Origin of the sequence: Aeromicrobium ginsengisoli (assembly GCF_004134905.2) — a bacterium.
Lineage (GTDB): Bacteria > Actinomycetota > Actinomycetes > Propionibacteriales > Nocardioidaceae > Aeromicrobium > Aeromicrobium ginsengisoli.
On record NZ_SDPQ02000001.1, the window covers coordinates 505,105 to 620,447 of the forward strand.

A 115,343-nucleotide genomic window follows, 5' to 3' on the forward strand; every position below is an offset into this window, starting at 1 on the left:
GGCTGCAGCCCAAAGGACATCGGCTACGTGTCCCGCAGCGAGAGCGGCACCGCCTGCGACCCGCTTTGACTCGGAATTTGTGGACGTGTGATCTTCGCCGGATTCGCTCTCCATGCTCAATGGTTGCACTTGACAATTGCTATACGTTTACGCAGGTCAGGGCGTATTCACCCCTCGACAGGCCCTCCGTCCAGCCGTACGCTCGGCACCATGAACGAGGGCGAGGACGGTGTGGAGGGCAGCCACGACCAGGACCGTCCGATCAACGCCGCAAGGGCCACCAAACCCCCGCTTTCTCACCTACACAGAGGCCCTCGAACTCCTCACGAGCCGCCACGCCGACCCAGACTCCGCGAGGACCTCCCTCGCCTCGCCGACGACATTACTGACGACCTCGGCCCAAACCGATGAGCGCCTGCATCAACGGTGTCGAGAACGGCGACTGATATGACCGGTCAACCTGGAGGGCTCAGCCCTCGAGAGGAGGCGATCATCGATCGATTTTCCGGCACCGAGCCTCTTCCCGCCGGCGAGGTGGAGCAAATTGTTGAGGCCGGGCGATTGGCGGCCCGGGGCGCCCGGATGCCGGACGGCATCCCCCATCTTGACGAGATCATCGCCGCGTTCCCGAAACATCACAGGACACCGATCATGGTCGGGGCCTTCATCGAAAACGCAACCATCGACCATCCAACCCTCGCGTGCGAAGTGGGAGTCAGAGAGTGGCTACTCGACGGCGGGGCGGTCGAGCCTGTCATCGAGGTCGCCCGCGAAGCCGACCGCTGGGGAATGTGACGGCAGCGGCAAACGACGCAGATCACTTACAGTCTCAAGTCCGCTTGCCGCCCTCACACGTACGACTGCGGGTAATTGCCGTTGTCACGAAGTGCAGCAAGGAAAGACCCGCGCTCGGCTTCGGTGACAAGCCCGCTCCGCTGGGCGGCAAAAAGCAGGTCGCCAGTCCCGTAGCACCGGATCTTGCTGGCCGTCGCAACTATGAACGCAGCCCTGTCGTCTGTCACAAACCGCGCCTCTGGGAACCGCCGCTGCAGAATTGCGATCGTCTCAGCCTCACCGAGATGCTTGCGGGGATGGTCGTCAGCCGGGTTGGCCATCGCATCGCGTATGACCCGGGTGTCAATGTGCTCTGCTGAGTCGGGCCGGATGGCTTCTCCGAAAATTCCCGAAGCGGAGGTATGGATCGTCGGGTAGTCCCGAACCCAATCGCGACACTCGTTTTCGACCGACGCCACCCACGCTCCGCCGTCCTTCACCAAGGTGCTCAACACGTCCCACCGGTCGATGACTTCAAAGTTCACGAGGACGGTGGTGTCGGAAAAGAATGCAGCAGTCACAGGTGGGGCTCAGCCTGCGAACGCTTCGAGGAGGTCCTCGATGCTCCCTGCAGGTTGAGGTTCCCCAACCAACTCCTCGACCGGGCTCTCCAACATCCAGGCGAGCGTCTCCGGTGTTAGCCCTTCGTTCTCGACACGCCGACGGTGAGCGGTGATCAATGTAAGAGGGAATCGGCGCTGCGAGGCGTCTTGCATCCGCTTATCGATCGGATCGAAAAGCGCAGCGAAGAATCCTGTTCCCTCTGGGCGCGGCAGGTCCAGTTCGTGCTGCCACGGTCGCAGTGCCCCGGGCATCGGGCGTGAAAGCATCTCGCTCACCTCGGAACTGGTTCTGAGTCCAAGACTGTCGAGGCGGTGACGCAATGCTGTGGTTCCTACTCCCTGGTCCCACAAGAATTGGCCGACCTCCGGGCACGTGATGGTGTCCCAAGCCAATGACCTGATCAGTGTCTCGGGCATCAACAACTCGCTGGCGAATTGATTGGCGGCAAGTTCACGCTCATCCACTTCGCTGCTTGTTTCGACCTCGTGGTGTCCGAGTGCAAGGTGAGCGACTTCGTGGGCAAGGTCAAAGTTGCTTCGCCACCAGTTCACATTCGCGGGTAGCAGGATGACCATGCGGCCACCAAGGGTGAAGGAATAGGCCGTTGATAGGTGTTGGACCCTTACGACATCGACATCGAGGCGCTCTTCCAGTCGGCTGGCGAACACGGGAACAAAATCCTCACCCAAGGCCCCGCGCAAACCCGCCGCCGTAGTTGGGATAGGTGCGGTCGGATGGTCTGTGCGGGGATAAGCCTGCCGATACGCCAATGCGACGGACTGCAGTTCGCGCTCGTCCGTCTCCCGGCCTGGATTTGAACGTCCGCCTGTCCCGGGGTCGTAGTCATGACGAGCCGCAATTGAGACTCGCAGTGGATCCCGATCGCCCGTAATTAGCCAGTGGACGTCCGCGTCAAGAAGGTCCGCGATTGCCGCGATCTCGACACTGGAGAATCCCCGGTGCCCGTTCAATGAACGCGACATCGTGTCAGCAGTCAGCCCGATTTGTTCCGCGAGCCACGCCTGAGTGTGGCCGCCCAAGGCGCCCTTCACACGGGCGCCAATCTCGGCATTTGTAGACATATGGAGCACCCTACAGGCCAATGTTGACAAAATCCCAACTTCCGCGAGCGATTCGAAGCGATCGAGAGGAGCCATCGTTAGGCCAAAGGACGGCGGGCAACCTGGCCCATCAAAGCCCGAGTGAGCCGCTGCTCGTGTCGCGCAGCACTTCGCCGGGTCTGACGTACATGGCCAACGTCCTGAGGTCCGCGTGCCTTGTGGTCCGAGCGAGGCGGCTAGCGGGGACCCCCGCTTCGGCGGCCACGGTGGCGTGCCCGGCACGCAGCGAGTGGGCGGAGATTGGGAGGTCAGACAGTCCAGCGCAGCAGGCCATCCGCTTCACGATCGCATTAACCGTGTCGGGATGCAGAGAGACACGATCAACGTGTCCCCCTCTGCGTACCCGCACGAAAAGAGGACCGGCTGTTGCGAGCCCCGCAGCGCCAAGCCAGTCACGAAGAGCGCTAACCGGGTCAGTGTCCTGGTGCGCGCCCCGGACAACGCCGACGAACGCTCCGGCTCCTTCCTGGTCACTTTTCGACTTTCGCAGGCGCACCACCACACCATCAGCCTTGAAGGAGAGGTCACTGACGCGAAGGTTTGAGATCTCGGATCGACGAAGCGCGCCCGCGAAACCGATCAGCAAGATCGCCGCGTCTCGCTTGCCTGCAAGCGTCGCTCGGTCGAGGGTTCCGAGCATTCGCCGCACCTCGGCGACCGTCAACGGGTGGGCTTGTTTGACTGCGCGCTCCCCCGCGTCGATTCTTCGCAGGCCACGGACGACAAGTTGCACACCGCGGACCGCCGTGGGATCTTCGAGCCCCTCGTCAATGTGCCGTGCACGTATTGCTGCCACGGTCACGTCTAGCCGCGACGTTGAGACACCGGCCGAGTGTCTTTCAGCCAGGTGCGCAGCGACGAGCATCGGATCGGCTGGGAATGCGTTCACGCCTCGTCCAACACACCAGGTCTCCCATGACCGCCATGCTGATGCGTAGGTGCGGCGGGTGCCTGGTGCTCTGGCTGCACGGATGGCTTCGTCGATGCTGGCGCGGTCGACGAGCGAGAGCCCTTCGGCCGCCAACTCGAGATGATCAGTCATCGTCGGACCCGGAGTGAGGCGACGATCGCGAAGAAGGACCGACTGATGGCGTCGCTGTACTCAGGGGAAACGAGGTCCACCTCGATGGGCTCGACTATCAGATGCTGGCCGGGAAACTCGGCCAGCGGCAGATCCTCAGCGCACAGAGCATGCACAACTACGTGCACGTGAGTGTTTGGATCTATGACGGTCAACCGGACCACGTGGACGACACTCACAGCCCCTCCTAGGGGTCAGTCCTGCCCAGCGTGTCCACCGTCATTTTAGCCCGCGAGAAGGGACATTTTCGCGTTCTATCGTCCTGGCTCACACTTAACGCTGTGCGACAACGGCGTCGTGAAAGGCCTGAACCCTCAGCACGATCTCATCGTGCGTGAACGGCGCGGCATGCCCTCGCAGAAACGCCTTGGCGTTCGCAGCATGCATCCATCGAAAGTCGCTCTCATCGACGGCGAAGACAGCATCAACCTCAACGTCGTGGTGCTCGCCGAGACCGAAGGTCGCGATGAAGTCCTCCAAGGAAGAGAACCAATGGGTAGTGTCACCGTGCCTCGCTTCCAACACGGGGCGTCGCGCGGGAATTGCTTCTGTCATGTCCTGCTGATCGGGCGTGCAGTCTTCGGTCATCGCGCTCTCCTGCGACTAAGGGACGCCGTCGTTGACGTCCGTATTTGTTATCGGCTCAAATCAGCCGCGGCTCGGCCTCAGTCCGCAAATGGCTACTCCCAGCCGTTCGCGAACCGGCATTGCGTCGGGTCTCCGATACCGCTTGACACCTGCTATACCAGGGGAAAACCGGTCCTCAGCGTCTCCGCCGCCTGCCCTAGTGTCGGGACATGACCGACGCCGAGGACGACATCGCTGACCGCCTCCACCGGGCAAGGATCGCCTCGTTCCTTGCACCCGACGAAGAGCCCTCCACGCCGCTTGAAGAACCTGGGCTTGATGCGCTTTTGAAGCGGACTGCCGCGATCTACTCTCAGGCGATTACGGACGAAACCAGGGCCGACTACGCGAGACGTTGGAGGAAGGTTGAAGCCTGGTGTACGGCGCGCGGGTTTGAGTCGATCCCGATGCGGCCGGAGGTACTGCTGTTGTATTTGACTGCTCAGATCGATTCGGAGGCCGGTATCTCACTCGCGACGGCTCGGGGCTACGCGTCCGCTGTGTCGCGTGTCCACAGGGAAGCAGGGGTACCGACCCCCACCTCGTCCCCGCTCGCGTATCAGTTTATGCGCGGACTCGCCCGCCATTCCGAAGCCCGTCCCATGAAGCCCACAAACACATCAGCCATGAGGATCGGTGAACTCCGCAGGGTTTGTCGTCATTTGGACTCTCTCACGATTGATCCCCGAGCGGCGCGGGACGCGGCCATCCTGACTCTTCACGGCCTTGGCCTCGGCGACGGCCAACTCTCACGCCTAACCTGGCCGGACCTCACGGTCGACGACGAAAGCATGGACATCAGGCTCGTGTCCCCACGTGGGGGCCCGGACACCACGCTCACATTCGACACGTCCACCGAATCCGGCACTGTTGCGTTGAATACTCTGCTCACCTGGCGCGCCATAGCGACAGAGGCCCTGCCGCCGGTTTTCAGTCCCATTGAACCAAGCGGGTGGCGATCGCCCGAACCACTCACAAAGCGCGCCGTCTTCCTGGCACGGCACAGCAGGTTGTCCTCGCTCGGGGCGAACGGGCAACTCGCCACCATCCCAGACGCAATTGCTTTGTTGTCCGGCACGCCGAGTGAGGTTCTTCGAGATCGCGCGTTGCTGTTAATTGGGTTCGCAATGGCAGCCCGACGCGGCGAAGTCACGAGACTTGTGTGGAGCGACATCGTCGAACGCACTGGAGGCTTGGAAGTTCACATTCGCTCATCGAAGACCGATATGTCGGGCCGTGGTGTCACTCTCGGCATCCCCCACGGGAAGTCATCGCTCACCGACCCCGTTGCCGCACTGGCCGCCTGGCGGGCCAGGGTCGCCCAACAATTGGGAGAGTCAGCAGTACAGGCAGAGCGAAAGGTTTTCGTTCATGTCGGACGTTCCGGGAAACTTACGGAGACCCCGCTCTCACCGGAGGGCCTAACCAGATTGGTCGCTCGCAGGGCCCAAGAAGCAAATTGTGTCGGCTCGTTTGGCGGTAGATCCCTTCGATCGGGCTTCATTTCGACCGCGGCTGATTCTGGAATTCCAGTAGAGGCGATTGCCCGTCAGTCACGGCATCGTCGCTTAGAAAGCCTCGTGCTCTACATCCGACAGATCGATCCCATCCAAGGAAGCGCTGCGGGCGAAATCGGGCTATGAGTACAGATCTATCCGCCCGGAGGATGCGAGAAGTCGCAATCGGTACCAAGCGTTTCGAGGAGTTCTGCTCGAACTTCGGGGTCGCGGTTTCGATCACCTCCGCGCCGATCTACCTGACCTGGCGTTCTGAGCAGGGCGCTGACGCGCGGACGATCCAAAGAGTCATTGGATGGCACAACGCCGGAGCGCGGATTCGCAGCGAGCAACCGTGGAGCGAGTCAGAAGCCGTTAGTCGTTGGTTACGCGGGTTTCACCGTGCGGCCCCCATTGGAGCCAGCGCTCAGCGATCTGATCCTCTGTATAAAGAGGACGCGGGAGCGCTGGCGGCCGCTTGCTTGCGACCAACCCGATCACAACGACTCACAACGGCCGCCCTGATCTTGGCGAACAGCACTGCACTGCCACCAATCTCGCTAGCACGTTTGAAGTGGTCCGATGTTCGCATCCGGGCCAGCAAAGGATGGGTGGAGGTGGACCCGCCACCCTATGGACGTTGGGTGCCACGGCCCGACAAACCAATCGTTGTCGCCAAGGGGCCGCCCGGCGCTTGCCTCATCGCCGCGTTGCGCGAACTGAAACCGGATCGGCAGCCGAGCCCTTTCGTACTCGACGGGATCGGCGGCCGAGGCGACATGCAGCGTATAGCCCGATCTCTAGCCAACATTCCTGGGCGCGCGACTGGGCTATGGCCCCGTCCACAGATGACTCCCGAAGAACTCACCGCAGTGATTCGAGAGGCGAATAGACCGACACCAGCCACCGCCAGAGACCTCGCCCTAGTGGTCCTCTCACATCAAGCCGCCCTGACTGGGATGGAGGCGATCCGTCTATATCAAGGCAACCTCCACCGCGACGGCCGCACACTCACTGTCAAGGTGCAAGGGCGCCGTGAACCGGTCCACCTATGGGCGAACCCGGGATCCCCATCCTGCCCAATAGACGCGTGGGAGGTCTGGACCGGCCTTCTCCACGAGCAGGGCCAAACCCGCAAAGACTCCCCTATCTTCAGGGCCGTGTCCGGAAGTCGCATCCGGGACAAACCCATGACGTACGTGGCTCTCAACCGCACCGTCCAAGCGCGCGCTGAGCAAGCCCGGCTCACCGGCGACTACACGTTCACAGGCCTCCGAAGTGGCTTCATTCGCGGGCTTTTACGCGATGGCGTGTCAGAACTTCACGTCGCCAGCCGGGCCGGACTGACCAGCCTCGGCGCAGTGGAATATCACGAACGGCGCGAATCTCTAATGACCAAATCAGTCGCCGGGATGATCGGCCTCTAATCAATGGGGAGCGCCTGCTGGAGGGCGACTAGATACCTCTCGCCTTGCGCCCATCGGTTCGTGTGGGGGCGACTGGCACCCAGCGTGGGCCGCTGAAGTAGACCTTCCATATTCGTCGGAGGGGAGGTCTTTCTAATGGCGTGCGGCAACGCCGGCCACACCAGCCTTCCAATGTTCAGTCGCTCGTGCGCATCCGAACGAACGGTGTTGGGCAACAGGTGACGATGACGCCGGGTGCGGCAAAGGCATTCGTTACCGGTGTGACTCTAGGCTTCGCGTACGACAAGGCCATTGCCGCTCCTTCCAACGAACCAGACACGGAGGTGGAGGCGTTCGCGGGCAAGTGCGGGGAGCCGGTCCACAAGTCCGATGTACTGCCTGTGATCTGGGAGGGCGAGACCGTACTCGGCTTCGGCGTCCCCCATCCGTTGCAGCAACTCCCCGAGCGCGCCAAGAAAGTAATTGACTTGCTGGGCGCCAGCGGGTGCTTCGCCTTTGGCTTCGATGATGAGGTGCGAGCCGGGCCGCGTGGCGTCGATGTCGATGCCCTGGGTGCGACCCCAAGCGACTTCAACGTGGTAGCCGTCCGCTTCGAGATATGCCTTGAGCGCCGTCTTGACCTCATCTTCGCTGACCCGGTCCCCCGTCACGGCGGCGACAGCGGTGCGGCGTTCAGGGATGGCTGCGTCCACGTCGAGGTCATTCACGATCTTGCCGTCCACGCCCACGTAACGCTTCAGGACACCCTGAGATTCAAGACGCCGCGCGACGATGTTGATGGACTGCCTTTGGCTCACACCAAGACGTTTCGCGAGGACATCGTCATCGAGAGGCTTTCCGAAACGGAGTTCGGCGATGATGCGGTCCGCGATGGATGCCATGGGGTCTGTCTACTACAGAAAGTGCACGGAATCCCCGCGATGCCAACCTGATCAACGCTCGGGCGAGACACGACCTTGTTGCCCCCATGGGAAAAGATGAGCCCCGACCCTCACCCCCGCTTCACTGCGATGAGAGCCGGGACTCCGCGTGGCCCCAGCCCTGTCAGGGCGGAGCCACCCGTGGCATCGGCCGACCGGGGGCCTAGAAAGGACACGAAAGTGTGACCCTGGTCGGCCGATGAATCAGGGGGTAACTAGCGCGCAAGCGCCGCCGGTCGGGAAGTTGGTGCCGTCCAGCAGCCCGCCGCCTGCCGAGTCGTAGAAGACCGCATGCGCAGTGTCCGGATGGTTGGAGTTGGGATTGATGGCGCGCAGGCAGTAACCCACGCCGGGTGCCGTAGCGATCTCGACGTAGTTGCCGGGCGAGAACCGGAGGTCGGCCAGCCTGCCAAGCGGCAGTTGCGCATCGGCCTGCATGAACGCGGTGGAGTTCGGCCCGACGAGGGTGGGATTATCGGTGATGAAAGACTCGACGTTGGTGGCCGTGTTCTTCACGTCGGCCTTGAGTGACGCGTCAACGCCCTTCTTGCGCTGGTTGAGGAAGACGGGGATGGCGATGGCGGCAAGGATGCCGATGATGATGACGACGACGAGGAGTTCGATCAGGGTGAAACCCTGCTCCTTCTGAGCCATCGACTTGCGGATGCGGTGAATCATGAGGTCCTCCGGGGAGGTGACCGGAGGCCGTGGGTGTTCGGCTCCGTGCCAGAACGCTTTGCCCTGACATCATCTCTATCGACACATTTGGGCCTCGCTCTTCACCGATTGAGCAAGAAACTTTTCAGCAATACCGGGAACCCCACGGCGTGTCTGTTCTGACGGTCTGCGAAGGCCTGCAATAGGTTTCCTGCGTGTACGGGCAAACCCAACAATGTCAGCGCACCCTTCTAACGCTCCTGAACCAACATGGCGGGGAACGCCTCTAGCGCCGAGGCGTCACAGTTGGGACTGGGTACTTGGCAAACCGCTAACTTCGCAGTCGCTGGCCTTCCTCAGAGGGGTCAACCTGCTCGTCGAAATCACGCTCCAGAATGGCGAAGCCGACGCCTTCAGTGGGCGGCGCAAGCGGCTCAAAGAGATCAAGAACCCTGCCCGCCTCACACTCCAAATTCTTTCCTAGTGCAGCCGGCCCGCTGACCTGGGTCGATCAGACTGGTCGGTCCACCACCGGCAGGACTGCGTCGGCTGCGTCGTTGACCTGATCTTGCAGGCCCAGTTCCTTGAGCGCGGCTTCGACAACGACGCGCGCCAGTGCCTGCCTATCCGGGAGTTGGATCTCCGCAACTGCCGTCTCCGCCTCACGGGCAATGGATGCCAAAGTTCTGTGGGCATCGTTCTTCTCGTCGTAGCGATCGAAAGGTACGAGAAAGACGTACTTGTCGATGTCCCTAGGACCTTGCAGTCCGACGGCCTGCAACGGTCTGACCCGCTCGCGCATCGTTGTTGAGTTGAGGACTCCGAGCAGGTAGTAGGCCTCGTCGAGAGTATCGACGGCGGACCAGTACAACTTCTGGTCTACAAGCGCCGTTGGGTCACTGATCCTGGCCGCGTACAGATTCGCGCCCGCCTTCGGATAAACCACTCGGTGAGCCGACTGTTGAGATGCCTGCGCTGTGGTGTGCGACATGTAGTCAACCCGTGACAACAGGTCACCGGTCTCATTGACGGAGCGATTTTCCTGCCACAACTTCTCGGCCGTTGCCCACCATTTCGCCATGTCAGGAAATTCGCTGATCTCGTCGAGAGTCAACAAATGGTCGGTGACCGGCAACACCATCGTCCTCGGAGCAAGGGTTCGGAATGGGACCACCGTTTCTGCGAAATGCACGTTCTTCAGGAAGACACGCTCGACCACCCGCGGATCGGGTGTCAGATGCTTCCAGGGCTTCTTGTCATTGGCGGACCGGCGCACGCCCACCCGCACACGGCCAGCGCCGACACCGAGGGGTCCGGCATCGATTTCGTCAGCGGCGAAGAGAACTCGTGGAATGAAGACGCTTCCCTGCCTGAACATCTTCGCGTAAGGGGAAACCGGCGTGTCGTCATCCGAGTTGATCAGAATCACCTCGTGATCGGTGATCTCAAACTCATCGGCGACCTCATCCCATGAATGGTTCGGATTGGAGAATCGACCCGTCCAGAGTTCGACCTTTGATCCCATCGGGATTGCGTTCGCCCGCTCGTTCGGAAGGTGCTCACCGTGAATCACGCACGAAACCATCGGGAATCCTGTGGGGGCCTTCGACAGGTCCCATGACTCCCCGAACGCGACAATCAGGCGTCCTGTCGTGGACTTTTCTGGAGACCACTGACCCGATCGAAATCCGGTGTGAGGCTTGCGTGTCATCGTCCCGTGCGGCATCACGAACGAGAACCTCCCACCAGCCTTGAGATACATCTCAATCGCGCGCACGACAAAAAGCGTTGAAAGGTCTCGCGCAGATGCACCGAGCGGGCCGGTCAGGAGGCCACGGGGTCTTGCCAGAGCCAGGTAGCGATCCTGCATCGCCCCCGTCATCTTCGAGTAGCGGAGCCACGGCGGGTTACCGACGAGCACATCAACACGATTGTCTGGTTCCGCCAGCCAAATCGGTCTGATGAGGTTGCGCACGTAGAAGCCCCAAATGTGGTTTCGCTGCGCCCGATGAAGCGCCCTCATCGTTGCAAGTGTGGGACCGAGTACCGCTGACTCGTCCTCCGTCAATTTGAACGGAGCAACAACGCTATCGCGCAGCAGGGTCCTGGTTTCTTTCTTGCTTGTGTCGAGCGCTGCGTCCGCCATGGCCGTGACAATTCGATCGAATCGACCTGCGTCGCGCAGGATACTTCGCGGGAAGACCAGATCTGTAGCAGACAATGCAACGTCTACCTCTACAAGATCAGGACCACCCGTCGCGATCGATACCACGTCCTCCGACGCAAACAGGTCGACCCTTTGCTCCCATTGAAGCGAATCGCCTAAGTAGACAGGGATCGACATCTCAGGTCGGTCGCCGCGAAGACGCTCCATGCCAATCGCCAAGAGATATGTCACCCGAGCAAGGGTCACCGATACCGGATGCACATCCACGCCGATCACATGAGACGTGAGCGACGTGAGCGCGTCATTCGAAGACAGAGCCTGATCGTCAGCCGCCTTCAGATAGGCGCGAATCGCATGGAAGAGGAAGGTGCCGCTTCCGCATGCTGGGTCTAGAACACGCTCATGAAGAGGGTCCGTAACGGCATGCGCTACAACACGATCAGCCAACCAGTCCGGCGTGTAGTACTCCCCCAAGTCAGCGCGCTCATCCTGCGGGATGACCGACTCGTAGAGGTGCTTCAGCACGTCATGCTGCACGCTCGACCAGTCGAATTTGGCGATCCGGTCAGCGAGAGTCTGAACAAACGCCTCACCGCCGGGCACCTCGATAACCCAGTCGAAGAAGTCTGCCTCCACGACCCCGTGAATACCCGCATCGTCAAACGCCTGGCCAGTAACTAAGGTACGGGCGGTCAGCGGACCAGTTCGGCCCACGTCGTACCCGAGAACCGCGTGCGCGATGGTTTCGGCCGTTACTACGAGCAGCGTGTGATTGACGAACCGCCCCACCTCGTCCTTGAACGCAGACCCGAACGCGGTCCGGAGAAGTTTCGCCCACAACTCTCGTTTGAGACCGATTTCTGGATTACTAGCATTTGCTTCGTAGAGTGCCGTCAACTCGCGAACGTCCATCAGGTACGCCGGCGAGTCGGCGCCAAGTCGTGCTCGGATTTCGTCCGGGCTGGGAGTTACGTGTTCCTCGGTCGCAAGAATGGCCTCCAGCCAGCCGATCAGGCGATCGGGAGCCGTCGTCTCCGTTTTTGCGCGACTTACTTCGACCATTTCGCCGTCGATGAGATCGAAAAGCAGCCATTCGACGCCATCGGTCAGGATCCCGACGTAGCGACGCCCGTACTGACCTATTCGAGTGCTGACGTAGCCCGCCAATTGCTCGATCGCCTCTTCTAGGACGACGGGATTCGTGAGTGACTTCTTGACCTCAATGACGCAGTGCCCAACTGCGACATCTATTCGGCGGCGGGTGCCGTCACCCGTCTGCTCCTCCAGGTGGACGGGAAGAAGTCCAATGTCCGCCTCTAGAAGGAGCGAGTGGATCAGGGCTTGAATATCTGCCTCGGTTCGGTCGAGACCCTTCGCAAGCAGGCCGTCGATCACCTTCTGAACAGACACTTGACTCCTCCCATTGACCCGTCCGAACGACAGTCAACGGTCGCAGCCTAGCGCCGCCGTCGAACCTGCTTGCGAATATGAGCCTGGCCGCCTCGGGTCGACGTAGCGATTCCCTCATCCGATCGAGAATCCCTCGCGCCGTGCGCGGCGGGCGTTGGCGACGGTTTCGAGTTGGGCCTGCCTATACCAGCGTCGACCAGACGGGCTGACCTGAACGGGGATACGGCCTGCGTTGGCAAGTTGCGTGACTCGGACGTGTGAGACACCAAGGACTTCCGCCGCTTGGAGGCCGGTCAACCAGGGATCTTCGATGAAGTTCTCAATGTCGGCTAAGGAGTATGACGGGTACCCGTCCAGGGTTCCCAGGAGTCCTTCGCGCCTCAGACGGGTCACCTGCGCGGTACTCAGACCCAGCAGCCCGGCGGCCTCCGTGCGCGTAATCGCGTTTGCGGCACGTCGCCTTGGACGGGTCACGCCGTGTCCTTCGACGGCACCACCAGTATCCCCTCCTGCCGGCTCGCCTCAAGAGCGCCCACTAGGTCGTCTGTGATGTCTACCGGATCAGAGACCGCCAATGTGATCTTTCCACTGAGGACGCCCTTGAGGTTCCTGGCTCGTGCCTCCCAGGTCCCGTGCAGGGTTCGCACATATGAGTCGCGAACGATCAGAATCTCGTCACCATGGATTGGCACCTTTTCGCGCGATCGTAGGCTCGCAAGTTCGAGCGTCAGCGTGACGGATCCGGTGGTACGGGCCGTTGCGGAGTTCGGACCCGGGACGTGTGGGGCTGCAGGAGTGAAAGGCTGGACGCCCCGGTAGTTGCTGAAGGAGGTTACGTCGAACTTCGGACGCGGACGCGGTCCCCAAGTCCGAGGAGCCAATGGCATGTCCTCTTCGCGCCGGGCGCGTCCAGCCGACAGGTGCGTGAGCGTCTCGATCGGACCTTCTATATGAAGGACGACCGTCAGATCTTCCAGCGGCTCGTCTGAGGTATTGCTGACCAGGACCTCGAACTTCGTCGCGACTTGTCTCACCACAAGGTCAGGGCAGTCCGCGAGCGCTTCCCGAAGAGTTTCGATGTAGTCGCTCACCTGCGATCTGAATTGATCCTCGCTCCGGTCCTCTTCAATGTGGCTGAACGCTTGAGCCTTGGCTGCGATGGCGCTCATGGACCTCACGGTCGGTATTTCTGGAAACGCGATCGGTCTCAAAGCCGCCAATTGTGCGCGAGTATCCGCGAGACCAAATAGCCCGAAGGTGTCTTGCCCTTTGAACAGTTCGAGACCCGCCAGCGATCCGCCGGAGTTTCGAAGATTCTTCACCTGGACCCTATGGCGTTCCGCCGCCTCCTTTCGAGCCACCACTTCACTTGGCAGGTCATAAAGCAGTGCGCTCTCGAATCCGGAGACTGCGGAGTCAACCGCGCCCTCATCGTGCGTATACGTTGACAGCGGAGATGTGAGTTCGACTGAGATTGAAGGCAACTCGGTGGGAGAGGACACCGGAAGCCCGCGACGGTAGAGCATGTCGTGATCTGCGGCCGTGGCTTTGCGAGTCTGGCTTTTCGCGCGCACGTAGATATCACCTGTTGCCACTCCCACTCCGTCCGCGCGGCACGGGTAGGGCCGGTCGCCCTGCTTTGGAGGGTTGACGATCAGTATGAGAAGTTCCTTGCCGTCCTGACCCGGTAGCCGCACCGTGTCCCAGCCCGGTCCTTCGTGACCGAGGAACTTGTGCATTCTCTGTTCGAGAATGTGATCCTCCACCGATGGGACGCCAGCCCGATGTCCCTGCTGGATACCGAGGACGAGAAGCGCGTGGCCGCTCAGATGCCTGCCCGCGACTTCTGGATCCCGGTTGGCGGCGCCGAGGATGAATTTGACGATCTTCCCCAGTCCGGTGGGCGCGTGAGGATCGATCTCAGACTTCAGTTCGAGCCAGTCCGACTCCGCGCTATCGGTCTGAGCGCATAGCCAGTCCACGAAAGATGTCCAACCTCGACTGCCGTTTGGCAGCGTCGTGTCATCGAATTCTCGGAGCGCTTCTGCCGTCACGCAATTCACGCTACTGCTTGACACTGACGCTACTAAGAACCTTGTCCACAAGTTCGTGTCCCGATTTCCCGAGTTCGGCGCCATTGTCTGCCGATAAGACACATATGGATATCAACTACGAGGCCGAATACATGCGCTCACGAGCGGACCAGGGGCTTCCGATCGAAGTAACTGACCCTGAGATCATTGCCGAACTACGGGTGCACTGTGGGCTGGCCGCCGCCACACAATCCTCACGCGGTTTGGGTCAAACTGGTTCGATCCCCGCGGCGTAGTCGGCTTGTGGATCTCCACCCGCACGACCAACGAGCGGATGACAGCCTTACGCCGCTCAAGACTCTGCGCAGCCCACCATGACTCCAAGGCCGGCCGAGTACTTGGAAGGCCGTCAAGCGCCGTCAGATGGGCTTCTGGGGCATCCAGGCGGGCGCGAAGGTCCAAGATCTGCGCTTCAATCTTGGGCTTGATCTCTGCGAGAAAGCGATCCCGCGGAAGCACACCGAGGACGTAGCAGTCCTCCTGCGCCTGCTCGAGCCTTTGCCGCGCCGACTTCAGTGAGAGAATCACTGACTCGTCGGGGACAGTCACGTCCGGTCCGCCAACTTCTGCCCGCAGTAACGCACTCACAACCACACCAGACACATAGCCGTCGACGTGCGACATAGTCACTGCGATCTTTCCGCATCCTCCGATCGAACCGTACTTGTGACACACCAGTAGGGGTTTGCCGGCACGCGTCCCGCGCCTGAGGTGGTGCCCACACAGCCCGCACACTCCGATGCCCGCAGTTAGCAGCCATGCCCCCGGTCTCGTGGATCGTCGCGCCGGATCGCTGAAGAGCACCTGCATCGCGGTCCATTGCGCATGACTAATGATCGGTTCCCAAGAGCCCTCCGTGATGTTCTCACGACTAGGGAAACGACTCCCCCGTTTGCCCGGAGTGTGCTCGCGGAGCCCTGCATTGCGCGCCGCACACACAATCTGACGAAGCGAGACCGGCCGCCAGATGCCACCCTTCGCCGCAGGTATGCCCCGCCGGTTGAAATCGCTAACAATCGCGTTGATCAGGTCCCCCGCCATAAGGCGGGTCACCGCTTCGCGGATCACATCGGCCTCCGTCGCAACGACACGCACTTCGGAAATCTCGCGTTTGCCGTTGCCGTTCAGCGCGAAGACCGCTTCGTAGCCGTAGCAGCGCGGACCAGACATCCAAACACCCTCACGAGCCAACTCTTCGTGCTTTCGGCGTATACGGGCTGACTTCTGGTCCGACTCCAACGCCGCCATCGTCGCCGACATCCGGGCCATAGCGCGGCCGTGCGGTGATGAAAGGTCCATCCGGTCACGCTCGACGGTGAGGGTCGGCACGTCCCGACTTTCGCTGCACACGTCGATGAAGCGTTCTAACTCCTTGGGCCGCCTGTAGAGCCGGGGCGGCTCTGACACCAAAACCACATCAACCTGCCCCGTGTCGATCGCTGCAACTAAGCGCTCGAACGCCGGCCGGGCCTTGTTGGTGAACCGGGACGCTGAGATGTCGTTGTCCACGTAGACCTCGATGTTCACGAGGCCGTGATCGGCCGCAAGGCGGCGGCAATTGAACTCTTGGCGCTTCACACCCAGTTCGTCGTCATTTCGGTCGTCACTTATCCGGCAGTAGATCGCTGCTCGCGTCGTCTCATTGAACTCCATACGTTCCCTTATCGGCCGAGATTGACCTGTTGCGGGTTCCCACATGCGGCGAACGCCGTCAGGCTGAGGACCGCCGGCTCGAAGGGCGGGACGACGCTGCGCGACACGAGGGCGAGGAACGCGAGCATGGCGTCGGCGGTCTCCGCCGTGATCTGGTTCCAGACCTCGTCGCGGACCGCGATGCTGGACATCCAGATCGAGAACCTGGCGATGTCCTTGTCGTCGACCCGCTCCCCTGCCAGGCCGCGGTCGAGGATCGGCTGCACCTGCTGCATCCCGGCCGCGGCCAGGTCACTGTCAGGCGTATGGGCGATCAGCGGGACGACATCACGCAGGACCTCGTCGGCCGCGCGTTCCATCCACGCCCGCCGTGGGTCCTGCACGGCGGCGAACCGGTCGACCAGCGCCTGGCGGTCAGGCAGGATCTGCTGTCCGGCGGCGATCGCCTGCACGACCGCGAGGTGGTGGTCGGAAGTCTCGTACGCGACGCCGTCGGCCGGGAATCCCGGCTCGTCCGACCAATAGCGCTCGCCGTCGGCGCGCGCGGCGACGATCACGGCGATCGGCGGCAGTTGTCGCTCGATCGCGGCGAGCAGGTCACGGGCGGTCTCCTGCTGCTGCGTCACGGCGATGAGGATCGCCCCTTCGGCGCCCTGCTTGGAGAGGTGGCCGACGACGATGGTGGCGAGGTCCTCGACGTGATCGGGCGCCGGGATGTCGACCCGCATGCGAAAGCCGAACCGGCGGCGTGGCCCACGGGTCGCCACGGCGATGAGCGACTCCTGCGGCCAGAAGCCGAAGAGCGTCGGCAAGGTGTTGAGCAGGTCAGGGATGTCGTGGGCCGTGTAGACCGAGGGCGTCTGCGTCATGACTCCACGCTGCTGGTGGAGAGACCTCAGGTCAGCCCCGGCAACGAGGGGCTGTGGATCACCGAGAGGCCGACCTCGGCATGTGCATGAAGGATGTGTCCGGACCGCGCGAGAGACTGGGCGCATGCGGTCCACGGCGTCGATCATGCACCTGGACCTCGACGCGTTCTTCGCGTCCGTCGAGCAGCGCGACAAGCCCTCGTTGCGTGGCCGGCCGGTCATCGTCGGCGGCATCGGTCCGCGCGGCGTCGTCGCAACGGCGTCCTACGAAGCCCGGGTGCACGGCGTCCGATCGGCCATGCGTACGGCCGAGGCCAGGGCGCGCTGCCCGCACGCGGCATTCCTCGGCGGCCGGTTCGACGCCTATCGAGAGGCCAGCCGGATCGTGATGGAACGGCTGCGTGAGGAGACCGAGGTCATCGAGCCGTTGTCGCTCGACGAGGCCTTCGTCGACCTGGGGGCGGGTCCGACGTTCGATCCTGACCGCGTCGAGGACATCGTCGCCGCCATCCGCGCCGACATCGCCAACCTGACGGGAGGTCTCACCGCGTCGGTCGGCGTGGCGTCGTCCAAGCTCATGGCCAAGATCGCCAGCGAGATCAACAAGCCCGACGGCGTGTTCGTCGTCGAGCCCGGCACCGAGGCCGACGTGCTCGGCCCCATGCAGGCCACCGTGATCCCTGGAGTCGGCCCGGCAACCGCCGAGCGCCTCCGCCGCGTCGGCATCCTCACGGTCGAGGACCTGCGCTCCCCCAGCGAGGACGAGCTCGTACGCCTGCTCGGTCAGTCGTCCGGGCGATCGCTGCACCGCATGGCGAGGGCAGACGACGACCGACCCGTCATGGCGTCGCGCGAGACCAAGTCGGTCAGCGTCGAGGACACGTTCGAGCAGGACATCTCCGACCGGGTCCAGCTCGAGGCGATCATCGAGCGCATGGCCCGCTCGGTCTCCGGCCGGCTCCGCAAGAACGGACTGTCGGGTCGCACCGTGACGCTCAAGATGCGTCACCACGACTTCGAGACGCACACCCGCTCGACGACGCTGTCCAATCCCACCGACAATGCGCGCATCCTCGCCACAACCGCTCGAGGACTGCTGGCCGGCGAGGACATCAGCAACGGGCTGCGGCTGTTGGGGGTCGGCGTCAGCGGGCTCGCCGACTGGGTGCAGGACGACCTGTTCGCCACCGACGAGGACGACGACGTCGAGGACGAGGTCGTCGAGGAGACCGTGACCCGCCCCACCCGGTGGTATCCGGGCATGGACGTGCACCACGACGACCACGGCGACGGCTGGGTGTGGGGCTCAGGACTCGGGCGCGTCACGGTGCGCTTCGAGACCCGCTGGACCCCACCCGGGCCGGTCCACACGTTCCTGGCGGACGACCCGGCACTCGGCGCAGGGCACACCGGTACGTTCGACGCATGAACGAGCCACCAGTTGCCGAGCGCCGTCCGATCACTCGCAGTCACCACGGCGACGACTTCGTCGACGACTACGAGTGGATGCGCGACAAGGAGGACCCGGCGACGCTGGCCTACCTCGAGGCCGAGAACGCGCACACCGACGCTGCCACGGCTCACCTCGAGCCGCTGCGCCAGCAGATCTTCGACGAGATCAAGGCACGGACGCTCGAGACCGACCTGTCCGTCCCCGTCCGCCGCGGGGCATGGTGGTACTACGCCCGCACGGTCGAGGGCCAGCAGTACGCGATCCGCTGCCGGTGCCCCATCGACGACGCCGACGACTGGAACCCGCCCGTGCTCGAGGCCGGCGCCGAGGTCCCCGGCGAGGAGATCCTGCTGGACTCCAACGTCGAGGCCGAGGGCCACGAGTTCTTCTCGCTCGGCGCGTTCAGCGTCAGCGACGACGAGAGCCTCCTGGCCTGGTCCGTCGACACCCAGGGCGACGAGCGCTACACGATCCGCGTCAAGGACCTGCGCACCGGCGAGGTGCTGCCCGACGAGATCCCCGCGACCAGCGGTGGAGCGACCTGGGCCGTCGGCGGGACCCACCTCTTCTACACAACGGTCGACGAGGCGTGGCGCCCGCACCGCGTGTGGCGACACGAGCTCGGCTCGACAGTCGACGACGTCCTGGTGCTCGAGGAGCCCGACGAGCGCTACTTCATCGGTGTCGGTCGCACCCAGTCGGAGCGGTTCCTGGTCATCGGACTGTCGTCCAAGGTGACGAGCGAGGTCAGGGTGCTCGAGGCCGACGACCCCGAAGGCGAGTTCCGCGTCGTGCTCCCCCGCCGTGACGGCGTCGAGTACTCCCTCGAGCACGCCGTCATCGGCGGCGAGGACCACTTCCTCGTGCTGCACAACGACGGCGCGCTCAACTTCGAGCTCGCAGCCGTACGCGTCGCCGATCCGAGCGAGCGTACGGTCATCATCCCGGGCAGCGAATCGACCCGGCTCGAGGACGTCGACGTGTTCGCGCAGCAGATCGTGGTGTCCTACCGCCGCGACGCGTTGTCCCGCATCGGCATCATGCCGCTGGGCGCTGACGGCGTCGGCGAGCTCACCGAGATCGACTTCGGCGAAGAGCTGTTCACCAGCGGCGTCGGAGCCAACGCCGAGTGGGACCAGCCGCTGATCCGTGTCGGTGTCGGGTCCTTCATCACGCCCGCATCGATCTACGACTACGTCGTCGAGACCGGCGAGCTGATCCTGCGCAAGCAGGCTCCGGTGCTCGGCGGCTACGACCCCGAGGAGTACGAGCAGCACCGCACCTGGGCCATCGCCGATGACGGCGTGCGCGTCCCGGTCTCGGTCGTCTGCCGCAAGGACACGCCGCGCGACGGCACCGCCCCTGCACTGATCTACGGCTACGGCGCCTACGAGGCCAGCATGGATCCGGGCTTCTCGGTCATGCGCCTGTCGCTGCTCGACCGCGGCTTCGTCTTCGCGATCGCCCACGTGCGCGGCGGCGGCGAGCTCGGCCGGCACTGGTACGACGACGGCAAGATGCTGCACAAGCGCAACACGTTCACCGACTTCGTCGCCAGCGCCCGGCACCTCGTCGCCGAGGGCTGGACCTCGACGGACCGCCTGATCGCCGAAGGCGGGAGCGCCGGCGGCCTCCTGATGGGCGCCGTCGCCAATCTCGCGCCCGACGCGTTCGCCGGCATCGTGGCGAGCGTGCCGTTCGTCGACGCGCTCACGACGATCCTCGATCCGAGCCTGCCGCTCACGGTCATCGAGTGGGACGAGTGGGGCAACCCGCTCGAGGATGCCGACGTCTACGCCTACATGAAGTCCTACTCGCCCTACGAGAACGTCGGCGCACATCCCTATCCCGCGATCCTCGCCGTCACGAGCCTTCACGACACCCGGGTCATGTACGTCGAGCCGGCCAAGTGGGTCGCCCGGCTGCGAGCGACGGCGACCGGTGATGCGCCGATCCTGCTCAAGACCGAGATGCACGCGGGCCACGGCGGCGTCAGCGGTCGATACGCGTCATGGAAGGAACGCGCGTGGGAGCTCGCCTGGATCATCGACCGGGTGAAATTCGCTGGTTGAGTGAGCTTTTCGGCTCACGAGGTTTCGTCATCTGGCGCCTTCGGCGCGATCGCGCCCCCTACTCGCAGAGCTCGTGCGGGGACCCCCAAACCTGCCTCGACGCTCCTCGCTGCGCTCGTCGGTCCCACCGCATTAGCACGGCACTCCTAAGAAGCCACTGAGAGCGGAATCCTTGGGGTACCGAAAGCGTTCTGATCAGTACAGACACTGATGGGAGGCGCACGGTGAGCGCACGAAATGGGAACACCAACATCGAGGGCAAGGACAGCGTCGGCATGTACCTTGCCGAGATTGCCCGCACTCCCCTGCTCGACGCCGAGCGCGAGGTCGAGCTGAGCAAGACCGTGGAGGCGGGCCTGCTCGCCCGACACCTCCTCGAGGAGGGCCGCGTGGGCCGTCGCAAGGGCGGCGCGCCGAAGTACGCGACCGAGGAAGAGCTGCAGTGGCTCGCCGATGAGGGCGACCGGGCTGTCCAGGAGTTCATCCAGGCCAACCTGCGGCTCGTCGTCTCGATCGCCCGCAAGTACGGGCGCTCGGCGATGCCGATGCTCGACCTGGTCCAGGAGGGCAACACCGGCCTGATCCGCGCCGTCGAGAAGTTCGACTACGCCAAGGGGTTCAAGTTCTCGACGTACGCCACGTGGTGGGTACGCCAGGCGATCACCCGCGGCATCGCGCAGCAGGCCCGCGTCGTACGCCTTCCGGTGCACGTGGTCGAGGAGCTCAACCAGGTGACGGCCGCGCGCCGCAACCTGGAGCGTCAGCTCGGCTACGACCCGGAGCCGCAGGAGATCGCGCTGGAGCTCGGCATGGACGTGGACCGCGTCATCGACCTGATGTCGTGGGGACGTGACCACGTCAGCCTCGACTCCCCGGTCGACGAGGACGGCGACACGTCGCTGGGCGACCTGATCGCCCGCGAGACGCAGCCCGGACCCGACTTCGCGGTGCTCGACGACGAGTCGCGGCACCTGATCTCGACGCTGGTCGATCACCTCGGCGAGCGTGAGGCGGACATCGTCCGAGCGCGCTACGGCCTGCTCGACGGACGCCAGCAGAAGCTGGCCGACATCGGCAAGCGGCACGGCATCTCCGCCGAGCGCGTCCGCCAGCTCGAACGCGAGGCGCTGGCGACACTGCGGCGCATCGCCGACCCGGACCTCGCCGCCTAGGCGGAGTCCACCCTGGACACGAGCTCGTCCCACGTGCCCCCGACGATACGGGCGAGCTCGTCCAACGGACCGGTGTTGTCGATCACCAGATCGGCGGCACCGGTCCTTTGTTGTCTCGACGCCTGCGCAGCGATCCGGGCGCGCGCCTCGTCCTCCGACATGCCGCGTGACTCGACCAGCCGGGCGACCTGGACGTCCTCGGGCACATCGACGACAACGACGACGTCGCAGTGCTTGGCGGCACCCATCTCGACGAGCAATGGGTTGTCGTGCACGACGATGTCGTCCGCCCCCGCGGCAGCCTCACGCGCGGCGGCGAGCTGCCAGATCGCCGGGTGCGTGATGCCGTTGAGGTCGGCCAGTGCCGCCGGGTCGGCGAACACGATCTCCGCGAGGGCCGGGCGGTCGAGACTGCCATCGGCCGCGATGACGCCGGGGCCGAACCGCTGCGCTATCGCCTCGAGGCCCGGGCTGCCAGGCTCGACGGCCTCACGCGCGAGCAGGTCGTAGTCGATGACGACCGCGCCATGGGCAGCCAAGAGGGCGCTGACGCTGCTCTTGCCGGAGCCGATTCCGCCGGTGAGTCCGACCCTCAGCACGTGCGCCTAGCCTGCGGCGTTGCCGAAGGTCGTGACGTGCACGTGGTCCATGTGATTGGCCGTGGGACTGCCACGGTCGGACATGCTGCGCCAGGCGCCTGACGTGGCAGGGCGCCAGATGTGCTGGTGCCAGATGATGTACTCGATGCCGAGCTCGGCGCGGTGCTCCTGGAGGAACGCCGCGACGTCGTAGCCGATGGGGTTGCCGGTGCCGACCATGATGTCGATGGCCTGGCCGGTGGCGTGCTCACCGCGGCCGGAGACGCCGCCGTAGCGGACGATCGACGGGAACTTGGCGCAGACGGCCCGATGGACCTTGATCGTGTCGGGCTGGAGGCCGCGCTCCGAGCTGGAGCCGGAGGCGCACGGCGAGGTGCCGAGCGGCATCTCCTTGGCGAGGCTCTTGGCCTCGACCCAGCGCGGCAGGCCCTTGTGGATGATCTGGGCCCAGTCGCCCTTGGTGACGCCGGTGATCTCTACGGTCTCGCCGGAGGCGACCTTGGCGAGCACAGGCGACGAGCCCTTGGCCGCCGCGTGGACGTCGACGCCCTTCACGGCGTAGCGGACGCCGGTGACCTTGGCCTCGGCCGCGGCCTCGTTGGTCAGCGGGGCGCGCTCGGCGCTGCGGCTGATGTCGGTGGACTTCTGCGACGAGGACACCGCGAAGAGGTCCTGCTTGGGCTGCGCAGCTGCCTCTGTGGGCGCCGCCCCCTCGTGTGACACCACGAGAGCGCCGGCCGCAGCAAGGCTGAGCAGGCCGGCGGTGGGGAGGATCGCGCGGGACATGTGCAGGCGACGCGGCGCCTTGCGAGCATGCCGGTGGCGAAGATCTGCCACGGATGGACCACCTAGTGCGTAGACGAAAGTCTGACTCAGCGTTCGAGTGAAGCATACTTTGTGCGTCGGTTCACATCGGATGCGCACATCCCCGCTGACCGGCGTGACCGATGTCTCACGATGTGGAAGGTTCAGGGTGCCCGACGTCCTCACTGCGGTCGACAGCGAATCCGCGCAACGCAGGGTCGCCGGCGCGCTGGGAGCCCGCGGCATCGGCGATGGCGACCGGGTCGTGCTCGCCGTTCCGGGCTCGGCGGACTACGTCAGCGTGGTTCTCGGTGCGGCCCGCTCCGGTGTCGTCCCGGTCCCCCTCGACCCCAGGCTGACGTCGTACGAGCGTGACGCGATCATCCGCGATGTCGAGCCGGCACTGGTCATCGACGACGCGGCCGCTCTCACGACGCTGTTCAGCGGTGACGCCATCGAGCTCGACGACTGGCCACGCTGCCGGCCGATGCACTTCACGTCCGGCACGACCGGCCGGCCGAAGGGCGTGTGGTCCGGGCTGCTGTCGGCCGAGCACGCCGCCGCGCTCGTCGCGGAGGAACGCGAGCTCTGGGGATTTGCGTCGGACGACCTCGACCTCGTGGTGTCGCCGATCTACCACTCCGCGCCGCTGCGATTTGCGATGGGAACGCTGCTGGCCGGAGGTGCCATCTCGGTCCTGCCCGCGTTCGACCCCGAGGCGTTCGTCGACGCGGTGCACGATCTGCACCCGACATCGATGTTCTGCGTGCCGGCGCACCTCCAGAGGCTGTTCGCCTGGCTCGACGAGCACGATGCCTCGCTCGACGCGTCGTCCTTCCGCCTCGTCGCCCATGCCGGCGCGCCGTGTCCCGAGCCCGTGCGTCGCCGAGCACACGAGACGTTCGGCGCCGACGTGGTCTGGGAGTTCTACGGCTCGACGGAGGGCCAGTTCACGGCGTGCCCGGCTCCGGAGTGGATCGCTCGCCCCGGTACGGTCGGCCGCGCGCGGCCCGGCCGGGTCGTCGCCGCTGACGGCGACGGCCAACTGTGGTGCACCGTGCCCGAATGGGCCCGATTCACGTACTGGAATGCTGCGGACAAGACGCGTGCGGTGTGGCGGGAGACGCCGGACGGACCTGCCTTCACCGTCGGGGACCTCGGCCGGGTCGAGGACGGCTACGTCTACCTCGACTCCCGGCGTGAGGACCTCATCATCAGCGGCGGTGTCAATGTCTATCCCGCCGAGGTGGAAGCAGCCCTGGCGGACGCCGACGGGCTGGTCGACCTCGCCGTGTTCGGCCGCCAGGACGCCGCGTGGGGCCAACGCGTGTGCGCCGCGTATGTCGGCGACGTCGACGAAGAGGCGTTGCGGGCTCTTGCAGCCGAACGGCTCACTCCGCCGAAGCGGCCCAAGACGTACGAGAAGGTCGCGTCACTGCCGCGCACTGCGACTGGCAAGGTCCGCCGTACTGAGCTCTGAGACCTCGGGCTCGGCCACCTGATCGGGCGCCGCGAACTTCTCACCGACCCACGCCCCGACGAACCCGAGCAGCAGCCCGGCGAGGACGTCGGAGACGTAGTGCCAGCCGAAGTAGACCGTGGCCGTCATCGTGATGGCAAGGAACGCCCGCAGGCCCCAGACGATCGAGCGATGCAGGCCGGCTCGCTGCGCGACGAGGCAGGCCGTCGTCGCGATCGCGACGTGCAGTGAAGCGAAGGCGGCGATGTTCTGAACGGTGTTGGTGTGCGCAGGGTCGGCGAGGACCTGGAGGCGCTCGGTCCACATCGACTGCTGCAGCACCGTGGTGGAGGTCTCGGAGAGGCCGGCGAAGTCGCCCGGCCGGTCGTAGATCGGCCCGAGCGTCGGCAGCGCGAAGTTGAGCGCGACCCCGATGACCCAGTCGACCGACACTGCGGTGACCCACCACGAGCTGATGCGGTCGCGGCGCGCCCAGACCAGCGCGATGGCCAGCGATGCCGGCAGCGCCACGATCCAGACGATGTAGAAGAACGACAGCACGTGCGCCGCGACGGTCGTGCCGAGCAGGTCGTGCAGCACCACGGCAGGCTCGCGGCCGCCGAACATCGCGCGATCGATGCGGGACAGGTCGCGGTCGTAGAGCTGGTGGTTGGCGAACGGCACGAAGCCCTTGAGGTTGCGCACGGACGCGTAGGTCACGTACCACCCGATGAGGCCGATGACCATGAACCGCAGGTTGGCGGCCGGCCAGCGCTCGCGCCACACCTCGACGACGGCGCCGCGAACCGCGTGCCACGACCTGACCCGGATGACGGCCCTGGGGATGACGTCGAGCACGAGGGCCAGCAGGACGATCAGCGGCAGCAGGACGAAGGTCGGCCCGACCGAACCGTCAGGGTCGTGGAACCCGAGGCCCAGGGACTGCGCCATCACGAGAGCTGCGACGAGAGTCGCCACGGCGAGGGCGGAGCTGAACTCCAAACCGGATCTGCGCACGGTCAGACTGTATCGCCCACGCCGTAGCAGTGCCGGATTCGGGCCGTCAGACGGCTTCATCCACGCGGTCAGGCTCGTCGACGCACGTGAACGTCTTGCGATACTGCTGAGGCGTCGTGCCACGGGCGATCGAGAAGTGGTGACGCAGGGTCGCGGCGTTGCCGAAGCCCACCCGCGAGGCGATCTGCTCGACCGACAGCGACGAGTTCTCGAGCAGCTCCTCGGCATGGGCGAGACGCTGGCTCGTGAGCCACTGCAGCGGCGTCGTGCCGGTCTCGTCGCGGAACCGGCGGGCGAACGTACGCGGCGACATGTGCGCCTGCGCGGCCAGCTTCTCCACCGAGAGCGGCTCGTCGAGGTGGTCGCTGGCCCAGGCCAGGAGCGGTGCGAGCGTGTCGGCCTCGGTCTGTCCCATGGGCGTACGGATGAACTGGGCCTGGCCGCCGTCGCGGTGCGGCGCCACGACGATGCGGCGAGCCGTGGTCGTCGCGACCTTGGCGCCGTACATCTGCCGCATGAGGTGCAGCGAGGCGTCGATGCCGGCGGCGGACCCGGCGCCGGTCATGATGTTGCCCTCCTGGACGTAAAGGACGTCGGGCCGGACGATCGCCTGGGGATACATGCGCGCCATGCGATCGGTGTAGCGCCAGTGCGTCGTGCACTCGCGGCCGTCGAGCAGGCCCGCCTCCGCGAGCAGGAACGCCGCCGAGCAGTGGGCGTAGACCAGGGCGCCTCGCTCGTACGTCTCACGGGCCGCCTCGAGCACCAAAGGGTCGAAGTCGAGGTACTCGTGCTTGGGCGAGAAGCACACGAGGTCGGCGTCGGCGATCGCGTCGAGGCCGTGCTCGACGTGCAGGTCGAAGCCGGCACGTCCGCGCACCCGCCCGGGCCGCGGCGTGCACACGCGAAAGTCGAACACCGGGTTGTCGTCCTCGGGGTGATAAGGCTCGGCCCACACCTCGCAGATCGATCCCAGGCCGAAGGGCTCGGCGCCGTCCTGCACCACGACTGCAACGGTCTTCATGGGTCGAGCATCCCGGACAGATGGCAGAAAATCAACGCACACTGGCATTCCTGCCACTGGTGGCAGCATCTTCAACGGACGAGAATTACTGCCATGCTCATCCTCCTGATCACGCTCCTGGTCATCGCCACCGGGGTCGCACTCGCCGTGCTGATCCCGAAAGACGGGTATGGAACCCGTCCCGGTCCTCGCAGCCACCTGGACTCGTTCCCGCCCAACAGCTTCGTGTGACGCCCCGAACGTCAAGAACCCCCGGTCCGTGTGGACCGGGGGTTCTTGGCGTGGGGCGAGGTGTTACTCGCCGCCCGTGAGCTTCTCGCGGAGCGCCTGCAGCGCCTCGTCCGAGGCCAGCGAGCCCTCCTGCTGCGGAGCGTCGTCACCGGCTGCGGTGTCCGAGGAGTAGTTGGCCGCTTCGGAAGCCTCGATGCCGGCCTTCTCGGCCTCCTCGATCTGCTTCTTGTGGGCTTCCCAGCGCTCGTGCGCCTCGGCGTACTGCTTCTCCCACGTGGCGCGGGCCTCGTCGAAGCCCTCCTGCCACTCGCCGGTCTCGGGATCGAAACCTTCGGGGTAGATGTAGTTGCCATCGGCGTCGTAGGACGACGTCATGCCGTAGAGCGTCGGGTCGAAGTCATCGCTGACTGCGGCCTCCGTCTCGTTGGCCTGCTTGAGCGACAGCGAGATGCGGCGACGCTCGAGGTCGATGTCGATGATCTTGACCATGACGCTGTCGCCGATCTGGACGACCTGCTCGGGGATCTCGACGTGACGCTCGGCGAGCTCGGAGATGTGCACCAGGCCCTCGATGCCCTCCTCGACGCGGACGAACGCACCGAAGGGGACCAGCTTGGTCGCCTTGCCCGGCACGATCTGGCCGATCTGGTGCGTACGGGCGAAGTGCTGCCAGGGGTCTTCCTGCGTCGCCTTGAGCGACAGCGAGACGCGCTCGCGGTCCATGTCGACGTCGAGCACCTCGACGGTGACCTCGTCGCCGACCTGGACGACCTCGTTGGGGTGGTCGATGTGCTTCCAGGACAGCTCGGACACGTGGACGAGTCCGTCGACGCCACCGAGGTCCACGAACGCACCGAAGTTGACGATCGAGGAGATGACGCCCTTGCGGACCTGCCCCTTCTGGAGCTCGGTGAGGAAGTTCTGGCGCACGGCCGACTGGGTCTGCTCGAGCCAGGCACGGCGCGACAGGACCACGTTGTTGCGGTTCTTGTCGAGCTCGATGATCTTGGCCTCGATCTTCTGACCGATGTAGGGGTCGAGGTCGCGCACGCGGCGCATCTCGACCAGCGACGCCGGCAGGAAGCCGCGCAGACCGATGTCCATGATCAGGCCGCCCTTGACGACCTCGATGACGGTGCCCTCGACCACGCCGTCCTCGGCCTTGATCTTCTCGATGTCGCCCCACGCGCGCTCGTACTGCGCACGCTTCTTCGACAGGATGAGGCGGCCTTCCTTGTCCTCCTTCTGGAGGACGAGGGCTTCGACGTTGTCGCCGACGGAGACGACCTCGTTGGGGTCGACGTCGTGCTTGATCGAAAGTTCGCGGGAGGGGATGACGCCCTCGGTCTTGTAGCCGATGTCGAGGAGAACCTCGTCACGGTCCACCTTGACGATGACACCTTCGACGATGTCGCCGTCGTTGAAGTACTTGATGGTGAGGTCAATTGCGGCGAGGAAGTCTTCCTCAGAGCCGATGTCGTTGACGGCGACCTGTGGTGCTACGTGGGGTGTGGCGAGACTGCTTGACATAGAGGAGTTGCTCCGATGGATGGGTGGAATTGTCGGGCACGTCTGACAGCCCTTGGATCGTGATGAGTCGAGAAGAGGTGCCCACCAAGGTTTCTGCGGGCTTCGCCCGACATGGGCACGAGCACGGGCCTGCTCTGTCCGAGGTACGTACAGGCCATCAGCGCACCTCCAATCGTACGCGACGGGGGTCCTGCACGGGAAGGCGGGTCAGGCGGGCGACAAGAACGCCGAGAGCGCACGGGCGTAGGTGTCGACATCCGCCGCGCCCATGAGCTCACGCGCCGAGTGCATGGCAAGCTGCGGAGCGCCGACGTCGATCGTCAGCATCCCCGTACGCGCGGCGCTGAGCGGGCCGATCGTCGAGCCGCACGGTAGGTCGGCGCGGTGCTCGTAGCGCTGCAGTGGCACCCCCGCCTGCTCGGCGGCGAGGGCGAACACTGCGGCGCCGGGCGCATCCGTGGCGTAGCGGAGGTTGACGTTGACCTTGAGCACCGGTCCCCCGCCGATCGCGATGTGATGCAGGGCCTCGTGCCGCTCGGCGTAGTTGGGGTGCGTCGCGTGCGCCATGTCGCCGGACGCGCAGACCGAGGAGGCGATCGCGCGGTGGTAGTCGTCGCGCGTGCCGCCGTCGGCGAGCACGATGCGCTCGAGCACGGTGGCGATGAGGTCCGACTGGGCGCCGCGCTCCGAGGTGCTGCCGACCTCTTCGTGGTCGAACAGAGCCAGGACCGGCCGGATGCCGTCCACAGGCGGGGCGTCGAGCAAGGCCCGCAGCCCGGCGAAGCAGGTGACCTGGTTGTCGAGCCTCGGCGCCGAGACGAGCTCCGTGCGCGCACCGGTCAAGGCGCTCGGCGTGGCGTCGTGCGCCATGAGCTCGAAGCCCAGGATGTCGCCGCGGTCGACGCCGGCCTGACCGGCCACGAGCTCGAGGAACTCGCCGGGCTGGGTCGACCAGATCGCGTTGAGGTGGCGCTGCGGGTCGAGCTCGACGCCCTTGCGCTCGGCCGAGAGATGGATCGCCAGCTGCGGCACGCGGAGCACCGGCTCATCGATGTGGATCAGGCGCTCGGTGCCGTCCCGCAGCGCCAGCCGGCCGGCGACGCCGAGGTCGCGGTCGAGCCACGAGTTGAGCCACGCGCCGCCGTAGGGCTCGAGAGCCACGACGCCGAGGCCCTCGGGCGACAGGTCGTGGTGCTGCTTGAGCCGCAGGTTGGGGCTGTCGGTGTGACCGCCCACGACGCGAAAGGCGTCACCTGGCGCCTGGCTCGCCTCGGTCGACCACGCGACCAGCGATCCACCGCGGATGACGTAGTGCCGCCCTGGCCCGGTCGGCCAGGTGTCCTGCTCGCGGATCCGGACGTAGCCCGCCGTCTCGAGCTCGGCCGCGACAGTCTCGCAGACGTGGAACGGGGTCGGTGAGCGGTCGACGAAGGTGCACAGCGCGGCAGCGGGAGCGACGGTCATAGGAATCTCACCCTAGAACACCCGGCCACGCCGGACGGGGTGGCGCCGCGACTCCCATCGCGACGCCACCGTCCTGGGCGTGCCTAGATCAGGCCGCGCCGCCGGATCGCGGCGAAGCCACCAGCGGCGACCATCAGCGCGATCGCTGCGAGACCCCGCTTGAGGTTGGCTGCGTCCGCGCCGTCCTCACCTGCGATCTCGAACTTGTACGCCGTCAGAGCCGTTGCACCTTCGGGGCTGCCGTACGGCTGCGCGGACGTGGCGCGCTTGGCGCCGGCCTCGAGCAGTGCGTAGCGCTGGCCGAAGTCCATCGCGGTCTCGTTGCCGGACTCGACGACCTTGCTGGTGCCCTCCTTGGAGAGCCGGTCAGCACCTTCGGGCAGTGCCGGAGCACCCTCAGCGGCGGTGTCGAGACCGGTCTTGAGCTCCACCAGGCCGTTGCTGAGCTTCGACGACCCTGCGGTCAGCTCACCCATCTTGCCGTCGACGGTCTTGGCGCCGTCGCTGAGCTCGGTCGCCTTTCCGTCGAGGGTGTCGGCGCCAGACTTCAGGTCGCCGGTCCCCGCCTTGAGCTTGTTGGCACCCGCCGAGAGCTCTCCAAGACCATCGGCCAAGGCTGCACCACCGTCCTGGAGCTGGTCGACGCCCTTCCGGAGGGCCGCGACGCCCTTCTTGAGCGATCCGCCATCACCGGTGGCTCCGGAAACCCCGGTTGAGATCGCATCGCCACCACCCTTGATGCCGGCAAGACCGGTCTTGACCGAGCCCGTGAGGCCGCCCTTGACCGTTGCAACGCCCGACTTGGCGCCACTCAGCAGCGCGGTCAGCTGCGCCTTCTGTGTGGGATCCGCAACGTTCGCAGCCACAGCCAGCGCCTGATCGAGGGCTCCGGTCACCTGGTCCAGCCCCGGGGCGAGCTGGTTGTCGATCGCGCTGATGAGCGCTGCCGCTCCGCCCGAGATCTGGTTGGCACCGGGAACCACCTGGCCGTTGAGCTGGGTCAGTCCGGCGTCGACCTGAGCCAAACCATCTGCGACGGTCTTGAGACCTCCGAGCAGAGCCGGCGCCTTGGATCCGGCCTGCTCGAGGCCATCGGACAGCGCGCCGGCGCCATCGTTGAGCTGGTCGGCTCCGTCAGCCAGCTTCCCGGTGCCCTCCTTCTGCAGCTTGGAGGCACCTGCGGCGACCTCGCTCGTGCCTTCAGCCCGCAGCTTCGCCGCGCCAGCGTTCAGCTCACCGCCGCCGGCGGAGAGCTGGTTGGCGCCGTCCTGCAGCTTGAGGATGCCGGCGACCAGGTCGCTCGCACCGTCGCGCAGCTTGAGGACGTTGGCGTTGATCTCGGTCGCCCCGGCGGTCAGGTCCTGGCCCGTCTCGGCGCCACCCTTGTATGCCTCGGCGCCACCCTTGAACGAGACGTTCTCGAGCGGGTTGACCGGCAGCGCCGAGATGTCGGCCTTGGGGATCGTCGCGTCCTTGACCTTGGCCGTGTAACCGATCTCGGCCGTCGCCTTCCCGATCGGCGGGATCAGCGTCATCGTGAACGACAGCATCGTGCCGCCACGACCGTCGCCGGCCGCGTTGGCGCCATCGGGGACGACCTTGGTGAAGTTGGACGGCAGCGTCGTGTCGAGCGTGCCGACCATCGGGACGACGACCTCTTGCGGCGAGGTCACGGTCTTGCCCTCACCGTTGGTGTACGGGACGTCCTCGGTCGTGCCGGTGACGTTGGTGACGACGTAGCGGACCTCGAGCGTGCCGGACTTGCCGACGACGTCCTTCGGATCCATCTTCTTCCCGTCGAGGGTGTAGGTGACCTTGATGTCGAGCGGGAGCTTCTTGGTGAAGTCCGAGACCGAGCGGTACTTCTTGGTGCCGTCGACGTCGGTCTTGATGCGCACCGCACCGTCGCGGACGTCGTAGCCGCCGAAGCCGTCGAGGTTGCGCAGGCCCTTGGTCGAGATCGGGTTCGCGACGTCGACCTTGCCCTTGCCGGTCAGCACGAGCTGCTCGTAGACGCGCTGGGCGTCGATCTTGCCCGACGCGTCCATCGCGACCTGGACCGTCTCGGTGTTGGACACCTTCACGTCGTCGGACCCCGCAGCGTACGCGCCCGGAGCCAACGCGGCTGCCGACAGGGAGAAGACGCCGATCGCGAGGACCGCGCTGCGCGTGCGGATGGGGTTCCTCATGACGACACCTCCTCGCGGTGGCGGGACGCCTCTTCGCGCTGACGGGTCTCGACGACCTCTTCACCGAGCAGGATCGAGCCGACGACACCCATCGCCGATGCGAGCAGCACGGTGGTGGCGGCGGTCGGGGCATCGGTCAGGAACAACGACGGCGAAGCGGCGTACGTCTGCTCGTAGGCACCGACCATCGCGGCGCCACCGACCAGGATCGCCCAGAGCGGCACGCGGCTGCCCGTGGCGACCGAGACCAGCATGGCGACGATGATCACGCCGAAGACCGCGACGGCCTGGGCCGTGTCGGTGTCCGGCAGGACGCCGGCTCGCAGGGCGTAGCCGACGTAGGCGATGACGAAGCCGGCGGCGAAGCCGAGCAGGCGCTCGACCAGCGAGCGATCGGGTACGAGACCGATGACGGCGCCGAGCGTGATCCCCAGCAGCGCGACCTGATCGAGGTCGAGGCCGAACATATGCCCGAACGCGATCGTCAGCGCACCGAAGACCGCGAGCACGGCTCCCTTGATGACACGTGAATTCATGATTGTGTGCAGCACTAGGTGGCGCCCCTCAGCGCACGTGAGTCCTAGCTGCTGACTCCCTCCAGCACGTATTTGACCATGTCAGCGGGTCACCCACGAAATCTCCGCGTAACCTCGGGGCACTTTCGTCGTTGGCGCGCCGGATGCGGCTGTGACCGCAGGAGTTCCGTACGCTGTCGAGGTGACCTCGAGGACCACGCGCGCGACGATGACGGGCGGGACCCTCGTGGCAGCCGGGATGATGACGATGAACATCGCCGTCTACGGGTTCAACGTCATCGCGGCACGGGCCTTGCTGCCCAAGGAGTTCGGTGCCCTCACGGCGTTGTTCGGCATCCTGCTGGTCGGCTCCGTGGCGTCATTGGGCCTGCAGGCGGTCACGGCTCGACGGCTCGCGATCGACCCCGCGAACCGCGACGCCATCATCGACGCGACCGTCAGGGTCACGGTCATCGTCGCGTCTGCTGTCGGCCTGCTCGTCGCGGCGTCGACCGTCGTCCTCACCCCCGTGCTCAAGCTCGACAGCCACTGGGCGGTGCTCCTGTGCGGAGCGACGCTCGTGCCGCTGACCGTCATGGGCGCCGAGTCCGGCATCGCACAAGGGACCGCCCGATGGGGTGCCCTCACCGCGATCTACGTCGGCAACGGGCTGGGACGCCTGCTCGGCGGAGCGCTCGCCCTCGTCATCTCCCCCAGCGTCAACTCCGCGATGATCGGCATCGCGATCGGGTCCTGGCTGCCCGCACTCGCCGGTGCCCGCCTGATGATCGGTCATGGCAACGGCGCGACGATCAGCCGTCGCCCGCTGCTGAAGGAGGCGCTGTTCTCGACGCACGCACTTCTGGCGTACTTCGTGCTCAGCAACCTCGACTCATTGATCGCCCGCAACCGATTCGACGAGCACGAGAGCGGCCTGTATGCCTCGGGGCTCATCCTCGCGAAGGCGGCGCTGTTCTTCCCGCAGTTCGTCAGTGTCGTGCTGTTCCCCGACCTGGCTCGAGCGACGACGCACCACGCCAGGTTGCGCGCGGTCTCGCTGGTCGCCGGCTTCGGCACCCTCGCCGTGCTCGCGACTGCCGCGCTCCCCCGCGTCGCGCTGATCCTCGTCGGCGGTCATCAGTACGACGAGGTCATGGGGCGGCTGTGGCTGTTCGCGGTCGCCGGTTCGTGCCTCGCGATCGTGCACCTGCTGGTGTTCGACGCCCTGGCCCGGCACGCCCACGGCATCGTCGTGATGATCTGGGGCGCGGTGGTCGCGGTGCTCGCCGCGGCGTACGGGCTGGGGGTCGGCATCACCGGCCTCGTCCTCACCGTCGCGCTGGTTGCAGCAGGCCTGGCGGCCGCGGTGTTCGTGTTCGCCCCGAGCCACCCGCGGTAGTCCGCAGCGGGTCAGTGACCGGCTTCGTGCCAGGTGCGGCCGACGCCGACGGACACATCCAGCGGCACCGAGAGGTCGGCTGCTGAGGCCATCTGGTCGCGGACCAGCTGCTCGACCTGCTCCCGCTCCCCCGCAGCGACCTCGAGCACGAGCTCGTCGTGCACCTGCAGCAGCATGCGCGAAGTCAGCCCGGCAGTGTCGAGGGCGCGCTCGACGCCCAGCATCGCGACCTTGATGATGTCGGCGGCCGATCCCTGGATCGGGGCGTTGAGGGCCATACGCTCGGCCATCTCGCGGCGCTGCCGGTTGTCGCTCTGCAGGTCGGGCAGGTAGCGGCGACGACCCATGATCGTCTCGGTGAAGCCGGTCTGCCGAGCCTCGTCGACGAGCCCGCGCAGGTAGTCGCGCACTCCGCCGAACCGCTCGAAGTAGTCGTCCATCAGGCCCTGGGCCTCGCCGGTCGAGATGTTGAGCTGCTGGCTGAGCCCGTAGGACGACAGGCCGTAGGCGAGGCCGTAGTTCATCGCCTTGATCCGTGCTCGCAGGCCACCGTCGATCTCGCTCGGCTCCTTGGCGAACACCTTGGCCGCCATGACGGTGTGGAAGTCCTCGCCGGAGTTGAACGCCGCGATCAGGTCGGCGTCCTCGGACAGGTGCGCCATGATGCGCATCTCGATCTGGCTGTAGTCGGCCGTGACCAACGTGTCGAAGCCCTCGCCGACGCAGAACGCCTCGCGGATGCGCCGGCCTGACGCCGTGCGGATCGGGATGTTCTGCAGGTTGGGGTCGTTGGAGCTCAGCCGGCCGGTCGCGGCGATCGTCTGGGCGTACGTCGTGTGGATGCGACCGTCGTCGGAGATCGACTTGCGAAGGCCCTCGACGGTCTGCCGCAGTCGCGTCACGTCGCGGTGGTCGAGGAGGTGCTGCAGGAACGGGTGCTCGGTCTTGACGTAGAGCTGCTGCAGGGCCTCGGCGTCGGTCGTGTAGCCGGTCTTGGTCTTCTTGGTCTTGGGCATGCCGAGCTCGTCGAACAGCACGACCTGCAGCTGCTTGGGCGAGCCGAGGTTGATCTCCTTGCCACCGATCGCGGCGAACGCCTCGGAAGCGGCGTTCTGCGCCCGCGCGGCGAACTCGGACTCGAGCTCGATCAGGTGGTCGTCGTCGATCGCGATGCCGGTGCGCTCCATGCGGGCGAGCGTGGCCACGAGCGGCAGCTCGACGTCGTGGATCAACGCCGTGCCGCCGGCCTGCTCGACCTCCTGGTCGAGCACCGCGGCGAGGTCGAGCGTCGCGCGGGCTCGCAGCATGCCGGACTCGAAGCCGACCGTGTCGGTGTCGAGGGTCAGCTGGCCGGAGTTGTCGGACTCGTCGCGCAGCTCGCGCTTGAGGTAGCGCAGCGACAGGTCGCCGAGGTCGTAGGACCGCTGGTCAGGGCGGACGACGTAGGCCGACAGCGCCGTGTCGGCGGCGACGCCCATGAGCGGCCAGCCCTTGGCCTCGAGCGCCAGCGACGGTCCCTTGGCGTCGTGCAGCACCTTGGGCCGGTCGGGATCGGCGAGCCAGGCCGCGATCGCGGCGTCATCCTCGGCGGTGATGTCGTCGGTGCTGATCCACGCCGCGGACTCGTCCGAGGCGATCGCGAGACCGACGACGTCGCCGGTGCCACGGCCCCACGAGCCCTGCACGTGGAGCCCGAGCCGCGCGCCGGACGTGGACTGGGCCTCGAGCCAGGCCGTGACCTCACCGGGCGCCAGCGTCGCCCCCTCGAGGTCGAAACCCTCCTCGGCCTGGGGCTCGACGTCGCCGAAAGCCTCGAACAACCTGACCCGCAGGGCATTGAACTCAAGCGCGTCGAACACCGTGTGGATCGCCTCGCGGTCCCACACCGTGTCGAACGCCAGGTCGGCAGGGCCGGCCGGCAGGTCGAGGTCGAGGATCAAGGCGTTGATGCTGCGGTTGCGCAGAACGCTGTCGAGGTGCTCGCGCAGCGACTCGCCGGCCTTGCCCGGCACGTTGTCGACGTCGTTGACGAGCGCCTCGAGGGTGCCGTACTGGTTGATCCACTTGGCCGCGGTCTTGGGGCCGACGCCGGGCACGCCCGGCAGGTTGTCGCTGGTCTCGCCGACCAGCGCGGCGATGTCGGGATAGTGGTCCGGCGTGACGGCGTACTTTTCCTCGACCGCGGCCGGCGTCATGCGAGCCAGGTCGGACACCCCCTTGCGGGGATAGAGCACCGTGGTCCTGTCGGTGACGAGCTGGAGCGCGTCGCGGTCACCGGTGCAGATCAGCACCTCCATGCCTGCGGCCTCGGCGCGGGTCGTCAACGTGCCGATGATGTCGTCGGCCTCGAAGCCTTCCTTCTCGAACGTCGTGATGTGCAACGCATCGAGGATCTCCTTGATCAAGGGGATCTGGCCGGTGAACTCCGGCGGCGACTTCGACCGGTTGCCCTTGTACTCGGCGTATTGATCGAGCCGGAACGTCTTGCGGGAGACGTCGAACGCGACCGCCACGTGCGTCGGCTTCTCGTCGCGCAGCACGTTGATCAGCATCGACGTGAACCCGAACACCGCATTGGTGCTCTGGCCCGTCGTCGTCGAGAAGTTCTCGACGGGAAGGGCGAAGAAGGCACGGTAGGCGACGGAATGGCCGTCGATCAGCAGGAGGCGGTCCACCCGGTCGACTCTAGTCGCCGGGTCTGACGAACCGCGAGGGGTCGGTCAGCGCATCAGGTGCGCGAGTGACCGCGGGCGTCGGTGCGCCGGCGAAGCGTGCGGCGCACGGCGATCAGCTTGCCGGTGTCACGTGAGTTGGTGGCCTTCATCGTGAGGCGCGACCGCAGCTTGCTGGCCTGGATCGCCCGCAGCACCGCGATCTGGTTGAACCCGATCTTGGTGAGGTAACGGTGCGGTTCACGCGAGTGCACCGGCACGGATGCGACGACGATCTCGCAGTTGTGCTCCTCGCCGTAGCTCGCGGCGGCCGACAGCAACGTCGACGCGACCGACTTGCGGCGGAACCGCGGCGACACCTGGATCTCGGTGATGATCAGGATGCGCGTCAGGTTGATGGGGGTCAGCGTGCCGACGGTGCAGACCGTGGCACCGACGATCTCGCCGTCGACGAGGGCCACGATGATGCGCCTGTCGTGACGTCCGAGGTTGAGCTCGAGCGCTGCAGCCGCCTCGGCGACGCCGGGCTCCCGCCACAGGGCCTGCTGGGTGAACGCCTCGGACCCCTCGTCCTTGCTGGCTCCGGCGCACTCCGCCCAGAGGGTGACGAGAGCATGTGCGTCTTCGCGATCGGCGTCGCGGAGAACGATGTGCGGTCGAGCCGACATGCACGTCCCTTGTCTCGAGTCAGAAACTCCCGCGCACCTGGCGCAGGCGTAGAAATGACACACTACGCGCGGGGTGCTGCGGGCGTACCCGGTTGAAACCTCAATTGTCGAAGGAGACCTTACATGTTCGTCGGGTTCGGCACAGCCACCAATGTGGCGACCGTCGTCGCGGGCTCGGGACTGGGACTCCTGATCGGCCACCGCCTGAGTCTTCGCGTACGTTCGACGGTCACGTCCGCGCTCGGTCTCGTCACGCTCCTGATCGCCGCGGACGCCGCGATGGCCGTCAGCTCCCCGGACCTCGTCGATGCCGTCGACCGCGGTGCCCCGACGTTGATCGTCCTCGGCTCGCTCGTGTTCGGCGGGATCATCGGTTCGGTCCTTCGGCTCGAGGACCGCCTCGAGGACTTCGGCGGCTGGTTGCAGCGCCGCCTGACACCGGGCGAAGCCGCAGAGGGCCGACAGCGGTTCATCGAAGGCTTCGTCATCAGTTCCCTCGTCTTCTGCATCGGACCACTGACGATCCTCGGGTCGATCAACGAGGGCCTCGGAAACGGCGCCGACCAGCTGCTGCTCAAGGCGTCGCTCGACGGCTTCGCCGCCCTGGCGTTCGCGGCGTCGTTCGGCATCGGCGTCATGGCGTCGGCGGTGTCGGTCGCGGTCATCCAAGGCTCCCTCACGGTGCTGGGCGCCCTGCTCGGGTCATTCCTGCCCGACGCCCACCTCGAGGCGCTCACCGCGACCGGCGGGCTGATCCTGATCGGTGTCGCGTTCCGGCTGCTCGACCTCAAGTCGATCCACGTCGCGGACTTGTTGCCGGCCCTCGTGATCGCGCCGGTGCTCTGCCAGATCGCCGTTGTCGTGCACTGACACAGCGTCTCGAAACTCAACTGTTACCTGGGAGCCCGCGTTGTGACGTGTGTGACTCTCGCATGTGGCTATAGTCCGAGGATCACATTTGAACCAACCCGTGCATCAGCGGACAGGAGTCATGCGTGCGACTGCGAACAGCGGCACTGCTCTCGATCGTGATGGGGGTCCTCTTGATGGGCCTGACGTCGCCCGCCCAGGCGGCGACCAACGAAGCGATCGACGTCACCGGAAAACTCGCCGACACCCGCACCGATCCGGCGAAACCGGTGCCAGGCGTCAAGATCTCCGTGGAGAAGGACGGCGCCGAGATCGCCTCCGGCACCAGTGGTGCCGACGGCTCGTTCTCGATCGCGTTGCCCGGTGCCCCGATCGATCTGCTCGGCGAAGTGATCACCGTCAAGATCGACACCGACACACTTCCGGAGGGCGCCGACCTGCGAGATCCCAAGAAGACCTCGTACAAGGTCACCATCAAGACCGACTCCGACATCCAGATCAACTACGCCATCGGCCCGGCGACCGACAACTCGGTCGGCAAGCTGACCGAGATCGGCCAGAGCGGGATCAACGGCATCTTCCTCGGCCTCTTGCTGGCCCTCGCGGCCCTCGGCCTGTCGCTCGTGTTCGGCACCACCGGCCTCACCAACTTCGCGCACGGCGAGCTCATCACGTTCGGCGCTCTGGCTGCCTTCCTGTTCCAGGACCAATGGGGCTGGGCGTTCTTCCCGGCCGCGTTGCTGGCCGTGATCCTGTCGGGCGCCTTCGGCCTGGCCAATGACCGGCTGCTGTGGAAACCGCTGCGCGGACGGGGCACGGGCCTCATCGCCATGATGATCGTCAGCATCGGCCTGTCGATCTTCCTGCGGAACATCTACCAGTACTTCTTCGGCGCCGACAACCACCAGTACACCGGCGTTCCGGCCGGCAAGCTGTGGAACATCGGCTCGATCGGCATCTCACCCAAGGCGTTCTACATCGCCGTGGTCTGCGTCGTGGTCCTCGTGGTCGTGTCGCTCGCGGTGCAGCGGACGCGACTCGGCAAGGCGACGCGAGCCGTCTCCGACAACCCCGCGCTCGCGGCCTCCTCCGGCATCGACGTCGACCGGGTCATCACGACGATCTGGATCGTCGGCGGCGCCCTCGCCGGCCTGTCCGGCATCATGTGGGGCCTGACGAACGGGTTCGACTACCAGGTCGGCAACAAGATCCTCTTGCTCGTCTTCGCCGCAGTCACCTTGGGTGGTCTTGGCACCATCTGGGGCACGATGGCAGGAAGCATCATCGTCGGGCTCCTCGTGGAGATGTCGTCGATCATCCTGCCGTCCGAGCTCAAGTACGTCACCGCGCTGGTCGTGCTCGTGCTGATCCTGTTGGTCCGTCCCCAAGGTCTGCTCGGTCGAGCAGAGCGCGTCGGTTAGGAAGGGAGAAAACCATGGAATGGTCAGGCGTCCTCTCCGGTGCGATCGAGCAGGGAATCGGCCCCAGCGCCATCATCTACTGCCTCGCCGCCATCGGACTCAACATCCACTTCGGCTACACCGGACTGCTCAACTTCGGTCAAGCCGCGTTCATGATGGTCGGCGGCTACGCCCTCGGCTCACTCATCCAGACGTGGGGCTGGCCGCTCTTCCCGAGCCTCGTCGTCGGCCTCCTGATGGCGGTCGTCCTGGCCCTCGTCCTGGGTGTGCCCACGCTGCGGCTCCGCGCCGACTACCTCGCGATCGCGACGATCGCGGCAGCAGAGGCGATCCGCCAGGTCCTCGGCTCGGCCGCCCTCAACGACGAGTTCGGCGGCCAGGACGGCCGCTACGGATTCGTCGACGGCATGCGGTCGCTCAACTTCGTCCCGTCAGGGGGTGTGCACTTCCTGGGGCTCGACTTCAGGTCGTACGACTTCTTCATCATGATCGTCGGCTGGACCCTTGCCTTGCTGTTGTGCGGCTTCGTCTATCTCCTGATGCGAAGCCCCTGGGGACGCGTCCTCAAGAGCATCCGCGAGGACGAGGACGCCGTGCGCAGCCTGGGCAAGAACGTCTACTCCTACAAGATGCAGGCGCTCGTGCTCGGTGGTGTCATCGGCGCCCTGGCCGGCATCATGTCGGGCCTGGCGACCAGCAACGTCGCACCGTCGGACTTCGCGACCGACACGACGTTCTTCACCTACACCGTGCTGCTGATCGGTGGCGCCGCGCGGGTCTTCGGCCCGGTCGCCGGTGCCTTGATCTTCTGGTTCTTCATCAGCGGTCTTGACCTGTTCTTCGACAAGATGACCTCGGGTGCCAACCCGACCATCCCGGCGTCGATCATGACCGACGACCAGGCCAGCCTGATGCGCCTCATCTTCCTCGGGTTGATACTGATGCTGATCATGATCTACCGGCCACAAGGGATCTTCGGAGACAGAAGGGAGCTGGCGATCGATGCCCACTGACACGCAGCCGTCCAGCGACACCCAGAGCAAGAAGTCCGACTCGATCCTCGTGGCCGACGGGGTGACCCGGAAGTTCGGCGGCCTCACCGCAGTCGACGTCGAGCACTTCGAGATCCAGCGCGGCAAGATCACCGCGCTGATCGGCCCCAACGGTGCCGGCAAGACGACGTTCTTCAACCTGCTGACCGGGTTCGACGAGCCCGACAGCGGCGAGTGGACGTTCAACGGCCAGAGCCTGCACGGCGTGCCGCCCTACAAGGTCGCACGCAAGGGCATGGTCCGAACGTTCCAGCTCACCAAGGTGCTCTCGCGGCTCAAGGTCATCGAGAACATGCGCCTCGGAGCGACCGGTCAGCGCGGCGAGAAGTTCTTCCCGAGCCTGTTCAAGGGCCTTTGGAGCGGGCAGGAGAAGGAGAACACCGATCGGGCGATGGACCTGCTCGCGCGGTTCAAGCTCGACGCCAAGGCGGACGACTTCGCCGGATCGCTGTCCGGCGGCCAGCGCAAGCTCCTCGAGATGGCGCGCGCGTTGATGGTCGACCCCGAGCTCATCATGCTCGACGAGCCCATGGCCGGCGTGAACCCAGCGCTCAAGCAGTCGCTCCTCGGCCACGTGAAGTCACTGCGCGACGAGGGACGTACGGTCCTGTTCGTCGAGCACGACATGGACATGGTTCGCGACATCTCCGACTGGGTCGTCGTGATGGCCCAGGGCAAGATCGTCGCCGAAGGGCCGCCGGACACCGTGATGGCCAACCAGGCGGTCATCGACGCCTACCTGGGCGCGCACCACGACGCCGCGCTCACCCATGAGACCGAGGAAGAGATCCTGGCCGCAGCCGAGGCCGAGCTCGAAGCGGAAGCAGAAGCCGAGGAGAACAGCTGATGGTCGACGACTACGCCTCACCCGAGGGCGCGATCCTGCGCGCCGACAACCTGATCGCCGGCTACCTTCCCGGCGTCAACATCCTCAACGACGCGAGCCTGCACTGCCACGACGGCGAGCTGGTCGGCATCATCGGCCCCAACGGCGCCGGCAAGTCGACGCTGCTCAAGGCCATGTTCGGCCTCGTCAAGGTCCACGAGGGCACCGTCGTGCTCAACGGCAAGGACATCACCAACCTGCGCGCCGACCAGCTCGTCGCGTCGGGCGTGGGGTTCGTGCCGCAGACCAACAACGTCTTCCCGTCGCTGACGGTGTCGGAGAACCTCGAGATGGGGATGTACCTCGACCCCAAGAAGTTCAAGGAGCGCTTCGGCTACGTCACCGACATCTTCCCGCGGCTGTTCGAGCGCAAGGACCAGCGGGCCGGCTCACTGTCGGGCGGCGAGCGCCAGATGGTCGCCATGGGCCGCGCGCTCATGATGTCCCCCTCGGTGCTGCTGCTCGACGAGCCGTCGGCCGGCCTGTCCCCCGCTCTGCAGGACGAGGTGTTCGTCCAGACCAAGCGCATCAACAGCGCCGGCGTCTCGGTCGTCATGGTCGAGCAGAACGCGAGCCGCTGCCTGCAGATCTGTGACCGGGCCTACGTGCTCGACCAGGGTCGCAACGCCCACACCGGCTCGGGCCGCGACCTGATGACCGACCCCAAGGTCATCGAGCTCTACCTCGGCACGCTCGCCAAGGCGCACTGAGACCCTCGCGGTTTACCAAGAGGTCAGGGCAAACTGCCACTCCGCACGGCGCGCGCGCCATGAGGAGTGGCAGTTTGCCGTGCGGGGTTCAGCCGAGATTGATGTACATACGCCCTCGGCAATAGAGGCTTCGCGATCGGTCGAGATCGGCTCTCAGGCGCTCGACGGTCTGTCGAAGCGGCAGGTCTGGCCAGATCCACCGGGACATGCCCCGCCCGGTGCCTCGGACCGCGTCCTCACGAGCCTTCTCATCCTCGAGAACTCGCCCCGGATCACTGCCGTACGGGTTGAGCCGGCCGTACTTGAACAGTCCGTCGAACTCGCCAGTGTGGCGCCAGGCGTCCCAGTCGAAGTCGACGCGCGCAACCACCCCGAAGGGCCCTTGGATCGAGACCTGCTGTTCTGGCCGCGGAAGGCCTCCCCGCCACACCATGAAGAGTGAGCGCGACTCCCCCACGGACTCGCACCGGCCGTCCGCCAACCGGAACGCCAAGGCTGCGTGACGGGCGCCCTGCCAGCGTTCCAGGCGTTCGGCCATCTCCGCCAGTCCCTCCGCGTTCACGAGGCCGAGGTGGAGGGCAGAGCTGGCCGCGACCACGCCCGTCTCGGTGCGCCCGATGGTCGCCAGCTCGAACACCGCGCGTTCGGGGACCATGACCGTCCGCCCGTCGACGACAACCACGTCCTCGGGTGGGACGTGGCCGACATGGTGCACCACGCCGGCCTCACGGCGACCTGCGCGGCCGTCCAGCCTCGTGACGTGCACGAGCCGGTCCGGCAGTCCGTACAGGTCGATCCCGTGTGCGGCACAGGCAGACTGGTGGCTCAGGACAAACCCTTCGCCCAACCGGTCGACGACCGCGTAGGACAACAGGCGATGCAGCGCCAGCTCGTCCAGGCCGGCCACGTCGTCGGTGTACGCGTAGATCCCGTGCCGCAGCCGCACGAGCAGCCCGACGCGCAGGGCGACCTTGATGTCACGGTCCCGATATCCGGCGTCGATGATCTGTGCCCGGGTGAGGTATCCACGAGCGATGGCTTGCGAGCGAAGGCGGTCATCCATCGGTCCATCAGATCGCCAGACGTCGCCACCGTCAGTGAGCGTCGCCGGGCCTGTGGACGTACTCCTGAGACTCCAGGGGTGTGGACGGCGCTCCACCGGGCAAACAGCCACCCCTCAAGGGGCGCGAGCCCTGAGGAGTGGCAGTTTGCCCTGACCTCTTGGTAAACCGCCAACGTGCCGGGGACGTGCAGCAGGGCCCCGGCCGAAGCCGGGGCCCTGCTGGTCGTGCTGTGGTGCGATGCGTACTTACTCGACGACGCCGGTGACGTACTCGAGGTTCTTGTACTGGTTGTTGTCGTCGTACTGGAAGATGCCGATCGTGGCCTTCGACGGCGATCCGGTGTCGTTCATGTCCACCGGTCCGGAGACACCGTCATAGTCGATGTCCTTTCCGTCCTTGAGCAGCGCCAGGCAGTCCGCGTACGTGGTGCACTTCTCGCCACCCTCGGAGACTTCCTGGATCTTCTTCGACAGGGCGACACCATCGTCGCTCTTGGCCGCCTCGGCAGCGAGCGCCGTGAGGATCGTCGCGTCGTACGACTCAGGACCATAGGTGAAGTCCTTGAGCTTCGGGTTCGTCTCCAGAAGGCGGGCCTTGAAGTCGTCCTTCAGCTGTGCGCCGGGGTAGGTCGCCTTGACGCCCTTCAGGGTTCCCTTGGGGAAGTCCTTGCTGTAGTCGGCGGTGTTGCCGTCCACGAAGTACGTCTTGACGTCCTTGGGTCCGATGCCCGCAGCCTCGAGGCCGGGGATGATCTTGGTGGCCTCGTTGAACGAGATCACGACGATCGCGTCGGGCTTGGCGTCCTTGATCTTCTGGATCTCGGACGTGTAGGACGTCGCGTCGACGCTGTAGAGCACCTTGGCAGCGACCGTTCCACCCTGGTCCTTGATGGTCTTCTCGACGTTGTCGGCGAGCGCCTCACCGTACGCCTCCTGGCGCGCGATGATCGCGACGTTCTTGGCGCCGTCCTTGAGGACGAGGTTGCCGAGCACGTTGCCCTGGAGCACGTCGGACGGGGCGGTACGGAAGTAGAGGCCCTTGTCGTCGTAGGTGTCGAAGGCGGTCGACGTGTTGGCCGGGGAGAACTCCACGACACCAGCGCCGACGATCTTGTCGATGACGCTCAGCGAGACGCTCGAGGACGCCGCACCGATGATGACGTCGGCCTTGGCCGCGAGGAGCTTGTCGACCGAGCCGGGCGCGATCTTCGGCGTACCGTCGCCGGAGTCAGCCTTGGACTGCACGACCGGCTTGCCGAGCACGCCGCCGGCGTCGTTGATGTCCTTGACCGCGAGGTCGACACCAGCGAACTCCGGGGGGCCGAGGAACGCCAGGTCACCGGTCGACGGCAGGAGCGTGCCGACCGTGAGGACACCGTCGCCCTTGGCTGCGGGTGCGTCGGACGCCTTGGGCTTGTCGCCGTCGCTGTCACTGCCGCCGCCACATGCAGCGAGAACAAGCGCGCTCGCGGCCACGACGGCCGCGAGGCGGATCGTCTGGGTACTGCGTTTCATCAATCCTCCGGATATGTAGAAAGCCCATGGCGCGTGCCAGGGTGCGTGTACGTACCCATGAACTTAGTCTTTCCATGGGTCAATTGGGTCAACGAGCCAATTACGGCCGGTAACGTAGCCAATTTGTAACCCGGGGCGGATCAGGCCTGCGGATCGGCCGCCGAGCCGAGCTCGGGACCGTGGTCGATGACCCCTTGCGCGACCTGCTGCATCGTGAGTCTGAGGTCCATGGCGGTGCGCTGGATCCAGCGGAATGCCTCGGGCTCGCTGATGCTCAGCGCCTCCTGAAGGAGGCCTTTGGCACGCTCGATCGCCTTGCGGGTCGCGAGCTGGTCGGTGAGGTCACCGACTTCGTGCTCGAGCGTTCGGATCTCGGCGAAACGGCTCATTGCCATCTCGATCGCCGGCACGAGGTCGGACTTGGTGAAGGGCTTGACGAGGTAGGCCATGGCACCGGAGTCGCGTGCCCGCTCGACGAGCTCACGCTGGCTGAACGCCGTGAGCATGACGACCGGCGCGATGCGGGCCTGGGCGATCTGGGAGGCGGCCGCGATGCCGTCGAGCTTGGGCATCTTGACGTCCATCACGACGAGGTCGGGGCGGTGCTCCATCGCCAGCTCGATGGCCTGTTCACCGTCACCGGCCTGGCCCACGACGACGTAGCCCTCCTCGGCGAGCATCTCGGCGAGGTCGAGCCGGATCAGCGCCTCGTCCTCGGCGATCACGACACGCGGTGCGGGCCGTCCCGATTCAGGGCCTTGAGCAGTCACATGAGAAGGTTATCCCGCACATGAACTCGGGTTGAGCTCGACAGACGCGTGCGCATGCCGGGTTGGCGGAATGGTAGACGCGACGGTCTCAAAAACCGTTGTCCGCAAGGGCGTGCGGGTTCGACTCCCGCACCCGGCACGGGTGGCTCAGCCACTCGCTTCGCTCGGGCTTCGCACCCGTGCCGGGAAGCAACGGCCGAAGGCCGCCGTGCCGGCTTGCCGGCACTCGTGAGCCGACGTCACAGCGCGCACTCGCGGTGAGGTGGCGATGCGGCTCAGCCCACGTCAGCACGGAGCCCTGCACCCCTCCCCTGGTGCTGCTGGGCACGAACGCTCACGAGTCAGTTCTTGCCCATCGACAAGCGTCGTCAGCCAGGTCCGTCGCGCTGCGTCGTCTGCTCGTCGACGGGCAACAACGGCCTCCTGAGCTCGGCGCCCTGCCGCAGCGACCTCAGCACCCCACGGCGCCCTCCCGCAGCGACCTCAGCACCCCACGGCGCCCTGCCGCAGCGACCACACCACCTCACGGCGCCCTGCCGCGGCGACCTCAGCACCCCACGGCGCGAGCTCGAGGGCGTACCGCGAGCTACTCCTTGGTGTCCTGGTAGGCCGGGACGACGCCGTTGATCGCATCGCCCATGTTGTGGATGCGCAGCGCGTTGGTCGAGCCCGGGATGCCCGGAGGGCTCCCGGCGACGATGACGACCTGCTGGCCGTCGGCGCAGCGGCCGATCTCCAGCAGCGCCTTGTCGACCTGCAGCACCATCTCGTCGGTGTGCGTGACCTCGGGGACGAGGAATGTCTCGATGCCCCAGCTGAGCGCCAGCTGCGAGCGTACGAGCGGGTCGGGCGTGAACGCGATGACCGGCACCTTGGAGCGGTAACGCGTCATGCGCCGGGCGGAGTCGCCGCTCGTCGTGAACGCGACGACGAAGCGGGCGCTGACGGCCTCGGCGACGTCGGCGGCTGCGCGGCAGATGATGCCGCTCTTGGTCTTGGCCTTCCAGGTGAACGCGGCCATGCGAGGCAGGCCGTGCTCCTCGGTGGACTCGATGATGCGAGCCATCGTGGTGACGGTGTGGATCGGGTACTCCCCCACGCTCGTCTCACCCGACAGCATCACGGCGTCGGCGCCGTCGAGCACCGCGTTGGCGACGTCGGACGCCTCGGCGCGGGTCGGCCGCGGGGCGGAGATCATCGACTCGAGCATCTGGGTCGCCACGATGACCGGCTTGGCGTTGCGGCGGGCCTTCTCGACGATGAGCTTCTGGACGATCGGCACGTCCTCGAGCGGCAGCTCGACGCCGAGGTCACCGCGCGCGACCATGACGCCATCGAACGCGTCCATGATGCCGTCGAGGTTGTCGACCGCCTGCGGCTTCTCGATCTTGGCGATGACGGGGCGCATGATGCCCTCTTCGACCATGATCTTCTTGACGTCGTAGTAGTCGTCGGCGGAGCGTACGAACGACAGCGCGATGAAGTCGACGCCGAGCCGCAGCGCGAACCGCAGGTCGTCGATGTCCTTCTCGCTCATCGCGGGGACGCTGACCATCACGCCGGGCAGGTTGATGCCCTTGTTGTTGCTGACCGGACCGCTCGTCTCGACGGCACAGGTGACGTCGGTGTCGGTGACGGCGGTCGCCCGCAGGCGCATGCGGCCGTCGTCGATCAGGATCTCGTCGCCCACCGAGACGTCGCCCGGCAGACCCTTGTAGGTCGTGGAGCAACGGTTCACGTCGCCGAGGATGTCGTCGGTCGTGATCGTGAACGTTCCGCCGACCTCGAGCTGGACAGGTCCGTCGGCGAAGCGGCCGAGCCGGATCTTGGGGCCCTGGAGATCGGCCAGCACGGCGATGGCCTTGCCGACCTTGTCGCCCGCCTCGCGGACCCAGGCGTAGTTCTGCTCGTGGTCGGACTGCTCGCCGTGGCTCATGTTGAGCCGCGCGACGTCCATCCCCGCCTCGGTCAGCTGCAGGATCTTGTGGGCGCTACCGACGGCCGGGCCGAGGGTGCAGACGATCTTCGCTCTTCTCACTTCACGAGCCTATCCAGTGCTTCGCCTACCGGCGAGTCACTTAAGTGGTTTGGCGCAACAAATCAGGTTTCGGTCAGGTCAGAGCGCAAAAGACCGGGTGTCACACCGTCAACGGGCGCGCGTTGGGCGGAATCGGGGCCGGCAGGTTGGTGGATCCCGACAGGTAGGCATCGACCCCTGCGGCAGCCGAACGGCCCTCCGCGATGGCCCACACGATGAGCGACTGGCCGCGTCCGGCGTCACCGGCGACGAACACGCCGTCGATGCTGGACATGTAGCTCTTGTCGCGCTTGATGTTGCCGCGCTCGTCGAGCTCGACGCCAAGCTGGTCGACGAGGCCCTCCTGCTCAGGACCGGTGAAGCCCATCGCGAACAGCACGAGCTGCGCCGGGACGACCCGCTCGGAGCCCTCGACCTCCTCGAACTTCCCGCTGACCATCTCGACCTCGACGAGCCGGAGGCCGCTGACGTGGCCGTCCTCGCCGAGGAACTCCTTGGTCGAGATCGAGTAGACCCGCTCCCCCGCCTCTTCGTGGGCCGACGAGACGCGGTAGATCATCGGGTAGGTCGGCCACGGCTGGGTCTCGGGACGATCCGTGCCGGGGTTGGGCATGATCTCGAGCTGCGTGATCGACCTGGCCCCCTGACGTACGGACGTTCCGAGGCAGTCGGCGCCGGTGTCGCCGCCGCCGATGATGATGACGTCCTTGTCGGTCGCGACGATCTGGTTCTCCACCTCTTCGCCGAGCGCGACCCGGTTGGCCTGCGGGAGGAACTCCATGGCCTGGTGGATGCCGGCGAGCTCACGGCCGGGAACGGGCAGCTCACGGCGTACGGTCGAGCCGATCGCCAGGACGACGGCGTCGTAGCGGTCGCGCAGCTGGTGGCCGGTCAGCGTGTCGCCGACCTGCACGCCCGTACGGAAGACCGTGCCCTCGCGCTGCATCTGGTCGATGCGGCGCTCGACCTGGATCTTCTCCATCTTGAACTCGGGGATGCCGTAGCGGAGCAGCCCGCCGGGCTTGTCGTCCCGCTCGTAGACCGCGACGGTGTGGCCCGCGCGGGTCAGCTGCTGAGCGGCGGCCAGACCTGCCGGACCGGAGCCGACCACGGCAACCGTCTTGCCGGTGAGCCACTCGGGCGGCTCGGGCTTGACCTGCCGGTCGTCCCAGCCCTTGTCGATGATCGAGACCTCGACGTTCTTGATCGTCACGGCGTCGCGGTTGATCGCGACGACGCATGCGGTCTCGCACGGCGCAGGGCACAGCCGCCCGGTGAACTCCGGGAAGTTGTTGGTCGCGTGCAGGCGGTCGAGCGCCTCGTCCCAGTCCTCGCGCCACACCAGGTCGTTCCACTCCGGGATCAGGTTGCCGAGAGGGCAGCCGGAGTGGCAGAACGGGATGCCGCAGTCCATGCAGCGCCCAGCCTGCTCGGTGATGATCGGCAGCAGGGCGCGGCCGGGTCCACCCGGGTAGACCTCGTTCCAGTCGTTGACGCGTTCCTCGACCGGGCGCCGTTCGGCGACCTGTCGGGGGGTCGTGATGAATCCTCTGGGATCAGCCACGTGCGGCCACCTCCATCATGCGTGCGGTCGTGTCTTCCTCGGACAGTCCTTCGGACTCGGCGGCGTCGCGCGCCTCGAGCACCAGCCGGTAGTTGACCGGCATGATCTCGGTGAAGCGGGCCAGCGACTGCTCCCAGTCGCCGAGCAGCTGCTCCGCGACGACCGAGCCGGTCTCTTCCTGGTGCTTGTGAATCAGCGACTTGAGCTCGTCAGCAGCGGTGCCGGCAACAGGGCGCAGCTCCACCATGTCCTTGTTGACGCGAGTCTCGTCGAGGTCCAGGACGTACGCCGCACCGCCGCTCATGCCCGCGGCGACGTTGCGTCCCGTCGGGCCGAGGATCACGACCCGGCCGCCCGTCATGTACTCGCACGCGTGGTCGCCGACGCCCTCGACAACAGCGCTGACGCCGGAGTTGCGGACGCAGAACCGTTCGCCGACCTTGCCGCGCAGGAAGATCTCGCCGCTGGTCGCGCCGAAGCCGATCACGTTGCCCGCGACGATCTGCGCCTCGGCGGTGAACTGCACCTCGCGGGGCGGGCGGACCACGATGCGGCCGCCGGACAGGCCCTTGCCGACGTAGTCGTTGCCGTCACCCTCGAGCCGCAGCGTGACGCCCTTGGGCACGAACGCGCCGAACGACTGCCCGGCCGAGCCGAGGAACGTGATGTCGATCGTGTTCTCCGGCAGACCTTCGCCGCGGTAGCGCTTGGTCACCTCGTGGCCGAGCATCGTGCCGACCGTACGGTTGACGTTGCGGATGTCGACCTGCGCGCGCACCGGCTCGCCACGCTCGAGGGCGTCGGCGCTGAGCGCGATGAGCTCGTTGTCGAGCGCCTTGTCGAGGCTGTGGTCCTGGCCCGTGGTGTTGTGCCGGGCCGCACCCTCGGGAAGCTCCGGGACGTACAGGATCGGGGTCAGGTCGAGTCCGTCGGCCTTCCAGTGGTCGACGGCCTTGCGAGCGTCGATGACCTCGGCATGGCCGACGGCCTCCTCGATCGTGCGGAAGCCCAGGCGCGCCAGGATCTCGCGAACCTCCTCGGCGATGAACTGGAAGAAGTTGACGATGTACTCGGCCTTGCCGGCGTACTTCTCGCGGAGCGCCTTGTTCTGGGTGGCGACGCCGACCGGGCAGGTGTCGAGGTGACAGACCCGCATCATGATGCAGCCGCTCACGACGAGTGGAGCGGTGGCGAAGCCGAACTCCTCGGCGCCGAGCAGCGCCGCGATGACGACGTCACGGCCGGTCTTGAGCTGGCCGTCGGTCTGCACGACGATGCGGTCGCGCAGCCCGTTGAGCAGCAGGGTCTGCTGGGTCTCGGCGAGGCCGAGCTCCCACGGTCCGCCGGCGTGCTTGAGCGACGTCAGCGGCGATGCGCCGGTGCCGCCGTCGTGGCCGGAGATCAGGACGACATCGGCCTTGGCCTTGGAGACGCCCGCCGCGACCGTGCCCACGCCGATCTCCGACACGAGCTTGACGTGCACGCGTGCCGATGGGTTGGCGTTCTTGAGGTCGTGGATGAGCTGCTTGAGGTCCTCGATCGAGTAGATGTCGTGGTGCGGCGGCGGCGAGATGAGGCCGACACCCGGCGTCGAGTGCCGCGTGCGTGCGACCCACGGATAGACCTTGGGTCCGGGCAGCTGGCCGCCCTCGCCGGGCTTGGCACCCTGCGCCATCTTGATCTGGATGTCGTCGCTGTTGGTGAGGTACTCCGACGTGACACCGAAGCGGCCCGACGCGACCTGCTTGATCGCCGAGCGGCGCTCCGGGTCGTACAGGCGCTCGGGGTCCTCGCCACCCTCGCCGGTGTTGGACTTGCCGCCGAGGCGGTTCATCGCGATCGCGAGGGTCTCGTGCGCCTCCTGGCTGATCGAGCCGTACGACATCGCACCGGTCGAGAAGCGCTTGACGATCTCGGAGACCGGCTCGACCTCGTCGATCGGCACCGGCGGGCGTTCGCCCTCCTTGAAGCCGAACAGGCCACGCAGCGTCATGAGTCGCTCGGACTGGTCGTCGACGCGGCTCGTGTACTGCTTGAAGATCTCGTAGCTGCCGGTACGCGTGGAGTGCTGCAGACGGAACACCGTCTCGGGGTCGAACAGGTGCTCCGGTCCCCCGCGCCGCCACTGGTACTCGCCGCCGGTCTCGAGGTGGCGACGTGCGGCGGCGATGCCGCTCGTCGGGTACGCCTTGAGGTGACGGGAACGGACCTCTTCGGCCAGCACGTCCAGGCCGACGCCGCCGAGCTTGGACGACGTACCGGTGAAGTAGGCCTCGATGACGTCGTTCGACAGTCCGACGGCCTCGAAGATCTGGGCGCCGGTGTAGGACGCCACGGTCGAGACGCCCATCTTGCTCATGACCTTGAGCACGCCCTTGCCGAGGCCGTACGCGACGTTGCGCAGCGCCTTGCCGGGCTCGACGCCCTCGACGAAGACCTTCTCGCGCGCCAGGTCCTCGGCGGACTCCAGCACGAGGTACGGGTTGACCGCGGTCGCGCCGTAGCCGATCAGGAGCGCGACGTGGTGCACCTCGCGGACGTCACCTGCCTCGATGATGAGGCCCGCCTGCGTGCGCAGCTTCTCGCGCACCATGTGGTGGTGCACCGCCCCGGTCAGCAGGAGCGACGGGATCGGGGCGAGATCGGCGTTGGAGTGCCGGTCGGACAGCACGATGATCCGTGCACCGTCGGCGATCGCGCGGGACACCTCGGCGCAGATCTCGTCGAGCTTGGCCTTGAGCGCGGCGCCACCACCGTGGACGTCGTACAGGCCACGGACGACGTGCACCGAGAAGCCCGGCATGTCGCCGTCCTTGTTCATGTGCCGGATCTTGGCGAGCTCGTCGTTGTCGAGCACGGGGAACGGCAGCTGCAGCATGCGACACGACGCCGGGCTGGGCGCGAGCAGGTTGCGCTCAGGACCGATCGTGCCCGCCAGCGACGTGACGACCTCTTCACGGATCGCGTCGAGCGGCGGGTTGGTGACCTGCGCGAACAGCTGCGAGAAGTAGTCGAACAGCTGCCGCGGGCCGTCGGAGATCGCGGCGAGGGGCGTGTCGGTGCCCATCGACCCGATCGCCTCGGCGCCGGTGCGAGCAATCGGCGCGATGAGGAGCCGCAGCTCCTCCTCGGTGTAGCCGAACACCTGCTGGCGACGGGTCACCGAGGCGTGCGTGTGCACGATGTGCTCGAGGTCGGGCAGGTCCTCGAAGCGCACGAGTCCGGAGTAGAGCCACTCGTCGTACGGGTGCTCCGAGGCGAGCGTGTTCTTGATCTCGTGGTCCTCGATGATGCGGTGCTGGTCGAGGTCGAGCAGGAACATCTTGCCGGGCTCGAGGCGGCCCTTGCGGGTGATGGTCTTCTGGTCGAGGTCGAGGACACCGGCCTCGGACGCGAGCACGACGAGGCCGTCCTCGGTGACCCAGTAGCGGCCGGGGCGCAGGCCGTTGCGGTCGAGGACCGCGCCGATCTGGTTGCCGTCGGTGAACGCGATCGCGGCGGGGCCGTCCCACGGCTCCATGACGGAGGAGTGGAACTCGTAGAACGCCCGGCGGGCCGGGTCCATGTCGGCGTCGTTCTCCCACGCCTCGGGGATCATCATCATGACGGCGTGGGGCAGGCTGCGGCCGCCGAGGTGCAGCAGCTCGAGCACCTCGTCGAACGATGCGGTGTCGCTGCCGAGCGGGTCGCAGACCGGGAAGAGCCGGTTCATGTCGCCGGGGATCAGGTCGCTCTCGAGCAGGGCCTCGCGGGCGCGCATCCAGTTGCGGTTGCCGCGCGCCGTGTTGATCTCGCCGTTGTGCGCGATGAAGCGGAACGGGTGCGCGAGCGGCCAGCTGGGGAACGTGTTGGTCGAGAAGCGGCTGTGCACGATCGCCATGGCCGACTCCATGCGCGGGTCGGCGAGGTCGGGGAAGAAGCCCTCGAGCTGCTCGGGCGTCAGCATGCCCTTGTAGACGAGCGTGCGGCTCGACAGCGACGGGAAGTAGACCGCGAGCTCGTGCTCGGCGCGCTTGCGCAGGCAGTACGCCGTGCGGTCGAGCTCGATGCCGCTCTGCGCCTCGCCCGATGCGGTGACGAAGACCTGGACGAAGGCCGGCATCGCCGCGCGCGACATGCCGTGGCCCAGCACCTCGGGCTCGACCGGGACCTCGCGCCAGCCGAGGACCGTCAGGCCCTCCTCGGTCGCGATCTCCTCGACCCGGCGGCGCGCCTCGGCGGCCTCGGCCTCGTCGGTCGGCAGGAACGCCATGCCCGCGGCGTACGAACCCGCTTCGGGCAGCTCGACGCCGCTGACCCCGCGCAGGAACGCGTCGGGGACCTGGATCATGATGCCCGCACCGTCGCCGGTGTCCGGGTCGCCGCCGACGGCTCCGCGGTGGTCGAGGTTGCGCAGGGCGGTGAGGCCCTGGAGGACGATCTCGTGGCTGGGCACACCCGTCAGCGTCGCGACGAACGCGACACCACAGGCGTCGTGCTCGTTCTGCGGGTCGTACAGACCTTGAGCAGCGGGCTGAGCCGAAAAGAGGGGGGCGCGCACCATGGGCCTCACTTACGTCATCAGGATCACGAAAATTCTCGTACCGGGGACGACGTTGGCCTCGGACAGCATCACAAGATTACACGGCCGGGTGCCGGTGCGTCGCATCAGCCGATCGCAGTGCCCACCGCGTCGCCCACGAGGTAGGTCAGTCCGGCCGCCGCGCCGCCGAGCACGAGCTGCCGGATCCCGCCGAACCACCACGACCTGGCGGTGATCCGCGTGACGATCGCTCCGCACCCGAACAGCGCCACGAGCGACAGCCCGATCGCGGTCCAAGGCGACTCGATGCCGATCAGGTAGGGGAACACCGGGACCAGCGCGCCGACCGCGAACGCGAAGAACGACGACACCGCGGCGAGCATCGGCGAGGCCAGGTCGTCGACGTCGACGCCGAACTCCTCCCGAGCGTGGACCTTGACGGCGTTCTCCGGGTCGCGGTGGATCTGCGCCGCCGTCTGCCGAGCGACGTCCTCATCGACGCCCTTCTCGATGAACATCGCCGCGAGCTCGGCCTCTTCGGCCGTCTCGTTGTTGAGGATCTCGTCACGCTCGATGTCGACCTGCGCGAGCGCGAACTCACTCTGGCTCGCGACCGAGGTGTACTCCCCCGCCGCCATCGAGAACGCTCCTGCGGCCAGACCGGCGAGACCCGCCAGCACGATCGGCTTGGTGTCGTTGCCGCTGCTGCCGCCGACGACACCCATGATCAGGGCGAAGTTGGACACCAGCCCGTCCATCGCCCCGAAGACAGCCGGTCGCAGCCAGCCACCCGTGACATCGGGATGCTCGTGCTGGACGTGTGCGGGATCAGGCAGGGGTTCGGTGCTCTCGACTGCTTCGGTCATGGTGAGAACGTACGTCCGACCGTGCGCCTCCGTCACCGAAGGTCAGGCTTTCCTGATGTCGGAGCGCCGCTGGCAGTGACGTCTCGGTCGGGGTCAGACGGCGAGTCGTGACCCAAACGTCACGCTCAGCGGGCTTCTTCCGTGTCGTTCGGCTCGTCGACGGGCTCAGAGGCGTCGGCCGCCGGCTCGATCGCGGATTCACCAGCAAACCGCTTGCGGGTGGCGATGAAGTACGTCGCCGCGACCGCGAACACGATGATCGAGGTCCACACGTTGAGGCGGAACGGACCGATGTGGTTGGCCTCGTCGATGCGCAGTGCCTCGATCCACACGCGCCCGGAGGTGTAGAGCATCGCGTAGAGCGCGAACGCCCGACCGCCGGTGAGCTTGAGCTTGCGATCGATCGCGATGATCAAGGCGGCCGCGGCGAGGTTCCACAGCAGCTCGTAGAGGAACGTGGGGTGGAACGTCGCGAACTGCGTGTAGCCCTCAGGACGCTTGTCGACCGCGATCTCGAGGCCCCAGGGCTTCGTCGTCGGCTTGCCGAACAGCTCCTGGTTGAAGTAGTTGCCGATGCGGCCGATCGCCTGCGCGACCAGCAGGCCGGGCGCCAGAGCGTCAGCCACCGACGAGAACGACACGCCGTAGCGCCGGCACCCGATGTAGGCACCCAGCGCACCGCCGGCGATGGCGCCCCAGATGCCGAGGCCGCCCTCCCAGATCTTGAACGCGTTGAGCGGGTGCTTGCCGTCGGTGAAGTAGAGCTCGGGGTCGGTGGCCACGTGATAGATCCGCGCGCCGACGATGCCGAACGGGATCGCCCAGATCGCGACGTCGCCGATCAGGCCCTGCCGACCGCCACGTGCCTGGAACCGGCGCTCGCCGATCATGATCGCGACGATGGCGCCGATGATGATGCCGAAGGCGTACGCCCGCAGGGGGATCGGCCCGATGTCCCAGACACCGTGAGACGGGCTGGGGATGAATGACGCGACGCTCACGTGATCTGGGTCCTCTCGACGCCGGCGCGCAGGTCCTGGGCCAACCGGCGGATGGCCTCGAGCCCGGCGGACTCGTCCTCGGCATCCAGCAGACAGCGTACGAGGGCGGACCCCACGATCACCGCATCGGCGAACGCGGCGACCTCCCGTGCCTGGTCGCCGTTGCTCACTCCGAGGCCGACACCGACCGGCTTGTCGGTCACCTGGCGCAGACGCGCAACGAGCTCGGGGCCGAGCGAGCTGGTCTGCTCGCGGGCACCGGTGACGCCCATGACCGCGGTCGCGTAGACGAATCCGCTCGCCGCGTCGGCGGTCATGGCGAGGCGTGCATCGGTCGACGACGGGGCGACCAGGAAGATCCGGTCGAGTCCATACTGCTCCGACGCGGCGATCCACTCGGCGGCCTCGTCGGGGATCAGGTCCGGCGTGATGAGGCCCGCTCCCCCGGCATCTGCCAGCGCCTCGGCGAACCGGTTGACGCCGAAGCGCTCGACCGGGTTCCAGTAGGTCATGACGACGGTCGGCGCACCCGTCGCGGCACTGGCGCGTACGACGTCGATGACATCGGTCGTACGCGTGCCGGCACGGAGCGCCTGGTCGGCGGCGGCCTGGATCGTTGGGCCGTCCATCACCGGATCGCTGTAGGGCAGGCCGACCTCGACCAGGTCGACCCCGCCTTCGACCATGGCCTCGATCGCCTTGATCGACAGCTCCTTGGACGGGAAGCCGGCGGGCAGGTAACCGACCAGCGCGGCGCGGTTCTCGGCCCGCGTACGCACAAAGAGCTCGTCGATCGTGGTCATTCCTCGACCCCCTGCTCGAGCACGACAGGCTCGTCGATCAGCCCGAAGTACTCCGCGGCGGTGTGCACGTCCTTGTCACCGCGTCCCGACAGGTTGACCAGGATCGTGGAGTCCGGCCCCAGCTCCTTGGCCAGCTCCAGAGCACCGGCCAGCGCGTGCGCCGACTCGATCGCCGGGATGATGCCCTCGGTCTTGCAGAGCAGGTCGAACGCCGACATCGCAGCCGCATCCGTCGCGGGCACGTAGGACGCACGCCCCGTGTCGGCGAGGAACGAGTGCTCGGGGCCGACACCGGGATAGTCGAGGCCTGCGGAGATCGAGTGCGACTCGATCGTCTGACCGTCCTCGTCCTGCAGCAGGAACGAGCGGGCACCGTGCAGCACGCCGACGTCGCCACCCGTGATCGTCGCCGCGTGCCGTCCGGTCTCGACGCCGTCACCGCCGGCCTCGATGCCGACGAGCCTGACGTCGGCGTCGTCGATGAACGCCGTGAACAGGCCGATCGCGTTGGAGCCGCCGCCCACGCACGCCACCGCGGCGTCGGGCAGCGCGCCCGCGAGCTCGAGGACCTGGGCGCGCGCCTCGTCGCCGATGCCGCGCGTCAGGTCGCGCACCATGCTCGGGAACGGGTGCGGACCGGCGGCGGTGCCGAACAGGTAGGACGTCGTGTCGACGCTCGCGACCCAGTCGCGCAGCGCCTCGTTGATCGCGTCCTTCAACGTACGACTGCCGGTCGTGACGGGTACGACCTCGGCGCCGAGCATCTTCATGCGTGCGACGTTGAGGGCTTGGCGCTGCGTGTCGAGCTCGCCCATGTAGACGACGCACTCGAGGTCGAGGTAGGCGCACGCCGTCGCCGACGCCACGCCGTGCTGTCCGGCGCCGGTCTCGGCGATCGCCCGCGGCTTGCCGATCCGCTTGGCGAGCAGCGCCTGGCCGATCACGTTGCGGATCTTGTGGGCACCGGTGTGGTTGAGGTCCTCACGCTTGAGCAGGATGCGAGCGCCAGCGGCCTCGGAGAAGCGGTGCGCCTCGTAGAGCGGGCTCGGCACGTTGGCGTACTCCCGCAGCATGCGGTCGAGCTCGGCCACGAACACCGGGTCGGCCTTGGCGTCGGTCCAGGCGCGGTCGAGCTCGTCGAGAGGGGCGATGAGTGCTTCGGGCATGAAGCGGCCGCCGAAGCGCCCGAAGTGCCCAGTCGGGTCAGGTTGTGCGTACATGGGTCCTCATGAGGTGGAAGTGGCAGGGCGAAGGCGCGTCACCGTCGGAACGATGACGCCTTCACCAGCGGTGCTGCAGGGCGGGGTGCGCGCCCGCTGCGACGAGATCCGCCACGCTCGCGCGGGGATCGTCACCGCGTACGAGGGTCTCGCCGACCAGGACCACGTGAGCGCCGAACTTGGCATACTCGATGACGTCGTGCGGACCGCGCACGCCCGACTCGGCGACCTTGACGACGCCGTCGGGGATGCGCGGCGACAGGCGCTCGAACGTGCCGCGATCGATCTCGAGGGTCTTGAGGTTGCGGGCGTTGACGCCGATCAGGTCGGCACCGGCGTCCACTGCGCGATCGACCTCGTCCTCGTCATGCACCTCGACGAGCGGTGTGAGCCCGATCGACCGGGCCCGCTCGATGAGGCTCTCGAGGGCGAGCTGTTCGAGGGCGGCGACGATCAGCAGCGCCATGTCGGCGCCCGCCGCCCGTGCCTCCCACAGCTGGTAGGAGGTCGTGATGAAGTCCTTGCGGAGCACTGGGACGTCGACGTTGGCGCGTACGGTTCGCAGATCCTCCAGCGTGCCGCCGAACCGTCGCTGCTCGGTGAGCACGCTGATCGCGGCTGCACCACCCGCGGCGTAGTCGGCGGCCAGTGCGGCCGGATCCTTGATCGCGGCAAGCTCGCCCTTGCTGGGGCTCGCGCGCTTGACCTCGGCGATCACCGAGACGCCGTCGCCGCGGAACGCCGGCATCGGGTCGAGTGCTTCGTGCTGACGAGCGGCTTGCGCCTTGAGATCGTCGAGGGACGTCTGGTCCATGCGCTCGCGGAGGTCTTCGGCGGCGCCGGCCAGAATCTCGTCGAGTACGGACACGGAACCCCTCCTCCTCACTCGCAGTGGACTTCTCAAGAGTATCCCCGGCGCGGCTCGTGTCTCGCAGGGGTTCCCCGGAGTCGCGGTGTCACTATGCTCTCGACATGACGACGAACGAGCCGCCGCCGTACCCGGGCGATTCCAACCCGCCCACCAACGACTTGCCGGCATACGGTTCGCCGCCGCCTCCGCCAGGCAGCTATCCGCCGCCGCAGGGTGGCTATCCGCCCCCGCCCGGTGGCGGCCACTATCCGGCGCCCGGCGGCTATGGCATGCCCTACAGCGCACCTGAGGCGATCGGCTACGGCTGGCGGAAGTTCAAGGAGAATGCCGGGGCGATGATCCTCGCGACCCTGATCGTCATCGCCGGGACCATCGCGTTGGGCGCACTGTCTGAGGTCATCGCACCCTCGCCATCGATGTTCACCAGCGACGGTTTCGAGCTCGAGCTCGGCGCATCCGTGGCGTCCTTGATCGTCCAGACCATCACCGGCACCGTCGGCTACCTTCTCTACGCGATGCTGACCCGCGGTGCTCTCGACGTCGTCGACGGCGCCCGTTTCGACATCGGTCGCGCCTTCGGTGCTCTCAACGTCGGCAGCGTCCTGGTTGCCGGGCTCCTGGTCAGCCTCGGCACGACGGTCGGCACGCTGCTGTGCATCCTGCCAGGCATCGTGTTCTCGATCTTCGCCTTCTTCACCCTGTTCTTCGTCGTCGACAAGAAGCACGATCCGGTCTCGTCGATCGGTGCCAGCTTCACCCTCGTCGGCCGCAACTTCGGGAACGGGCTCCTGACCGGCCTGCTGGCGCTCCTCGTGCTGCTGGGCGGCGCCGTGCTCTGCCTCGTCGGCCTCCTCGCCGCCTTCCCGATCGCCATGCTCGCCGCGGCCTACGCGTTCCGCCGCTTCCAGGGCCAGCCGGTCGCACCGTGACGGACGGGTGACGTGAGCGACGGAGGGACCAGCGTTCCCACCAATCCCAAGGCGGTCTACAGCGTGATCTTCGGCGCTGTGGCATTCCCGTGCCTGTTCATCTACCCGTTCCTCGCGTTCGCCGTCGCCGTGCCGTCGGTGACCTGTGGCGTGTTCGCTCGCCGCGAGATCCGCGACTCCAAGGGCACGGAGGGTGGCGACATGACCGCGGTCATCGGGCTCACCATCGGAGTCACGACGATCGCGTTCGTGATCCTCATGTGGTTGATGTCGCCGTACTTCAGGGATTGAGCCCGGCAGACTTGCACCGTCGGCTCACGCCCCTATGCTCGCGGGATGACGAACGAGCCACCCGCCTACCCCGGCGAACCCACTCCATCCACCACCGGGCTCCCGAGCTACGGATCGACCCAGCCGCCTGAAGGGTCCTACCCGCCCCCGCCCGGCGGTCAGCCGCCGGCACCCGGCGGATACGGCAACTACGGTCAACCGCCACGGCAGAACCAGCTGGCGTTGTGGTCGATGATCGTCGGCATCCTCGCCGCCGTGCTGGGTCTGATCGGCGCGTGCGGGGTGATCTTCGGGCCGGTCGCGATCGGCCTGGCGATTCCCGGCCGTCGTCAGGTCGCGGCGTCTCAGGGCACGCAGAAGGGTGCCGGCATGGGCACCGCGGGCCTGGTGCTCGGCATCGTCGGCACCGCGCTCTCGGTCCTGTGGATCATCCTGTTCGCCACGGGCGTGCTGGACCTGCCCAACGTGTGACCCCTCGCGGGGTCCTGGTGGGCTGCTGCCTCAGGGAGCGAGCCAGGATCCCCACGGGGTGTTGCGGACGACACCGAACACGAGCACGACAGCGATCAGAGCGAGACCGGCCGGCAGGTTGAGGGTGATCATCGAGTCGACCTTGCCCCGCACACGACGTACGACCCACAGGACCCACGCCGCCGCCAGCGCGCCCACCAGCACCACCGCTAGGAGGTTGCTGCTGAGAGCTCCGACCAGGTCGCCCCGGGTCAGGTCGTTGACCGCCCGGAGGCCCCCACACCCCGGGCAGGGCTTGCCGGTCAGCGTCAGGAACGGGCAGTAGCCGTAGGTCCCCGAGTCGTGCGGGTCGCGGAGGTGCAACAGGACGGCGGCGCCGAGACCGGCCGCGCCGACCAGCGCCGGGGCGCGAAGACCGGACGCCGCCACGCGGCGCTCGATCTCTGCCCTCGGCGTGATCGTCACCAGTTGTAGACCTCGGACAGGATGAGCAAGGTGATGATCGACGCCTGGACCAAGGTGCCGACGATGCCGGTGATCAAGCCGGCGGTCGCCATGCCCTCACCCGTCTCGGCCCCGTTGCTCCGCTTGATGTCCTTGCGGCCCAGGACCGACAAGATGATGCCGGCCGGACCGATGATCAGGCCGAGATAGCAGAACACGATCGAGACGATCCCGAGGATCATCCCCCACAGAGCCTTCTGATTGGTCCGCGGCGCCGGTGCGTAGCCGTAGGGCTGTTGGCCGTACGCGGGCTGACCGTAACCCGGCTGCCCGTAGGGCTGCTGCCCGTATCCCGGAGGGGGCGGCGGCTGCTGCCCGTACGCGGGCGGGGCCTGGCCGTATCCGGGTGGCGGCGGCTGCTGCCCGTATCCCGGAGGGGGCGGGGGCGGCTGCTGACCGGGCTGCTCAGGCTGCGACCCCTCGGACCCGGGGTAGCGGGGGTACTCCGGCGGCTCGTTGCTCATCGCGTACGCCTCAGTGCTCAGCGTGCTCGGCGCGGTCCACGCCGAGTCCGGCGGCGGCCATGAACTTGCCGACCAGGCCCGAAGCGAGCGTCACGACGCAGCCGACGATGAACCAAGGCCAGTGCGGATCGGGAATCAGCGCGACGCCACCGATCGTGATGCCGGCAAGGCACAGCAGGACGGCGGTCCAGGCGGCGGGCGATGATCCGTGCATGGGTGGTTTCTCCTCGTGGTCGTGAACTGCGCTCAGACTACTGGGTGGGATCGCGCCCCTCGTCCAATGCCTTCCACATCTCGGCGTCGGACTGCGGAGCCGTGACCGCGGGTCGTGCCGCGGGGGCGTCGTAGCGGCTGCTCATGGTCGGCCATGTCGCTCCGAGTCGAGCCGTGATCGCGCCCCATGCGGCCGCGATGAGGAACGCGAGTGCGGTGACCCATTTCCAGGCCGACGTCGTGAAGTCGTGGTCGCCCGTGCCCGTGTAGGCGGGCGACTCCTTGACGGCGTGCTCGACCGCGTTGTCGAGCGACGAGCCGCCGAGCAGCACGACGGCCGCTGCCGCGAGAGCGACCAGCACCGTGAACCCGCCGACCACACGACGTACGCGAGGCGACGAAGCGAGGACCGCCAGGGCCGCTGCGACGACGACCAACGCCAGCGCCGAGACGAGCGGCTGTGCGTCGGACCCGGTGACGTCGACCGAGTCCGACGGCAGCCCGTCGGTCGCGACCTTGACGTGTGCCCACGTGCGGGACGCCGCGAAGAACGCCAGCCCACCGGCCGCGAGCGTGCCGAGCACGACGGGCCCGTAGAGGCGGCGGGAGCTCACAGCAGCCGGTCCGCGTCGAAGCAGGTGCGCGTACCGGTGTGGCAGGCCGGACCGGTCTGGTCGACCAGGACGAGCAGCGTGTCGCCGTCGCAGTCGAGCCGGACCTCGCGCACGGCCTGGGTGTTGCCGGAGGTCTCCCCCTTGACCCAGTAGGTCTGCCGGCTCCGGCTCCAGAACGTGCCGCGCCCGGTCGTCAACGTGCGGTGGAGCGCCTCGTCATCCATCCAGCCGACCATGAGCACGTCGCGGCTCTCGGCGTCCTGGATCACGGCAGTCACGAGGCCTTGGGCGTCGCGCTTGAGGCGCTCGGCGATGGCGGGGTCGAGGGAGCTCACGCCCACCAGTGTCTCAGGCCCGCTCACACGGGGTCGACGACCGGTTGGTGCGTCGCGAGCGATGCCTGGGCGACCCAGCTCGCGTGCAGCCGGGCGTAGACGCCGCCGAGCCTGACCAGCTCGGCGTGGGTGCCGTCCTCGACGAGCCGGCCGGCATCGAACACCAGGACGCGGTCGGCGTTCTCGGCGGTCGACAACCGGTGCGCGATCGTCACGCTGGACCGGCCCTCCAGAAGCCGGTCGAGGGCGCGCGTCGCCCGGAGCTCCGTCTGGGGGTCGACCGCGCTGGTCGCCTCGTCGAGCACGATGAACTCCGGATCGGCGAGCGCCGATCGTACGAGGGCGACGAGCTGGCGCTCCCCCGCCGACAGCGACTCGCCGCGCTGGCCGACCTGCGAGTCGAGCCCGCGAGGCAGCGAGGCGTACCAGTCGGCCAGGCCCAGTCGGTCGAAGACCTCGAGGAGCTCGGTCTCGGCGGCGTCCTTCTTGCCGTAGAGCAGGTTGTCGCGCAGCGTCGCATCGAACAGGAAGCCCTCCTGCGGGACCATGAGGACGTGCCGGCGGAGGTCGTCGAACGACACCTGGCTGATGTCGGTGTCACCCAGCCGGACGACCCCGACGGTCGGGTCCATGAGCCGGGTGAGCAGCTTGGCGAACGTCGTCTTGCCCGATCCGGTCTCGCCCACGATCGCGACCCGCTGGCGCGGCGCGATCTCGACGTCGATGTCCTTGAGCACGTCGGGTCCGCCGGGGTAGGCGAACGTCACGCCTTCGAACCGTGCGCCGAGCACACCGCCGGGCAGCGTCGTGCCCGCCGCCCCCGGGTCGACGACGTCGGCGGGAGTGTCGAGCAGCTCGATCACGCGGCGCCACGAGGCGATCGCGTTCTGGGCATCGGTGAGCACCTGCGTGGCCATCTGGACCGGACCGACGAACAGGCCGACGAGGAAGGCGAACGCGATCACGGTGCCCATCGACAGCTGCCCGGACAGCCCGATCGCCACGCCGAACGCGATGACGGCGGCGTTGGCGAGGCCACCGGCAACGCCCGCGGAGGCGAACGTGACGGCGACGAGCTTCTGGGCCCGGACGTTGGCGTCGAGGTTGCGGCCGATGCCGGCGTCGACCCGCTCCTGCGTGCGGCGCTCGATCGCGTAAGCGCGGACGACCGACGCGCCGACGACTGGCTCCGCGATGACAGCGAGCATCTCGCCCACCGTGCCGCGCACGATGTCGTAGGCCCGGCTGAGCCGCTCGGCGAAGTACTTGAGGCTGATCGCGAGGGGCAGGAAGCACACCCAGACGACGATCGTCAGCTGCCACGAGAACCACGCCATGATCGCCGTGGCCACGACGATCTGGCCGAGACTGACGACCATCATGATGCCGGTGAACTGCAGGAACTGTGAGACCTGGTCGATGTCGGACGTGACCCGCGAGACCAGGACGCCGCGGCGCTCGGCGTTCTGGGTCAGCATCGAGAGGTCGTGGACGTGACGGAACGCGTCGACGCGGAGCTGGGCCAGGCCGCGCTCGCTCGCGACGAACAGGCGTACGCGCATCCAGTAGGCCAGCAGGCCCGAGACGACGATGATGCCCAGCGCGGCGAACAGGTAGCCCGCGACGTCGCTCAGCTCGGTGCCGTTGCCCTTGCCGAGGCCCGAGTCGACGGTCTGCTTGATGACGATCGGGATGACGGAGCCGCCGATCGTGCTGAGGATCGCCAGCACAAGGGTGAGCCCGAGACCCTCCTTGATCGCCGGTGACAGGGCCAGGCCGCGGCGCAGGATCGCGATGCCGGTCAGGCGACCTTCTTCGGGAGCTTGGGCGCTCATGACTCTGCCCCCGTCAAGAGCCCACAATACGGAGGCAGCGTCATGACTGCTGCCTCATGATTCACTCGCTGGCGCTCGCTCATGACTCTGCCCCCGTCAAGAGCCCACGATACGGAGGCAGCGTCATGACTGCTGTCTCATGATTCACTCGCTGGCGCTCGCTCATGACTCCACCTCCCGAGCGTGGTCGTAGGCATTGACGAGGTTGCGGTAGTCGGCCGAGCGGGCGACGAGCTCGTCGTGGCTGCCCCGGTCGGCGATGACGCCGTCGTCGAGGAACACGACCTCGTCGGCGAGGGCGATCGTGGCCTTGCGGTAGGCGACCACGAGCACGGTCGGGCCGTCGTCGTCGGCGGTGTGCGCGGCCAGGGCCTTGAGGATGCGCTGCTCGACCTCGGGATCGACGGCGCTCGTGGCGTCGTCCATCACCAGCAGGCGCGGCCGGCGTACGAGAGCTCGGGCCAGCGAAAGGCGCTGCCTCTGCCCGCCGGACAGCGTCGTGCCGCGCTCGCCGAGCTCGGCGTCGAGGCCGGCCGGGAGGCGGGCGACGAACCCGTCGGCCTGGACCGTGCGCAGAGCGGCCCAGACGTCCTCGTCGGAGAAGTCGCCACCGAGGGTGACGTTCTCGCGCACGCTGTCGTCGAACAGGAACGTGGCCTGCGGGACCACCGCGATCGCCTTGGCGAGCTCGGCATGACTGAGCTCACGGATGTCGTGCCCGTCGACGCGGATCGCGCCGTGCTGCGGGTCGACGAGACGGGTCAACAGCGACGTCAAGGTGCTCTTGCCGCTGCCGGTCGCGCCGACGACGGCGATGACCTTGCCGGGCTCGACCTCGACGTCGATGCCGCGCAGGACGTCACGGTCGCCGTCGGCATAGCCGAACGTCAGGCCATCGATGTCGAGCGCCACCGGGCCTCCGCCGGGCAGCGTGCGTGAGCCGTAGGCCATCGAGCCCTCGGCGTCCAGCACCGACGACACCCGCTCCCAGCCGACCACGCTGCGCGGCAGCTCGCCGAGGACCCAGCCGATCGCGCGTACGGGGAAGGCCACGACCGTGAAGAGATAGGCCACCTGGACGACGTCGCCGGGGTCGGCGGCGCCACTGGCGACGCGCCCGACACCGAGCACGATCACCAGCAGGATGCCGAGGTTGGGCAGCGCCTCGAGCAACGGGTCGAACATGCTGCGGATGCGGCCGACGGCGATGTTGGCGTCGCGCAGCTCGTGGGTGACCTTGGTGAACCGCTCGGTCTCGTCGGCCTCGCGGCCGAGCGACTTGACGACCAGCGCACCGTCGAACGACTCGTGGGCGACCGAGCTCACGTCGCCGCGCAGCGACTGGGCGTACGACACCTTGGGCGAGAGCCAGCGCTGGTAGAACACGTTGATCGCGAACAGCGCCGGGAAGACGATGAGCCCGACGATCGTCAACACCACGTCGGCGGCCAACATCGCGACGATCGCGGCGACCAACATCGCGATGACGCCCACGGCCATCGGCAGCGGCATGAAGACCGACCAGGTCGCCTCGACGTCGGCGTTGGCGTTGGACAGCAGCTGCCCCGTGGGATGGCGGTGGTGCCACGCCATCGGCAGGGAGAGGTACTTGCGGGTGACCCGGCGGCGGTAGTCCGCGATCAGCCGGTAGAACACGACGCCACCGATGAGCCGGCGCCCGATGACGCCGAGCCCGCGCAGGATCGCGACAGCGAGGAACAACGCGATCGCGCCGGCCAGGGCACCCTTGGCGATCTCGCCACGGGCGAATGACGGACGGATCACGTGGTCGGTGGCCCAGCCGAGCACCCAGGCGTCGGCGACCGTCATGGCGCCGTAGAGGACGCTGCCGATCACCGAGAGGGAGAACAGGAAGCGCTGCTCACGGATGCCCTGGCCGAGCAGCGCGAAGCCACGGCCGGTCACATGGGTGTGATCGGTCGTGCCGAGGTCACGCTCGTCCGCATCGGATGGTGCGGCCGAGGCGGGCTCGGCCGTCGTCCTATCGGACACTGTGTCCTGCTGCTCGCAACGTCTCTTTCACCTGTCCGATGGTCATGTCGCCGAAGTGGAACACACTCGCGGCGAGCACTGCGTCAGCGCCGGCATCGATGGCCGCTGGGAAGTGCTCGAGCCGGCCGGCGCCGCCACTCGCGATGAGTGGCACTTGTGTAACGCCACGGACCGCCCGAATCATTTCCAGGTCGAAGCCGTCCTTGGTGCCATCGGCGTCCATCGAGTTGAGCAGGATCTCGCCGGCACCCAGGTCGGTGGCGGCGCGCGCCCACTCGACGGCGTCGAGGCCGGCCGAGGTGCGGCCGCCGTGCGTCGTCACCTCGAAGCCGCTCGGCTGCTCGCTGCTGCGCCGTGCGTCGACGCTCAGGACCAGGACCTGGTTGCCGAACCGGTGGGCGATCTCGGCGATGACCTCGGGCCGGGCGATCGCGGCGGTGTTGATGCCGACCTTGTCCGCGCCGGCGCGCAGCAAGCGGTCGACGTCCTCGGGCGTACGGACTCCGCCGCCGACCGTCAGCGGGATGAAGACCTGGTCGGCGGTGCGGCCGACGACGTCGAACGTCGTGTCGCGACTGTCCGACGACGCCGTGATGTCGAGGAACGTGAGCTCGTCGGCGCCTTCGGCGTCGTAGACCTTGGCCATCTCGACGGGATCGCCCGCATCGCGCAGGTTGACGAAGTTGACGCCCTTGACGACCCTGCCGTTGTCGACGTCCAGACATGGGATGACACGTACGGCGAGGCTCACCGGATGAGCCTATCCCTCGGCACGGACGTCTCATCCCTCGGGGAAATCCCGCGAACCGGCGACCGTAACCACTACGGTCGAGACAACCTGGCCTGTCGGAGGACCTCCATGAAGCGCATGCTCGGCACCGTCGCGGTGCTCATCCTGTTCACGTCCGCCTGCGGCAGCGAGCCATCGAACGGTGACACCGACTTCACGGTCGAGCAGACGACCCCCACACCCACAGTCACGCAAGAGACGACCCCGCCGCCGGCCGGCGCCAGCGACCTGGTGGTCAGGCCGGGCGCCATCGGACCGGTGAAGGCCGGCATCACCAAGGACGAGGCGCTCGCCACGGGGCTCTTCGACGCCGACGTCGCCGGGGCCGAGGGCTGTACGTTCGCGCTGCAGTGGAAGAAGCAGTTCACGGGCGTCGACGTGCTGACCCGCCAGGACGGCAGCGTCGCAGCGCTGGGTGTCACGGCGGGCGGGCCCGAGACCGAGGAAGGGATCGGTGTCGGCAGCACGCTTGCAGACGTCAAGGCGGCCTACCCCGAGCTCTCCCCGGTCAGCGAGGCCGGGTTCGACCAGGCCGGCGCGTTCCTCACCGTCGGGGACGACCACATCGGCTTCCTGTTCGGCGACGCGACCGTCTCGACGATCAAGGACTCCTCGAAGGTCTCGTTCATCGAGGTCACGAACGGCAAGCGTCCGGAACTCATGCGCAGCGGCTGCTGAGCCTTGCCTCAGACCTCGGCGACAGCGGTGAGGGCCTCGGGCAGCGTGAATGCACCGGCGTAGAGGGCCTTGCCGACGATCGCACCCTCGACGCCGACGCCGGTCAGCGAGGCGATCGCGCGGAGGTCGTCGAGGCTCGACACGCCACCCGACGCGACCACGGGCTTGTCGGTGATCTCGCACACCTGACGCAGCAGGTCCAGGTTGGGCCCTGTCAACGTGCCGTCCTTGGTGACGTCGGTGAGGACATAGCGGGCACAGCCGTCACGCTCGAGCCGCTCCAGCACCTCGAACAGGTCGCCACCCTCCTGCGTCCAGCCGCGCGCTGCGAGCGTCGTGCCGCGCACGTCGAGGCCGACCGCGATCTGGTCGCCGTACTGGCTGACGACCTTGCGGCACCACTCCGGGTTCTCGAGCGCGGCGGTGCCGAGGTTGACCCTCGTGCAACCGGTGGCGAGCGCAGCCTCGAGCGAGGCGTCGTCGCGAATGCCGCCGGACAGCTCGACCTTGACGTCGAGCCGGTCGACGACATCCGCGAGGAGCTCACGGTTGGAACCCTTGCCGAACGCGGCGTCGAGGTCGACCAGGTGGATCCACTCCGCCCCGTCGGTCTGCCACTGCAGGGCGGCGTCGAGCGGGGATCCGTATGTCGTCTCGCTGCCGAGCTCACCCTGGACGAGGCGCACGGCCTGTCCATCGGCGACGTCGACGGCGGGGAGGAGTTCGAGGGTCACGCAGGCGATCGTATCTGTCGGCACCCGCCCCTACGGTGGTCGGTATGAAGATCATCCTGGTTCCCGGATTCTGGCTCGGCGCGTGGTCCTGGGACCGCATCGCCCCCGCGCTCGAGGCCGCCGGGCACGACGTCGTCGCCCTCACGCTGCCCGGACTCGAGTCGGTCGACGCCGACCGCTCGGGCATCGGACTGGCGGACCATGTCGCCGCGATCGTCGCGGCCGTCGACGAGGCGGAGGAGCCCGTCGTGCTCGTCGGTCACAGCGGCGGCGGCGCCGCGGTCCACGGCGCGGTCGACCAACGCGCCGACAAGGTCGCGCGGGCGATCTATGTCGACAGCGGCCCCTTGCCGCACGGCGCAGCCATCAACGCCGGGCTGCCGGACAACGGCAACGGCGAGGTGCCGCTGCCGCCGTGGGAGCTGTTCCGCGAGGACGGCGGGCGCGACCTCAACGACTTCACCGAGGCTCAGCTCGACGACTTCCGCGCCCGCGCGATCCCACTCCCGGTCGGCGTGGCACGGGACCCTCAAGTGCTGGCCGACGAAGCCAGGTTCGACGTGCCGATCACCCTCATCAGCACGACCTTCACCCGCGACGAGATCGACCAGTACGTCGCCGCGGGTGAGGACTACTTCTCCGAGCTGCCCAAGATCAAGGACGTCACGATCATCGAGCTGCCGACCGGCCACTGGCCGCAGTTCACCAAGCCCGAGCAGCTCGCCGAGGTCCTGCGTGACGCGGTCTGACCGTCCAGGTCAGAGCGTCGCGAGCCAGTTCTTAAGCAGCTGGGAGCCGGCGTCGCCGGACTTCTCGGGGTGGAACTGCGTCGCCCACAGCGGCCCGTGCTCGGCGGCAGAGACGAACCGGTCCCCTGCGTACTCGGTCCACGTCACGGCCGGTTCCGGCATCGCGGGAGGCTGGCTGAGCACCCAGTCGCGCACGCCGTAGGAGTGCACGAAGTAGAAGCGCTCGTCCTCGATGCCGGCAAACATGCGCGAACCCGTGCCGGACTCCACGGTGTTCCAGCCCATGTGCGGCACGATCGGCGCCTGGAGCCGCTCGACGATGCCGGGCAGCTCGCCACACCCCTCCGTGCGTACGCCGTGCTCGATGCCTTCGCCGAACAGGATCTGCATGCCGACGCAGATGCCCAGCACCGGCCGGTTGGCGATCAGTCGGCGTTCGACGATGCGTACGCCGTCGACACCGACGAGCCCGCGCATGCAGGCCTCGAACGCACCGACTCCGGGCACGAGCAGTCCGTCGGCCTCGACCGCCGTGGTCGCGTCGCTGGTGAGGATCGCCTCGGCGCCGGCGCGCTCGACCGCGCGTACCGCCGATCGCAGGTTCCCAGAGCCGTAGTCCAGCACCGCAACGCGGGGCAGGGTCACAGCGGCGCCTTCACGAAAAGGACACGAGCATACGAAGCCACCACTGTGATGTTCTGTGGGTGCCTTCGCTGGCGCTCAGTCACAGAGCACCCTTGGTGCTGGGGATGCCCGATTCGCGCGGGTCGATCGCGACCGCGTCACGCAGTGCACGGGCGACGGCCTTGAACTGCGCCTCGGCGATGTGGTGCGGGTCGCGGCCGTCCAGCAGACGTACGTGCATCGTGATCCCGGCGTGGTGCGCGATCGACTCGAAGACGTGCGCGGTCAGGGCGCCGGTGTACTGGCCGCCGATGATCGCGGTGATCTGCCGGTCGGGCTCGCCGGAGTGCACGAAGTAGGGCCGCCCGGAGACGTCCACGACGGCCTGGGCGATCGACTCGTCGAGGGGCACGAGCGCGTCGCCATAGCGACGGATACCGACCTTGTCGCCGAGTGCCTCGCGGATCGCCTCACCGAGACAGATCGCGGTGTCCTCGACCGTGTGGTGCGCGTCGATGTGCAGGTCGCCCTCGGACTTGACCGTCAGGTCGATCAACGAGTGCCGCGAGAACGCGGTCAGCATGTGGTCGTAGAAGCCGACACCGGTCGAGATGTCGTTGATGCCGGACCCGTCGAGATCGATCTCGACGACGACATGCGACTCGGAGGTCTTCCGCTCGATGCGCGCTGTGCGGGTCATCGGGTCACCTCCAGGAGTGCGTCTCGGAACGCGGTCATCTCGTCCGGCGTGCCGATCGACACGCGCAGCCATTCTAGGGGTCCGACCTCGCGGATCAGGACGCCGTGGTCGAGCAGGCCCTGCCAGACCGCGTGACGATCGTCGAAGCGGCCGAACAGGACGAAGTTGGCATCGGACTCCGCGACCTCGAATCCCTGCTCGCGCAGCCAGGTCGCAGTCTCGTCGCGGGTGACCCTGAGCGCGTCGACCTGGGCCAGCAGCTCGTCCTCGTGGCGCAGCGCCGCGGTCGCGGCCGCCTGGCTCACCGCGGAGAGGTGGTAGGGCAGCCGGACGATGCGCAGGGCGTCGATGATGGCGGCGTCTGCGGCGACGTAACCGAGTCGCCCGCCGGCGAGCGCGAACGCCTTGCTCATCGTGCGGGTCACCAGCAGCCGGGGGAACTCGTCGAGCAGCTCGAGCGCGCTCGGCGTCCCGTCGCGGCGGAACTCGGCATACGCCTCGTCCACGACGACGATGCCCGGTGCCGCCTCGACGATGGCGCGGGTGTGCGCAGGATCGAGCGCCGTGCCGGTCGGGTTGTTGGGCGAGGTCAGGATCACGACGTCGGGCTGCTCGGTTGCGATCAGCTCGAGCGCCGCGTCCACGTCGAGGCCGAAGTCATCGCGGCGGCGGCCCGCGACCCAGCGGGTGTGGGTGTTGCGGGCGTACTCGGGATACATCGAGTACGTGGGTGCGAACGACACCGCCGTGCGTCCAGGGCCGCCGAACGCCTGCAGCACCTGCTGCATGATCTCGTTGGATCCGTTGGCCGCCCAGACCCGGTCCGGCGTCAGGCCGTGCCCGAGGTAGGCCGCGAGGGACGTACGGAGCTCGGTCGCCTCGCGATCGGGATAGCGGTTGAGCGTCAGGGCGGCGCGCTGCACCGACTCACCGATGTCCTTGGCCACGAGCTCGCTGGGTGCGTAGGGGTTCTCGTTGGTGTTGAGCTGCACCGGTACGTCGAGCTGCGGCGCACCATAGGGCTCGTCGTCCCGGAGCTCATCCCGGATCGGCACCCAGGCCGGCAGCGGCATCAGCGGGACATCCGGATCGACACAGCAGCCCCGTGGGACGGCAGGTTCTCCGCTTCGGCGAGCGTCACGACGTGATCGCCGACCTCACGCAGCGCAGCCTCGTCGTAGGTGACGACGTGCATGTTCTTGCAGAACGCGCGTACCGAGAGTCCCGAGGAGTGGCACGCGCAGCCGGCCGTCGGGAGCACGTGGTTGGAGCCTGCGGCGTAGTCGCCGAGTGACACCGGCGTGTGGGAGCCGACGAACACCGCACCGGCATTGACGATGCGGGCCGCGACATCAGCCGCACCGACCGTCTGGATCTCGAGGTGCTCGGCGGCATAGCCGTTGGCGACCTGGACGGCCTGGTCGACGTCGCGTACGAGCACGGTTGCCGACTGCTGGCCATCGAGGGCGGTGCGGATGCGGTCGGCGTGCTTGGCCGAGCCGAGCTGGTCGAGCAGCGCCGAGTCGACCGCGTCGGCGAGCTGCTCGCTGTCGGTGATCAGCACGCTGGCGGCCATGGGGTCGTGCTCGGCCTGGCTGATCAGGTCGGCCGCGACGAACGCCGCGTCGGCGGTGTCGTCGGCAATGATCGCGATCTCCGTCGGACCAGCCTCGGCATCGATGCTGACGGTGCCCTGCAGGTAGCGCTTGGCCGCCGCGACATAGATGTTGCCCGGCCCGGTGATGAGGTTGACCGGCCGGCACTCCCCCGCACCATAGGCGAACATCGCCAGCGCCTGGGCCCCTCCGGCGGAGTAGACCTCGTCGATGCCGAGCAGCCCGCAGGCGGCCAGGATCGTGGGGTGCGGCAAGCCGCCGAACTCGGCGTTGGGCGGGCTGGCCAGGGCGATGCCGGGAACGCCCGCGACCTGCGCCGGGACCGCGTTCATGATGACGGTGCTGACCAGGGGCGCCAGGCCACCGGGGACGTAGAGACCGACGCGCTGCATGGGGACCATCCGGCGCTCGACCGTGGCACCGGGCGCGACGTCGGTGACCAGCGTGTGCTCGAGCTCGGCCTCACAGGTCTGCCGCAGCCGGCGGATCGACTCCTCCAGGCCGGCACGGATGTCGGGTGCGAGCGACTCGAGGGCCTGGTTGATCGCGGCGCCCGGGACCCGGAGCTGGTCAGGGCGTACGCCGTCGAAGCGCTCCCCCGCGTCGAGCACCGCATCGGCACCGCGCGACTTCACGTCCTCACAGATCGGCTGCACCGCAGCCATGGCGTGCTCGACGTCCACCTCGGCGCGCGGCACGGCCGCGCTGTAGACCCACTGCCACTCCTCGGCAGCGGGCTCGAGATTTCTCAGGTCGAGACGTCGCATCACGACGCCAAGTCTACGGACGGGCTACCGTGGACTGGTGGCCGCCAACAAGAAGCCCACCGACGCAACACCTGCGTTCGTCGCGCTGCATCGCGCCAACATCCCGTTCACCCCTCACACGTACGTTCACGACCCGCGTGCCGAATCGTTCGGCATGGAGGCGGCTGCCGCACTCGGGGTCGAGCCGGGGCGGGTGTTCAAGACGTTGATGGCCGAGGTCGACGGTGAGCTGTGCGTCGGCGTGGTGCCGGTCATGGGATCGCTCGACCTCAAGGCACTCGCCGACGCCCTCGGCGGCAAGCGGGCCCAGATGGCCGATGCTGCGCAGGCGCAGCGGGCGACGGGCTACGTCATCGGCGGCATCTCGCCACTCGGCCAGAAGCGCAAGCACCGGACCGTGGTCGACAAGACCTCAGCGCAGTGGCCGACGATCTTCGTGTCCGGTGGCCGCCGCGGGCTGGAAGCCGAGGTGCAACCGAGCGACCTCATCCTGCTGACCGAAGCGGTCGTGGCGCGGATCGCTCGTTAGCCGAGGAACTGCTGTTCGTGCTCGGACTCGTCCAGACGGGTGGCCAGGAGCATCGTGACGATGAAACCGATCAGCCCGAAGATCGGCCACACCAGGAACGGCACGATGCCGTCGATCGCCAGTCGGGCCGGCACGTGGCCGCCGACGGACAGGTTCTTGACCGTCGACGGGTCGGGCGGTCCCAGCACGATGCCGAGGCGCCACGCGATCACCGCCGCGATCGACGTCAGCACCACGATGAACGGCGTCACGACCCACGTGAGGTCACGCAGCGTGAATGCCGCGAACACGCCCCAGGCGAGGCAGGCGACCACGCCGACGAGGACGAACATCACGATGACGCCGAACTGACCCTTGGACGCCGCCTCGTCCATCGCGAGACCCGTCCGAGTGACCTCCCACTTGGCGGGATCGGCGATCCGCTCCCACACGAAACCTGCCGCGACACCCAGAATGAGCATCGCGGCGGCAGAGAGCAGAAGTCTTCTCACGAGAGGCAATGGGGGCCCAGCAGCTCTTTCAGGTCGGCGATCAACGAGGACGACTGTGCCACACGCAGGCTGTCGTCGAGTCGCATGACCTTGGTCGAGCCGTTGCCGATCAGTCGCAGGTGCACCTCGGAGACACCCGGGTGCGCCGCGAGCACCTGCTTGAACGTGCTGATCGTGTCGGCCGTGCAGCGGGCCACCGGCAGGCTCACGACGAGCGGACGATCGGGCCCTCCGGTGTTCATCGCCGGGAGGGTGACCTCGAGGGCGTTGAGCTCGACGCCCTCGTCCTTGCGGCGTACGCGACCCTTGACCACGACGATCGTGTCGGGGATCAGCACCGGCATCGCCAGCTGGTAGGCGCCCGGGAACACCATGACCTCGATGCCGCCTTCGAGGTCCTCGATCGTGACCGAGGCCCACGAGTCGCCCTTCTTGCTCATGCGGCGCTGCACGCCCGTGATGAGTCCGCAGATGCGTACGGTGCTGCCGTCAGGCCGGTCGAGATCGGTGAGCAGCTCGCCGACCGTGCAGTCGCTGCTGGCCCTCAGCACGTGCTCGAGCCCTTGCAGCGGGTGGTCGGAGACGTAGAGGCCGAGCATGTCGCGCTCGAACGCCAGGAGCTGGGTCTTCTCCCACTCGGGCATCGTGTCGGGCACGTCGACCGTGCCGCCGGCGAACGCATCGTCCTCGCCGCCGAACAGCGAGTCCTGGCCGATCGCGGCCTGGCGCTTGAGGTCGATGTAGAGGTCGACGCCCTCCTCGGCGACCGTCGTCAGCGCGCGACGACGGTGACCGAGCGAGTCGAATGCCCCGGCCTTGATCAGCGAGTCGAGAACCCGCTTGTTGCAGACGAGCGTCGGCACCTTGCCGAGGAAGTCGTTGAAGTCCGTGTAGGCGCCGCTCTCGGTGCGGCCCTCGACGATGCCCGCCACGACGTTCTCGCCGATGTTGCGGATCGCGCCGAGACCGAACCTGATGTCGGCGCCGACCGAGGCGAAGTTGGAGACCGACTCGTTGACGTCGGGCGGCAGCACCTTGATGCCCATGCGACGGCACTCGTTGAGGTAGATCGCCGACTTGTCCTTGTCGCCTCGGGTGCTGGTGAGGAGCGCCGCCATGTATTCGGCCGGGTAGTTGGCCTTGAGGTAGGCCGTCCAGTAGGAGATGACGCCGTAGGCCGCGGAGTGCGCCTTGTTGAACGCGTAGTCCGAGAACGGCAGCAGGATGTCCCACAGCGTCGTGATCGCCTTCTGGCCGTAGCCGCGCTCGAGCATGCCGGCCTGGAAGCCGGCGTACTGCTTGTCGAGCTCGGACTTCTTCTTCTTGCCCATCGCGCGCCGCAGGTTGTCGGCTTGTCCGAGCGAGAATCCGGCCAGGACCTGCGCGATCTCCATGACCTGCTCTTGATAGACGATCAGGCCGTAGGTCTCGCCGAGCACCTTGGCGAGCGGCTCCTCGAGCTCGGGGTGGATCGGGTCGATCGGCTCACGGCCGTTCTTGCGGCGGGCGTACTTGTTGTGCGAGTCCGCGCCCATCGGGCCGGGGCGGTAGAGCGCGCCGACGGCCGAGATGTCCTCGAACTTGTCGGGCTTCATGCTGCGCAGGAGCGCGCGCATGGGTCCGCCGTCGAGCTGGAACACGCCGAGCGTGTCGCCGCGGGCCAGCAGGTCGTACGTCGCGGGGTCGTCGAACGTGAGGTCCTCGAGGACCAGGTCGATGTCGCGGTTGCGCTTGATGTTCTCGAGCGCGTCGTCGAGGACCGTGAGGTTGCGCAGGCCCAGGAAGTCCATCTTGACCAGCCCGAGCGCCTCGCACATCGGGTAGTCGAACTGGGTGATGATCGCGCCGTCCTGCTCGCGCTTCATGATCGGGACGATGTCGATCAACGGATCGCTCGACATGATGACGCCGGCCGCGTGGACGCCCCACTGGCGCACCTGGCCCTCGAGCCCGAGCGCGGTGTCGTAGATCTTGCGGACGTCGGCGTCGTCCTCGTACATGCGGCGGAAGTCGGCGCCGTCGCCGTAGCGCTTATGGTCCTTGTCGAAGATGTCGCGCAGGGCGACGCCCTTGCCCATGATGTCGGGCGGCAGCGCCTTGGTGATGCGCTCGCCGTGGCCGAACGGATAGTCCATGACGCGCGCGGCGTCCTTGATCGCTGCCTTGGACTTGAGCCGGCCGAACGTCGCGATCATCGCGACGCGCTCCTCGCCGTACTTGTTGCTGACGTAGCGGATGACCTCGCCGCGACGGCGCTCGTCGAAGTCGATGTCGAAGTCGGGCATCGAGGGACGCTCGGGGTTGAGGAAGCGCTCGAAGATCAGGCCGTGGGTCAGGGGGCAGAGATCGGTGATCCGCAGGGCGTACGCGGCGATCGAGCCGGCGCCCGAGCCGCGGCCCGGCCCGACGCGGATGCCGTTGTCCTTGGCCCAGTTGATGAAGTCGGCGACCACGAGGTAGTAGCCGCAGTAGCCCTTCTCACGGACGACGTCGAGCTCCATCTCGGTGCGAGCACGGACCTCGGGGGTCAGCTTGTCGCCGGGGTAGCGCGACTCGATGCCGCGCCACACCTCCTTGACGAACCAGCTCTCCTCGGTCTCGCCGGCGGGAATGTCGGCCCGCGCCATGTAGCCGCCGTTGGACTCGGTGAATTCGACCTCGCACCGCTCAGCGATCAGCAGCGTGTTGTCGCACGCCTCCTTGAGGTCGAACCGGTCCTCCCAGAGATCGCGCATCTCCTTGGCGGACTTGATGTAGTAGCCGCCGCCGTCGAGCCGGAACCGCTTGGGATCGGCGAGCGTCGTGCCGGTGCCGATGCACAGCAGCGCGTCGTGCGCCTCGGCGTCCTCGGGCGCGACGTAGTGCGAGTCGTTGGTCGCAATGACCGGAAGGCCCAGATCGGCCTTGAGCCGGAGCAGCCCCTCGCGTACGCGGGCCTCGATCTCCAGCCCGTGCTCCATGAGCTCCAGGAAGAAGCTCTCCTTGCCGAAGATGTCCTGGAACTCGGCGGCGGAGGCCCGCGCCTTCTCGTAGTTGCCGATGCGCAGCCAGGTCTGGATCTCGCCCGACGGGCAGCCCGTCGTCGCGATGAGGCCCTTGCCGTAGCGCTGCAGCAGCTCACGGTCGGCGCGCGGCTTGCGGTACTGCCCCTCGAGGCTCGCGTAGGACCCGATGCGGAACAGGTTGTGCATGCCCTCGGTCGTCTCGGACAGCAACGTCATGTGCGTGTAGGCACCGCGACCGGAGACGTCGTCGTCACCGCCCTTGTTCCACTGCACGGCCTTCTTCTCGGTGCGCGGGATGTTGGGCGTGAGGTAGGCCTCCATGCCGATGATCGGCTTGATCCCGCGCGCCTTGGCCTTGCTGTAGAAGTCGTAGGCACCGTGCAGGTTGCCGTGATCGGTCATCGCGATCGCCGGCATCTCGAGCTCGGCGGTGCGGTCGAACAGCGGGTCGAGCAGGGCGTGGCCGTCGAGCATCGAGTACTCCGTGTGCACGTGCAGATGCACGAATGGCGAGTCGCTCGACATCGAAAAATGGCCTCCTCGGCGCGATCGTGGGGGAAGGGCTTCAGCCTAGTCGAGGGCTCTGACGCTCCCGACCAACGCCGGCCGTGTCGTCCCGCCGTCACGCTGAAATTGTCCTTCTGGCCGCATCTCGACTACACCTGAGTGGTGACTGACGACAAGCAGAAGTTCACGACGGTCGACGAGTACATCGACGCGGCGACGTACGACGTCGAGCCACGGCTCGCCGAGACCCGCCGCATCATCCGCGCCGCGCTCCCCGATGCGGAGGAGACGATCAGCTACAACATCCCGGCCTACAAGCAGGACGGGGTCGTCGTGATCCAGTTCGCGGGCTACACCGAGCACACGTCGCTCAACCTGTTCCCGACGGCGGCCACGTACGCCCGGTTCGCCGACGAGCTCGCGCCCTACCGGACCAGCAAGTCCGCGATCCAGCTGCCGCTCGACCAGCCGCTGCCGGCCGACCTCATCGACGCCATCGCCCGGTTCCGTGCCGAGGAGGCCGCGGCGTTCGTCTCCCGCAAGCAGGCCGGGCGCTAGCTCAGACCTGGCGGTAGGTGCTCAGGAAGTTGCCGAGCCGCTGGATCGCCTCGGCGAGGTCGCGGGCCCACGGCAGCGTCACGATGCGCAGGTGGTCGGTGTCCGGCCAGTTGAACCCGGTGCCCTGCGTCAGCAGGATCTTCTCCTGCAGCAGCAGGTCGAGCACGAGCTGCTGGTCGTCCTTGATCGGGTAGACCTCGGGATCCAGGCGCGGGAAGGCGTACAGCGCGCCCTTGGGGGTCACGACGCTGACGCCGGGGATCTTGCGCAGCTCGTTGACGGCGGTGTCGCGCTGCTCCAGCAGGCGGCCGCCGGGCAGGATGAGCTCCTTGATCGACTGGTAACCGCCGAGCGCCACCTGGATCGCGTTCTGGGCCGGCACGTTGGGGCACAGCCGCATCGAGGCGAGCAGCGTGATGCCCTCGAGGTAGTCGCCGGCACGCTCCAGCGGCCCGGTCACGACGAGCCAGCCGGCGCGGTAGCCGCACACCCGGTAGGCCTTGGAGAGCCCGTTGAACGTCAGCGTCAGGACGTCGGGCGCGACGCTGGCCAACGGGATGTGGACCGCGTCGTCGTAGAGGATCTTGTCGTAGATCTCGTCGGCCATGAGGACGAGATCGTGCTTGCGGGCCAGGTCGGCGATCGCGTCGAGCGTCTCGCGGGAGTAGACCGCGCCGGTGGGGTTGTTGGGGTTGATCACGACGATGACCCGGGTGCGGTCGGTGATCTTGGACTCGAGGTCCTCGAGGTCGGGGTTCCAGTCGTTGTCCTCGTCGCACCGGTAGTGCACCGGCACGCCGCCGGCGAGGTTGGTGACCGCGGTCCACAACGGGTAGTCCGGCACCGGCACGAGGACCTCGTCGCCGTTGTCGAGCAGGGCCTGCAGTGCCATCTGGATCAGCTCGGAGACACCGTTGCCGATCCAGACGTCGTCGATGTCGATCGTCGGGAAGCCCTCTTGCAGCTGATAGTGGTGCACAACGGCGCGCCGGGCCGACTGGATGCCGCGCGAGTCGGAGTAGCCGGCCGAGCTGGGCAGCGCCGCGATGACGTCCTGCAGGATCTCCGCCGGCGCGTCGAAGCCGAACGGCTGCGGGTTGCCGATGTTGAGCTTCATGATCCGGTGGCCCTCGGCCTCCAGGGCGGCGGCTCGTGACGCGACGGGTCCACGGATGTCGTAGAGGACATCCCTCAGCTTTTCGGACTGGCGCACGATGCTCATGGACTCATTGTCCACGACCGCGGCACTCGCCCGGGCAGGTGCCGCCGCCGTGACATCTGGCACGGCGCAGGAACTTGTGCCCGAGGCGGGACCTGTCGTACGTTCTTGAAACGAAACCGTACCGTTTCATCCGTTCAAGCGAGGTCCCGTGTCCCCAGCAGCCCAACAGGCGTCCGCCGGCACCGTGACGCGCCCTCGTGTGGAAGGTGGGCGCGAGCAGGAGATCCTCGACGCCACCCTCCACGTCCTGGCCGAGGTGGGCTATGACCGCCTGACGCTCGACGCGGTTGCCGCCGAGGCAAAGGCGTCCAAGGCGACGCTCTACCGCCGTTGGAACGGCAAGGCCCAGCTGGTCATCGACGCCCTGATCTCCCACATGGGCGAGCCGGTCACGACCGACACGGGCACCCTGCGCGGTGACCTGATCGCGACCTACTGCGGAATGGGAGGGGTGACCGATCGTCATCAGATGGCGCTCGTCGGGAGCCTCATCACCGCCGTGAGCCGGGACCCGGAGTTCGCCGAGGTCTATCGCCGCGACGTCATCGCCCCCAAGATCGCCGTGAACGACGCGATCTTCGAGCGAGCCAAGGCACGCGGCGAGATCGACGCGGACGTCGACCTCGCGCTGATCAGCCCGTGCCTGCCCGGCATCGTCCTGCACCGCCTGTTCTTCCTCGGTGAGACACCCACCGAGGACCTGATCACCCGGGTCATCGACCAGGTCATCATGCCGGCCGTCACCAGCGGCTGAGCGCGTTCGCCACCACCCACACCGAAGGAATCCCATGACCGACGTCGAATCACTCGATCCTGCGGAGCCGAGCTCCCCCGAGACCGCCCCTGCCCCGCACGCGGGACTCGCCCTGGTGCTGATCCTGATGGCTCAGCTCATGGTCGTGCTCGACGGCACGATCGCCAACATCGCCCTGCCCTACATCGGGACCGACCTGGACATCTCGCAGGCCAACCTGACGTGGATCGTCACCGGGTACGCCTTGGCCTTCGGCGGCCTGCTTCTCCTGGGCGGTCGCCTCGGTGATCTCTACGGACGCCGCCTGCTCTTCATGAGCGGCCTGACGCTCTTCGCGATCGCCTCCCTGCTGGGCGGCCTCGCCCAGAACGAGGGCCTGCTGCTCGGCTCGCGGGCTCTGCAGGGCGTGGGCGCTGCCATGGCTGCCCCCGCTGCCCTCGCGCTGATCACCACGACGTTCCCGGCGGGTCCGCAGCGCAACCGCGCCATGGCGGCGTACGCCACGATGTCGGGCATCGGTGCCGCCATCGGGCTGATCCTCGGGGGCTGGCTGACCGGGCTCGACCAGCCGTTGGGGGTCGACGGCTGGCGCCTCACGTTCCTCATCAACGTCCCCATCGGCCTGTTGGCAGCCCTTGCCGCACCGCGCGTCCTCCGGGAGTCGGAGAAGCACACCGGCTGGCTCGACATCCCGGGCGCCGTCACCGGAACCCTGGGCCTGCTCGGTATCGTCTTCGGGCTGTCGCGCGCCGGCGAGAAGGCGTACGGCTGGGACCACGTCCAGACCATCGCCTCGCTGTCGGTCGGCATCGTCCTGCTGGTCAGCTTCGTGATCATCGAGTCGCGGGTCGACCACCCGCTGCTGCCGACGCGCATCTTCGCCAACCGCACGCGGGCGACGAGCTTCGTCGCGATGATGATCGCGCCGGCGGCGATGTTCGCCATGTTCTTCTACCTGAGCCTGTTCATCCAGCAGGTCATGGGCTACTCGTCGCTCAAGGCGGGCTTTGCCTTCCTGCCGTTCTCGTTCGGCATCGTGATCGGCGCCGGCCTCGTCTCCAACCTGGTCAGCCGGGTGGCTCCGCGATTCCTCGCCGGAGTCGGCACGTTGCTGGCCGCGGCCAGCCTGTTCATGTTCTCGAGGATCCCGATCGACGACTCCCCGGCGGGGGCGCTCGCAGCTGCCGCCCGTGGATCGGCCGATGTCTCCTACTGGGGCCACATCTTCCCGTACGTGCTCGTGATGGCGATCGGCATGGGCATGGTGTTCGTGCCGCTCACGCTCACCGCCGTGCACCACGTGCAGGCCGAGGACTCAGGCATCGGCTCCGGTGTGCTCAACACGATGCAGCAGGTGGGCGGCGCGCTCGGCCTCGCCGTGCTCAGCACCGTCGCGCTGCACTTCTCCGGCAACTCGCTGGACCAGGCAGCCGGGCCCGTGTCGCGGGCCGCGACCGATCCGAGCCTCGTCGAACGGGCCCTGTTCTTCGTGTCCTTCCACGACGGCGCGACCCACGCCTTCTTGGTCGCGGCGGGGTTGATGCTCGCCGCCTCGGCGATCATCTGGGTGTTCCTCGACGTCAAGCACACGGAGCTGGCCACTGACGGGCCCGAAGGCGTCCACGTCGGCTGACCCTCAGGTTTCGCCTCGCATGGCGACGGCCCGGCTCGTGGATCGAGCCGGGCCGTCGTGCGTACGGTTTCAGTCGAGGTCGCGTACGACGGCGAGCGCCTCGGTGAGGTCGTCGGGGTAGTCGGAGTCGAACTCGACGTAGTCCCCCGTGCGCGGGTGGAGGAAGCCGAGCTTCTTGGCGTGCAGCCATTGGCGGTCGAGTCCGACCTTCTTGGCCAGCGTCGGATCGGCGCCGTACATCAGGTCGCCGACGCACGGGTGGTGCAGCGCGCTCATGTGGACGCGGATCTGGTGCGTGCGGCCGGTCTCGAGCTTGATCGTCAGCAGGCTGGCGTAGCGGTGCGCCTCGAGCGTGTCGTAGTGCGTGACGCTCTCGCGGCCGCCGTCCTTGACCGTGAACTTGAAGTCGTGCTTGGGGTGCCGGGCGATCGGCGCGTCGATCGTGCCCATATGCGGATCGGGGTGGCCCTGCACGAGCGCGTGGTAGGTCTTGTCGACCGTACGGTCGCGGAACGCCTGCTTGAGCACGGTGTAGGCGTGCTCGGACTTCGCGACCGCCATGAGGCCGCTCGTGCCGACGTCGAGGCGGTGCACGATGCCACGGCGCTCCGGCGCTCCTGAGGTCGAGATCCGGATGCCGGCTCCGGCGAGGTGGTCGAGGACGGTCGGGCCGTACCAGCCGACGCTTGGGTGTGCGGCGACACCGACGGGCTTGTCGACGACCACGAAGTCGTCGTCCTGGAACACGATGCGCATGCCCTCGACCTCGGCGGCCACGACCGCGATGCGACGAGGTGCCGGGATCGACGCCTCGAGGATCGAGCCGGGCGTCACGCGGTCGGACTTGGCCGGCGCGAAGCCGTCGAGCGTCACGTGCCCGTCGGCGACCAGCTCACTGGCGCGCGTACGGGACAGGCCGAGCAGCCGGGCGAGGGCGCTGTCGACGCGTTCGCCGGCGAGCCCTTCGGGGACCTGGATGACCTTGTGCTCGAGGTCCTCGGCGGTCATGCCTTCACCTGCCGGGTGCCGTCGAGGCCGATGCCACGCCACGTGCGCCACACGATCACGACGGCGGCGACGGTCAGCGCGATGTCCGCGACGTTGCCGACGAAGACGCCGTAGTCGATGAAGTCGACGACGTGTCCCTTGAACGGCGCGGGCTCGCGGAAGATGCGGTCGCACAGATTGCCGACCGCGCCGGCGAACAACAGGCCGAGCCCGACGGCCCACCAGCGGTCGCGCAGGCGCGTGGCCATGCGTGCGACGGCGATCGATACGGCGACCGCGACGACGCTGAGCACCAGCGTGAAGCCGGCGCCGGTGCCGAGCGCGGCTCCCCCGTTGCGCAGGAACGACAGCGACAGGACGTGCGGGATCAGCTCGATCGACTCACGCCCCTGCAGCTTCTCGACCGCGAGCACCTTGGTCACCTGGTCCACGACGAGCGTCAGGGCAGCAACCACCACGAATAGGCGTACGTACGTGTGTGTGGCGGTCGGGCCGTGGTCGTCGCCAGGGCTCAGCGACGCTCCTCGCGCTGCTTGCATGTCATAGACGAGTCTCCCACACGGCACGCACAGTCACTCACCCGCGCGAGGCATCCCGATCCGGTTGCCGATCAGACCTCGGGATCCCTCGTGGTGATCCGCTCTACGAGGTCGGGCTCGCCAGCCTTGCGAAGAAAGCTCGCGAGGTAGTCGGCGTGGCTTCGAAGTACCGGTTTTGCGACATAGTCTTCCAGGATTTCCCGCGCCTCTCGGTCCCGGCTGAGCGCGTACAGCATATCCGCGAGATCGAGACCGCCCGCCGGACTCATTCCGATCGGGAACGGCCCGCCCCCGCGGAACGCGTCGAGAACCTCATCGTGATTGGTGAACCGTGAGAGCCAAGGCAACCCATCGTGCTCAAGACCGCGACGGGCGAGCTCGGTGCTTCCGTCGCCATCTAGTGGCCACCAGAGGTCTTCGCGAGCCCCTTGCAACTGCCCGATGGTGCGGCGAAGGTGGCAGTTGTACTCGTTGATCCATTCAGATCGAGGCGTCCCCGTGCGCCGGATCTGAGGAACGTAGACGCCGAAGTCGAGCCGGAAAGTCCCGTACCGTCGCTCGCGCAGCCCGGGCACCTCGGTCCAGGCGGGCGGCTCTTTGGGGTGCTGCCAGAAGTTCACGACATGCACGAGCCCGGACTCCGTGCGGCGATTGAACGAGTGCCGTCGCTTCTTGAAACCTTCGGCTTTCAGAAGCGGTGCATGTTCCGCAACCACTTCCGCCATCAATTCGGCTTCGGGTGTCGACATCAGACCTGTGCACCACCCTCGACGTCTCCCTCTTCAAGTCGGTTGTACTCATGCTCGGGCCACAGTCGACGGACCTCGTCCAGCGATGGATAATCGCTGATGTGAGGAGCGTGCGAACTGCACATCTGCCCGAAGAAGTCTGGGCGCGCAGTCCGAGTGCATCGGTCACCGTTCGGCTTTAACGCGGTGCAGCGCAGTTTTCGAACTGCTGACTTCATCAGCCGCTTGCGCTTCTCCTCAGTCTCGAACCAGATGCTCATGCCAAGAGGCTCTCGTTCGCCATTGGGGAGGCCCTGTGCGTCGAGCTCAGCTATCCGCGCGCCGTATTCGAGGTGCAGCAGACGGAACTCCTCGAACCACTCGGGCGGTGGCAGAGGCTTCTTCGTCATGTTCCGAGCCAACCGTCAGTTCCACAAATCTTCGGCGCCTCGACCCGATGGGTCAGACTCCAGAAGATCTTCCGAGACGCCGTCGAGCGGGTTGGGCTCTGTCAGGTCAACGACCTCATTGACTTGATCGAAGGGGACGAGCGCCCAACCGTGCTCGCCCGCCTCATCGTCGGGACCATGGTTCAAGGCGATCAAGTACAAGAGCCGGTGTGCCGTTTCGTACGAAGCGGCTCGCATGGCTGTGACCATGTCGTCGATCTGCGCGCCAGCGTCAATCGCGCGTCCGGCTGCCGGCAAATTGCGGACGGTGTCCGGCGTAGTCGCGAGGATTTCCTGCCAAACCGAACGCAGGAGGCTCTCTCGTCGCGGATCGGTCTCGCTCACGACCAGAGACCGATCAAGAGGAGGCGCGAGCGCGGAGGTTCGTCATCTTCTTTCCTCGCGCTGCTTGCATGTCATGCACAGTGTCGCACGCGGGAACGCCATCAAACGATTCTTGCCGATCGGCTCCCCGCAGACCTCGCACTGGCCGTAGGTGCCCTTCTCGAGGCGATCGAGGGCCTTCTCGGTCTGCAGCAGCAGCTCGCGCTGGTTGGCGGCCAACGACATCTCGGCGTCGCGCTCGAGCCCCTTGGACCCGACGTCGGCCTGGTCGTTGCCGGCACCGTCGACGCCGTCACGCAGCAGGTCCTGCAGCTCGCGAGCCGACTGGTCGAGCTCACCGCGCAACCTCACGAGGTCGGCCTCGAGCTCGGCGCGGACGGCCTTGGTCTCGGCGGCGGTCCAGGGCTTCTCGTCGGCTCGAACGGCGAGCTTGGTGTTTGGCATGCACGAAGATTAGACCCCCGCTGGGGCAAAGCCAACTCGCACCGCCGCCGTGTCGCCGCTGGTCACCCGTAGAATTGAAGGTGTGACCCAGCACGCGTCCTATCGCCCCGTCCCCGCCCACGTCGATCTGCCGGCGCTGGAGCGCGACATCCTCCAGCTGTGGGCCGACCAGGGCACGTTCGCAGCGAGTCTCGACACCCCTGACGATGCCCCTCGCTGGACGTTCTACGAGGGCCCTCCGACCGCCAACGGCACGCCCGGCACGCACCACGTCGAGGCACGCGTGTTCAAGGACGTCTTCCCGCGGTTCAAGACCATGCAGGGCTACCACGTCGACCGCAAGGCCGGCTGGGACTGCCACGGCCTGCCGGTCGAGATCGCGGTCGAGAAGGAGCTGGGCTTCAACGGCAAGCCCGACATCGAGGCCTACGGCATCGCCGAGTTCAACGCCAAGTGCCGCGAGGCCGTGGTCCGCAACGTCGATCTCTTCGAGGAGATGACGGACCGGATGGGCTACTGGGTCGACATGGCCAACCCCTACCGCACGATGGAGTCGTCGTACGTCGAGAGCGTCTGGTGGGCGCTGTCGACGATCTTCGACAAGGGCCTGCTGACCGAGGACTTCCGCGTCGCGCCCTATTGCCCGCGCTGCGGCACGACGCTGTCCGACCACGAGCTCGCGCAGGGCTACGAGACCATCACCGATCCATCGGTCTACGTACGCTTCCCACTGACCTCCGGCCCGCTCGCCGGCAAGGCAGCGATGCTGGTCTGGACCACGACGCCGTGGACACTGGTGTCCAACACCGCCGTCGCGGTCAACCCCGAGGTCACCTATGTCGCCGCGTCCAACGGCGAGGAGACGCTCGTCGTCGCCGAGCCGCTGCTGGCCAAGGCACTCGGTGAGGGCTGGGAGCCGACCGGCGAGTCGTTCAGCGGCACCGACATGGAGCGCTGGACGTACGAGCGGCCGTTCGACCTCGTCGAGTTCCCGGCACCGGCGCACTTCGTGGTGCTCGGCGACTACGTCACGACCGAGGACGGCACCGGCCTGGTGCACCAGTCCCCCGCGTTCGGTGCAGACGACATGGCGGTCTGCAAGGCGTACGACCTGCCGGTCGTCAACCCGATCACGCCCGACGGTCATTTCGAGGCCGACGTGCCCCTCGTCGGCGGACAGTTCTTCAAGACCGCCGACCGGGCGCTCGCCGACGATCTCGCGTCGCGCGGCCTGATGTTCAACGAGCTGGCCTACGAGCACTCCTACCCGCACTGCTGGCGGTGCCACACGCCGCTGATGTATTACGCACTCCCCGCCTGGTACATCCGCACCACGACGATCAAGGACAAGCTGCTCGCCGAGAACGCCGGCACCAACTGGTTCCCCGAGACGATCAAGAACGGCCGCTACGGCGACTGGCTGACCAACAACATCGACTGGTCGCTGTCGCGCAGCCGGTTCTGGGGCACGCCGCTGCCGATCTGGCGCAACGACGAGGACCCCAGCAAGCTCGTGTGCATCGACTCGCTGCGTGAGCTGTCGGAGCTGACCGGACGCGACCTGACCGACCTCGACCCGCACCGCCCGTTCATCGACGAGGTGACGTTCGAGATCGAGGGCCAGTCCGGGACCTACCGGCGCGTGCCCGACGTCATCGACGCGTGGTTCGACTCCGGCTCGATGCCGTTCGCCCAGTGGGGCTACCCGCACGTCGAGGGCTCCAAGGAGAAGTTCGAGCAGGCCTACCCGGCGCAATACATCTGCGAGGCGATCGACCAGACCCGCGGCTGGTTCTACTCCCTCATGGCCGTCGGAACGCTGGTGTTCGACCAGAGCTCCTACGAGAACGTCGTGTGCCTGGGCCACATCCTCGCCGAGGACGGCAAGAAGATGAGCAAGCACCTCGGCAACATCCTGCTGCCGATGCCACTCATGGACGAGCACGGTGCGGACGCGCTGCGCTGGTTCATGGCGTGCTCCGGCTCGCCGTGGTCGCCGCGCCGCATCGGGCACACCGCCCTGTCCGAGATCGTCCGCAAGGTGCTGCTGACGTACTGGAACACCGCGGCCTTCCATGTGCTCTATGCCCGCACGGAGGGCTGGACGCCGGCTGACGGCGAGGTGCCACCGGTCGCCGAGCGCGAGGTGCTCGACCAGTGGCTGCTGTCGGAGCTGCACACCCTCACCCGCGACGTCACCGCCTCGCTCGAGACGTTCGACACGCAGGCCGCTGGTGCCCGCATCGCGACGTTCGTCGACGACATGTCCAACTGGTACGTCCGCCGGTCGCGCCGCCGGTTCTGGCGCGGCGACGCTGCCGCGTTCGCGACGCTCCACGAGACGCTCGACGTGCTGACCCGTCTCATGGCGCCGCTGACCCCGTTCATCGCCGAGCGCGTCTGGCAGGACGTCATCCTGCCGGTCACGCCGGACGCGCCCCAGTCGGTGCACCTGTCCACCTGGCCGGTCGCTGACGAGTCCCTCATCGTCGAAGGCCTCGGTGCCCGCGTCGACCTGGCTCGCCGCGTCACCGAGCTCGGCCGTGCAGCACGCGCGGAGGCCAAGGTACGTACGCGCCAGCCGCTGCGCCGCGCCCTCGTCGCGTCTGGCGCCTGGCAGCAGCTCGGCGACGACCTGCGCGGCCAGGTCTGCGAGGAGCTCAACGTCGGCTCGCTGGAGTCCCTCGCCGACGCCGGCGGCGACCTCGTCGACCACTCGGCCAAGGGCAACTTCCGCAACCTCGGCAAGCGGTTCGGCAAGCAGACGCCACAGGTCGCGGCCGCGATCGCCGGCGCCGATGCCGCCGCTATCGCCGCGTCACTCGCCTCGACCGGCGCTGCGACGGTCGAGGTCGACGGCTCGTCGGTCGAGGTCGGACCCGACGACGTCATCATCTCCGAGCGCCCGCGCGAGGGCTGGTCCGTCGTCAACGACCAGGGCGAGACGGTCGCACTCGACCTCGAGCTCGACGACGAGCTGCGGCTGGCCGGCTTCGCCCGTGAGGCGATCCGCGTCGTCCAGGAGGCACGCAAGTCCTCCGGACTCGACATCAGCGACCGCATCACGCTGTCCTGGACGGCGTCGGGTCAGATGGCCGAGGCGCTCCGGACCCACGAGGCGTTGATCTCCGACGAGGTGCTGGCGACGTCAATCAGCGAGGTCGCCGACGCGTCGGACTTCGCCGACGAGGAGCTCGGTTTCGGCTTCACCCTCGCCAAGGCGTGACGCCGCGGCAGGCAGCGGTCCTTGAGCGTGTCGAAAGGACGTCCTTTCGACACGCTCAAGGACCGACCCCAGGTATGACGAAGGGCCCCCCACCTTGCGGTGAGGGGCCCTTCGTGGATCAGATCCTGCTCAGAAGCTCTCGTCGTCGCCCAGCAGGGACCGGAGCCGGCGGGGACCCGCCTCGGCCGGGGCCTGGACAGGCTGTGAGCTGTTGGTGCTCTCGTTGGCCGCGAGCTGGTCGAGCTGGCTCTGGAAGTAGTTCTTGAGCCGGGCGCGGTACTCACGCTCGTAAGCCCGCAGGTGCTCCACCTCGCGCTGGATCTCGTAGCGATCCCGCTCGATCGTGGCGACGGCCTGCTGGCGGCGCTCGTTGGTCTCGTCATCGAGCTTCTGCGCGCGGATGCGGGCATCGGTCTCGAGTCGGTCAGCCTTGCCACGCGCCTCGTTGACCAGACGCTCGGCCTTGGCACGAGCCTCACCGACGATGCGGTCAGCCTCTTCCTTGGCAGCCTCCATGAGCTGGTCGGCGTTGGACGACGCGATCTCCAGCAGCCGGGCCGCAGCGGACGACGCGTCACCCATCGACGGCGCACTGCGAGTCGGCTCCGGCGCGGCGACAGGCGCCTGCGGGATCGGCTCGGGCGCCGGCGGAGGCGGCGTGTACTGCTGCACGGGCTCCTGGACGGCCGGTGTCGGCGCAGCCTGCGGAGCCGGGGTCGCCGGCTGGACTGCGGGGATGAGACCGGTCGGTTCGCCGGTTGATGCGGCGGCTACCTTGGCGCGAAGTTCTTCGTTCTCGACCGTGAGTCGCTCGAGCTCGGCCTCGACCTCGTCGAGAAACTGATCCACTTCGCCCATGTCATAGCCCTCGCGAAGACGGACAGGCGTAAAGCGTTTGTTACGCACGTCCTCTGGCGTCAATGGCATGAGTACACCTCGGGGTTGGGGTTAGTCCTGGGGACTCTGAGCCTCCACCGTACTCTGCCGAAGTTCACTTCCTCCACAGGAGTCCCAAACTCAGCGGGTCGCGGTACGGACTCTTGGGAACCTCTCAGAAGACGTTGATGACGATCCGCTGGAGGATGTAGATGCCCAACAGCAGGATCATCGGCGACAGGTCGAGCATGACATTGCCGAGCCGCAACGGCGGAAGCACCCGTCGCACGGCACGCAGTGGCGGGTCGGTGATCGAGTAGAGGCCTTCGCAGAGCACCAGGACCAGTCCTCGCGGCCGCCAGTGCCGCGCCAGCATCTGCACCCAGTCCAGCACGAGCCGGGCGATCAGGACGACGAACGCGATGTAGAGGAGGAGAAGGAGGATTCCGCCAACTTGCTCCATGCGTCAGCTCTGGTTGTAGAAGCCGCCGGCAGCGATGCGCTGCTTGTCCTCGTCCGTCACCGTGATGTTCTCGGGCGACAGGAGGAAGACCTTGGCGGTGACACGGTTGATCGAGCCGTGCACGGCGAACACGAGACCCGCGGCGAAGTCGACGAGTCGCTTGGCGTCGTCGTCGTCGATCTCCGAGAGGTTCATGATGACCGGCACGCCGGAGCGGTAGTGCTCGCCGACCGTGCGGGCGTCGTTGTAGGTCCGCGGGGTCACGGTCTCGATGCGGGCGAGGTCGGACGCCTGCGATGCGCGGCGCTCGGGGCGACGCTCAGGACGGCGGTGGTCGTCGATGCTCGAGACCGGCGCCGGGCGCACGACAGCAGGCTGCCGGCTCACGGGTGCGGGGTCGTCGATGTCATCCTCGAACTCGTCGTCGAAGTCAGCTTGTTCCACGAGGCCGAGGTATTCGCCGACCTTACGCATTGCGCCAGCCATGAGAACTCCGTGTGTGCGATCGGAAATGACATCACTGAGATTACCCCGCGGGAGGGCGCTCACCGAGCACCGAGCGCCCGATGCGCAGGTGTGTCGCGCCGGCCGCGACCGCGGCCTCGAAGTCTCCGCTCATTCCCGCGGAGACGATCACGGCATCCGGGTGCTCCGTGCGGAGGTCGTGCGAGAGGCGTACGAGGTGGTCGAAGTGCGGGGCCGGGTCCTCCCCGAGCGGTGCCACCGTCATGAGCCCGCCGAGCGTCAGGTGGTCGGCCCCGGCGATCGCGGCGGCCAGCTCTGGTACGCCCGACGGCACAACGCCCGAGCGTCCCGGATTGGTCGCATCGAAGTCGACCTGCACGAGGCACGGCAGCGTACGCCCGGCCGCCTCGGCTCCGCGGGACAGTGCGTTGACGAGCTTGACCCGGTCGACGCTGTGGACCATGTCGGCGTAGCGCGCCACGGCGCCCGCCTTGTTGGTCTGGAGTCCGCCCAAGAAGTGCCAGCGCACCGCCGCCTCGACCTCCGCGGCCTTGTCACCGGCTTCGGGATGACGGTTCTCGCCCACGTCCTGCACCCCGAGCTCCGCCAGGAGCTCGACGTCGGACGCAGGGTAGGTCTTGGTGACGACGATCAGGGTGATTTCGTCGCGATCACGACCCGCCGCCGTGCAGGCATCGGCGATGCGCTGCTCGGTGTCGGCGAGGCCGTCGCGCAGCTCATCCAGTCTGGTCATGGCTTGATCATCGCAACCGCGCCGAAGCGACCAGAGTCCTGCCCCTGACGACGGTAGGAGTACCACTGCTCGTCCTCGATCGTGCACTCGTGCGCGCCGAGGTCAGTCACGGCGACGCCGAGGCCTTGCAGCTGCGCGACGACACCTGCGCCGACGTCGACCGCAGGCGTGCCCCACGAGGTCGTCGAGCGCGCCTCGGGCACCACGGCCGCGACGGCGTCGGCCATCTCCTCGGGCAGCTCGTAGCAACGCCCGCACGCTCGGGGCCCCACCCACGCCTCGATCGTCGTGGCTCCGCGCAGCCGCAGTGCCTCGACGGCCGACCTGACGACCCCCTTGACGAGCCCTTCGCGGCCGCAGTGCACGACGCCGGCCAACGGCTCCTCGGGTGCGGCCAGGACGATCGGGGTGCAGTCGGCGACACGGACGAGCACGCCGACACCAGCGGTGTCGGTCAGCAGCGCGTCGGCCACCGGGATCTCGTCGTCGGCGAAGTCGTCGGCCCACACCACATCGGCACCGTGGACCTGGGTCATCCGGGCGAGTCGGTCGAGGCCGAGCTCGACCCTCAACCGTTCGAGGTTGCGGGCCACCCGGTCCGGGTCGTCGCCGTTCGACGTCCCGAGGTTGAGCGCCGCCCACGGACCGTCACTCGAGCCGCCGCGGCGGTCGGTGAAGGCGAACGCGACCCGCCCGAGCTCTCCGGCGTGCCAGAGCAACTCAGCGAAGGAAGTCGGGCACGTCGAGGTCGTCGCCGTACTCGGTGGGTACGGGGTCCGGCGGGACCGTGACGTTGCCGGCGCCGTCCTCGGGGGCCTTGGGGCCGTCGAGGTAGGGATCCGGGTCGAGGAAGCTCTGCGCCGTCGGCGGCGTCGCGACCGTGCTGGCCGGCTCCGGCTTGGCGGTCTCCTTGAGCAGCGCGGGCTTGGTCGCGTCGCGCAGCATCGGCTCGCCACCGTCGAAGCCTGCCGCGATGACCGTGACCCGCACCTCGTCACCGAGCGCGTCGTCGATCACGGCGCCGAAGATGATGTTGGCGTCCGGGTGCACCGCGTCGGCCACGAGACCCGCGGCCTCGTTGATCTCGAACAGGCCGAGGTCGGAACCACCCGCGATCGACAGCAGCACACCGCGTGCACCCTCGATCGACGCCTCGAGCAACGGGCTCGAGACGGCGCTCTCAGCGGCGACGGCCGCGCGATGCTCGCCCCGGGCCGAGCCGATGCCCATCAGGGCCGAGCCGGCGTCGGACATCACCGACTTGACGTCGGCGAAGTCGAGGTTGATCAGGCCGGGCGTCGTGATGAGGTCGGTGATGCCGGAGACGCCCTGGTGCAGGACCTGGTCGGCCTGGCGAAACGAGTCGAGCAGACTGACGTTGGGGTCGCTGATCGACAGCAGCCGGTCGTTGGGGATCACGATGAGGGTGTCGACCTCGTCGCGCAGCGCCTGGATGCCGGCGTCGGCCTGGCCCGAACGGTTGCGACCCTCGAACTTGAACGGCCGGGTCACGACACCGATCGTCAGTGCGCCGAGCGAGCGAGCGATGCGGGCCACGACGGGCGCGCCACCGGTGCCGGTGCCACCGCCCTCGCCGGCCGTCACGAAGACCATGTCGGCACCCTTGATGGCCGCCTCGATCTCCTCGGCGTGGTCCTCTGCGGCGCGCTTGCCGATCTCGGGGTTGGCGCCCGCGCCGAGCCCGCGGGTCGAGTCGCGTCCGACGTCGAGCTTGACGTCCGCGTCGCTCATCAGCAGTGCTTGGGCGTCGGTGTTGATCGCGATGAACTCGACTCCCTTGAGTCCCACCTCGATCATGCGGTTGACGGCGTTGACGCCGCCTCCGCCGATGCCGACGACCTTGATCACGGCGAGATAGTTCTGTACCGCCATCGTGTGTCCTTCCGGAATGTGTGGAACTCTAACCCTGAGGTGGAGGTTTATAGTTATGTCAACCTCTGACTCATGTGAAACGGTACGCGCGCGGACCCGGCATGCCGGTCCGACACGCCGGGCCTACTGGCGCGTCGTGGGTTGGTCGGGCGCGCTGACGTCATAACGCTTCGCGTCGATGCGCAGCAGCGCCCGCAGGACGGTCAGCTTGTGCGACGAGTCGGCCCTGCTCCCCCACATGACCGTGCGGCCCTGGGTCAGGTTGAGCTCGATCGAGTCCTTGCTCGCGGCGTCGATCGCCTGCACCTGCTTGCGCAGGGCCGGGTCCTCGTCCTCGATGAGCTGCACGACCGCCGCAACCGCCGCGAGGGTCTGCTGGCGACGCCGCGGGTTGGTCTCGGTCACGTCCGCCTCGAGGAGCTTCTTGGGCGGTTGGTCGTACGACCGGAAGTCGATCCCGTAGCGGTCGAGCCCCCGGATCGTGCCGCCCACCGTCAGCCACGCGACGGGCGTGCGCTCGACCACCTCGATGCGGACCGTGTGGAGCCATGAACGGGAGACCGTGACGCTCTGGACGCGTTCCATCGACGCCACGCGGGCCTCGATCGCCGAGACGTCGACGCGGGCCAGCGGCTGGCCGATGCGGACGTTGGCGACCTGGCGGATCTGCGACTCCTTGAGGGTCGTCTCGCCGTCCACCGCGACCCGGCGCACCGCCAGAACACTCGAGAACATCACGAGCCAGATGAGGGTCGCGACGACGATGACCACGAGCACGACGATCCCGGCCCGCTTGAGCCGGCGCCGGCGCTCGTAGGCTGCCCGCGCCTCGAACCGCTCGTCCGTCGTGAGGGTCATGCTTCCAGCGCTGTCAGGACTGCTGGGCCAACGGTGGTGATGTCGCCGGCTCCAAGGGTCAGCAACAGGTCACCGGGCCGTAGCTCTGGCACCACGACGTCGGCGAGGCCACCGACCGGACCGCCGAGGGTGGCCTCCGTGCCGCGGATCGCGTCGACGATCAGGGCCGACGTGACGGCTGGGTCAGGATCCTCGCGCGCGAGATAGATGTCGGCGACGAACACCCGGTCGGCGGCCGACAATGCCTCCCCCATCTCGGCGCCGTAGAGGCGGGTGCGGCTGACCAGGTGTGGTTGGTAGGCGACGACGAGCCGGTCGCCCCCGGCGATCGAACGCGCTGCGGCGAGGTCAGCCCGGATCTCGGTCGGGTGGTGCGCGTAGGAGTCGTAGACCCGGACGCCGCCGGCGGCGCCGAGCAGCTGCATGCGGCGGTTGGCGCCGGTGTAGGCGGTCAGGCCGGCGGCAAGCAGGTCGACGTGCTCACCGAGCAGCAGCCCCGCGCCGAGGGCGAGCATCGCGTCCTGCGCGTAGTGCGCGCCGGGCACTGACAGGCGTACGGGACCGAGGTCGACGCCATGGAGCGAGGCGGCGAAGGTCGACGACGCACCGTCGACGACGAGGTCGCGACCCCGCAGGTCGGCGTCGTCGGCGAATCCCGCGAGCAGGACCTCGAGCCCACGACGCCGCGCCGGCTCGACGAGCGCGCGCGCACCGGCGTCGTCGGCGTTGAGCACCACGAACCCGCCGACCGTGGAGATGAACTCGTCGAAGGCTGCCGCGTAGGCCTCGACCGTGCCGTAGTTGTCGAGGTGGTCCGCGTCCACGTTGGTGACGATCGCGCCCTCGGGTGCGTAGTGCAGGAACGCGCCGTCGCTCTCGTCCGCCTCCGCCACGAACAGGTCGCTGCGGCCGAGCCGTGCGTTGGCGCCCAAGCTGGCGACCTCAGCGCCGATCGCGAACGAGGGCTCCGCGCCGGCGGCGATCAACGCGCACGTCAGCATGCCGGTCGTGGTGGTCTTGCCGTGGGTGCCGGCGACGGCGACGGTTCGACGCCCCGCCATGAGCGAGCGCATGCCGGCCGACCTCGGCCACAAGCGCAGTCCGCGGCGCTGCGCCTCGACGATCTCGGGGTTGTCGTCACGCACCGCAGTCGAGGCGATCACGGTGTCGATGCCCTCGAGGTGCGCGGCGTCGTGGCCGACGAAGCACGTGATGCCCTCCTCGCGCAGGGCGTCGACGACGGCCGACTGGTTGGCGTCGCTGCCGCTGACACGTACGCCCTGCTGCGCCATGAGGCGCGCGATCGCGGACAGGCCGGCGCCGCCGATGCCCACGAGGTGCACGGCGCCGATGTCTCCGGCCGCCGGTACCTCGTGCGGGAAGGGGATCTTCACCGTCCGGCAGCCTTCTGGATCAGGTCGGCCAGCTTGCGGTCGGCGTCGCGCGGCACGATGCCCGACGCGGCGGCCGACATCGCGGCGAGCCGTCCCGGGTGCGACACGAGCGGGATCACGACGTTGTCGATCCATGCAGGAGTCAGCGCCGCGTCGTCGATCAGCAGTGCTCCCCCGGCCTGCACGACCGGATGCGCGTTGTGCGCCTGCTCGCCGTTGCCGATCGGCAGCGGGACGAACGCGGCCGGCAGCCCGACGGCGGCGACCTCGGTGACGGTGTTGGCGCCAGCACGGCAGACGATGAGGTCGGCGGCGGCGTAGGCGAGGTCGATCCGGTCTATGTAGGGCAGGACGACGTAGGGCGGGTCATTCGGCCTGGGCTGCACGGGGACCTCGTCGGGGCGTCCTGCGGCGTGCAGCACCTGGACGCCCGCGTCCGCCAGGTCGCGGGCAGCAGCGGCGATCGTCTGGTTGATGCGTCGCGCGCCCTGCGATCCCCCAGTGACGAGCAAGGTCGGCCGGTCGGGGTCGAGGCCGAAGTGGGCCCGGCCCTCAGCGCGTACGGCGGGACGGTCGAGGCCCGAGATCTCACGGCGGATCGGCAGGCCGATGTAGTGCGCGTGCGGCAGGTCGGTGTCGGGGAAGCTTGTCGCGACGTGCTCGGTGAATCGCGCGCCCATCTTGTTGGCGATGCCCGGGATCGCGTTGCCCTCGTGCACGACCAATGGGATGCGCCGGCGACGGGCGACGAGGTAGGCCGGCACCGAGACGTAGCCGCCGAAACCGACGATGACATCCGGGCGCACGCGGTCGATGACCTCTCCGGTCGCCTTGACCGCCGCCCGCAGCTTGCCGGGGACCTGGACCATCGCCTTGCCGGGCTTGCGTGGCAGCGGGACCGGCGGGACGAGCTCGAGCGGATAGCCCGCCTCGGGGATCAGCGTGACCTCGAGGCCGCGTGGGGTCCCGAGGCAGGTGATGTCGACGCCGGCCTCGCTCAGGACCGCAGCGGTGGCCAGGAGCGGCGACGTGTGACCGGCGGTTCCTCCGCCGGCTAGCAACGCACGCACTGGTTCAGCTCCTCCGTGAGACGCGGTCCCGCGCACGGTTGGCACGGCCTGCGGCGAGGGCTCGCCGGGCCCCGGGTTCGGTCTTGGCACAGTTAAGCAGAACGCCCATGGCGACCAGCGTCACCAGGAGGCTCGAGCCGCCGTAGGAGATCAACGGCAGCGGGATGCCGATGACCGGGAGCAGGCCCAGAACCATGCCGATGTTGATGACGGCCTGCACCATGATCCAGATCATGATGCCGGAGGCCGCATAGCGCACGAACGGGTCGGGCGTGCGACTCGCGATGCGGATGCCCGCGAACGCCAGCACGATGAACAGCACCAGCACCACGAAGGTGCCGAGCAGGCCGAGCTCCTCGCCGATGACCGCGAGGATGAAGTCGGTGTGCGCCTCGGGCAGCGAGCCCCACTTCTGCCGGCTGCCGCCGAGCCCGACGCCCCAGAACCCGCCGCGGGCCAGCGCCATCATGCCGTGGATCGCCTGGAACCCGGCGCTCTCGGGATCGGACTGAGGATTGGTGAAGTTGAGCAGGCGGGCGACGCGGTGTGGCGAGGTCGCGACGGCGATGACCAGCAGCACGAACAGGCCCGCGAGGATGCCACCCATGTGGCGGGCGGGCAGTCCGGCGACCCACAACATGCCGACGATCAGCGCGAACAGGACGAGCGCCGTGCCGAGGTCGTGCTGTCCGACGACCAGCAGGGACACGAAGCCCGCGATCGGCACCATCGGCGTCAGCACGTAGCGCGGCGTGCTGAGGTACTTCTGCCGGCGCGCGTAGAGGTCGGCGATCCACAGGACGAGAGCGAGCTTGGCGAACTCCGACGGCTGCAGCTGGAAACCGCCGACCAGGGGCAGCCAGTTGCGGTTGCCGTGCACCTCGACGCCGACACCAGGGACGAACGTCGCGAGGATCAGGGCGACCGAGACGAGCAGGAACGGCAGGATCAGCTTGCGCATCAGCCGCAACGGGATGCGGGCAGCGATGACAGCGCCGATGACGCCCAGGACCGCGAAGATCAGCTGGCGCTCGACGATCGCGAACGAGTTGCCGTAGTTGCGCAGCGCGTAGACCGAGCTCGCGCTGAGCACCATGATCAGGCCGAGCCCGAGCAGCAGAGCGGTCGAGCCGAGGACGAGCTGGTAGGACGCGAGCGGACGCTCGAGCGTACGGCGGGCGGCTTCGACGATCGCCGGTGATCGGCGCTCAGCGGTCGTGGTCATCGGCCACAGCTCCGCGTCATGTCGAGTCGTCCTCTGCCTCGGGGAAGGAAGGTCAGGGCCTGTCACGCAACCGGTGCACCGCCGCGGCGAAGCTGTCGCCTCGAGCGGAGTAGTTGCGGAACTGGTCCATGGAGGCGGCGCCAGGAGCCAGCAGCACGGTGTCACCCTCACGGGCAAGCGATGCCGCGACCTCGACGACGCGATCCATGGGATCAGTCTCCCCGGTGTCGACCTCGACGACGGGCACATCAGGCGCGTGTCGCGCGAGCGCCTCGGCGACCAGTGCACGGTCGCGGCCGACCAGGATCGCGGCTCGGAGGCGGTCGCGGGTCGCGATCACGAGCTCGTCGAAGCTCGCGCCCTTGGCCAGTCCCCCGGCAACCCACACGACGTGCTCGAAGCTCTGCAGGGACGCCTGGGCGGCGTGCGTGTTGGTGGCCTTGGAGTCATCGACCCAGCGGACGCCGCCGATCCGCGCGACCTCGGCGATGCGGTGGGCATCGGGCGTGAACGAGCGGAGCCCGTCACGTACGGCTCGCGGGGCGACGCCGTGTGCGCGCGCGAGCGCCGCAGCCGCGAGGGCATTGGCCACGTTGTGCGGTGCCGGCAGCTCGCCGTCGGCGGCCGCCAGGTCGCGGATGCTGCCGAGCTCGGCGGCGCTCGAGAGCCGGCCGGTGATGTAGGCCCGATCGGCGATCGCGTCGTCGACGAGGCCGATCATGCCTGGCGCCGGGATGCCCAGGGTGAAACCGATCGCGCGGCAGCCCTCGACGACGTCGGCCTCCTCGACGAGCCGCTCGGTCTCGGCGTCCTGCACGTTGTAGACGCATGCCAGCTGCGTGCGGTCGTAGATGCGGCCCTTGTCGGCGGCGTAGGCGTCGAGGCCGCCGTGCCAGTCGAGGTGGTCGGGTGCGAGGTTGAGCACGGCGCTGGCCTCGGCGGAGATCGACGAGCTCCAGTGCAGCTGATAGCTGGAGAGCTCGACGGCCAGGACGTCGAACGGCTCGGGGTTCATGACCGCCTCCAGCACGGGCGTGCCGACGTTGCCGACTGCGAGGGCGTTGAGCCCCTCGGCGCGCAGGATCGCCTCGAGCATCTGGACGGTCGTGGTCTTCCCGTTGGTGCCGGTCACCGCCAGCCAGGGCGCCGCACCCTCGCCGCGGAGGCGCCAGGCGAGCTCGACCTCGCCCCACACGGGGATGTCGCGAGCGGCCGCCTCCAGCAGGATCGCCGTGCTGGGGCGCCAGCCCGGGGACGTGACGACGAGGTCGATGTCACCCTCGGGCAGGCGTGCGGTCGAGCCAGATCCGAGACGCACGTCGACGCCGAGGATCTCCAGCAGCGTCGCCTTCTCGCGCAGGGCGTCGTCGTCTCCGTCGTCGAGCGCCACGACGCTCGCCCCGAGGTGCTGCAGGGTGTCTGCTGCAGCGAACCCGCTGACACCCAGCCCGCCGACGACCGCTCGTACGCCCTCCCACGACGACTCCCGACCGAGAGTCTCCACTGTCATGCCGGCGCCCTCCTGAAGAGCCAACGATGGGGACGCGACGGCATGACACCCCCATCGTTCGTTCGCTGGCGCTCACTCATGCGCCAGTGACCCACTCGGCGTAGAAGATGCCGAGGCCCGCGGCGACGCACAGGCCGCTGATGATCCAGAACCTGACCACGATCGTGATCTCGGCCCAGCCCAGCAGCTCGAAGTGATGCTGCAGGGGCGCCATGCGGAAGATGCGTCTGCCACCGCTGAGCTTGAAGAACCCGACCTGCAGGATCACCGATGCCGTGATGGCGACGAACAGGCCACCGATGACGACGAGGAGCAGCTCGGTGCGGGTCATGAGGGCGAAGCCGGCCATCGCGCCGCCGAGGGACAGCGAACCGGTGTCACCCATGAAGATCTTGGCCGGCGACGCGTTCCACCACAGGAAGCCGAAACAGGCTCCGGTGAGAGCGGAGGCCACGACGGCGAGGTCGAGCGGATCGCGCACCTCGTAGCACTTCGCCCCGGCGTTGACCGCGGAGCAGCTCTGGTTGAACTGCCAGATGTTGATGATGACGAACGCGCCGAACACCATGACCGACGCGCCCGTGGCGAGGCCGTCGAGACCGTCGGTGAGGTTCACCCCGTTGCTGGTGCCGGCGATCATCAGCAGCACCCAGATCACGAGCAGGATCGTCGGCAGCTGCGGGCCGTTGAAGTCACGGGTGAACGAAATCGCGTGAGTGATCGGCGTCTCGCCGGTGTCGTCCTCCCAACCGATCGCGGCCCAGGCGAAGACCAGTCCGATGACGACCTGGCCGATGAACTTGGCCTTGCTGCGCAAACCGAGGTTGCGCTGCTTGAAGACCTTGATGAAGTCGTCGAGGAAGCCGATCGCGCCCAGGCCCGTGAACAGGAACAGCAGGAGCAGCGCCGACGCGCTGGGCTCGGTCTGGGTCGCGAGCTTGGCGGCGAAGTAGGCGATCAGCACCGACGCGATGATGACCAGGCCACCCATCGTCGGGGTGCCGCGCTTGGTGTGGTGCGACGTGGGACCGTCGTCGCGGATCAGCTGGCCGTAGCCCTTCTTGACGAGGACCGAGATCGCGAAGCGGGTGCCGATGAGTGTCCCCAAGAGGGACAGTGCTCCTGCGATCAGGATGGCCTTCATCGGGTGGCTGGTCCTTTCACCGGGCAGTTGGGCAGGTGCGGTCGAGTATGCCGTCAGCCCTGCAGCAGGGCGTCCGCGACCCGTTCGAGGCGGCCGCCCCTCGATGCTTTCACAAGAACCACCTCGTGCCCTGACAGGCTCGCGGACAGTGTGCGAACGGCCACATCGACGTCGTCGACGCTGACGGCGATCTCACCGGCCCCCTCGGCGATGCCCCGTGCGCCGTCGCCCACCACGATCACGCGGGAGTAGCCGAGCTCCGCGGCCAGGCGGCCGACCTCGACGTGTGCCTCGTGGCTCTCGCCGCCCAGCTCGAGCATCTCGCCGAGCACCGCGATGGCGCGGTCGCCGCCGACAGCCGCGATGGCGCGCAAGGCCGCCGCCATCGACTCGGGATTGGCGTTGTAGGCGTCGTTGACCACGACGACGCCGTCAGGACGTACGTGGCGCTCCATCCGCATCGCCGAGCGGGGACCGACGCGCGCGAGCCGTTCGGCCGCCGTCGTGAGGTCGACGCCGAGCACGATCGCCGTCGCGACCGCGGCCGCGGCGTTCCACGCGTGGTACTCCCCGATCAGCGGTACGTACGCCGGCACGCTCCGGCCGGCATTGGTCAGGATGAACCGGGGGCTCCCCTGCTCGTCGATCTCGAGGTCGCTGACGCGTACGTCGCCGGCCTGCCCGAACGTCACGATCGCGGCATCCGTGCGCGCTGCCATCGCCGACACGAGCGGGTCATCGGCGTTGAGCACCACCACGCCGTCGCCCTCGACCGCCTCGGCGAGCTCACCCTTGGTCTGCGCGATCACCTCGGCCGAGCCGAACTCGCCGATGTGAGCATGTCCGACGTTCAGCACGACGCCGACGTCCGGCGGGACGATCCGGCACAGGTCGGCGATGTTGCCGAGAGCACGGGCGCCCATCTCGACGACGAGGAAGCGGGTCAGCTCGTCTGCTCGCAGCACCGTCAGCGGCACGCCGAGCTCGTTGTTGAAGTTGCCGGCCGTGGCGATCGTGGACCCGTCGGGCTCGAGCAGCTGAGCAATGAGGTCCTTGGCGCTGGTCTTGCCGCTCGAGCCGGTGATCGCCACGACCGTGACGTCCTCCAGCTCGTCGATCACGTGGCGGGCGAGCCGGCCGAGAGCCGTCACGACGTCGTCGACGATCACTGCGGGGGCATCGACCTCGCGAGAGCCCAGCACGGCCGCCGCGCCAGAAGCGACAGCCTGGGCAGCGAACTCGTGACCGTCGGCGTGCTCCCCGACGATCGCGACGAACAGGCCGCCGGGCTCAGCGGCTCGCGAGTCGAGGGTCGCCGGCGCGTCGACCACGATGGCAGCATTGCCGTGGACCGTGCCGCCGGTGATCTCGGCGATCTGGCGCAGCGTCAGCGGGATCACGCAGACTCCCCGATCAGCTCCACCAGGACCTCGCGGTCGTCGAACGGGTGAACCACGCCCTTGATCTCCTGACCGCGCTCGTGGCCCTTGCCCGCGACCACGACAGTGTCGCCGAGGTGCGCCATCTGGACTGCGTGTGCGATGGCCTCACGACGTCCCGGGACCTCGATCGCGAGGCCGGGCCCAACAGCCGCACCCTCCATCACGGCGGCCCGGATCGACGCTGCGCTCTCGGTGCGCGGGTTGTCGTCGGTGACGATGACGACGTCAGCGTGACGCGCTGCGGCCTCGCCCATCAACGGCCGCTTGCCGTGATCACGGTCGCCGCCGGCGCCGATCACCATGATCAGCCGCCCGGCCGTGACCGGGCGGAGCGCGGTGAGGACGGCGGTGACGGCATCGGGCTTGTGCGCGTAGTCGACGATCGCCGTGAACACCTGCCCGGCATCGACCCGCTCCATCCGGCCCGGGACGCCCGTGCTCGACGCGATGCCGGCCGCCAGGTCCTTGGGGTCGTACCCGGCCTGTGCCAGCGCAGCGATGACCGAGAGCGCGTTGGAGACGTTGAAGACCCCGGGCAACGGCACCGACAGGTCGATCGCGAGCTCGTCGGGTCCCAGCACCTCGAGGTCCGTGCCGAGCCGGTGCGGCCGGATGTTGACCGCACGCCAGTCGGCCGGGTTGCCGTCGGTCGAGAACGTCGTGACAGGCAAGGGCGTCAGCTCACGCAGCCTGCGGCCGTGCGGGTCGTCGATGTTGATGACGGCGTGGCGGGCGTGCTCCGGGGTGAACAGCGCCGCCTTGGCGAGGAAGTAGTCCTCGAGGTCCTTGTGGAAGTCGAGGTGGTCGCGCCCGAGGTTGAGGAACACCCCGACGTCGAACGTGAATCCGTCGACCCGGCCCTTCACCAGCGCGTGGCTCGACACCTCCATCGCGCACAGCTCGACGCCCTCCTCGCGCATCACCGCGAACAACGCCTGCAGCTGCGGCGCCTCGGGCGTCGTCAGCGTCGAGGCGGCCGGGACCCGACCGATCCGGGTGCCGATCGTGCCGACGACGGCCGACCGGCGGTCCCCCAGCGCCGCCTCGGCGAGATAGGTCGTCGTGGTCTTGCCCTGCGTGCCGGTGATGCCGATCGTCGTGAACGCATCGCTGGGCCGCTCGTAGAACGTGCTGCTGAGCTCGGCCAGCACGCCTCGCGGGTCGTCGACGACGATCATCGGCAGTCCCGTGACGATCGCGGCGCCCTCGGGATCGGTGAGGACGGCCGTGGCGCCGAGGTCACGGGCGACGCCGACATAGGCCGCGCCGTGCGAGTTGGCACCCTGCAGCGCGGCGTAGAGGTCTCCGGGCTCGAGGTCCTTGGTGTTGAGCGAGATGCCGGTGATGATCGCCTCGGCCGTGGCCACGGCGTCGAGCTCGGCCGCCAGCTCGGTGAGGGTCCATCGTGGCGTCTCCCGCGGCCGTACGCGCATCTCCTCAGTCACTCCCCGACCCTATCCGTCCGCCAACGCAACCACGCGCCCGCTCGCGACGCGCCACATCGTTGCGAGCCAACCCACGTCCCGACCATGCGATCACTGCGCACTCAGCCGGGTGATCGTCACGCCAGCACATACGCGACTGCGTCGCTCGGCGCGCCGAAACGAGTACAGGACAAGGGAGGGCGACCAACGTTGCGACGTTGGCACCTACCAGGTTTGGGCAACCTTCGGGCTCTTCGAGCCTGTCGGGGCGACACCGAAGCGCTCCAGCGCCATCGACATGATGTCGTGGAACACCGGTCCGGCGGTCGAGCCGCCGCCCGCGTTGCTGTAGGGCTTGTCGAGCACGATGTACGTCAGGAAGCGCGGGTTGTCAGCGGGAGCGAAGCCCATGAACGACACCGTGTTCTGCCCGCGGATGTAGCGGCCCGTCGCGGGGTCGACCCGCCACGCCGTGCCGGTCTTTCCGGCGACCCGGTAGCCCTTGATCGCGGCGGCCGGGGCGGTGCCGTCGGGAGCCGTGACGGCCTCCATCATGCGGGTGACGGTCGCCGCGGCGTCCTTGGAGACGACGCGCTTGGTGGGTGCGGCCGGGATCTTGACCTGCTTGCCGTCGGCACCGGTGGTCGAGCTCACGACGGACGGCTCACACATCTTGCCGGCGTTGGCGATCGCGCCGACCGCCCGTACCATCTGCAGCGCGGTGACCGAGATGCCCTGGCCGAACGCGATCGTCGCGTGATTGGCCTTGGTCCAGTCCTTGCCGTTCTTGAGGATCCCGTCGGACTCGCCCGGCAGGTTGACACCGGACATCTGGCCGAAGCCGAACTTGCGGAAGTAGTTGTACATCGTCGCGTTGCTCATCTGCTGCGACGCGACGATCGTGCCGAGGTTCGACGACTTGGCGATGACGCCGGCCGCCGTGAGGTGGATCGTGCCGTGCTCCCAGTAGTCCCCGATGTGGAACCCGTCGATGTCCATGCCCGACGGGACGACGATCGGCGTGTCTGACGCGATCTTGCCCTGGTCGGCGAGTGCCGCCATCGTGACGGTCTTCATGACGCTGCCCGGCTCATAGACGTTCTGCACGGCTCGCGACACGGTGTTGGAGTCGACCATCCCGCTGCCGTCGTCGGCATCGAAGGTCGGCGCCTGCGACATCTGGACGATCTGGCACGTCTTGGTGTCCATCGTGATCGCGAGGCCCCAGTCCGAGCTCGACTCACGAACCGCGTCGGCGAGTCGCTGGTCGGCGTACCACTGCAGGTCGCGGTCGATCGTGGTCGTCACGTTGCGACCCGGCACCATCTTGGTCACGGTGCTGTCGGCCATCGGGATGCGTACGCCGGTGTTGGGATCGACCTCGTACGTGCTGGCGCCGTCGGTGCCGGTCAGCGTCTTGTCGTACTCCTGCTCGATGCCCGCGACGCCCTTTCCGGTGCCGTTGACGTAGCCCAGCAGGTTCGCGGCGAGCTTGCCGCCGGGGTACGTGCGCAGGGTCTCCTTCTCGCTGAAGACTCCTGTCAGGTTGGCTTCGGCGATCGCGGTGAGCGCCTTCTTGGCGGTCCACGCGGGCACGTCGCGGATCAGGTAGACGAACCGCTTGTTCGGCGTGCGGAGCTTGTCGATCGTGTCGAAGTAGTCGATGCGGCTGCCGAGCTTCTCGCGCAGGATGCGAGCGATCTGCGGCGCATCCGCCGAGGTCATCGAGGGATCCGCGGTCAGCGTCAGTCCGTCGACGCTCGTGGCCAGCTCCGCACCGTTGCGGTCGAGGATGTCGCCGCGAGGCGCGGGGACGGTGCTCTTGGCGGTGCCGTCCTCGATCGCCTGGGCGGCGTACGCGCTGGCGTCAAGACCTTGGATCTGGAACAGGCGCACACCGAAGACGCTGAACACGCCGACGATCATCGCGAGGCACACGCGAAGGCGACGGCGGGACACGGTCTTGCTGGCGCTCATGGCGTCACGCTCCGGATGTTGGTGTTGCCGGGCTTGGCCGCCTCCGGCTTGCCCAGGACCTTGCCGTCGGACAGCCGCAGGAACGCCGGGTTGGTGTTGGGCACCATGCCGTAGGCGATGGCGCGACGAGCGACGTTGGCCGGGCTCTGCAGCTTGTCGACCTCACGGGACAGCAGCTGCTGCTGCGTCTCGAGCTCAGCCGCCTGGCTGTTGAGCTTCTGGGCCTGGAACGACTGGGCCTGCAGGACCGTGCTCATGATGATCAGCCCGACCAGGCCGATCGACAGGACCGTCATCACCACGACGACGAACGGCGCCTTGCGGGCCCTGCTGCGTACGGGACGCACCAGACGCAGGCCCGCTGCCTTGGCCGCCTCGGGCGAGAACCGCGGAGCAGCTGCCCCGCCCATGTTGACGGCGCGAGCCGTCTGCGGGCTCATGCCGTCACCTCCGTGGAGGAGGGCAGAGAATACGGACGCGACGGCATGAGTCCCTCATGGTTCGCTCGCTGGCGCTCGTTCATGCCGCGATCCGCTCGACGACGCGCAGGCGTACGGATCGGGCGCGGGAGTTCTCCTCGATCTCGGCGTCGGTCGCCATCTCGGCGCCACGCGTGACCAGGCGGAAGCGGGCCTCGTGCCCCTCAGGAACGAACGGCAGGTCGCGCGGCACGTCGGTCGTGGTGACCTCGGTGAACGCGCGCTTGGTGATGCGGTCCTCGAGCGAGTGATAGGCCAGCACGACGACCCGACCGCCGGGCGCCAGCACCTCGAGCGATGCCGGCAACGCGCGACGGTAGACACCGAGCTCGTCGTTGACCTCGATGCGCAGGGCCTGGAACGTACGCTTCGCGGGGTTGCCGCCGGTGCGTCGGGCAGCCGCCGGGATCGACGTACGGATGAGGTCGACGAGGCGAGCGCTGTCGGTGAACGGCTCGCGCGCACGCTCTGCGACCACGGCGTCGGCGATCCGCTTGGCGAACTTCTCCTCGCCGTACTCCCGCAGCACCTTGGCGAGATCGCGCGACGTGTACGTGTTGAGGATGTCGGCAGCAGTGAGCTCGTCCTCGGGGTTCATGCGCATGTCGAGCGGTGCATCCTGTGCGTACGCGAAGCCGCGCTCGGCGAGGTCGAGCTGCATCGAGGAGACACCGAGGTCGAACAGGACGCCCGACACCGTGCGGAAGCCTGCCCCGGCGACGACGTCGGCGATCTCGTCGTAGACCGCGTGCGCGAACGTCACCCGGTCGCCGAACGCCTCGAGGCGCGCCTTGGCCCGGGTCAGTGCCTCGGGATCGCGATCGATGCCGATGACGTGCAGATCGGGGAAGCGGTTGAGCATCGCCTCGGTGTGACCGCCCAGTCCCAGGGTCGCGTCGATGACGACCGGACGTTCGACGGCGACTGACGGAGCCAACAGGTCGAGGACGCGTTCGAGCAGGACCGGAACGTGGCTCGCCTCGGTCATAGCGACCCCAGCACGAGGGCGATGACGGCGGCGATCGCGATGGAGGAGCCGAGAGAAAATGCCATGAGCCGTATGCCGTCGGCCACCTCGTGCCGTACGCGCCGCGTGCCCGTGTCGATCCTCATGCCACCTCGTCCTCTCCGCTTGTCGTGCTGCCCGGCTGCTGTCGTGTGGCCAGATCTGCGTCCGCTGGGTCTGACACCGGGGAAGTGATGTCAGAACCACGCGGGCGCAGATCTCGCCACGCGACCGTCAGAAGATGCCGGGCATCACTTCCTCTGACATGTCCGCGAACGGACCTTCCTGGGCGTTCGAGAACTCGGTCCATCGGCCCGAGTCCCAGATCTCGATGCGGTCCATCGCCCCGACGACCGTGCAGTCGCGGTCCAGATGGGCCCACTCGCGGAGAACCGTCGGCACCGAGATCCGACCCTGCTTGTCCGGGACCTCCGACGAGGCGCCGGAGAAGAACATGCGGGTGAAGTTGCGGGCCGCCTGGTTGGTGAACGGCGTGTCGCGGACCCGGTCGGTGAAGGCGTTGAACGCCTCGGTCGTCCATCCGTAGATGCAGTTCTCCTGGCCGCGGGTGAGCACGATGCCGTGCTCGAGGCGAGGACGGAACTTGGCCGGGAGGAAGAGCCGGCCCTTGTCGTCGAGACGAGGGGTGTAGGTGCCGAAGAAGTTTGCGACATCCGGGTTCACCTCTCTCCTCCTCGCCGCTGACCAGTTCCTCCATTTCGCTCCACCATACCCCACGTTCCCCCACCCAGCACCCCATTCGGGCAGGTTCGAGCGGATTTCTGGGCAACTGCTCCTCGGCGTGGGGAGGCGTCACAACGCCGTCAGGGCAAAGAAAAACCGCCCCCGAGGGGGCGGTTGTGGTGAAAGTGGAGTGAAGTGGGGAGGTTTTAGCGTTCGTCGCCGTCCCGGCGGCGCTGCCAGCGCTCCTCCATGCGGTCGACGAACGTGCCGGTGGGCTTCGACGGCTTGCCCGAGGCGCGAGCCGGCTCCTCGTCGCTGCGGCCGATGCCGCGCTTCCAGGCGTTCATGAACAGATAGGCCATGCCGAGCATCGTGACGAATCCGAGGACCCCGAGCCAGGTCATCGCCGACACCGCGCCGGCGAACAGCAGGACCAGCCCGCCGAGGAATCCCAGGACAGCAAGGATCGCTACGCGGCGGTTGTGGGCCATGAACTTCGAGCCACGGAGGGTGGACGCGAAGTCAGGGTCTTCAGCGGCCAATGACTGCTCAAGCTGGTGGAGCAGCCGGGCCTCTTCATCAGAGAGCGGCACTTTTGCCTCCTGGATCGGGTGTTGCTACTGACAAGTCTAGGCGCGCGATCGTGTGCAGACCAGCCGAAAGTGCTGTGAAGTCCTCGGAAGTGCTCAACAGGCGCTCCAAGGCGTACAGAGCATCCCGTGCTCCCGGCTCGGTGTCGACGATCGCGCTGGGCACCAGGTCGGCGAACACGCGTACGCCGGTGGTTGCGACCGGGACGAATCCACGGGACGTCAACAGGTCCTCGACCTCGCCCACGACGAACCGGCGCGGGCCCATCGAGCGGACGTCCCACGTGCCGGCCGAGCGGCCGACGAGCGACCGTGCCGTGACGAAGTCCCCGGCGAGTGCTCGTGCCGCAACAGCCGCGTTGCGACCCGCGACGACGACGCTGACGTGCCCACCGGGGCGGAGCACCGTGGAGATCGTCGCGAGCGCCTGGCCCGGATCGTCGACGTGCTCGAGGACGTCGTGGCAGATCACGAGGTCGAACGACGACGGGGCCACGTGGTCGAGCAGGTCGGCGGCATCGCCCTGGACAGCGTTGACACCTTCGGTGAGGCCGGCCTCGACCCCGCGGCGGTGCAGGGACGCGAGCGCATCGGGGCTCGGATCGACGACCGTGACGCGGTGCCCCAGCGCTGCGAGGCGTACGGCGTCACTGCCCGTGCCGCCTCCGAGGTCGAGCACGTCGAGCGCGTCACCAGCTCCCGCGACGTCGACGGCGTCCACCACGGACTGCCACATCAACTCGGTGCGGACCGGACCCATGACGGACACTGTGCCACAGCGCCCGTCGCGGATTCCGACAGCGTCCGGCGGGGTGGGTTCTGCACCATGCCCTAGTCTGCGCGCATGGCGAACGTCGTGGTCGTGGGTGGCGGCTTCGCGGGGATGTCGGCCGCGGCGCGCCTCGCCAAGCTGCGACACCACGTGACCCTGCTCGAGAGCAGCCAGGTGCTGGGCGGACGGCTCAACGGCATGACCGTCGGCGACCGCACGTGGCAGCTCGAGCTCGACACGGTGACGCTGCCGGGCGTGTTCCGCGACCTGTTCCGCAAGTCCGGACGTCCGCTCGAGCAGGTGCTCGACCTGACCAAGACCGAGGGCCGACGTCACGTCTTCAAGGACAAGTCGGTGCTCGACCTCCCGCTCGGCAACCGCGGCGACCAGCACGAGGCGCTCATGGAGGCGTTCGGCGAGGACGAGTGGTCCCCATGGGTCGACACGTTCGCCGAGTCGTGGGACATCATCCGCCGCATGGCCCTCGACCAGGTGTTCCCGGGCAAGCCGGCGGTCGACCGTACGGTCCGCAAGGCGCTGCGTCCCCGACGCAGTCTCGCGACGCTCGCCGACAAGGACCTCGACGACGACCGCCTCCGCAAGCTCGTGCTCAACCCTCCGCGACTCGCCGGCCAGGACCGCACCGTGACGCCGGGCTTCGTCGCGGTGGCGCACTACGTCGAGAGGTCCTTCGGGCGGTGGCGGTTCGCCGGCGGGCTGCCAGCACTCGCAACCGCCCTGGAGACCAGGCTCGAGCAGCGCGGCGTCACCGTCGAGCTCGGCGAGTCGGCCCACGAGCTGATCCTCGAGGAGGGCGAGGTCCGTGGCGTCGTCACCTCGCTGCGTACCGTTCCCGCAGACATCGTCGTGTGGTGTGCGCCCAACCGGCCCGCTCCCCTGCCGCCGGTCGACCTGATGCCGGTCATCCCGGCGTCGCGCAGCCTCATCGCGGTGTCCGCCGACGCGCCGGCAATGCCCGACGAGGTCTTCGTGCACGCCAATCCCCCGATCCGGATGTGGTCGGGCGGCGACGGCCTGTGGACGATCGAGCACCGCAGTGGCGAGGACCCGCTGCGCGCTCTCGTACGTTTCGGGATCGACCTGCGGCCGTATGTCGAGGAGCAGATCGACCTCACCCCGTCCGACCTGGTGGGGATCGGGCACTGGGGATGGGCCCTCCGGGGCTGGAGCAGCGTCTTCGACGTCCCCGGAGTGGCACCCACCGGCGGCCTCTTCTTCGCCGGAGCGCACGCGCACCCCGGCGCGACCCTCGAGGCGATCGGCATGGCGACCGCGTCGATCGCCGAGGCGGTCGGCGCGGCTCCGCGTCAGGGCGTGTCCTAAACCAGACCGTCGGCGCGCAGAGCCTCGAAGATCTCGCGGGTCGCCTTGGAGCGGTTGAGCGTGATGAAGTGCAGCCCCGGCGCTCCACCGGCCAGCAGGTCGCGGCACAGCTGGGTCGCGAGCTCGATGCCCTTGGACCGTACGGCTGCCTTGTCGTCCTGGATCGGCTCCACCTGGTCGAGGACCTCACGCGGCAGCTCGGCGCCCGACAGCTCGGCCATGCGGGCGACCTGCGCGAAGTTGAGGATCGGCATGATGCCCGGGACGATCGGGATGTCGCAGCCCTTGGCGCGCACGCGATCGACGAGGGCGAAATAGTCCGATGCGCGGAAGAACAGCTGCGTGATGGCGTACTCCGCACCGGCCTCGGCCTTGTCGACCAGCACCTGGGCGTCGTGATCGATGCTCGCTGCGTCGGGGTGGCCCTCGGGGAACGCCGCAACGCCGATGCAGAACCCACCGAGATCCTTGGCGAGGCCGACGAGGTCGATCGCGTGGTCCATGCCGTCGGGGTGCGGCTCCCACGGGGCACGGGGTCCGCCCTTGGGATCGCCGCGGAGCGCGAGGACGTTGTCGACCCCGGCCGCGGCGTACTGCTTCAGCACCGACTCGATCTCACCCTTGGTCTGGGCGACGAGCGTCAGGTGGCCGACAGGGCGCATCCGGGTCTGCTCGGCGATGCGCGCCGTGATGCGGACGGTGCGCTCCTGGCTCGTGCCGCCCGCGCCGTAGGTCACCGAGACGAACGTCGGCTCGAATGCCTCGAGGTCGGCGATGGTCTGCCACAGGACGGCTTCTCCCTCGTCGTCCTTGGGCGGGAAGAACTCGAACGAGTAGCTCGGCGACGGCCCGCGGATGGCGTCGACGAGGGACTGGTCAGGGGAAGGCATGGTCCAACGGTATCGTCCGGGCTGTGAATGCACGTGCCGATGATCCCGAATTCCGGACGCGTATTGATCACACTCTCGAATCCTTCGTCGACGGGCAGCGAGCGATCCTCGCGGAGCTGGGTCCCGACGTCGAGAACCTCGCTGACGCCGCGATCGGGTTCGTCGCCGGTGGCAAGCGGCTGCGGCCACAGTTCTGCTACGCCGGCTGGCTCGTCGCCGGCGGCACCCCCGACGAGCCGGGGATCGTCACGGCGGCGGCCGCGCTGGAGTGGTTGCAGGCCAGCGCGCTGGTGCACGACGACCTCATGGACGGCTCCGACACCCGTCGCGGCCGGCCCAGCGTGCATCGCGCCTTCGAGGCGCGCCATCGCGACGAGGCACGGCATGGTGACCCGGTCGGCTTCGGCACGTCGGCCGCCGTCCTCCTCGGCGACCTGTTGCTGTCGTGGTGTGACGAGATGTTCCGCAGCAACGGGCTGGCGCACACCGACGAGGCATTCCGCTTCCTCGACCTCTGCAAGACCGAGGTGGTCGCCGGGCAGTTCCTCGACGTCGCGGGGCAGACACGTGAGTCGCTCTCGGTCGCCGAGGCCATGACGGTCGTCCGCTACAAGTCGGCCAAGTACACCGTCGAGCGGCCGCTCCACATCGGCGCCGCCCTCGCCGGCGCCGATCCAGAGCTGATCGCCGCCCTGACCGAGGTCGCGCTCCCCCTCGGCGAGGCGTTCCAGCTGCGCGACGACGTGCTCGGCGTCTTCGGTGATCCCGAGCTCACCGGCAAGCCGGCGGGCGACGACCTCCGCGAGGGCAAGCGCACCGTGCTCGTGGCGCGCGCCGCCGAGCTGACCGACGATGCGGGCCGCACCCTGCTGCGTACGTCGTTGGGTACGCCCGAAGGCGTCGACGCCGTACGCGACCTCATCCATGCGTCGGGGGCGCTCGAGGCCGTCGAGGACGACATCGCCCGGCTCGAGACGGCCGCCGACGAGGCGATCGACCGCCTCGGCTCGGAGGCGCGTCAGGTGCTCGGGCCGCTCGCCCTCACAGCAACCCGTCGAACTCGCTGACGTCGAGGTCGTCCCGCACGACCACCACGAGGGTCGAGGCCTGGCCGGTGGCGTCGCGCAGCACCTCGACGACGGCACTGGTCTGCACCGGATCGACGTCGGCCAGCTCGCGGAGCCCGTCCCACACGATCAGCGTCCGCTGCGCGGTGAGGTCAGCGAGCACGTCGAACAGCGCGTCCAGGTTGCGGCCGAACCAGTCCGGCAGCGCCCACGACGTGGCCACCTCGTCGTAGAAGTCCTCGAACGACGCTGCGCCCCGGGTGTCGAGGCTCAACGCCTGCCAGCCCGCCGCCGTGGCCTCTGCCGCCAGGTCGCGGTCGCGGCGGCCGCGCCACGTGTAGACGCCGGGCGACACCAGACCCGCGAGCACCGATGTGAACGTCGCGGTCATCGTGGCTCCTTCACGCGTACGAACGATCGGTAGTGGTCAGCCGTGTAGTAGAGCTCGCCGCCCCGTCCGGCGATGATCCGGCGCGCTCCGCGGTCCGACTCACCCGGCGTCGGCACGGTGTATTCGTGCCAGTAGCCGCGTTCGTGCCTCGGCAACAAGCCTTCACGATTCATGAACACGACGCCGTCGCGGCTGTAGGGGAACGGCCCATCCGACTCGATCAGGGCGATCGTCTCGAAGACCTCGGGCGGGAACGCCGCGGTCGAGGGCCTGGCGCCGGTTGGGTCGTCCCCGCCGCGGGGCTGTTGGAGGAAGCCGATGATGGCAAGCCCCACAACAGCGAGGACGAGAAGTCCCCACGTGGATCGGCGCATGGCACCCATCGTCCCTCATCAGCGGCGTGGTGAACGTCACGACAAGACCGTGACACGCCCACCGTCACGTTCCTGGTGTGGAAGAGTCTCTAGAATCAGTGGACGGGTTCGGGGGGATCCAGCAATGTCGAGGGAGGGTGGCGTGACAGTGACGGGCGACGAAGCCCTGGTCGGGCGCGTCCTCAACGACCGCTACCTGATCGGCAACCGCATTGCACGCGGCGGGATGGCGAGCGTGTTTCGTGCTGTCGACCGCCGGCTCGACCGCGAGGTCGCGATCAAGGTCATGCACCACGGCCTGGGCGACGATCAGCAGTTCACCGACCGTTTCGTCCGCGAGGCCAAGTCCGCCGCCCAGCTCAACCACCGCAACGTCGTCTCGGTGTTCGACCAAGGCCGTGACGGCGACGTCACCTATCTCGTCATGGAGTACGTCCCGGGCCACACGCTGCGGGACCTCATGCGTGACGAGGCGCCGATGCCGCCTTATCGCGCGCTCGAGCTGCTGGAGCAGGTGCTCGTCGCCCTGTCGGCCGCGCACGCCGCCAAGATCATCCACCGCGACGTCAAGCCCGAGAACGTCCTCATCACCCCCGACGGCGACGTCAAGGTCGCCGACTTCGGCCTCGCCCGGGCCGTCAGCGCCGCGACGACGGCGACCGGCGGCACGCTGATCGGCACGGTCTCCTACCTCGCCCCCGAGATCGTCACGAACGACGGCGCCGACGCGCGGTCCGACGTCTATGCGTGCGGCGCGATGCTCTACGAGATGCTCACGGGCATCAAGCCGCACGCCGGCGAGTCCCCCATCCAGGTCGCCTACAAGCACGTGCACGAGGACATCGGCGCACCGTCGGCGATCCGGCCCGACATCCCGCCCTACGTCGATGCACTCGTGGCGCGGGCGACGGTGCGAGACCGCGACCAGCGGTCCACCGATGCGCGGGTCATGCTGCAGCAGGTCCGGTCCGTGCAACGGGCGCTCGATGCGGGTCTCGCCGACGACCCCGACCTGGTCGCCGATCTCCTGCCGGGCGTACGCCATGTCGATCCGGACGAGGCACCCACGGTGTCCGTACGCGCGCCTGCACCGCTGGCGTCCCGCTCGTTCGCCTCGGACTCCGAAGCCACCGAGTCGGTCGATGTCAACGAGGCGACCGTGCAGTGGTCCGCAGGCCTGGCTCCCTTGACGCCGGTCGACCCCATCACCCGCGCCGGCCTCGACGCCCCGCCCGAGCTGCCCGAAGCGGCAGACCGGCCGGCTGGACTTCATCCGCCGATGTCTCCGGAGGACTACAAGAAGGCGCGCGGCGGCGAGCAGACGTCCCACCGGGGCCGCAACCTCCTGATCCTGGCGGTCCTGGCGGCGCTCCTGGTGTTCGTCGTCAGCTACTGGTTCAGCGTTGGCCGCTACGACCAGACGCCTGTCCTCGAGGGCAGCGCGACGGCGTTGGCCAAGCAGACCGCCGAGAAGGACGGCTTCAAGTTCAAGGTCGTCAAGGAGGCGTTCTCCGAGACGGCGCCCGCGGGCACGGTGATCGACACCAACCCCGAACCCAACGCCAAGATCCTGCCGGGCAAGACGATCGAGGCAGTCGTCTCGTTGGGCAAGGAACGCTTCCAGATCCCGACGAACATCAAGGGCATGACCCTCGCCGCGGCCACAGCCGCGCTCGAGGACCTTCACCTCAAGGTCGGTGAGACCACGCAGGTCTTCGACGAGAAGGTGCGGGAGGGACGGGTCGTCAAGCCGACCAATCACACCTACAAGGACCAGCTCAAGCGCGGCCAGACGGTCGATCTCGCGATCAGCAAGGGGCCCAGGCCGATCACGGTCGTCGACTATCGCGGCAAGCCCTTCACGGAGGCCAAGGCCGCGCTCGAGAAGCTCGGGTTCGACGTCAAGGCCACCGAGGTGTTCAGCGACGACGTCGCCAAGGGCATCGTCGTGACACAGGACCCGTTCGAGGGCACGAAGTTCAAGAACGACAACATCCAGCTCACGGTCTCCAAGGGACCCGAGCTCGTCACGGTCCCCGACCTCGTCGGCCACTCGCGCAAGTACGCCGCCAAGGTGCTCGGCGAGGCCGGGCTCAAGATGACGGCGTTCGGGGCCGGAAACTTCACCGTCAAGGCGCAGACACCGAGGGCTGGGTCGGAGCGCCCCAAGGGCTCCACCGTCACCATCGTCGGCTTCTGAGCTCGTGCGCACCAGGCTCGCCGCCGCGGCGCTGCTCAGCGTCACGGCGGTGTGGGGCTCCACGTTCTTCCTGATCAAGGACCTGCTCGACCGCGTACCGGCGCCGGACTTCCTCGCCGTACGCTTCGCCATCGCGTTCGCGGCGCTGCTCCTGCTCGCACCCCGTGCGATCGGCCGCCTCTCCCCCGAGATGCGGCGCCGCAGTGCGTACGCCGGCGGCATCTACGGCGTCGCGCAGATCATGCAGACGGTCGGCCTCGGTCACACCGACGCAAGCGTGTCGGGCTTCATCACGGGCCTCTATGTCGTGGCAACCCCGGTGCTCGCCTCCTTGGCGTTCCGCCAGCGGGTCTCCCGCACGGTGTGGGTCGCCGTCGCCCTGGCGACCCTCGGCCTCGCGATCCTGTCGCTGCGTGGGTTCGCCGTGGGGTTCGGCGAGTCGATCACGTTCGTCTGCGCGATCCTCTACGCCGTGCACATCGTGGTGCTGTCGCGCTGGTCGTCGGCCAAGGACGCGTACGCGATGGCGACGATCCAGATGGGCGTCATCGCCGCGTTGTGCTTCGTCGCCGCGGCGCCGGGCGGGCTGACGCTGCCGGAGCGGTCGGGCGACTGGATCGCGACGATCTACATGGCACTCGCGGCCGGCGCCCTGGCGATGCTGGCCCAGACCTGGGCGCAGAGCCAGCTCGACGCGTCGCGGGCGGCCCTGCTCATGACCATGGAGCCGGTGTTCGCGGCGACGTTCGCCATCACGTTCGGCGACGAAGGCCTGGGCTGGCGACTGCTGGTCGGGGGCGCTCTCGTGCTCGCCGCCATGGTGCTCGCGGAGGCCTCTGGACGTAGTGAGACGCACGTACAGGTTCCCCTAGACTGACGCGATGGACCATCCCCGTATCGCGCCCGGTGGGCTCAAGGAGCTCGGAC

Annotated in this window: 106 protein-coding genes, 1 tRNA gene and 1 pseudogene (2 of these 108 only partly in view); 29 read left to right on the plus strand and 79 right to left on the minus strand. The window is 67.6% G+C overall.

Going from position 1 to position 115,343, the window contains the following annotated elements:
- A protein-coding gene (locus ESP70_RS02535) for a metallophosphoesterase family protein (RefSeq protein WP_149687792.1) crosses the window boundary here: on the minus strand, positions 1–114 show its start. It extends 807 nt beyond the left edge of the window; only the first 114 of its 921 coding nucleotides appear in the window; the start codon lies at positions 112–114; its stop codon lies off the left edge, out of view.
- Positions 115–447: 333 nt separating this feature from the next.
- On the opposite strand from ESP70_RS02535, the gene ESP70_RS02540 reads away from it, so the two are divergent.
- On the plus strand, positions 448–795 hold the full coding sequence (locus ESP70_RS02540; RefSeq protein WP_149687793.1) for a hypothetical protein: 348 nt from the start codon (positions 448–450) through the stop codon (positions 793–795).
- Positions 796–848: 53 nt separating this feature from the next.
- Here the strand turns inward: ESP70_RS02540 and ESP70_RS02545 are convergent, their stop codons facing one another.
- From ESP70_RS02545 to ESP70_RS02560, 5 genes are all read right to left on the minus strand, one after another.
- Positions 849–1,355: a PIN domain-containing protein gene (locus tag ESP70_RS02545; RefSeq protein WP_149687794.1), complete on the minus strand. Its 507-nt coding sequence runs from the start codon at positions 1,353–1,355 to the stop codon at positions 849–851.
- Positions 1,356–1,364: 9 nt separating this feature from the next.
- Positions 1,365–2,480, minus strand: a complete 1,116-nt coding sequence (locus tag ESP70_RS02550) for a helix-turn-helix domain-containing protein (protein WP_188110453.1) — start codon at positions 2,478–2,480, stop codon at positions 1,365–1,367.
- A 109-nt stretch (positions 2,481–2,589) separates the two neighbouring features.
- Positions 2,590–3,561 (minus strand): site-specific integrase, encoded by a 972-nt coding sequence (locus tag ESP70_RS02555; protein ID WP_149687796.1) that lies wholly within the window; start codon positions 3,559–3,561, stop codon positions 2,590–2,592.
- On the minus strand, positions 3,558–3,779 hold the full coding sequence (locus ESP70_RS19965) for a hypothetical protein (RefSeq protein ID WP_188110454.1): 222 nt from the start codon (positions 3,777–3,779) through the stop codon (positions 3,558–3,560). The genes ESP70_RS02555 and ESP70_RS19965 overlap by 4 nt, the downstream gene beginning before the upstream one ends.
- A gap of 94 nt (positions 3,780–3,873) precedes the next feature.
- Entirely contained in the window at positions 3,874–4,188 is a 315-nt protein-coding gene (locus ESP70_RS02560; protein WP_149687797.1) for a hypothetical protein, read from the minus strand.
- A 209-nt stretch (positions 4,189–4,397) separates the two neighbouring features.
- On the opposite strand from ESP70_RS02560, the gene ESP70_RS02565 reads away from it, so the two are divergent.
- Positions 4,398–5,870 carry a tyrosine-type recombinase/integrase gene (locus ESP70_RS02565; protein WP_149687798.1) on the plus strand — a complete coding sequence of 491 codons (1,473 nt, stop codon included), beginning with the start codon at positions 4,398–4,400 and terminating at the stop codon, positions 5,868–5,870.
- A gap of 1,546 nt (positions 5,871–7,416) precedes the next feature.
- Here the strand turns inward: ESP70_RS02565 and ESP70_RS02570 are convergent.
- From ESP70_RS02570 to ESP70_RS02595, 6 genes are all read right to left on the minus strand, one after another.
- Complete coding sequence (locus ESP70_RS02570; RefSeq protein WP_149687799.1) at positions 7,417–8,031, minus strand: MarR family transcriptional regulator; 615 nt, start codon at positions 8,029–8,031, stop codon at positions 7,417–7,419.
- Between the two features lie 243 nt (positions 8,032–8,274).
- On the minus strand, positions 8,275–8,748 hold the full coding sequence (locus ESP70_RS20535) for a type II secretion system protein (RefSeq protein ID WP_281287294.1): 474 nt from the start codon (positions 8,746–8,748) through the stop codon (positions 8,275–8,277).
- Positions 8,749–9,238: 490 nt separating this feature from the next.
- Complete coding sequence (locus ESP70_RS02580) at positions 9,239–12,304, minus strand: N-6 DNA methylase (RefSeq protein WP_149687800.1); 3,066 nt, start codon at positions 12,302–12,304, stop codon at positions 9,239–9,241.
- A 470-nt stretch (positions 12,305–12,774) separates the two neighbouring features.
- Positions 12,775–14,358 (minus strand): hypothetical protein, encoded by a 1,584-nt coding sequence (locus tag ESP70_RS02585; RefSeq protein ID WP_149687801.1) that lies wholly within the window; start codon positions 14,356–14,358, stop codon positions 12,775–12,777.
- A 183-nt stretch (positions 14,359–14,541) separates the two neighbouring features.
- Positions 14,542–16,050 (minus strand): recombinase family protein, encoded by a 1,509-nt coding sequence (locus ESP70_RS02590; RefSeq protein WP_188110455.1) that lies wholly within the window; start codon positions 16,048–16,050, stop codon positions 14,542–14,544.
- Between the two features lie 8 nt (positions 16,051–16,058).
- A complete protein-coding gene (locus ESP70_RS02595) occupies positions 16,059–16,919 on the minus strand; it encodes a DUF4192 domain-containing protein (RefSeq protein ID WP_188110456.1) in 861 nt (286 codons plus the stop codon).
- 124 nt (positions 16,920–17,043) lie between these two features.
- Between ESP70_RS02595 and ESP70_RS02600 the strand changes: the two genes are divergently transcribed.
- The 3 genes from ESP70_RS02600 (at position 17,044) to ESP70_RS02610 (ending at position 21,616) form a co-directional block, all read left to right on the plus strand.
- Positions 17,044–18,348, plus strand: a complete 1,305-nt coding sequence (locus ESP70_RS02600; protein WP_149687804.1) for a DNA polymerase IV — start codon at positions 17,044–17,046, stop codon at positions 18,346–18,348.
- A complete protein-coding gene (locus ESP70_RS02605; RefSeq protein ID WP_149687805.1) occupies positions 18,345–20,444 on the plus strand; it encodes a S9 family peptidase in 2,100 nt (699 codons plus the stop codon). The genes ESP70_RS02600 and ESP70_RS02605 overlap by 4 nt, the downstream gene beginning before the upstream one ends.
- A 275-nt stretch (positions 20,445–20,719) precedes the next feature.
- Positions 20,720–21,616, plus strand: a complete 897-nt coding sequence (locus ESP70_RS02610; RefSeq protein WP_149688541.1) for a sigma-70 family RNA polymerase sigma factor — start codon at positions 20,720–20,722, stop codon at positions 21,614–21,616.
- Here ESP70_RS02610 and coaE read toward each other — a convergent pair.
- Both coaE and ESP70_RS02620 read right to left on the minus strand, forming a co-directional pair.
- Entirely contained in the window at positions 21,613–22,215 is a 603-nt protein-coding gene (gene coaE / locus ESP70_RS02615; RefSeq protein WP_149687806.1) for a dephospho-CoA kinase, read from the minus strand. The two genes, ESP70_RS02610 and coaE, sit on opposite strands and share 4 nt — an antisense overlap.
- Positions 22,216–22,221: 6 nt before the next feature.
- A complete protein-coding gene (locus ESP70_RS02620; protein WP_188110457.1) occupies positions 22,222–23,052 on the minus strand; it encodes an SH3 domain-containing protein in 831 nt (276 codons plus the stop codon).
- Positions 23,053–23,188: 136 nt separating this feature from the next.
- Here ESP70_RS02620 and ESP70_RS02625 point away from each other — a divergent pair, with 136 nt between their 5' ends.
- Positions 23,189–24,499, plus strand: coding sequence for a class I adenylate-forming enzyme family protein (locus ESP70_RS02625; protein ID WP_246161755.1), 1,311 nt, complete (start codon positions 23,189–23,191; stop codon positions 24,497–24,499).
- Here ESP70_RS02625 and ESP70_RS02630 read toward each other — a convergent pair.
- Together ESP70_RS02630 and ESP70_RS02635 are read right to left on the minus strand one after the other, a co-directional pair.
- Complete coding sequence (locus ESP70_RS02630; protein WP_188110458.1) at positions 24,452–25,495, minus strand: phosphatase PAP2 family protein; 1,044 nt, start codon at positions 25,493–25,495, stop codon at positions 24,452–24,454. The two genes, ESP70_RS02625 and ESP70_RS02630, sit on opposite strands and share 48 nt — an antisense overlap.
- Positions 25,496–25,541: 46 nt before the next feature.
- Positions 25,542–26,519 (minus strand): GlxA family transcriptional regulator, encoded by a 978-nt coding sequence (locus ESP70_RS02635; protein WP_149687810.1) that lies wholly within the window; start codon positions 26,517–26,519, stop codon positions 25,542–25,544.
- 93 nt (positions 26,520–26,612) lie between these two features.
- Here ESP70_RS02635 and ESP70_RS19970 point away from each other — a divergent pair, with 93 nt between their 5' ends.
- Complete coding sequence (locus ESP70_RS19970) at positions 26,613–26,750, plus strand: hypothetical protein (RefSeq protein ID WP_188110459.1); 138 nt, start codon at positions 26,613–26,615, stop codon at positions 26,748–26,750.
- A 63-nt stretch (positions 26,751–26,813) separates the two neighbouring features.
- Here ESP70_RS19970 and rpsA read toward each other — a convergent pair whose 3' ends face one another.
- The 4 genes from rpsA to ESP70_RS02655 all read right to left on the minus strand — a co-directional run bounded on the left by rpsA (position 26,814) and on the right by ESP70_RS02655 (position 32,469).
- Positions 26,814–28,280, minus strand: coding sequence for a 30S ribosomal protein S1 (gene rpsA / locus ESP70_RS02640; protein WP_056213433.1), 1,467 nt, complete (start codon positions 28,278–28,280; stop codon positions 26,814–26,816).
- A gap of 207 nt (positions 28,281–28,487) precedes the next feature.
- Positions 28,488–29,744: a M18 family aminopeptidase gene (locus ESP70_RS02645; protein WP_149687811.1), complete on the minus strand. Its 1,257-nt coding sequence runs from the start codon at positions 29,742–29,744 to the stop codon at positions 28,488–28,490.
- A gap of 83 nt (positions 29,745–29,827) precedes the next feature.
- On the minus strand, positions 29,828–31,933 hold the full coding sequence (locus ESP70_RS02650; RefSeq protein ID WP_149687812.1) for a hypothetical protein: 2,106 nt from the start codon (positions 31,931–31,933) through the stop codon (positions 29,828–29,830).
- Positions 31,930–32,469, minus strand: coding sequence for a hypothetical protein (locus ESP70_RS02655; protein WP_149687813.1), 540 nt, complete (start codon positions 32,467–32,469; stop codon positions 31,930–31,932). The genes ESP70_RS02650 and ESP70_RS02655 overlap by 4 nt, the downstream gene beginning before the upstream one ends.
- A gap of 181 nt (positions 32,470–32,650) precedes the next feature.
- On the opposite strand from ESP70_RS02655, the gene ESP70_RS02660 reads away from it, so the two are divergent.
- Positions 32,651–33,847, plus strand: a complete 1,197-nt coding sequence (locus tag ESP70_RS02660) for an MATE family efflux transporter (RefSeq protein WP_149687814.1) — start codon at positions 32,651–32,653, stop codon at positions 33,845–33,847.
- Positions 33,848–33,858: 11 nt separating this feature from the next.
- Here the strand turns inward: ESP70_RS02660 and polA are convergent, their stop codons facing one another.
- Both polA and ESP70_RS02670 read right to left on the minus strand, forming a co-directional pair.
- Entirely contained in the window at positions 33,859–36,522 is a 2,664-nt protein-coding gene (gene polA / locus ESP70_RS02665; protein WP_149687815.1) for a DNA polymerase I, read from the minus strand.
- 53 nt (positions 36,523–36,575) lie between these two features.
- Positions 36,576–37,187, minus strand: coding sequence for a GNAT family N-acetyltransferase (locus tag ESP70_RS02670; RefSeq protein WP_149687816.1), 612 nt, complete (start codon positions 37,185–37,187; stop codon positions 36,576–36,578).
- A gap of 123 nt (positions 37,188–37,310) precedes the next feature.
- Between ESP70_RS02670 and ESP70_RS02675 the strand changes: the two genes are divergently transcribed.
- From ESP70_RS02675 to ESP70_RS02695, 5 genes are all read left to right on the plus strand, one after another.
- Positions 37,311–38,057, plus strand: coding sequence for a DUF554 domain-containing protein (locus ESP70_RS02675; RefSeq protein WP_149687817.1), 747 nt, complete (start codon positions 37,311–37,313; stop codon positions 38,055–38,057).
- Between the two features lie 125 nt (positions 38,058–38,182).
- Complete coding sequence (locus tag ESP70_RS02680) at positions 38,183–39,478, plus strand: ABC transporter permease subunit (protein WP_149687818.1); 1,296 nt, start codon at positions 38,183–38,185, stop codon at positions 39,476–39,478.
- A 14-nt stretch (positions 39,479–39,492) separates the two neighbouring features.
- Positions 39,493–40,491, plus strand: a complete 999-nt coding sequence (locus tag ESP70_RS02685; RefSeq protein ID WP_149687819.1) for a branched-chain amino acid ABC transporter permease — start codon at positions 39,493–39,495, stop codon at positions 40,489–40,491.
- Complete coding sequence (locus ESP70_RS02690) at positions 40,481–41,377, plus strand: ABC transporter ATP-binding protein (protein ID WP_149687820.1); 897 nt, start codon at positions 40,481–40,483, stop codon at positions 41,375–41,377. The genes ESP70_RS02685 and ESP70_RS02690 overlap by 11 nt, the downstream gene beginning before the upstream one ends.
- Entirely contained in the window at positions 41,377–42,126 is a 750-nt protein-coding gene (locus tag ESP70_RS02695; RefSeq protein ID WP_149687821.1) for an ABC transporter ATP-binding protein, read from the plus strand. Before ESP70_RS02690 ends, ESP70_RS02695 begins: the two co-directional genes overlap by 1 nt.
- Positions 42,127–42,214: 88 nt before the next feature.
- On the opposite strand, the gene ESP70_RS02700 is transcribed toward ESP70_RS02695, so the two are convergent.
- The 3 genes from ESP70_RS02700 to ESP70_RS02710 form a co-directional block, all read right to left on the minus strand.
- Positions 42,215–43,189: a type IV toxin-antitoxin system AbiEi family antitoxin domain-containing protein gene (locus ESP70_RS02700; protein WP_149687822.1), complete on the minus strand. Its 975-nt coding sequence runs from the start codon at positions 43,187–43,189 to the stop codon at positions 42,215–42,217.
- Positions 43,190–43,435: 246 nt separating this feature from the next.
- Positions 43,436–44,704 carry an ABC transporter substrate-binding protein gene (locus tag ESP70_RS02705; RefSeq protein ID WP_149687823.1) on the minus strand — a complete coding sequence of 423 codons (1,269 nt, stop codon included), beginning with the start codon at positions 44,702–44,704 and terminating at the stop codon, positions 43,436–43,438.
- 140 nt (positions 44,705–44,844) lie between these two features.
- A complete protein-coding gene (locus tag ESP70_RS02710; protein WP_149687824.1) occupies positions 44,845–45,474 on the minus strand; it encodes an ANTAR domain-containing response regulator in 630 nt (209 codons plus the stop codon).
- A 56-nt stretch (positions 45,475–45,530) separates the two neighbouring features.
- Here ESP70_RS02710 and ESP70_RS02715 point away from each other — a divergent pair.
- Positions 45,531–45,613, plus strand: a tRNA-Leu gene (locus ESP70_RS02715).
- Between the two features lie 447 nt (positions 45,614–46,060).
- On the opposite strand, the gene pyk is transcribed toward ESP70_RS02715, so the two are convergent.
- From pyk to trpC, 8 genes are all read right to left on the minus strand, one after another.
- Positions 46,061–47,512 carry a pyruvate kinase gene (pyk, locus tag ESP70_RS02720; protein ID WP_149687825.1) on the minus strand — a complete coding sequence of 484 codons (1,452 nt, stop codon included), beginning with the start codon at positions 47,510–47,512 and terminating at the stop codon, positions 46,061–46,063.
- A 100-nt stretch (positions 47,513–47,612) separates the two neighbouring features.
- On the minus strand, positions 47,613–49,076 hold the full coding sequence (locus ESP70_RS02725; RefSeq protein ID WP_149687826.1) for a glutamate synthase subunit beta: 1,464 nt from the start codon (positions 49,074–49,076) through the stop codon (positions 47,613–47,615).
- Positions 49,069–53,619, minus strand: coding sequence for a glutamate synthase large subunit (gltB, locus tag ESP70_RS02730; RefSeq protein ID WP_149687827.1), 4,551 nt, complete (start codon positions 53,617–53,619; stop codon positions 49,069–49,071). Before gltB ends, ESP70_RS02725 begins: the two co-directional genes overlap by 8 nt.
- Before the next feature lie 104 nt (positions 53,620–53,723).
- Complete coding sequence (locus ESP70_RS02735) at positions 53,724–54,464, minus strand: VIT1/CCC1 transporter family protein (RefSeq protein ID WP_149687828.1); 741 nt, start codon at positions 54,462–54,464, stop codon at positions 53,724–53,726.
- A 125-nt stretch (positions 54,465–54,589) separates the two neighbouring features.
- A complete protein-coding gene (gene lgt, locus ESP70_RS02740; RefSeq protein ID WP_149687829.1) occupies positions 54,590–55,465 on the minus strand; it encodes a prolipoprotein diacylglyceryl transferase in 876 nt (291 codons plus the stop codon).
- Positions 55,462–56,268, minus strand: coding sequence for a tryptophan synthase subunit alpha (gene trpA / locus ESP70_RS02745; RefSeq protein WP_149687830.1), 807 nt, complete (start codon positions 56,266–56,268; stop codon positions 55,462–55,464). Before trpA ends, lgt begins: the two co-directional genes overlap by 4 nt.
- On the minus strand, positions 56,265–57,488 hold the full coding sequence (gene trpB, locus ESP70_RS02750; RefSeq protein WP_149687831.1) for a tryptophan synthase subunit beta: 1,224 nt from the start codon (positions 57,486–57,488) through the stop codon (positions 56,265–56,267). The genes trpA and trpB overlap by 4 nt, the downstream gene beginning before the upstream one ends.
- Positions 57,489–57,549: 61 nt before the next feature.
- On the minus strand, positions 57,550–58,356 hold the full coding sequence (trpC, locus tag ESP70_RS02755; RefSeq protein WP_149687832.1) for an indole-3-glycerol phosphate synthase TrpC: 807 nt from the start codon (positions 58,354–58,356) through the stop codon (positions 57,550–57,552).
- Between the two features lie 104 nt (positions 58,357–58,460).
- Here trpC and ESP70_RS02760 point away from each other — a divergent pair, with 104 nt between their 5' ends.
- Genes ESP70_RS02760 through ESP70_RS20360 form a run of 3 tightly spaced genes read left to right on the plus strand, consistent with a single transcriptional unit; the run spans position 58,461 to position 60,050 of the window.
- Complete coding sequence (locus ESP70_RS02760; protein ID WP_149687833.1) at positions 58,461–59,288, plus strand: hypothetical protein; 828 nt, start codon at positions 58,461–58,463, stop codon at positions 59,286–59,288.
- A gap of 12 nt (positions 59,289–59,300) precedes the next feature.
- Entirely contained in the window at positions 59,301–59,579 is a 279-nt protein-coding gene (locus ESP70_RS02765; RefSeq protein WP_149687834.1) for a DUF4190 domain-containing protein, read from the plus strand.
- Positions 59,580–59,624: 45 nt separating this feature from the next.
- Complete coding sequence (locus ESP70_RS20360; RefSeq protein ID WP_149687835.1) at positions 59,625–60,050, plus strand: DUF4190 domain-containing protein; 426 nt, start codon at positions 59,625–59,627, stop codon at positions 60,048–60,050.
- A 30-nt stretch (positions 60,051–60,080) separates the two neighbouring features.
- On the opposite strand, the gene ESP70_RS02775 is transcribed toward ESP70_RS20360, so the two are convergent.
- The 8 genes from ESP70_RS02775 to hisF form a co-directional block, all read right to left on the minus strand.
- Complete coding sequence (locus ESP70_RS02775) at positions 60,081–60,515, minus strand: DUF2752 domain-containing protein (protein ID WP_223148588.1); 435 nt, start codon at positions 60,513–60,515, stop codon at positions 60,081–60,083.
- Positions 60,512–61,018, minus strand: a complete 507-nt coding sequence (locus tag ESP70_RS20365; RefSeq protein ID WP_149687836.1) for a DUF4190 domain-containing protein — start codon at positions 61,016–61,018, stop codon at positions 60,512–60,514. The genes ESP70_RS02775 and ESP70_RS20365 overlap by 4 nt, the downstream gene beginning before the upstream one ends.
- A gap of 10 nt (positions 61,019–61,028) precedes the next feature.
- Positions 61,029–61,232, minus strand: coding sequence for an HGxxPAAW family protein (locus ESP70_RS02785; RefSeq protein WP_149687837.1), 204 nt, complete (start codon positions 61,230–61,232; stop codon positions 61,029–61,031).
- Between the two features lie 37 nt (positions 61,233–61,269).
- Positions 61,270–61,845, minus strand: coding sequence for a Trp biosynthesis-associated membrane protein (locus tag ESP70_RS02790; protein ID WP_188110460.1), 576 nt, complete (start codon positions 61,843–61,845; stop codon positions 61,270–61,272).
- On the minus strand, positions 61,842–62,180 hold the full coding sequence (hisI, locus tag ESP70_RS02795; RefSeq protein ID WP_223148589.1) for a phosphoribosyl-AMP cyclohydrolase: 339 nt from the start codon (positions 62,178–62,180) through the stop codon (positions 61,842–61,844). The genes ESP70_RS02790 and hisI overlap by 4 nt, the downstream gene beginning before the upstream one ends.
- Positions 62,181–62,203: 23 nt before the next feature.
- Positions 62,204–64,015 carry an ABC transporter ATP-binding protein gene (locus ESP70_RS02800; protein WP_149687839.1) on the minus strand — a complete coding sequence of 604 codons (1,812 nt, stop codon included), beginning with the start codon at positions 64,013–64,015 and terminating at the stop codon, positions 62,204–62,206.
- A gap of 162 nt (positions 64,016–64,177) precedes the next feature.
- Positions 64,178–66,028, minus strand: coding sequence for an ABC transporter ATP-binding protein (locus ESP70_RS02805; RefSeq protein WP_149687840.1), 1,851 nt, complete (start codon positions 66,026–66,028; stop codon positions 64,178–64,180).
- A complete protein-coding gene (hisF, locus tag ESP70_RS02810; protein WP_149687841.1) occupies positions 66,018–66,779 on the minus strand; it encodes an imidazole glycerol phosphate synthase subunit HisF in 762 nt (253 codons plus the stop codon). The genes ESP70_RS02805 and hisF overlap by 11 nt, the downstream gene beginning before the upstream one ends.
- A gap of 108 nt (positions 66,780–66,887) precedes the next feature.
- Here hisF and ESP70_RS02815 point away from each other — a divergent pair, with 108 nt between their 5' ends.
- Complete coding sequence (locus tag ESP70_RS02815) at positions 66,888–67,496, plus strand: hypothetical protein (protein ID WP_149687842.1); 609 nt, start codon at positions 66,888–66,890, stop codon at positions 67,494–67,496.
- Between the two features lie 8 nt (positions 67,497–67,504).
- Here the strand turns inward: ESP70_RS02815 and priA are convergent, their stop codons facing one another.
- A complete protein-coding gene (gene priA, locus ESP70_RS02820; RefSeq protein WP_149687843.1) occupies positions 67,505–68,230 on the minus strand; it encodes a bifunctional 1-(5-phosphoribosyl)-5-((5-phosphoribosylamino)methylideneamino)imidazole-4-carboxamide isomerase/phosphoribosylanthranilate isomerase PriA in 726 nt (241 codons plus the stop codon).
- Between the two features lie 44 nt (positions 68,231–68,274).
- Here priA and ESP70_RS02825 point away from each other — a divergent pair, with 44 nt between their 5' ends.
- On the plus strand, positions 68,275–68,979 hold the full coding sequence (locus ESP70_RS02825) for an alpha/beta fold hydrolase (protein WP_149687844.1): 705 nt from the start codon (positions 68,275–68,277) through the stop codon (positions 68,977–68,979).
- Between the two features lie 9 nt (positions 68,980–68,988).
- On the opposite strand, the gene hisH is transcribed toward ESP70_RS02825, so the two are convergent.
- From hisH to hisD, 4 genes are all read right to left on the minus strand, one after another.
- Positions 68,989–69,624 carry an imidazole glycerol phosphate synthase subunit HisH gene (hisH, locus tag ESP70_RS02830; protein WP_149687845.1) on the minus strand — a complete coding sequence of 212 codons (636 nt, stop codon included), beginning with the start codon at positions 69,622–69,624 and terminating at the stop codon, positions 68,989–68,991.
- A 79-nt stretch (positions 69,625–69,703) separates the two neighbouring features.
- Positions 69,704–70,303, minus strand: coding sequence for an imidazoleglycerol-phosphate dehydratase HisB (hisB, locus tag ESP70_RS02835; RefSeq protein ID WP_149687846.1), 600 nt, complete (start codon positions 70,301–70,303; stop codon positions 69,704–69,706).
- On the minus strand, positions 70,300–71,376 hold the full coding sequence (locus ESP70_RS02840) for a histidinol-phosphate transaminase (RefSeq protein ID WP_149687847.1): 1,077 nt from the start codon (positions 71,374–71,376) through the stop codon (positions 70,300–70,302). The genes hisB and ESP70_RS02840 overlap by 4 nt, the downstream gene beginning before the upstream one ends.
- On the minus strand, positions 71,376–72,689 hold the full coding sequence (gene hisD, locus ESP70_RS02845) for a histidinol dehydrogenase (RefSeq protein ID WP_246161756.1): 1,314 nt from the start codon (positions 72,687–72,689) through the stop codon (positions 71,376–71,378). The genes ESP70_RS02840 and hisD overlap by 1 nt, the downstream gene beginning before the upstream one ends.
- A gap of 34 nt (positions 72,690–72,723) precedes the next feature.
- On the opposite strand from hisD, the gene ybaK reads away from it, so the two are divergent.
- On the plus strand, positions 72,724–73,215 hold the full coding sequence (ybaK, locus tag ESP70_RS02850) for a Cys-tRNA(Pro) deacylase (protein WP_149687848.1): 492 nt from the start codon (positions 72,724–72,726) through the stop codon (positions 73,213–73,215).
- Here ybaK and ESP70_RS02855 read toward each other — a convergent pair.
- Both ESP70_RS02855 and dnaE read right to left on the minus strand, forming a co-directional pair.
- Entirely contained in the window at positions 73,212–73,706 is a 495-nt protein-coding gene (locus ESP70_RS02855; RefSeq protein ID WP_149687849.1) for a hypothetical protein, read from the minus strand. The two genes, ybaK and ESP70_RS02855, sit on opposite strands and share 4 nt — an antisense overlap.
- Positions 73,703–77,236, minus strand: a complete 3,534-nt coding sequence (gene dnaE, locus ESP70_RS02860) for a DNA polymerase III subunit alpha (RefSeq protein ID WP_149687850.1) — start codon at positions 77,234–77,236, stop codon at positions 73,703–73,705. Before dnaE ends, ESP70_RS02855 begins: the two co-directional genes overlap by 4 nt.
- 144 nt (positions 77,237–77,380) lie before the next feature.
- Here dnaE and ESP70_RS02865 point away from each other — a divergent pair, with 144 nt between their 5' ends.
- Entirely contained in the window at positions 77,381–77,776 is a 396-nt protein-coding gene (locus ESP70_RS02865; RefSeq protein WP_188110461.1) for an iron chaperone, read from the plus strand.
- A gap of 1 nt (position 77,777) precedes the next feature.
- On the opposite strand, the gene ESP70_RS02870 is transcribed toward ESP70_RS02865, so the two are convergent.
- Positions 77,778–78,998 (minus strand): pyridoxal phosphate-dependent aminotransferase, encoded by a 1,221-nt coding sequence (locus ESP70_RS02870; protein WP_149687852.1) that lies wholly within the window; start codon positions 78,996–78,998, stop codon positions 77,778–77,780.
- A gap of 148 nt (positions 78,999–79,146) precedes the next feature.
- Between ESP70_RS02870 and ESP70_RS02875 the strand changes: the two genes are divergently transcribed.
- Together ESP70_RS02875 and ESP70_RS02880 are read left to right on the plus strand one after the other, a co-directional pair.
- Complete coding sequence (locus tag ESP70_RS02875) at positions 79,147–79,752, plus strand: TetR/AcrR family transcriptional regulator (RefSeq protein WP_149687853.1); 606 nt, start codon at positions 79,147–79,149, stop codon at positions 79,750–79,752.
- 34 nt (positions 79,753–79,786) lie between these two features.
- Positions 79,787–81,385, plus strand: a complete 1,599-nt coding sequence (locus ESP70_RS02880; protein WP_149687854.1) for an MFS transporter — start codon at positions 79,787–79,789, stop codon at positions 81,383–81,385.
- Positions 81,386–81,454: 69 nt separating this feature from the next.
- On the opposite strand, the gene ESP70_RS02885 is transcribed toward ESP70_RS02880, so the two are convergent.
- The 6 genes from ESP70_RS02885 to ESP70_RS02910 form a co-directional block, all read right to left on the minus strand.
- Positions 81,455–82,393, minus strand: a complete 939-nt coding sequence (locus ESP70_RS02885; RefSeq protein WP_149687855.1) for an RluA family pseudouridine synthase — start codon at positions 82,391–82,393, stop codon at positions 81,455–81,457.
- The gene (locus ESP70_RS02890; RefSeq protein ID WP_149687856.1) at positions 82,390–82,932 is read right to left on the minus strand and encodes a signal peptidase II; all 543 of its coding nucleotides are present in this window, start codon (positions 82,930–82,932) and stop codon (positions 82,390–82,392) included. The genes ESP70_RS02885 and ESP70_RS02890 overlap by 4 nt, the downstream gene beginning before the upstream one ends.
- Positions 82,933–83,003: 71 nt before the next feature.
- Complete coding sequence (locus tag ESP70_RS02895) at positions 83,004–83,681, minus strand: DUF4304 domain-containing protein (protein WP_149687857.1); 678 nt, start codon at positions 83,679–83,681, stop codon at positions 83,004–83,006.
- Positions 83,681–84,070, minus strand: coding sequence for a hypothetical protein (locus tag ESP70_RS02900; RefSeq protein ID WP_149687858.1), 390 nt, complete (start codon positions 84,068–84,070; stop codon positions 83,681–83,683). The genes ESP70_RS02895 and ESP70_RS02900 overlap by 1 nt, the downstream gene beginning before the upstream one ends.
- 15 nt (positions 84,071–84,085) lie before the next feature.
- A complete protein-coding gene (locus ESP70_RS02905) occupies positions 84,086–84,454 on the minus strand; it encodes a hypothetical protein (protein WP_149687859.1) in 369 nt (122 codons plus the stop codon).
- A 42-nt stretch (positions 84,455–84,496) separates the two neighbouring features.
- Positions 84,497–84,898, minus strand: coding sequence for a TraR/DksA family transcriptional regulator (locus tag ESP70_RS02910; protein ID WP_056213346.1), 402 nt, complete (start codon positions 84,896–84,898; stop codon positions 84,497–84,499).
- Between the two features lie 82 nt (positions 84,899–84,980).
- On the opposite strand from ESP70_RS02910, the gene ileS reads away from it, so the two are divergent.
- Entirely contained in the window at positions 84,981–88,124 is a 3,144-nt protein-coding gene (ileS, locus tag ESP70_RS02915; RefSeq protein WP_149687860.1) for an isoleucine--tRNA ligase, read from the plus strand.
- Positions 88,125–88,253: 129 nt separating this feature from the next.
- Here ileS and ESP70_RS02920 read toward each other — a convergent pair whose 3' ends face one another.
- The 21 genes and pseudogenes from ESP70_RS02920 to ESP70_RS03015 all read right to left on the minus strand — a co-directional run bounded on the left by ESP70_RS02920 (position 88,254) and on the right by ESP70_RS03015 (position 108,138).
- The gene (locus tag ESP70_RS02920) at positions 88,254–89,051 is read right to left on the minus strand and encodes a DivIVA domain-containing protein (RefSeq protein ID WP_149687861.1); all 798 of its coding nucleotides are present in this window, start codon (positions 89,049–89,051) and stop codon (positions 88,254–88,256) included.
- Between the two features lie 124 nt (positions 89,052–89,175).
- On the minus strand, positions 89,176–89,463 hold the full coding sequence (locus ESP70_RS02925) for a YggT family protein (protein ID WP_149687862.1): 288 nt from the start codon (positions 89,461–89,463) through the stop codon (positions 89,176–89,178).
- Positions 89,464–89,466: 3 nt separating this feature from the next.
- Positions 89,467–89,949, minus strand: coding sequence for a cell division protein SepF (locus ESP70_RS02930; protein ID WP_056213340.1), 483 nt, complete (start codon positions 89,947–89,949; stop codon positions 89,467–89,469).
- Between the two features lie 40 nt (positions 89,950–89,989).
- Positions 89,990–90,682 carry a YggS family pyridoxal phosphate-dependent enzyme gene (locus ESP70_RS02935; RefSeq protein ID WP_149687863.1) on the minus strand — a complete coding sequence of 231 codons (693 nt, stop codon included), beginning with the start codon at positions 90,680–90,682 and terminating at the stop codon, positions 89,990–89,992.
- Complete coding sequence (locus ESP70_RS02940; RefSeq protein WP_149687864.1) at positions 90,679–91,401, minus strand: purine nucleoside phosphorylase YfiH/LACC1 family protein; 723 nt, start codon at positions 91,399–91,401, stop codon at positions 90,679–90,681. Before ESP70_RS02940 ends, ESP70_RS02935 begins: the two co-directional genes overlap by 4 nt.
- A gap of 232 nt (positions 91,402–91,633) precedes the next feature.
- Positions 91,634–92,575: pseudogene (ftsZ, locus tag ESP70_RS02945) on the minus strand (cell division protein FtsZ); the annotation flags it as partial.
- 123 nt (positions 92,576–92,698) lie between these two features.
- Positions 92,699–93,433, minus strand: a complete 735-nt coding sequence (locus ESP70_RS02950; protein ID WP_149687866.1) for a cell division protein FtsQ/DivIB — start codon at positions 93,431–93,433, stop codon at positions 92,699–92,701.
- Positions 93,430–94,827, minus strand: coding sequence for a UDP-N-acetylmuramate--L-alanine ligase (murC, locus tag ESP70_RS02955; protein ID WP_149687867.1), 1,398 nt, complete (start codon positions 94,825–94,827; stop codon positions 93,430–93,432). Before murC ends, ESP70_RS02950 begins: the two co-directional genes overlap by 4 nt.
- Positions 94,824–95,897: an undecaprenyldiphospho-muramoylpentapeptide beta-N-acetylglucosaminyltransferase gene (gene murG / locus ESP70_RS02960; protein ID WP_149687868.1), complete on the minus strand. Its 1,074-nt coding sequence runs from the start codon at positions 95,895–95,897 to the stop codon at positions 94,824–94,826. Before murG ends, murC begins: the two co-directional genes overlap by 4 nt.
- Positions 95,898–95,901: 4 nt before the next feature.
- Positions 95,902–97,122 (minus strand): putative lipid II flippase FtsW, encoded by a 1,221-nt coding sequence (gene ftsW, locus ESP70_RS02965; protein ID WP_149687869.1) that lies wholly within the window; start codon positions 97,120–97,122, stop codon positions 95,902–95,904.
- A 52-nt stretch (positions 97,123–97,174) separates the two neighbouring features.
- A complete protein-coding gene (gene murD / locus ESP70_RS02970; protein WP_149687870.1) occupies positions 97,175–98,632 on the minus strand; it encodes a UDP-N-acetylmuramoyl-L-alanine--D-glutamate ligase in 1,458 nt (485 codons plus the stop codon).
- Positions 98,633–98,708: 76 nt separating this feature from the next.
- Complete coding sequence (gene mraY / locus ESP70_RS02975; protein ID WP_149687871.1) at positions 98,709–99,776, minus strand: phospho-N-acetylmuramoyl-pentapeptide-transferase; 1,068 nt, start codon at positions 99,774–99,776, stop codon at positions 98,709–98,711.
- A gap of 53 nt (positions 99,777–99,829) precedes the next feature.
- On the minus strand, positions 99,830–101,176 hold the full coding sequence (locus tag ESP70_RS02980) for a UDP-N-acetylmuramoyl-tripeptide--D-alanyl-D-alanine ligase (protein ID WP_149687872.1): 1,347 nt from the start codon (positions 101,174–101,176) through the stop codon (positions 99,830–99,832).
- A complete protein-coding gene (locus tag ESP70_RS02985) occupies positions 101,173–102,651 on the minus strand; it encodes a UDP-N-acetylmuramoyl-L-alanyl-D-glutamate--2,6-diaminopimelate ligase (protein ID WP_149688545.1) in 1,479 nt (492 codons plus the stop codon). The genes ESP70_RS02980 and ESP70_RS02985 overlap by 4 nt, the downstream gene beginning before the upstream one ends.
- Positions 102,652–102,867: 216 nt before the next feature.
- A complete protein-coding gene (locus ESP70_RS02990; RefSeq protein ID WP_149687873.1) occupies positions 102,868–104,619 on the minus strand; it encodes a peptidoglycan D,D-transpeptidase FtsI family protein in 1,752 nt (583 codons plus the stop codon).
- A complete protein-coding gene (ftsL, locus tag ESP70_RS02995) occupies positions 104,616–105,059 on the minus strand; it encodes a cell division protein FtsL (protein WP_149687874.1) in 444 nt (147 codons plus the stop codon). Before ftsL ends, ESP70_RS02990 begins: the two co-directional genes overlap by 4 nt.
- A 79-nt stretch (positions 105,060–105,138) precedes the next feature.
- Positions 105,139–106,086, minus strand: coding sequence for a 16S rRNA (cytosine(1402)-N(4))-methyltransferase RsmH (gene rsmH / locus ESP70_RS03000; protein WP_149687875.1), 948 nt, complete (start codon positions 106,084–106,086; stop codon positions 105,139–105,141).
- Positions 106,083–106,211: a hypothetical protein gene (locus tag ESP70_RS20540; RefSeq protein ID WP_281287295.1), complete on the minus strand. Its 129-nt coding sequence runs from the start codon at positions 106,209–106,211 to the stop codon at positions 106,083–106,085. Before ESP70_RS20540 ends, rsmH begins: the two co-directional genes overlap by 4 nt.
- Positions 106,212–106,338: 127 nt before the next feature.
- Entirely contained in the window at positions 106,339–106,788 is a 450-nt protein-coding gene (gene mraZ / locus ESP70_RS03005) for a division/cell wall cluster transcriptional repressor MraZ (protein ID WP_056213312.1), read from the minus strand.
- Positions 106,789–106,994: 206 nt separating this feature from the next.
- A complete protein-coding gene (locus ESP70_RS03010; RefSeq protein ID WP_149687876.1) occupies positions 106,995–107,381 on the minus strand; it encodes a DUF3040 domain-containing protein in 387 nt (128 codons plus the stop codon).
- Positions 107,368–108,138, minus strand: a complete 771-nt coding sequence (locus ESP70_RS03015; protein ID WP_149687877.1) for a class I SAM-dependent methyltransferase — start codon at positions 108,136–108,138, stop codon at positions 107,368–107,370. The genes ESP70_RS03010 and ESP70_RS03015 overlap by 14 nt, the downstream gene beginning before the upstream one ends.
- A gap of 84 nt (positions 108,139–108,222) precedes the next feature.
- On the opposite strand from ESP70_RS03015, the gene ESP70_RS03020 reads away from it, so the two are divergent.
- Positions 108,223–109,494, plus strand: a complete 1,272-nt coding sequence (locus ESP70_RS03020; RefSeq protein WP_149687878.1) for a phytoene desaturase family protein — start codon at positions 108,223–108,225, stop codon at positions 109,492–109,494.
- On the opposite strand, the gene metF is transcribed toward ESP70_RS03020, so the two are convergent.
- Positions 109,491–110,384 (minus strand): methylenetetrahydrofolate reductase [NAD(P)H], encoded by an 894-nt coding sequence (gene metF, locus ESP70_RS03025; protein WP_149687879.1) that lies wholly within the window; start codon positions 110,382–110,384, stop codon positions 109,491–109,493. The genes ESP70_RS03020 and metF overlap by 4 nt on opposite strands.
- A gap of 23 nt (positions 110,385–110,407) precedes the next feature.
- Between metF and ESP70_RS03030 the strand changes: the two genes are divergently transcribed.
- The gene (locus ESP70_RS03030; protein WP_223148590.1) at positions 110,408–111,451 is read left to right on the plus strand and encodes a polyprenyl synthetase family protein; all 1,044 of its coding nucleotides are present in this window, start codon (positions 110,408–110,410) and stop codon (positions 111,449–111,451) included.
- On the opposite strand, the gene ESP70_RS03035 is transcribed toward ESP70_RS03030, so the two are convergent.
- Positions 111,426–111,842, minus strand: coding sequence for a barstar family protein (locus ESP70_RS03035; RefSeq protein ID WP_149687880.1), 417 nt, complete (start codon positions 111,840–111,842; stop codon positions 111,426–111,428). The genes ESP70_RS03030 and ESP70_RS03035 overlap by 26 nt on opposite strands.
- Complete coding sequence (locus tag ESP70_RS03040) at positions 111,839–112,216, minus strand: guanyl-specific ribonuclease (RefSeq protein ID WP_246161758.1); 378 nt, start codon at positions 112,214–112,216, stop codon at positions 111,839–111,841. Before ESP70_RS03040 ends, ESP70_RS03035 begins: the two co-directional genes overlap by 4 nt.
- A 142-nt stretch (positions 112,217–112,358) precedes the next feature.
- Between ESP70_RS03040 and pknB the strand changes: the two genes are divergently transcribed.
- The 3 genes in view from pknB to ESP70_RS03055 are tightly spaced (at most 4 nt apart) and all read left to right on the plus strand, a layout consistent with a single transcriptional unit that may run on beyond the window.
- Positions 112,359–114,416 (plus strand): Stk1 family PASTA domain-containing Ser/Thr kinase, encoded by a 2,058-nt coding sequence (gene pknB, locus ESP70_RS03045; protein WP_246161759.1) that lies wholly within the window; start codon positions 112,359–112,361, stop codon positions 114,414–114,416.
- A 4-nt stretch (positions 114,417–114,420) separates the two neighbouring features.
- Entirely contained in the window at positions 114,421–115,293 is an 873-nt protein-coding gene (locus ESP70_RS03050; protein ID WP_149687883.1) for a DMT family transporter, read from the plus strand.
- A 4-nt stretch (positions 115,294–115,297) separates the two neighbouring features.
- Positions 115,298–115,343 carry the start of a carboxymuconolactone decarboxylase family protein gene (locus tag ESP70_RS03055; protein ID WP_149687884.1) on the plus strand. Its footprint extends 485 nt past the window's final position, so only the first 46 of its 531 coding nucleotides appear in the window; its start codon is at positions 115,298–115,300; its stop codon lies off the right edge, out of view.

What these genes read in the sequence shown, in the direction of transcription:
- ESP70_RS02540 (WP_149687793.1), top strand. Translation starts at nt 448, where the DNA reads ATGACCGGTCAACCTGGAGGGCTCAGCCCTCGAGAGGAGGCGATCATC.
- ESP70_RS02550 (WP_188110453.1), bottom strand. Translation starts at nt 2,480, where the DNA reads ATGTCTACAAATGCCGAGATTGGCGCCCGTGTGAAGGGCGCCTTGGGC.
- ESP70_RS02555 (WP_149687796.1), bottom strand. Translation starts at nt 3,561, where the DNA reads ATGACTGATCATCTCGAGTTGGCGGCCGAAGGGCTCTCGCTCGTCGAC.
- ESP70_RS02560 (WP_149687797.1), bottom strand. Translation starts at nt 4,188, where the DNA reads ATGACCGAAGACTGCACGCCCGATCAGCAGGACATGACAGAAGCAATT.
- ESP70_RS02565 (WP_149687798.1), top strand. Translation starts at nt 4,398, where the DNA reads ATGACCGACGCCGAGGACGACATCGCTGACCGCCTCCACCGGGCAAGG.
- ESP70_RS02570 (WP_149687799.1), bottom strand. Translation starts at nt 8,031, where the DNA reads ATGGCATCCATCGCGGACCGCATCATCGCCGAACTCCGTTTCGGAAAG.
- ESP70_RS20535 (WP_281287294.1), bottom strand. Translation starts at nt 8,748, where the DNA reads ATGATTCACCGCATCCGCAAGTCGATGGCTCAGAAGGAGCAGGGTTTC.
- ESP70_RS02590 (WP_188110455.1), bottom strand. Translation starts at nt 16,050, where the DNA reads ATGGAGTTCAATGAGACGACGCGAGCAGCGATCTACTGCCGGATAAGT.
- ESP70_RS02595 (WP_188110456.1), bottom strand. Translation starts at nt 16,919, where the DNA reads ATGACGCAGACGCCCTCGGTCTACACGGCCCACGACATCCCTGACCTG.
- ESP70_RS02600 (WP_149687804.1), top strand. Translation starts at nt 17,044, where the DNA reads ATGCGGTCCACGGCGTCGATCATGCACCTGGACCTCGACGCGTTCTTC.
- ESP70_RS02605 (WP_149687805.1), top strand. Translation starts at nt 18,345, where the DNA reads ATGAACGAGCCACCAGTTGCCGAGCGCCGTCCGATCACTCGCAGTCAC.
- ESP70_RS02610 (WP_149688541.1), top strand. Translation starts at nt 20,720, where the DNA reads ATGTACCTTGCCGAGATTGCCCGCACTCCCCTGCTCGACGCCGAGCGC.
- ESP70_RS02635 (WP_149687810.1), bottom strand. Translation starts at nt 26,519, where the DNA reads ATGAAGACCGTTGCAGTCGTGGTGCAGGACGGCGCCGAGCCCTTCGGC.
- ESP70_RS19970 (WP_188110459.1), top strand. Translation starts at nt 26,613, where the DNA reads ATGCTCATCCTCCTGATCACGCTCCTGGTCATCGCCACCGGGGTCGCA.
- rpsA (WP_056213433.1), bottom strand. Translation starts at nt 28,280, where the DNA reads ATGTCAAGCAGTCTCGCCACACCCCACGTAGCACCACAGGTCGCCGTC.
- ESP70_RS02645 (WP_149687811.1), bottom strand. Translation starts at nt 29,744, where the DNA reads ATGACCGTCGCTCCCGCTGCCGCGCTGTGCACCTTCGTCGACCGCTCA.
- ESP70_RS02650 (WP_149687812.1), bottom strand. Translation starts at nt 31,933, where the DNA reads ATGAGGAACCCCATCCGCACGCGCAGCGCGGTCCTCGCGATCGGCGTC.
- ESP70_RS02655 (WP_149687813.1), bottom strand. Translation starts at nt 32,469, where the DNA reads ATGAATTCACGTGTCATCAAGGGAGCCGTGCTCGCGGTCTTCGGTGCG.
- ESP70_RS02670 (WP_149687816.1), bottom strand. Translation starts at nt 37,187, where the DNA reads ATGTCGGCTCGACCGCACATCGTTCTCCGCGACGCCGATCGCGAAGAC.
- ESP70_RS02675 (WP_149687817.1), top strand. Translation starts at nt 37,311, where the DNA reads ATGTTCGTCGGGTTCGGCACAGCCACCAATGTGGCGACCGTCGTCGCG.
- ESP70_RS02685 (WP_149687819.1), top strand. Translation starts at nt 39,493, where the DNA reads ATGGAATGGTCAGGCGTCCTCTCCGGTGCGATCGAGCAGGGAATCGGC.
- ESP70_RS02690 (WP_149687820.1), top strand. Translation starts at nt 40,481, where the DNA reads ATGCCCACTGACACGCAGCCGTCCAGCGACACCCAGAGCAAGAAGTCC.
- ESP70_RS02695 (WP_149687821.1), top strand. Translation starts at nt 41,377, where the DNA reads ATGGTCGACGACTACGCCTCACCCGAGGGCGCGATCCTGCGCGCCGAC.
- ESP70_RS02700 (WP_149687822.1), bottom strand. Translation starts at nt 43,189, where the DNA reads ATGGATGACCGCCTTCGCTCGCAAGCCATCGCTCGTGGATACCTCACC.
- ESP70_RS02705 (WP_149687823.1), bottom strand. Translation starts at nt 44,704, where the DNA reads ATGAAACGCAGTACCCAGACGATCCGCCTCGCGGCCGTCGTGGCCGCG.
- gltB (WP_149687827.1), bottom strand. Translation starts at nt 53,619, where the DNA reads ATGGTGCGCGCCCCCCTCTTTTCGGCTCAGCCCGCTGCTCAAGGTCTG.
- ESP70_RS02735 (WP_149687828.1), bottom strand. Translation starts at nt 54,464, where the DNA reads ATGACCGAAGCAGTCGAGAGCACCGAACCCCTGCCTGATCCCGCACAC.
- trpA (WP_149687830.1), bottom strand. Translation starts at nt 56,268, where the DNA reads ATGACCACGATCGACGAGCTCTTTGTGCGTACGCGGGCCGAGAACCGC.
- trpB (WP_149687831.1), bottom strand. Translation starts at nt 57,488, where the DNA reads ATGTACGCACAACCTGACCCGACTGGGCACTTCGGGCGCTTCGGCGGC.
- ESP70_RS02760 (WP_149687833.1), top strand. Translation starts at nt 58,461, where the DNA reads ATGACGACGAACGAGCCGCCGCCGTACCCGGGCGATTCCAACCCGCCC.
- ESP70_RS20360 (WP_149687835.1), top strand. Translation starts at nt 59,625, where the DNA reads ATGACGAACGAGCCACCCGCCTACCCCGGCGAACCCACTCCATCCACC.
- ESP70_RS20365 (WP_149687836.1), bottom strand. Translation starts at nt 61,018, where the DNA reads ATGAGCAACGAGCCGCCGGAGTACCCCCGCTACCCCGGGTCCGAGGGG.
- ESP70_RS02785 (WP_149687837.1), bottom strand. Translation starts at nt 61,232, where the DNA reads ATGCACGGATCATCGCCCGCCGCCTGGACCGCCGTCCTGCTGTGCCTT.
- ESP70_RS02800 (WP_149687839.1), bottom strand. Translation starts at nt 64,015, where the DNA reads ATGAGCGCCCAAGCTCCCGAAGAAGGTCGCCTGACCGGCATCGCGATC.
- ESP70_RS02815 (WP_149687842.1), top strand. Translation starts at nt 66,888, where the DNA reads ATGAAGCGCATGCTCGGCACCGTCGCGGTGCTCATCCTGTTCACGTCC.
- ESP70_RS02825 (WP_149687844.1), top strand. Translation starts at nt 68,275, where the DNA reads ATGAAGATCATCCTGGTTCCCGGATTCTGGCTCGGCGCGTGGTCCTGG.
- hisB (WP_149687846.1), bottom strand. Translation starts at nt 70,303, where the DNA reads ATGACCCGCACAGCGCGCATCGAGCGGAAGACCTCCGAGTCGCATGTC.
- ESP70_RS02840 (WP_149687847.1), bottom strand. Translation starts at nt 71,376, where the DNA reads ATGCCGCTGCCGGCCTGGGTGCCGATCCGGGATGAGCTCCGGGACGAC.
- dnaE (WP_149687850.1), bottom strand. Translation starts at nt 77,236, where the DNA reads ATGTCGAGCGACTCGCCATTCGTGCATCTGCACGTGCACACGGAGTAC.
- ESP70_RS02870 (WP_149687852.1), bottom strand. Translation starts at nt 78,998, where the DNA reads ATGAGCATCGTGCGCCAGTCCGAAAAGCTGAGGGATGTCCTCTACGAC.
- ESP70_RS02880 (WP_149687854.1), top strand. Translation starts at nt 79,787, where the DNA reads ATGACCGACGTCGAATCACTCGATCCTGCGGAGCCGAGCTCCCCCGAG.
- ESP70_RS02885 (WP_149687855.1), bottom strand. Translation starts at nt 82,393, where the DNA reads ATGACCGCCGAGGACCTCGAGCACAAGGTCATCCAGGTCCCCGAAGGG.
- ESP70_RS02890 (WP_149687856.1), bottom strand. Translation starts at nt 82,932, where the DNA reads ATGCAAGCAGCGCGAGGAGCGTCGCTGAGCCCTGGCGACGACCACGGC.
- ESP70_RS02895 (WP_149687857.1), bottom strand. Translation starts at nt 83,681, where the DNA reads ATGTCGACACCCGAAGCCGAATTGATGGCGGAAGTGGTTGCGGAACAT.
- ESP70_RS02900 (WP_149687858.1), bottom strand. Translation starts at nt 84,070, where the DNA reads ATGACGAAGAAGCCTCTGCCACCGCCCGAGTGGTTCGAGGAGTTCCGT.
- ESP70_RS02910 (WP_056213346.1), bottom strand. Translation starts at nt 84,898, where the DNA reads ATGCCAAACACCAAGCTCGCCGTTCGAGCCGACGAGAAGCCCTGGACC.
- ESP70_RS02920 (WP_149687861.1), bottom strand. Translation starts at nt 89,051, where the DNA reads ATGCCATTGACGCCAGAGGACGTGCGTAACAAACGCTTTACGCCTGTC.
- ESP70_RS02925 (WP_149687862.1), bottom strand. Translation starts at nt 89,463, where the DNA reads ATGGAGCAAGTTGGCGGAATCCTCCTTCTCCTCCTCTACATCGCGTTC.
- ESP70_RS02930 (WP_056213340.1), bottom strand. Translation starts at nt 89,949, where the DNA reads ATGGCTGGCGCAATGCGTAAGGTCGGCGAATACCTCGGCCTCGTGGAA.
- ESP70_RS02935 (WP_149687863.1), bottom strand. Translation starts at nt 90,682, where the DNA reads ATGACCAGACTGGATGAGCTGCGCGACGGCCTCGCCGACACCGAGCAG.
- ESP70_RS02950 (WP_149687866.1), bottom strand. Translation starts at nt 93,433, where the DNA reads ATGACCCTCACGACGGACGAGCGGTTCGAGGCGCGGGCAGCCTACGAG.
- ftsW (WP_149687869.1), bottom strand. Translation starts at nt 97,122, where the DNA reads ATGACCACGACCGCTGAGCGCCGATCACCGGCGATCGTCGAAGCCGCC.
- murD (WP_149687870.1), bottom strand. Translation starts at nt 98,632, where the DNA reads ATGACAGTGGAGACTCTCGGTCGGGAGTCGTCGTGGGAGGGCGTACGA.
- mraY (WP_149687871.1), bottom strand. Translation starts at nt 99,776, where the DNA reads ATGAAGGCCATCCTGATCGCAGGAGCACTGTCCCTCTTGGGGACACTC.
- ESP70_RS02985 (WP_149688545.1), bottom strand. Translation starts at nt 102,651, where the DNA reads ATGCGCGTACGGCCGCGGGAGACGCCACGATGGACCCTCACCGAGCTG.
- ESP70_RS02990 (WP_149687873.1), bottom strand. Translation starts at nt 104,619, where the DNA reads ATGAGCGCCAGCAAGACCGTGTCCCGCCGTCGCCTTCGCGTGTGCCTC.
- ftsL (WP_149687874.1), bottom strand. Translation starts at nt 105,059, where the DNA reads ATGAGCCCGCAGACGGCTCGCGCCGTCAACATGGGCGGGGCAGCTGCT.
- rsmH (WP_149687875.1), bottom strand. Translation starts at nt 106,086, where the DNA reads ATGACCGAGGCGAGCCACGTTCCGGTCCTGCTCGAACGCGTCCTCGAC.
- ESP70_RS20540 (WP_281287295.1), bottom strand. Translation starts at nt 106,211, where the DNA reads ATGAGGATCGACACGGGCACGCGGCGCGTACGGCACGAGGTGGCCGAC.
- ESP70_RS03015 (WP_149687877.1), bottom strand. Translation starts at nt 108,138, where the DNA reads ATGGGTCCGGTCCGCACCGAGTTGATGTGGCAGTCCGTGGTGGACGCC.
- ESP70_RS03020 (WP_149687878.1), top strand. Translation starts at nt 108,223, where the DNA reads ATGGCGAACGTCGTGGTCGTGGGTGGCGGCTTCGCGGGGATGTCGGCC.
- metF (WP_149687879.1), bottom strand. Translation starts at nt 110,384, where the DNA reads ATGCCTTCCCCTGACCAGTCCCTCGTCGACGCCATCCGCGGGCCGTCG.
- ESP70_RS03035 (WP_149687880.1), bottom strand. Translation starts at nt 111,842, where the DNA reads ATGACCGCGACGTTCACATCGGTGCTCGCGGGTCTGGTGTCGCCCGGC.
- ESP70_RS03040 (WP_246161758.1), bottom strand. Translation starts at nt 112,216, where the DNA reads ATGCGCCGATCCACGTGGGGACTTCTCGTCCTCGCTGTTGTGGGGCTT.